The following is a 114446-nucleotide window of genomic DNA, read 5'->3' as shown; positions in this document are numbered from 1 at the left end:
CGGCCACGTCCAGCGATAGGCGGCAATCGTCACGTCCGTCGCGGCCTGCATCAGCGTGATCTCGGCGGGGGTCTTGATCATGCGGATCGCGCGGACGATCGGGTTGGCGGAAACGATTCGCACCCCCGGAAGCAACGCCCCGAGCCCGTCCGACACGAAGAAGCGCGCAGTTTCCTCGATCCCGAGCTTGCCGGTGGTCAGCTTGCGCTCCTTCAGCCACGCCGCGATCAGCGCCAACGGGCTCTCGTCCTCCTGCCAAACGTGCACCTCCGCGGGCACGTCGAGCGTCTCGCGCACCGACGGCTCCTCGAAGAACGGCGTGACGATCAACGCCTCACCTTCGCGCGGGATGACCGCGGCGGTGACGCGTTCGCTGCGGCTCCATTTCACGCCGGTGAAATAGGTCAGCGACGCGCCGGGCTCGATCACCACCGCCGCGATATCCGCAACACGCATCATCTCCTGCGCGCGGGCGATACGCTGCGCACGTTCGGCCGCATCGATCGATTTCACCGCATTCGTCAGGTCCGACAGGCTCGACAGATCGGGCTCCGCCGCACGGAGAATCGCCGTGGTGGAGAGCATCGGCGCGGCGAGCGCGGCGCCGATCAGCGTGCGGCGGTTCAGGGCATGGATCATCGTCTCGAACGATACGGTCCTTGACCCGCGCGCCGCAATCCCCTTCGCTGGCAGGGTCCAAACTCAATCAGGACGGGGATCGTGACGGAGCCGATTTTGGCGCCAGGCAAGGAGCAAGGAGGGAGCGATGCCAAAGCATCGTGACCGACGCGCGACGCCGCATGGCGCCAAAATCGGCCCGCCGCGCAGCGGTCGCCCGGAGAAGCCCGTCGGACGGCGTCGCTTGCTTGCGCGTAGCTTAAGCTACGCGTCTGCGCTGCGCTCCTTGCCGACGGGCTTCTCCGGGCGATCACGACCCCGTCCTGATTGAGTTTGGACCCTAGGCATTCTTTCGGAGTTACCCGTGGGCAAACGGCTTACCGTCTATATTCTCATCGGCCTGGTGCTGGGCCTGATCACCGGCCTGGTCGTCAACGGCGCGATCGATGACGGCACCCCTGCGGCGACCGCCGAGTTGAAGCAGATCGCCGATTATTTCTCGATCGTCACCACCGTCTTCCTGCGCCTCATCAAGATGATCATCGCGCCGCTCGTCTTCGCGACGCTCGTGTCGGGCATCGCACAGATGGGCGATACAAAGGCGCTGGGGCGGATCGGCGGTCGCAGCCTCGGCTGGTTCATCTGCGCCAGCCTGATCTCGCTCGGGCTCGGCCTGATCCTGGTCAACGTGTTCCAGCCCGGCGTGGGCGTGAACCTGCCGCTGCCGCCGGTGACCGCCACCAGCGGGGTGGAGACGACCGCCTTCAACCTGAAGGACTTCATCGCGCATATCTTCCCCGCGTCGATGATTGACGCGATGGCGAAGAACGAGGTGCTGCAGATCGTCGTGATGTCGCTGTTCGTCGGCATCGGGATCACCGCGGTCGGCGAGAAGGCCGCGCCGCTGGTGAAGGCGATCGACGCTTTGGTCCACGTCATGCTGCAGATCACCGACTACGTCATGCGCGTCGCGCCGTTCGCGGTGTTCGCCGCGGTGGCTGGTACATTGATTGAGCGTGGACCCGGCGTAATCGGGCAACTCGCCTATTTCATGGGCACCTTCTACCTCGCGTTGTTCACGCTCTGGGCGATCCTGCTCGGCGTCGGCTTCCTGTTCATCGGCCGCAAGATGGGCGCGTTGATCGGACACGTGCGCGAGCCATTGCTGGTCGCGTTCTCGACCGCATCGTCGGAGGCTGCCTATCCACGGATGCTGGAGGCGCTCGACCGGTTCGGCATCCCGCCGCGGATCGCCAGCTTCGTCCTGCCGCTCGGCTATTCGTTCAATCTCGACGGGTCGATGATGTACATGTCGTTCGCCGCGCTGTTCATCGCGCAGGCGTATGGCATCGACATGTCGATCGGGCAGCAGATCACGTTGCTGCTGGTGTTGATGGTCACGTCGAAGGGGATTGCCGCGGTGCCGCGAGCATCACTGGTGGTGATCGCGGCGACCTTGCCGATGTTCAACATCCCCGAGGCGGGGCTGCTGCTGATCCTGGCGGTCGACCATTTCCTCGACATGGGCCGCACCGCGACCAACGTGATCGGCAATGCGGTGGCGAGCGCAGTGGTGGCGAAATGGGAGGGGGGTTTCGATCCGCCCGAACCAATCGAGATCGACCCCCTCCCCGCACCCGCCGGTCACGGCCCCGCGCGCGACGTGGACAGCTTCCGGGAGGTTTGATGCTGTTTGTCCCCTTCCCTTCAGGGAAGGGGCTTGATGCGCCTCAGATATGGATCGCCCGGCCGTACGCCCCCAACACGCTCTCGTGCATCATCTCGCTCAGCGTCGGGTGCGGGAAGACCGTCTCCATCAGCTCCGCCTCGGTCGTCTCCAGCGTCTTGCCGATCGTATAGCCCTGGATCAGTTCGGTGACCTCTGTGCCGATCATGTGCGCGCCGAGGAGTTCGCCGGTCTTCGCGTCGAACACCGTCTTGATGAAGCCCTCCGCCTCGCCCAGCGCGATCGCCTTGCCGTTGCCGATGAAGGGGAAATTCCCGACCTTCACGGCATAGCCCGCTTCCTTCGCCTTCGCTTCGGTCAGCCCGACGCTGGCGATCTGCGGGTGGCAATAGGTGCAGCCGGGGATGTTCAGCGGGTCCATCGCGTGCGGATGGTTGCCTGCGATCGCCTCGACCGCGATCACGCCCTCGTGACCCGCCTTGTGCGCCAGCCACGGCGGCGCGGTGATGTCGCCGATCGCATAGATGCCGTCGACGTTGGTCTTGCACGTCGCATCGGTCGTCAGGAAACCGCGCTCGTCCACCGCGACGCCCGCTTCCTTCAGCCCGATGTCCTGTGTGTTCGGAACGATCCCGATCGCGACGATCACATGGCTGAACTCGGTTGTCGTCGACTTGCCCGCCTTGTCCTTTAGCGTCGCCTTCACGACCTTGTCGGACACCTCGAGCTTGTCGACCCCGGCCTTGGTCATGATCGTCATGCCCTGCTTGGTCAGCGCCTTTTCCAGGAAGGCGGAAACGTCCGCGTCCTCGACCGGCACGATCCGGTCGAGCATCTCAACGACCGTCACGTCGGCACCCATGTCGTTGTAGAAGCTCGCGAACTCGATCCCGATCGCGCCGGAACCGATGACCAGCAGCTTGGTCGGCATCTCGGCCGGGGTCATCGCGTGGCGATAGGTCCAGACGCGCTTGCCGTCCGCGGGCGCGCCCGGCAGGTCGCGTGCGCGCGCGCCGGTGGCGACGATGATGTTCTTGGCGGTCAGTTCGGTCGTATTGCCGTCCTTGTCGGTAACCGAAAGCTTCCCCTTCCCGGCCAGCTTCCCCGCGCCCACGTGGACCGCGATCTTATTCTTTTTCATCAGGTGCGTGACGCCCTGGTTGAGCTGTTTCGACACCCCGCGCGAACGCTTCACCACCGCATCGAGATCGGCGGAAATACCCTCCGCGACCAGCCCGTAGTCCTTCGCATGCTGCATATAATGATAGATTTCGGCCGAGCGCAGCAGCGCCTTCGTCGGGATGCAGCCCCAGTTGAGGCAGATCCCACCGAGCAGTTCACGCTCGACGATCGCAGTCTTCAAGCCCAGCTGCGCCGCGCGGATCGCGGCGACATAGCCCCCGGGACCGGAGCCGAGGACGATCAAATCATAGGTGTCAGCCAAGTTCTTCTTCCTTCTTCGTCCGGTCCGCGATCCACGCCTTGCGCACCTCCGGCACGCTCATCACGAAGACCGCAGTCATCGTCAGCCAGCCGATCGGCTCCAGCGAATCACGCCCCGGCGGATAGGCCCAGGCGGCGGTGCGGAAGATGGCGGCGGTCAGCACCAGGCCGGTAACCAGGTGCAACAGCTCGACCAGCGTCGCGCGTCCCATGGTTGCTCAGGCCAGCATCGCCAGCGGACTTTCCACCAGCGCCTTGAACGCCTGCATGAAGGCCGCGCCGTCCGCGCCGTCGATCGCGCGATGATCGAAGCTGCCGGTCGCCGACATCACGGTGGCGACACCGAGCGAGCCGTCCTCCATCACCCACGGGCGCTTCTCGCCCGCGCCGATCGCCAGGATCATGCCCTGCGGCGGATTGATGACCGCATCGAACTGCGTGATGCCGTACATCCCCATGTTGCTGATCGAGGCGGTACCGCCCTGATATTCCTCCGGCTTCAGCTTCCCGTCGCGCGCGCGGGCGGCGAGATCCTTCATCTTCGTGGAGATGCTGGACAGCGTTGCGGTATCCGCACCTTCGATGATCGGCGTGATCAGGCCCGAGGGCGTCGACACCGCGACCGATATGTCGGCGCGGCTGAACGTGATGAGCTGGTCGGGCGTGAACATCACGTTGCACGCGGGCACCTGCATCAACGCGACCGCCTGCGCCTTGATCATCAGATCGTTGACCGACAGCTTCACGCCGCGCTTCTCGAGTCCCTTGTTCAACTCGGCGCGCAAGGCCAGCAGCGCATCGAGCCGCACGTCGACCGTCAGGTAGATGTGCGGAACGGTCTGCTTCGATTCGGTCAAGCGGCGCGCGATCGTTTTCCGCACGTTGCTGAGCTTGGTCGCCTCGTGCGGAATGTCGGGAACCGTGGCGGGCTTGGCCGGGGCAGCCATGGCCGGCGCTTCGGCAGCACCAGCGGGTGCGGTCGCGCCGGGCTTCGCGCCCTCGATGTCGGCACGAACGATCCGGCCGTTCGGACCCGAACCAGAAAGCCCGGAAAGATCGACGCCCTTCTCTGCGGCGATCCTGCGCGCGAGCGGGCTGGCCTTCACGCGGTCACCGCCATCGCTCTTCACGGGTGCGAGCTTCGGTGCTTCGGCCGGTTTCGCCTCGGCTTTCGGCGCCTCCACATTTTTCGGCTTGGCCTTGGCCTCCGGCTTTTCCTTCGCAGCGGGGGCAGGCGTCGCTTCCTCACCCTCGCCGTTCAGCAGCGCGATCACCGTCCCGACCTTCACATTGTCGGTTCCCTCAGCGACCATGATCTTGCCGATCACGCCTTCGTCGACCGCCTCGAATTCCATCGTCGCCTTGTCGGTCTCGATCTCGGCCATCAGGTCGCCGGATTTTACCGTGTCGCCTTCCTTGACCAGCCATTTGGCCAGCGTGCCCTCCTCCATCGTAGGCGACAAAGCGGGCATCTTGATCTCGATCGGCATGAACGTCCTCGGGTATCCGTGAGCGGCCCCGTCTCTCGCGCCCTGCCCTTGCGCGGTCAACCCCGCGGCGCGATAGTCGACCGCAACAGGGGACTTTCCATGCGCATCTATCTGACCGTCATCGACGACACGCCGGAGGCGGAAATCGCGTTGCGCTTCGCCGCCCGCCGCGCGGTGAAAACCGGCGGCGGGGTCGAAATCCTCGCGCTGATCCCACAACAGGAATTCATTGCGTTCGGCGGCGTGCAGGCGACGATCGAGGACGAGGCGCGGCTGCAGGCCGAAGGACTGGTCGCGAAAGCGGCGGGCACGCTGATCGAGGAATCGGGGCTGCGACCGTCGATCGTCGTGCGGCAAGGGGACGGGCCGAAGATCATCCGCGAGATGATCGCCGCAAATGCCGACATCGCCGCGCTGGTGCTGGGCGCTGCAGCCAGCGGCGCGCCGGGACCGCTGGTCACGCATTTCGCGGGTGACGTCGGCGCATTGCCCGTGCCGCTGATGATCATCCCCGGCAATCTCGACCGCGCGGCGATCGACCGGTTGAGCTGACCGTCGCCACGACGTGGTCACGATCCGATCGGGCGCAGCGAATCCACATACGTGTCCAGCAAGGACGCCGCCCCGTCGGTCAGGCGTAACAGAACCCGCCGGCGATCGAACGGATCGATCTCACGCTGCACCATATTGTCGCCTTCGAGCCGGGCGATCCAGCGCAGCGCTGTGGTCGACGCCGCGCCCGTCGCGCGCGCGGCGTGCGCGACGCTGACCGCCCATCCACGCTGACGACCGATGTACAAGAACAACAGGATGTCCCACGCCGGCTCACCCAGAAGGTACGTCTGCTGGTTGAAAACGGAGTCGCGCCGCCGCCGTTCGGCGAAAAGAGCCTCCGCCATCGACAGACTGTCGCCCGCCTTGCGCGGCACATAACTTTGCGCGGGCGGGATCGGTTCGACGATTGGTTCGGACGACACCGGCGACGCAAGGTCGCGCGCCGACTTATCGATCTGCTCGGTCAATTTCGCCAGCGTGGCGGCGATCTTCCTTAATTCGACGCGTCCTATGCCATCCGTCACAGCCCCCTCCAAATCACGAACGCCGCCCGCGGACCGATACCGCGTAAAGCGCTCTTTTCCGGTCAGAGTTAACCTACATCAAAAAATCAAAGCATTCCGGTGAATTATCCCGCCCTCATTCTGCCGGATTACCGTTCATTTTAAACGCACTGGTGGGCGGGCGACAATATGTGGCCGGCATGCCTTTTCATCGCGACTACGCACCGGGCTGAGCACAACACCCACCTTCGTCGCGACTATCCGGCGCTGGTTGCGGCGCGTGCGCCGTTTCTCTACCCCGCGCTGCCATGAAACTCATCATCGGCAATAAGGCCTACTCATCCTGGTCGCTGCGCGGCTGGCTGGCGTGCAAACAATCGGGCATCCCGTTCGAGGAAGTCGTCGTGCCGCTGTACGACGCCGATTGGGACAAGCGCCGCGAGGGCGACGAATTCGCGCCGAGCCAGGGCAAGGTGCCGATCCTGTGGGACGGGGACGCGGTGGTGTGGGACAGCCTCGCCATTATCGAGTATCTAGCTGACAAGGTCGGGCGCGACATATTCTGGCCTGAGGACGACGCCGCGCGCGCGATGGCGCGGTCGATGGCGGCGGAAATGCACTCCAGCTTCGCCGCGCTCCGCCGCAAGCACAGCATGAATGTGCGGCAGGCGTTCCCCCCGCAACGCCCCGACGACGACGTGCTCGCCGACCTCACGCGCATCATGGAATTGTGGGCGCAGGCGCGCGCGCGCTTCGGCGGCGGGAAGGATGGCGAAGGCGAATTCCTGTTCGGCGAATTCGGCGCGGCGGACATCATGTTCGCGCCCGTCTGCACCCGCATCGTCACCTATTCATTGCCGGTCGCGCGCTTCGCCGCGAGCTACATCCACGCGGTACTCAACCATCCCTTCATGCAGGACTGGATCGCGGGCGCGCAGGAAGAGGAATGGGTGATCGAACAGTTCGAGGTCCAGCCCGCGGCATGACCGATCCGGTCGCGCTGGCCTCCGCGCTGATCGCCTGCGACAGCGTCACTCCCGCGCGCGGCCGCGTGTTCGATGTGCTGCAGGCCGCGCTGGAGCCGATCGGCTTCGCGGTCGAACGCTTCGTCACCGGCGACGAACCAGACGGGCCGGTCGAAAATCTGCTGGCGGTGCGCGGCGGCGGAGGACGGCATTTCGCCTTCGCCGGGCACCTCGACGTCGTACCTCCGGGCGAGGGCTGGACCAGCGGCGCGTTCACGCCGGAAGTGCGCGGGGGCCTGCTCCACGGCCGCGGCGCGGTCGACATGAAGGGCGCGATCGCCGCCTTCGTCGCCGCCTGCGCGCGGGTCGATGCGGGCGGCACGATCAGCCTGATCATTACGGGCGACGAGGAAGGCCCCGCCATCTTCGGCACCCGCGCACTGATCGAACGCATGGCGGAACGCGGGCTGACGCCCGACCTGTGCCTGGTCGGCGAACCCACGTCCGTGAACCGGCTGGGCGACATGATGAAGATCGGCAGGCGCGGGTCGGTCAACATCTGGATCGACGTGCCCGGACGGCAGGGCCACGTCGCCTACCCGCATCTGGCCGACAATCCGATCAGGCATCTGGTCGCTATCTTGGCGGAGATCGGCGCACTGACGCTCGATACCGGAAGCGACTGGTTCCAGCCGTCAAACATCGAGGTCACCGACGTGACCGTCGGCAATCCCGCCACCAACGTCATTCCCGCCCGCGCCACCGCGCGGCTCAGCATCCGCTTCAACGATCTCCAGCGCGGCGACGATCTCGTCCGCCGCATCGAAGCCATCGTTCACACCCACGCCCCCGCCGCAACGGTGGTGGCGCGCATTTCCGGAGAGGCGTTCCTGACCGAACCGGGTGCATTCTCGACGCTGGTCGCTGATGCCGTGGAGGGGAAAACCGGCGTACGGCCCGAACTGTCGACGACCGGCGGCACCTCCGACGCGCGCTTCCTGTCGGCGCTCTGCCCCACGGTCGAATTCGGGTTGATCAACGCCACGATGCATAAGCTGGACGAGGCGGTCGCGCTGGACGATCTGGCGCTGCTGACCGATATCTACGCGGACGTCATCGAACGCGCCTTACGCTGAGCGCCCGCGCCGCAGCACGATATACAGCGCACCCTGCCCGCCATGCCGCGGATGCGCGTGCCGCACCGCCGCGATCGCCGAAGCGTGACGCGACGCCGCCAGCCAGTCGCCGATCGCCGCACGGATCGCGCCACGCGCGTGCGGGCGCTCGCTTTCCGCGCGCGGCGGCTTTCCCGTCACTAGTAACAGCACGCGGTCGCCCCGCGCGATCGACCGGTCTAGCCCCGCGTCGAGCATCGCGTGCGCCGAGCGCAGCGTGTGCCCGTGCAGGTCGAGCGTGCTGTCCGGGATCACCACCCCGCGCACGATCTGCCGGTCCCAACTGCCATCCAGCGTGTTCGCGGTCGGCGGGGCAGGTTTCGCGCGCGGTGGCGCGATCGGCGGCACCCGGCCCTTCACCGCCACCACGGGTTTGTTGACCGGCTTGATCGCCACCGGCGGCGCGACCACCGCCGCCCGCTTCGCCACCACCGGATGCAGCGGCCTGACGCTCGCGCGGACCTTCGCCCACAGCGCCGCTTCTTCAGGGTCTAGGCGTCGTCCAGGCATCCACGCCCCCCGCCCCGCGCAACCGGTCGAGCGTGCCGATCGGCAGCAACAGGAATGCGGTTCCGCGCGCGCTCATCCCGCCCGCGATCGCCCGCGCCTCATCGCCCGCGCCCCAGAAGGTGTCGAACCGGTTCGCGCCCTTGATCGCGCCGCCGGTATCCTGCGCCACCCAGATGCCGGTCGCGTCGGTGCGGTCCATCGACAGGAAGACGGGCGCGCCGAGCGGAATGAACTTAGGGTCCGCCGCCACCGTCGCCCCGCCGCTGACCGGCAGGCCCAGTGCACCGAGCGGCTCTCCGTCAAGCACGCGGAAGAACACGAAGCTCTTGTTCTTGCGCATGATCGCGCGGCCTTCTTCGGGATGCGCATGGAGCCAAGCGACGATCCCCTGCATCGACGATTGCCCCGCCCCGAGCAGCCCGCGCGACTTCATCAGCGCGCCGATGCCGGTGTAATCACGCCCGTTCTGGCTGTCGTACCCGATCCGCAGCACCGACCCGTCGCGCATCCGCACCAGACCCGACCCCTGCACCTGCAGGAAGAACAATTCGACCGGATCGACCGCATAGCCCAGCACCCGCGCGCGTCCTTGCAGCGCATTCTGCTCGATCGCGGTCCGGTCGTAATAGGGCACGAAATTCGTCCCCTCCACGCGTCCGCGAATCTTCCTGCCCTTCAGATTGTCCGCAAACAGGCCGAGGTCGACGTCGATCAGGTCGGTCGGCCGCGCATAGATCGGCGCATAACCCTCACGATATTCGCGCGATCCGGCGATTTCCGGGATGAAGTATCCGGTCGCAAACGCGCGCCCGTCGCCGACCTGCACCGTCTCGAAATAGCGCGCGAAGAACGCGCGTGGGTCACCCGAGGAACCCGCCGCCGCCCCGCACGCGGGCTGCCAGTCCGCTCCACGCGTCAGCCCCGACGCATCGGCGCGCCGCATCAACGACGAACAACTGATCCGGAACGCCGCCAGCGCCGCCGCCGCATCGTCGCGCGTCATCGGCAGGCTGGAGACCGCAGGGCCGCGCGCCAATCCGGCCCGCGAAGCCGTACCAGCCCCCGTGACAGTCGAGCCGGAAACCGGCGGCAAAGGTGTCGAAGGTGTCGGCTGCCGAACCGCGCCGCTCGCCCGCGGCGGCGCACCGCGCGATGGCGGCTCGACCCCACCGCCGACGCACGCCGACAACGCCAGCGCCCCGGCCAGCGCCACTACCCCCCGTCCAAACATCAGGCTTCGTCGGTGTCCGCGAGCTTCCAGTTCGGATCGTCGCTGCGCAGCGTCCGCGCAAAGGTCCACACGTCGTGCGTCTCGACCGCATCGCTGGTCGACCCGGCGACCACATTGCCCTCGCCGTCGCGAGTCACTGCGGCGATATCGGCGTCGAAACGCACCGTGATCCGCGCATCGCGACCATTGACCTGCGCGCCGGAGATCAGCGCGCGCTCGATCGACACCAACCGGTTGTCCAGCGTTTGCCCCGCCTCGCGCCGCGCCGCGATCGCCTCGCCGAACGCCTCGGCCACGCGCGGCTCGACCAAATCGTTCAGGACCGACTCGTCGCCCTTCCAATATGCTTCCAGGATCATGCGATACGCGCCCTGCGCGCCTTCGACGAAACGACTGACGTCGAACCCCGGTTCAGCGGCGATGATCGCGCGAACGCCATTCTCGGCCCCCGCCTCGAACGGCTTGGCCGTCGGCTCGCGCTGTTCCGGCGTCGCATCGATCGTGCGCGGCGCGACCGGCGCACCGACGCGTTCCTCGGCCGGCTTCGGCAGCGGTTCATGACCCGTGCGCTTACCCAGCACCGAATATAGTCTCAGCGCCAGAAAACCGGCCACCATCGCAAGAAGAACAATATAAAACACCGGACCTCCGATCCGTACCAAACGCCAACATAGGCCGGATGGGTCCGCACTTCAAATGCACATGACGTTGAAACCACGCGCCCCCCCTGCTAGGCGCGCCGCTGGTTCGGGCGCGCGACGTCGCCGCCCGCTTTTTCGGGTTTTGAGGACTTCTGTATGGACGAGCAGGACAACGGCTTCATCGACACCAATCAGCCGCTGCCCAACGGCGCGGACACCTCGCCCGCGGTCGGCCTGATTTCGCAATATGTGAAGGATCTGTCGTTCGAAAATCCGAACGCGCCCGCGATCTTCCAGAATCAGCAGGGTCCGGAAATCAACGTCCAGTTCGACATCGCCTCGGCGCAGGTCGCCGACGAAGTCCATGAAGTCACGCTGAAGATCGAGGTTCGCGCCGAAAGCGAAGGCAAGGTCGCGTTCCTGGTCGAGCTGTCCTACGCCGGTCTCTTCGGCCTGCGCAACGTGCCAGAGGACGCGTTCCAGCCGTTCCTGCTCGGCGAAGGCCCACGCCTGCTGTTCCCGTTCGCGCGCCGCGTCGTCGCCGACACGATCCGCGACGGCGGCTTCCCGCCGCTGCTGCTCGAGCCGATCGACTTCAACGCGCTGTATCATCAGCAGGCGCAGGGTCAGGCCGATCAGCCGGCGGTGGGCGACTTCGGCCAGAATTGATGCACCGACACCTCCCCGGCGAACGCCGGGGTCCAGTTGCGAGACGGCGTGAGGCGCGCAATTCGCTCAGTAACGAAAACCTCGGCAACTGGACCCCGGCGTGCGCCGGGGAGGTGCTAGATACCCGGTTCAGACGCATGACCGGCCCCCACGCATGAACCTCGCCCGCGCGCTCGGATCGGTCGGCGGCCTCACCCTGGCCAGCCGCATCCTCGGCCTCGTCCGCGATTCGTTGTTTGCGCGCTACGTCGGCGCAGGCTTCGCGTCCGACGCGTTCCTGATCGCGTTCCGCCTGCCCAATATGTTCCGCGCCTTGTTCGCGGAGGGCGCGTTCAGCGCGGCGTTCATCCCGATGTTCAATCGCAAGGTGAACGACAAGGACGGCGCGGGCCTGCCGGACGGCATTACCTTCGCACAGGCCGCGCTGTCGGTGCTGCTCCCGGTGCTGATCGCGATGACCGTCGTGATGGAGATCGCCGCGTGGCCGGTGACGTGGCTGCTGTCGGGCGGCTTCAACGATGCGAACGCCGCCGAATTCGCCTTCGCGGTCGAACTCGCTCGGATCACCTTCCCCTATCTGCTGCTCATCAGCCTCGTCTCGTTGCTCGGCGGCATCCTCAATTCGCTGCACCGTTTCTGGGTCGCCGCCGCCGCGCCGATCCTGCTCAACCTGACGCTCATCGCGGCGCTGCTGCTGTTCCACCACGCCGATCCGCTGCTGACCGCGCGTAATCAGGCGATCGCGGTCACCGTATCGGGCGGCTTGCAACTCCTGTGGCTGATCTGGGCCTGCCGCCGCGCGGGCGTGCGGCTGAAGCTGAAACGCCCGAGCCTGACGCCTGACGTTAAGCGGCTCCTGTCGCTGATCTGGCCCGCCGCCGCGGGCGCGGGGGCGGTGCAGATCAACCTCGTCGTCTCGACCGCGCTCGCCGCCAGCCTGCTGTCCGCAGGATCGGTCAGCTACATCTATTTCGCCGACCGGCTGAACCAGCTCCCCCTCGGACTGATCGGCATCGGTCTCGGCACCGTCCTGCTCCCGACAATCTCGGCGCAACTCGGCCGCGGTGACGAGAAGCAAGCGATGGGGACGCAGAATCGCGGGCTGGAGATGGCGCTGTTCTTCACCCTACCCGCGACCGTCGCGCTCGTCATCTGCGGCCAGCCGATCGTCGCGGCGCTGTTCCAGCACGGGAAGTTCACGCCAGAGGATGCTTTTTTCACCGCGCAGGCGCTCGCCGCCTTCTCGATCGGCCTGCCGTCGTACATCCTCGTGAAGGTGCTGACGCCGGGCTATTACGCGCGCTCCGACACGCGCACGCCGGTGCGCTACGCCACTATGTCGATGGTCGCGAACCTGGTCCTCAATCTCGCGCTGATCGTCCCGCTGCAGCATATGGGACCACCGCTCGCCACCGCGCTCGCCTCGACGCTCAACGTAGCGCTCCTGTGGCGCACTCTCGTGAAGCGCGGGCATTTCGTCGCCGACGCCCAACTCACCCGCCGAGCGTGGCGGCTTGCGCTCGCCGCGCTGCTGATGGGCGCGGTAATGTGGTTCGCGAACGCGCCGCTCAAGCCCTATACGACCGGCACCAGCGTCGAACGCTGGGGCGCGATGCTGGCGCTGGTGACATCGGGCGCGTTGGTCTATCTCGCCGCCACCTTCGTCTTCGGCGCCTTCCGCGTGGCCGATGTGCGCAGGCTCATCCGTCGATAAGGTTCGTTCTAAATGCGCCCAAAATCTACAAGGGTGGTTTCCGGCATCCAGCCCACCGGCAATCTCCACCTCGGCAATTATCTCGGCGCGGTGAAGCAATGGGTCGCGATGCAGGACGACATTCAGGCTGGCGGCGGGGAGACGATGTATTTCATCGCCGACCTCCACGCGCTGACCCAGCCGATCACCCCCGCCGATCTGCGCGCGAACACGATCGAGGTGACCGCCACCCTGGTCGCCGCCGGGATCGATCCCGACCGCTCGATCCTGTTCAACCAGACCCGCGTCCCCGCGCACAGCGAGCTTGCCTGGCTGCTCAACAACGTCGCGCGCGTCGGCTGGCTCAACCGCATGACGCAGTTCAAGGACAAGGCCGGGAAGAACCGCGAAGGCGCCAGCGTCGGCCTATACGATTATCCCGTGCTGATGGCCGCCGACGTCCTGCTCTACAACGCCACCCACGTCCCCGTCGGTGACGACCAGAAACAGCATCTGGAACTCGCCCGCGACATCGCGGCCAAATTCAACCTCGATTACCAGACCGATCTGTTCACGCTGCCCGAACCTTTGGTCAGCACCGCCGCCCCACGCATCATGTCCTTGCGCGATGCGAACGCGAAAATGTCGAAATCCAACCCGTCCGAACAATCGCGCGTGAACCTGACCGACAGCGACGACGTGATCGCCGACAAGTTCAAAAAGGCGAAGACCGACCCCGACCTGCTTCCCGCGAGCGTCGACGAACTGGACGGCCGCGCCGAGGCGAAAAACCTCCTGGCGATCTTTGCCGCGCTGTCGGACCGCACCCCCGCCGACGTGCTGGCCGATTACGCAGGCAAGGGCTTCGGTGCGTTCAAACCCGCGCTCGCCGACCTCGCAGTCGCCAAGCTAGGCCCGATCCGCAACGAACTGACCCGCCTGCTCGCCGACCCCAGCGCGATCGACGCGATCCTGGAGAAGGGCGCGGCACGGGCGCGGGACTTGGCCGCGCCAACGCTGCAGGCCGCGCAGGAAGCGATGGGCCTCCTAGCCTGACTAATCCTTCGTCATTCCCTCGAAGGCGGGAATCCATAGTCGCCAAACGCGCGACGGCACCGAGAACGCCGCGATTATGGATCCGCGCCTGCGCGGGGATGACGGGCGGTGATTTGAGCCGAATGTTGGCGAAAACCGCCGCAGTCCTCCTAGGTCCGCTGAAACGATTTGCCAGATATCGTTATATATCAAACTTATAACAAACTGGCACCGCTCCTGCAAAGCTCCGCGCATCACACCCGGAGCCAGATCATGCAGAACCCCGCAACACCCGCCGCCGGCCACAAGGACAACCTCTTCGGCGTCTGCGCCGCGCTGGGCGAGGATTTCGGCTTCAACCCGATCTGGCTCCGCCTCGCGCTCGGCGTCGGGCTGCTGTTCGCCTTCGAAGCGGTGATCGCGGGCTATTTCGTGATGGGCGCGATCGTGCTGGTCAGCCGCCTGATCGTCCCGACCGAAAAGAAGATCGTCGCGCCTGCCGCGCCGGTCGTCGCCACCGGACAGGACGAAGCCGAACTCGAACCGCTCCGCAAAGCGGCTTAAAACGGATCGACATTTGGGCCTGGTAAATGCGATTCACGCGAAGCCGCGAAGCCTTGCAGCAGAAAAGAAAGATTGGTTCACGCGGAGACGCGGAGGCGCAGAGAAAGTGCGACTTGGCGCAGCCAATCAATCGAGCCGGACCGTGGATCGTAATCGGCGCGAGATGTTTAGACCTGCCGGCCCGAGCAAATCCCCTCTGCGTCTCCGCGCCTCTGCGCGAATCAATCTTCTTCGCGTCATCGCGCCTTCGCGTGAATACTACTCAACGCCGCAGAGAATGCCGATCCGGCCTTAACCGTCCAGCTCGCGCATCAGCACGCGCACCGCGCCATCGACCTCGCGGTCGGTGTCTCGGAGTTGCTCGATCCGGCGGACGGCGTGGATGACGGTTGAATGATCGCGCCCGCCGAACTTGCGCCCGATCTCGGGCAGCGAGCGTGTCGTGAGGCGCTTGGCCAGATACATCGCGATCTGCCGCGGCCGCGCCACCGCCCGCGCGCGTCGGGCGGAAATCAGGTCGAGCGGTTTCAGCTCGAAATGCGTCGACACCAGTTTCTGGATCTCGTCGATCGTCACGCGCCGTTGGCTGCCGCGCAACACCTCGCCCAGCGTCGCCACCGCGAAATCCGTGTCGATCGCGTCGCCGGTCAGTTGCGCATAGGCGACGACGCGGTTCAGCGCGCCTTCCAGCTCGCGGATATTGGCGTGGATGCGCGCGGCCAGCAGGTCCAGCACCTCGGCGGGCACCGTCACATCGGGCATATCCGCCAGCTTCCGCGTCAGGATCGCGCGGCGCAGCTCGATCGACGGCGGCTTGATGTCCGCGACCAGCCCGATCGCCATCCGCCCGATGATCCGCGGCTCGATGCCCTCCAGCGCCTGCGGGCAGCGATCGGCCGAAATCACCAGCCGCTTTCCCGCCGCCATGATCTCGTTGACGGTGTGGAAGAATTCCTCCTGCGTCGCGTCCTTGCCCGCGATGAACTGCAGGTCGTCGATCAGCAGCAGGTCGGCCGAGCGCAGCCGCGCCTTGAACGCATACGTATCGCGCGCGCGCAGCGCCGACACGAAATCGAACATGAACCGTTCGGCCGACATGCACAGCACGCGCGCATCCGGCTGCGCGGCGAGAAACGCATGGCCGATCGCGTGCATCAGGTGCGTCTTGCCCTGCCCCGTCCCCGAATGGAGGAACAACGGGCTGAACCGCACCGGCCCCGGCTCGGCCAGCGCCTTGGCGGCGTTGAACGCGACCTTGTTCGACGCATCGACGACGAACCGGTCGAACGTCAGGCGCGAATCGAGAACCGGCTGCTCGATCGCCGCCGCCGAAGCCAACCCCGGCGTGATCGGAATCACTGCAGCGACCGGCGCGGGAACGCTCAACACGACCGGCGCATCGCCCGCCCGCGAGGTGTCGATCGTCACCGACCGGATGTGCGGCAGGATCGCGCGGAACTCGTGCATCAGCCGGTCGGCGTAGTGGTTGCGCACCCAGTTCGTCATGAACGCCGACGGCAGGCTGAGCCGCACATTGTCCGCGTCGCCCGTTTCGACCAGTTCGATAGGTTTCAGCCACTGGTCGAACAATCGCGCGCCGGCCGATTCGCGCAGATGAGCGCGCACGCGGTTCCAGGCCCGCGCCACCTCGCTCGTCTGTTCGATCCGCTCCGTCAACGCCACGCGCACTTCTCCCCGGCCTGCGGGACGTACGTGTCCCGTCGGCGATGTTCAGACGGCAAAACTGTCCCCCGGATGTGGCCCCCGCCACGCACGGCTACGACGATAATTGTGGACGCGTGGGCGAACGCCGACGCGACATCACTGGTTTAGGTACATCCGATTGAGTCGCGCAACGCCACATTTTTGAAATAAAGCGGATTGACTCGCACCAGCCGCGAAAATCCGTCGAAAAACTTACAACCCACTGTTTTCATGCAGCGATTCCAGAACTCCGCCGGATCGCGAAATCCGCGAATCGCGGTGACTCCTGCGTTTTTCGGCCGATCCGGCGCACGCACGAAAAAGCCCGCCGGAATAGTCCGGCGGGCTAACCCGTTCGGTACTGAACTTTCGCTCAGGCGAGGGCGGTCAATCGCTTGGTCAGGCGCGAGAACTTCCGCGACGCCGTGTTGCGGTGCATCACGCCCCGCGCAACGCCGCGCGCCAGTTCCGGCTGCACCTGCGCCAGCGCGGTCGAGGCCGCATCCTTGTCGCCCGCCGCCAGCGCCGCTTCGACCTTCTTCACGAAGGTGCGGATGCGCGTCACGCGCGCTCCGTTGATCTCGGCGCGGCGATCGTTGCGCCGGATGCGCTTCTTGGCTTGCGGCGTGTTCGCCATGCTGGTCCTCGGGAATAATGAAGGTCGATGAAAAAAGGGCGGCGGGAAATCCCTACGCCCTCGAAGCCGTGCCCCTTAGCGAGCGTCGGTGATTTGGTCAACCGCGCTGGCCGTCACTTCTGGCACGCGGGGCACCAGAACGTCGACCGCCCGCCCTCGGCGTAGCGCGCGACGACACCGCCGCACGAACACGGCAGCCCCTCACGTCCGTAAACCGCGAATTGCTTCGAGAAATACCCCAGCTCGCCGTCGGGCCGCGCATAGTCGCGCAGCGACGATCCCCCCGCCTCGATCGCCGACAACAATACCGCGCGAATCGCCTCCACCAGCCGATCGAGCCGCACGCGCGAAATCCGCCCCGCGGCCCGCTGGGGCTTGATCCGCGCCAGATACAGCGCCTCGCACACATAGATATTGCCCAGTCCCGCGACGATCCTTTGGTCGAGCAGCATCAGCTTGATCGACGCGCGCCGTCCGGCCAGCACCCGGTGCAGATACGCCCCCGTCAGATCCGGCCCCAGCGGCTCCGGCCCCAACCCCGCAAACGGCGGCCACGCGGGCAGCCCCACGGTCGGCCACAGATCGACTGACCCGAACCGCCGAGGATCGTTCAGCGCCAGCCGCCGCCCCGCGTCGGTCTCGATCAACAGATGATCGTGCGTCAGCAATTCGCCCGGATCGACCCGCCACCGCCCCGACATGCCGAGGTGAAAGATCATCGTGTCGCCGCGATCGGTATCGATCAGCCCGTATTTGGCGCGCCGCGACAGCGCGGTGACGGTCGCCCCCGTCATCCGCTGCCGCAGATCCTCCGGAAACGGCCGCCGCAGATCGCCGCGGCGCAACTCCAGCGACGCGATCCGCGCGCCCTCCAGCACCGGCGTCAGCCCGCGAACGGTGGTCTCGACTTCGGGGAGCTCGGGCACCTGCGCCCCCTAGCCCCCCGACCGACGCGCGGCTAGAGCCACCTCCCATGAGCGACACCGTCTCCTTCGGCTACGAAGACATCCCCGCGACCGAAAAGACCGCCCGCGTCGGCGGGATCTTCACCAATGTCGCGGCGAAATACGATCTGATGAACGACGCCATGTCGGTCGGTATGCACCGGCTGTGGAAGGACCGCTTCGTCGCGCGCGTCAAACCGCGCGCCGCAGAACAGATTCTCGACATGGCGGGCGGCACCGGCGACATCGCATTCCGCCTCGCCAAATCAGGCGCCGCGGTGACCGTCGCCGACATCAACCCGGCCATGCTCGAAGTCGGCATGGGCCGCGCTCAGGACCGCGGGATCGACGGCCTGGTCTGGACCGAAGCTAATGCCGAGACGCTGACATTCCCCGACCGCTTCTTCGACGCCTACACGATCGCGTTCGGGATCAGGAACGTGACGGACATTGCTGCGGCCTTGCGTGAAGCCCACCGCGTTCTCCGCCGCGGCGGACGCTTCTTCTGCCTCGAATTCTCGACGACGCTGTGGCCCGGCTTCGGCGAAGTCTACGACGCTTATTCGCACAAGATCGTGCCGAAACTCGGTCAGCTCCTCGCGCACGACGCCGACAGCTACCGCTATCTGATCGAATCGATCCGCCGCTTCCCCGATATGCCGACGTTTCAGGCGATGATCGGCGACGCCGGCTTCGTGCAGACGAAGGTCGAACCGATGCTCGGCGGCCTCGTCGCGATCCACAGCGGCTGGAAGATTTGATGCCCTCCACAAAGTCCTCCCCGGCACGGGGAGGTGGCGCGCCGAAGGCGCGACGGAGGGGCAGCCCAGCAAGGCTGTCGCTTGCGGCTGCCCCTCCACCATCGACTTCGCCGACGGTCCCCCTCCCCGTACCGGGGAGGAATTCCCGGTGACCCACCCCATCGTCCACACGTGGCGGCTGTTGAAATGGGGCCGCACGCTCGCCCGCCACGGCGCGCTGCGCGGGCTGGAACGCGACCCGAACACCCCGCCAAACCTCCGTCGCATCCTGCGCCTCGCGCAACTCGGCGCGCGCGCGCCTGCAATCCCGCGCTACGCCGACGCGTTCCAGGCGATCGGCCCCGCCGCGATCAAATTCGGCCAGACGCTCGCCACCCGTCCCGACATCGTCGGAGAGGCCGCGGCGCATGACCTGATGCGATTGCAGGACGCGGTGCCGCCGATCCCCTTCGCCGCGATCCACGAACAGATGACGATCAGCTTCGGCCGTCCTCCCGAGGAATTGTTCGCCTCGATCGACGAAATCCCGGTCGGCGCCGCCTCGATCGCGCAGGTCCACCGCGCGGTCACCACAGAAGGCCGTCACGTTGCGATCAAGGTGCTGCGCCCGCATGTCGAGGAGGAATTCGCGCGCGCGATCGAAACCTACGAATGGGCCGCGGCGCAGATCGAGGCGCTGAGTCTTCAAGGGGGCGGCGGCGAAATCGCGCGGCTCCAGCCGCGGCTGGTGATCGAGACGTTCAAACGCTGGACCGCGCGCGAACTCGACCTGCGGCGAGAAGCCGCATCAGCGTCCGAACTGGCCGAGGGGATGACCGCCGAACCCGGCTTCATCGTTCCCGCAATCGACTGGCAACGCACCACCGGCAAGGTGCTGACGCTGGAATGGGTCGACGGGATCAAGCTGTCCGATCGCGCCGCGCTGATCGCCGCGGGCTACGACCTCCCCGCGCTCGGCCAGACGCTCGTCCACGCCTTCCTGCGACAGGCGATCGCCGAAGGGTTTTTCCACGCCGACCTTCATCAAGGAAATCTGTTCGCGGTTCAGGGCAACAAGATCGCGGCGATCGACTTCGGCATCATGGGCCGGATCGACAAGCGTGCCCGCGTATGGCTGGCGGAAATCCTCTACGGCCTGATCACCGGAAATTACCGGCGCGTCGCCGAGATTCATTTCGAGGCGGGCTACGTTCCCGCGCACCACAATGTCGCCGAATTCGCCACCGCCCTGCGCGCGGTGGGCGAACCGATGCGCGGCCTGCCGGTAAAGGAAATGTCGATCGGCATGATGCTCGATTCGCTTTTTTCGATCACGCGCGATTTCGACATGGCGACCCAGCCGCACCTGCTGTTGCTGCAAAAGACGATGGTGATGGTGGAGGGCGTCGCGACCAGCCTCGATCCCGACATCAACCTGTGGGACACGGCACAGCCGGTGGTCGAGGACTGGATCAGGACCGAACTGGGGCCTGAGGCTGCGATCGCCGACCGGCTGATCGCGGACATGAAGCTGCTGACCCGCCTGCCCGATCTCGTCCGCCGGATCGAAGCGCGCTTCCCCGCCCCCGGCGGCGCGCCCCCCGCCCCGCCGCTGCGCGATATCCAGGTCGTCCGCATCGGCGGCGGCTGGCGCTATGCCGCGGCCGGTTTGGTGGGCGCGGCCGTGGCGAGCGCGGCCACGCTGGCGATCGTCTGGTGGTGAGCCCGAGCGCGCCATTGTGGCTCGCGCGGCCCTCCCGCTATGCCGGGTTGCCATCGCTGCGCGCGCGCTGGCTGCTCGCCGCGCTCGCGGTTCTGCTGCTCGCCTCGCTGACCTCGCTCGCCACCCCCGGTCCGCCGCCCGTCAGCGGCGACCCCGCCGCACGGGGCGAGGATCGTGCGGATGAAATCCTGTACGAAACGATCGTCGAGGGCGTGCGCCACGGTGGCAATTACTATCTCGTCGCAGCCGACGCACTTCGTACGGGCGGTTATCCGATGCGCCCGTTCGTCACCTTCCGCCTCCCGACATTGGCTACGGTGCAGGCCGGAATGTCGCCGGTCGCGGCGGCGTTGCTGCTGTACGCGCTGGCGGTCGGCACATTGTTCGCCTGGTACGTCCGGCTCGGCGGCGTTTTCCAGCGCGCCACGATCCACCTGATCGCGGTCGGGCTCGCCGCCGCGGGCATGGCCAGCGCGGTCCAGGTCGAACTGGTCGCATTTCACGAAATTTGGGCGGGCCTGCTGATCGCCCTCTCGCTGGCCGCGCGACGGCCCGGTCGATGGCAGACCGCGGTCGCGCTCGGCCTCGCCGCGATGCTGATCCGTGAAACCGCCGCGCTGTATGTCGGCATCATGGCGGTGCTGGCATTCGTGGAAGGCGAGCGGCGCGAAGCGTTCGGCTGGGTCGCGGCGACCGCGGTGTTCGCCGTCGCGGTGCTGCTTCACGCGCAGGCGGTGGCCGACGTCGTCCGGCCGCTCGATCAGGCATCGCCCGGCTGGGCCGGAATGCTCGGCGTCGGCTTCGCGATCAAGGCGCTGACGCTGACCACCGCGCTCGCGCTCGCGCCCCCGGCGCTTGCAGCGCTGCTGGCGGGACTCGCGATCGTCGGCTGGTCGGCATGGCGCGATCCGCTGGCGGTCCGCGCGTTCGCGACCCTGTGCGCCTATGTCGCGCTGATCGCGCTTTTCGGCCGCACCGACACCTTCTACTGGGCGTTGCTGGTCGCGCCGCTCGTCCCGCTCGGCCTCGTATTTGCGGTCGACGGCGTCCGCGACCTGATCCGCGCGGCGCTCGACAGGCGGCGCATCACCGTGACAAGAACCGCCCGATGACCAAACGCGTCCTTCTGATCGTCGGCGGCGGGATCGCGGCGTACAAAGCCAGCGAACTGGTGCGTCTGCTGAAGAAGGCCGGCCATTCGGTGCGCTGCGTGATGACCGAAGCCGCGCACCACTTCGTCACCCCGATGACGCTCGCCGCCTTGAGCGAGGACAAGGTCTATACGACGCTGTGGGATCTGAAGGACGAGGCCGAGATGGGCCATATCCAGCTCAGCCGCCAGGCCGATCTGATCGTCGTCGCCCCCGCCACCGCCGATCTGCTGGCCAAGATGGCGGCGGGAATCGCCGACGATCTCGCGACGACATTGCTGTTAGCAACCGATACGCCAGTGCACACTTTCCCGGCCATGAACGTACGTATGTGGCGCCATCCGGCAACATCCAGGAACATCGCCCAGCTCCGCGCCGACGGTGTGACGGTCCACGATCCGGACGAGGGCGCGATGGCGTGCGGTGAATACGGCCCCGGCCGCTTGCCCGAGCCGACCGCCATCCTGGCCGCGATCGAGGCGCATTTCGCGGCACCGTCGCCAGCATCGGCCCAATCCATCGGGCGCCTAAGCGGTCGTCACATTCTCGTCACTGCCGGCCCGACCCACGAACCGATCGACCCCGTCCGCTATCTCGCCAATCGCTCGTCCGGCAAACAGGGCTTCGCCATCGCAGGGGCGCTTGCCGCTTTCGGGGCTCGGGTCACGCTGGTCGCCGGTCCGGTGACCCTCGCCACCCCCGCAGGCGTCGACCGGATCGACGTCCAGACCGCGCGAGAAATGGCGGAAATGGTGGAAAAGTCGCTCCCCGCCGACGCGGCGGTCATGGTCGCCGCCGTCGCCGACTGGCGCGCCGAAGCCCCGCTCGATCAGAAGATCAAAAAGGCTGCGGGCGGTACCCCCACCCTGCACCTGACCGAAAACCCCGACATCCTCGTCACGCTCGCGACCAGTCCCCACCGCCCCCGCCTGCTGATCGGATTCGCAGCCGAGACCGAAGACGTGATTCCCCACGCCACTTCCAAACGCACGCGCAAGAACGTCGACTGGATCGTCGCCAACGACGTGTCTGGCCCCCCCGGACAAAGCGTGATGGGCGGCGACGCCAACACCGTCCATCTGGTCACCGACACCGGTGTCGAAAGCTGGTCGCGGATGGACAAGACGATGGTCGCCACCGCACTGGCAGCCCGCATCGCCGACGCGCTGGACGCCTGACCTGCTCGACAAGAACCGGCCGCGAACGCTATGGCGGCGCCCGATGACTTCCCCGATTTCAATCCCGATATCAATCAGCGTGAAACGCCTGCCGCACGGCGCGGGCCTGCCGCTGCCCGCCTACGCCACGCACGGTGCCGCGGGCATGGACGTGGTCGCCGCCGAAGACCTGACGCTCGCCCCCGGCGACCGTCACGCCGTCGCCACCGGCTTCGCGATCGCCATTCCAGAGGGTTTCGAGGTTCAGGTCCGCCCGCGCTCCGGTCTCGCGCTGAAGCACGGCATCACCTGCCTCAACACACCCGGTACGATCGACAGCGATTATCGCGGCGAGGTGAAGGTCATCCTCGCCAACCTCGGCGCAGCCCCGTTCGAGGTGGTCCGCGGCGAACGCATCGCGCAACTCGTCCCCGCTCCCGTCCTGCGTGCCGCACTGGCCGAGGTCGCGACGCTGGACGACACCGCCCGCGGCGTCGGTGGTTTCGGGTCGACCGGCCAGTGAGCTTGATCGTGGCAACACTGCTGGCGCTCCAGGTGCCGCCCGCGACGATCCCGTTCGTCGTCATGCCGCCCGCAGACTGGTCGACCCTGGCCGAGCTCGCCTTCGTCCGCCTGACTCCTCCAGCCGCGGATCTGTCGGATTTCGTCCGCGAAGAGGTTCGCGCAGGACGTTGCGTGTCCAACGACACGAGCATTCGCGTCGACCTCGCGGTGCTGGTCGGCAGCGACGGGCGCGTGCGGCGGATCGTGCCCCGCGCGATAAACTGCCCGACGGTCGAACAATATGCCTCTGGAATCGTGTCGCGGCTCGCGCGAAGCAACGTCGCCGCTCCCCCGCATGACAGCTGGTACCGCACCACCGTGACCTTCTCGTGGATGCCCTGACGCTTCAGCCCGACGAGCTTGCGCGTTACGCCCGCCACATCGTGCTTCGCGAGGTGGGCGGCGCGGGACAGCGGCGGTTGAAGCAGGCGACCGTCGCAGTGATCGGCGCGGGCGGGATCGGATCGCCCGTGCTCCAGTATCTCGCCGCAGCAGGCGTCGGACGCCTGATCCTGATCGACGACGATCACGTCGACGCCTCCAACCTGCAACGCCAGACGATCTTTACCGAATCGGACATCGGCAGCTCAAAGGTGATCGCCGCCGCCGCCGCGATCGCGCGGCTCAACCCGCATGTCGAAACGCTCGCCCACGCGGCACGGATCGACGCGACCAACGCCGCGGCACTGATTGCCGGCGCGAATGTGGTTATCGACGGCTGCGACAATTTCGCGACCCGCCTTACGGTCGCCGACACCGCCTTGGCCGCGCGCATCCCGCTCGTCTCCGCCGCGGTCGGCCAGTTTGAAGGCCAACTCGCAGTCTATCGCGGATGGGAGCCGGACAAGCCCTGCTACCGCTGCCTGGTCGGCGATTCGCCCGATCGTGACGGCGGCACCTGCGCCGAAGACGGCGTACTCGGCCCCGTCACCGGCATCCTCGGCAGCATGGCCGCGTTGGAGGGCATCCGCAGCATCGTCCCATTCGGCGAAGACCCCACCAAAAAACTGCTGCTGATCGACCTCCTAAGCTGGCGGTTCCGCTCCATGCGCGTGCCTAAAGACCCCGCCTGCCCAGCCTGTTAGTTCAGCAATCCGCGTGCGAACTCGCGCACCGCCGGACCGATATCGTCGCGAGCCAGCGCCAGCGCCAGATTGGCTTGCACATACCCCGCCTTGTCACCGCAATCGAAGCGCTGGCCATCGAATGTGTAGCCGTGAAACGGCTGCTTGCCGATCAACTGCGCCATCGCATCGGTCAGCTGGATTTCTCCCCCCGCCCCGGTCACCGGATTGTCGAGGATACGCATCACCTCGGGCTGCAGGATATAGCGTCCCGGCGTCATCAGGTTAGACGCCGCAGTGCCCTTGGCGGGCTTTTCCACCACCGCCTTCACCTCGGTCACGCGACCGTCGATCGCGCCGGGGGTGATGATGCCGTATTTGTCGGTTTCCTCCGCTGGCACTTCCAGCGCACCGATGAAGTTGCCGCCCAGCCGCTGATATTCCTTGACCATCTGCGCCATGAAACCGGGCGCGCCGACCATCAGTTCGTCGGGCAGGATGATCGCGAACGGTTCATCCCCGACGATATCGCGCGCGCACCATACCGCGTGACCCAGTCCCAGCGGCTCCTGCTGACGGACGTAGACCGGCGACCCCGGCTTCTGCCGGATGCCGTCGATCGCGGCCATGCTCTTGCCGCGCGCGCGCATTGTCGCTTCCAGCTCAAAGGACACGTCGAAATGGTCCTCCAGTGCGCCTTTGCCGCGACCCGTGACGAAGATGATCTGCTCGATCCCCGCCTCCAGCGCCTCTTCCACCGCATATTGAATCAGCGGCTTGTCGACGACGGTCAGCATTTCCTTCGGCATCGCCTTCGTCGCAGGCAGGAAACGCGTGCCGAGACCGGCGACCGGGAAAACAGCCTTGCGAAGCGGCTTGAACGACATGGATGATCTCCCTGTGATGACCGCGTCCGATTACCCGTCATGCGGCGGTGCAGCAATTTTCTTCTAGGCCTCTGCCATGCGGTTAGCACGGATTTAAGCACGCTTCGTCTATCCCGCACGCCATGAAAATCCTTGTCGTCTTCGGCACCCGTCCCGAAGCTATCAAACTGTTCCCCGTCGTTCGTGCGTTGATCGCTACGACGGGCCTTACGGTGCGCACCTGCGTCACCGCACAGCATCGCGGGCTGCTCGATCAGGTGCTGCGGATCGCAGGCCTCGCCCCCGACATCGACCTCGATCTGATGGAGCCGGGCCAGACGCTCGACCGGCTGACCGCACGGCTGCTCACCGGACTTGGCGAGGTGATGGACGCCGAATGCCCCGATCGCGTGATCGTGCAGGGTGACACCGCGACCGCGATGACCGGTGCGCTCGCGGCTTATTATCGCAAGGTGCCAGTCGCGCACGTCGAGGCAGGCCTGCGCTCGGGCGACATCTATCATCCGTGGCCTGAGGAGGTGAATCGCCGCATCGTCGCCCCGATCGCCGATCTGCACTTCGCCCCGACCGATACCGCCGCCGCGGCGCTTGCCCGGGAAAACGTGATCGAAGGCGTCCACATTACCGGCAACACCGTAATCGACGCGCTGCACTGGACCGGTGACCGTATCTCGAACGATCCGTCGCTCGCCGCGGGTCTCGACGACATCGCCGCGCGCTTTGCCGGAAAGCGCATCGTGCTGGTCACCACCCACCGGCGCGAGAATTTCGGCGGCGGGATGGAGAATATCGCCCGCGCGATCCGCCGCATCGCCGATCGCGACGACACCGCATTGCTGTTCCCGATGCACCCCAATCCGAACGTCGGGTCCGTCATGGATGCGATCCTCGGCGACCGCCCGAACGTCGCGCGGATCGAACCGCTCGATTACCCGCATTTCATCCGCGCGCTCGGCCTCTGCCACCTCGCGCTGACCGATTCGGGCGGCGTCCAGGAAGAAGCACCCGCGCTCGGCAAGCCAGTGCTTGTCATGCGCGACACGACCGAACGCCCCGAAGGCGTCGAAGCGGGCACCGCAAAGCTGATCGGCGCGCACGAAGATCGTATCGTTTCCGAAGTATCAACCCTTCTCGACGACAATGACGCCTACGCTTCGATGGCGCGCGCCCACAATCCGTTCGGCGACGGTCACGCAAGCGAGCGAATCGCGCACGTGATTGCGAATGGGGTTGGTCGCCGATGATTTCCGACGTTGAACTGAAGGTTGTCGTCCTCGGCCTCGGCTATATCGGCCTGCCGACCGCGGCGGTGATCGCGCGGACTGGCGCGCAGGTGCTGGGCATCGACGTGCATCAGTCCGTCGTCGATACGGTCAATTCGGGCAAGGTGCATATCGAGGAGGTCGACCTCGACGGCCTGGTTTCGGGTGTCGTCGCGCGTGGCAACCTGCGCGCCGCCACATTGATCGAACCGGCGGACGTGTTCGTCATCGCAGTGCCCACTCCGCTTGGGGAAAATCACGAACCCAACATCGGCTATGTCTTGAAAGCCGCGACCAATGTCGCCGCGGTGCTCAAGGCGGGCGATACCGTGATCCTTGAATCGACCTCGCCCGTCGGCACCACCGAACAGGTCCGCGATCTGCTCACTCGGCTCCGCCCAGATCTGAAGGCCCCAGGAAACACCGACGGCGCAGACTACGCCATCGCTTATTGCCCCGAACGCGTCCTGCCCGGCCGCATATTGGTCGAACTGATCGACAACGACCGCGTCATCGGCGGCATCACCCCGCGATGCGCGCGAAAAGCCCTTGGCTTCTATCGCCGTTTCGTGCGCGGCGCGTGCGTCACCACCACCGCGCGCGCGGCGGAAATGACGAAGCTGACCGAAAACGCCTTCCGCGACGTCAACATCGCGTTCGCCAACGAACTTAGCCTGATCGCCGACACGATGGGGGTCGACGTTTGGGAGGTGATTCGCCTCGCTAATCGCCATCCGCGCGTGAACATTCTGCAGCCCGGCCCCGGCGTGGGCGGTCATTGTATCGCGGTCGACCCTTGGTTCCTCGTTGCCGCCGACCGCGCGAACACCCCACTGATCCGCACCGCGCGCGAAGTTAATGACCGCAAGACCGATCACGTCATCGCGCAGGCTGCCGCGCTGATTGAATCGATGCCCGGCGCGTCGATCGCGTGCCTAGGCCTCGCTTTCAAGGCGAACATCGACGATTTTCGCGAAAGCCCCGCACTAAAGGTCGCCGCAGCGTTGGCGGAACGATTCGGCAGCCGAGTGAAAATCGTCGAACCCTATGCGGTGATGCTGCCCGCTGAGTTCGACGGTGCCGGCGCGCACCTGATCGACCTCGATTCCGCGATCGAAAGTTGCTCGGTCATGGTGGTGCTGGTCGACCACGATCTGTTCCGCTCGGTCCCGCTGGAGGAACGAAGCCGCAAGCACGTCCTCGACACGCGCGGTATCTGGCCCGATCAGCCGCAACGTCGTTCGCCGGACGCTGCCGGAGCGCTTAGACTGGCAAGCTGATCGGAAAGTTGCGATGCCGCGATGCGGCATGTATGGCGCGCGCTTTATAGTCAGCAGCTTTCCGCATGATTGGTCGTATCTTTTCCCGCCGGCGTCCGGCGACGCCGCGCGGGGATCTTCCCGCTGGTCGACGCCTTTACGCAATCGGCGACGTTCATGGTCGGCTGGATCTTCTCGACGATCTGCTCGAACAGATCGCAGCGGACGATCGGATGCGCGGGGAGGCGAACACAGGCCTGATCTTTCTCGGCGATCTCATTGATCGCGGTCCCGATTCGGCTGGCGTCGTGGAGCGCGTTCGCACCTTGTGCGCGAGCCGCCCCGATACGCGCTGCCTGCTCGGCAATCACGAAGAGATACTGCTTCAGGTTCTGGGTGGGGACGAACGCGCGACGCGCTTGTTCTGTCGCATCGGTGGTAACGAAACCGCGCTGAGCTATGGCGTCACTCCCGAGATGTATCAAATCCTCGACCATATAGAATTGAGTGAACAACTCAGCACGATCGTTCCGGAATCGCATCGCGCGTTTCTGGGAGTTATGGAGGATCTGATCGTGGAGGGCGATTACGCTTTCGTCCACGCCGGTGTGCGGCCCGGCGTACCCTTCGATGAGCAAAAGCCATCCGACCTGCGATGGATTCGCGAACGTTTTCTCGATTATTCGGGCGCGCTGGAACGTATCGTGGTGCACGGTCACACCATTCGCGCGGATGTAGAAGAACTTGCGCACCGCATCGGGATAGACACAGGCGCCTACGCAACCGGGGTGCTGACTGCGATAGGGCTGGAGGGCGATCGACGCTGGTTCCTGCAGACCGCCCAAACGACACAGCTGAACGAAAAATCGACAAACCTCGCTGAATAGGGGGTTTTAAATTCGGTCATTCCGAGGCATTGGGTTTCGGCGGCAAAAAATGTTGCGCCGCGGCGACGAGTTGGAACGTCACGTGACGTTCCCGGTTTAAGCGGTTGCGTTCGGTTTTCGATCGTGTCAGTAGAGCCGTGACGAATAAAAGGGAGTTCGCAATGCGTATTGCAAAGTATCTTGCGGCAGTTGCCGCCGTCAGCATGACGGTTGCTCCTGCTATGGCCGCTACGGCCAACCCGGCAGCAAGTCTGTCGGTTGCGAAGTCGGCGCGCGCAAGCGCTCCGGTTTCGGCTAAGAACAAGGCTGCTGGTGGCGGCATCATCGTTGCGGTTCTCGCGGCTGCTGCCGTGATCGCCGGTATCGTGATCATCGCCGACAGCGACGACGATTCGGACAGCAACTAAGTCTTCGGACATAGTTGAAGAGAATAGCGGCCTTCGGGCCGCTATTTTTTTGCCTTTTTGATTGAACAGGACGTTCAGCCGCCTCGCCTGCAGCGGGCGAACCTTAGCGGCAGGAACCCGATAAGGTGACGTCATGTTCGTCATGCCGGACCTATTCCGGTATCAACGGTATCGCAACTGCCTTGGTTTTTGCTTGAGGAATGCCGAGATAAGTCCGGCACATGACGGGCAGGAAGCGCCAACAAAGCCTGCGTCCAATCGACCGGACAGCAGGCTCTACGCCGCGCTTTCGGGACGGTTTATGTTCGGGGCACAACTATCGCGCGCATCACATTTGGAAAAGGTACGACCCCGTATTCGGGTGCGGACGTCCCGCTGTCCGCGGACCGTGCCACTAACATCATGCTCCTGCGAAGGCACGGTTTGTGGAACGTGATAATACCGCCTTAACAACGCTGTGGCGGCAGGATCCGCCCCGTAGTATCGGCCCGAAGCGGTTCGTGATCTGACGGTTCACTCCTGTCGCGTCCGCCCCGAGCTTTCAGAAGCATATAGCCAAATGGATACTTGTGGGGAAACATTACCCGCCGTTGGGCGACCCGCTCGGAACACGGCCGCCGGCGCCGGCACCCATCTGTTGCTGCATCTGCATCTGACGGATAACCGCCTCTGGCAGGAAATCGATAAGCTCGACGTCGAATATCAACGTCGATCCGGCCGGGATCGGACCCGTCACTTTCTCGCCATAACCAAGGCTCGGTTTGATCCAGAAGCGGTATTTCGAGCCCTTCGGCATCAACTTCAGGCCTTCGGAGAATCCCGGAATGACGCCGTTGACCGGCATCGGCGTCGGTTGCTGCGACTTGTCGAAGGTCGTGCCGTTGAGGAGTTTGCCCTCGTAATTAACAAGCGTCACGTCGGTCGCCGACGGCTTCGCGCCCGCACCCGGCGCGATCACTCTATATTGCAGGCCCGACGCGGTGGTCACGACGCCGGCAGCACGCGCGTTCTTCGCCAGGAAATCATCGCCCTGCATCGCCAGCGCGGCGGCGCCGACGACGGCCGCGATGATACCCACCCACAGCCACATCAGATAGCTGCGCTTCGTCGGCGGGATCGGAACGGCGGTGACGGTCGACATGGCGGCCCTTCGGGTGCGGGCCGCGCGGACACGACCGCTGTTGTGGTGCTGCGGGCCTCGAAGGGCCGGGTCGGGAGGGCAAGAAACGCCCTCCCGTCATTCGCGTTTAGCGGGCGCCGTCGCGCTCGGCACGCTTGCGGTCGAGCTTCCGCGAGCGACGGATCGCTGCGGCGCGCTCACGCGCACGCTTCTCCGACGGCTTCTCATAATGCCGGCGCAGCTTCATTTCGCGGTAGACGCCCTCACGCTGCAGCTTCTTCTTGAGCGCGCGAAGGGCCTGATCGACATTGTTGTCGCGAACGATGATCTGCATAAACCCGAACTTCTCCGAATCGAAAAACGCCAAATGCGGCCGCGGATAGCCTTCCGCGCCGTGAACCGGTTGCGCCTACCAGCGGGTCGCCGGATTGGCAACCCGAACCGGCCGCACGACAATCGGTGTTGCCCCCCTACCACAGCCGACCCGCAATCGCCGAATGTTGCAGCGCCGCAACGCGGGCGATACGCAAGGACCGCACCGTCAAGGAATGCTACAGCTCGCCACGCCCTTGGACCTCGAAACCCGCCTTCTCGTCGTGGACGACGATCCCGGCATCCGGGAACTGACCGCCAGTTTCCTGTCGGCGCACGGCTATCTCGTCGAGACCGCCGCGGACGGCGCGGCGATGCGCGCGGCTTTAGCGAAGGAAAGCTACGCGCTGGTCGTTCTGGACGTGATGATGCCGGGTGAGGACGGGCTGACGATCCTGCGTTCGATGGACCGCGCCACCGCGCCCGCCGTCATCATCCTGTCGGTGATCGGCGAGGAGGTCGACCGTATCGTTGGGCTTGAAATGGGCGCGGACGATTATATCGCGAAGCCGGCCAATCCGCGCGAACTGCTGGCCCGAATCCGATCGGTGCTGCGCCGCAATCAGCCGGGTGCGCCTGTCGCGCGATCGGCCGGTCGAGTGTATCTGCGCTTCGGCGGCTGGCGGCTCGATCCAGCCGGGCGGCAACTGCTCGACCGGGATGAAGTGGTCATCAACCTGTCCGACGGCGAGTTCCGGTTGCTGCTGGCGTTGGCGGAACATCCGCGCCGCGTGCTGACCCGCGATCAGTTGCTCGATCTGTCGCGCGGGGTGCAGGCCGATCATTTCGACCGTGCGATCGACGTGCAGATCAGCCGCCTGCGCCGGAAGTTGGCGCGCGACGGGGCCGACAGCGACCTGATCCGCACCGTCCGCAACGAAGGTTATATGTTCACGGCCGATGTCGAGCGTCGCTGAGGCGCGCGGCACGCGGCCGATCGCGGCATCGATCGTCGCCTTGGTCATCGGCGCGGTGCTGGCGTCGACGATCGTGCTGTTCGTCGTCACCTTCAACGGCCCGCCGCCGATGGCGAAGCCGATCCGGATCGAATCGATCGTCGCCGCGCTGAAGGGCCTGCCGTCGCCCGATCACCCGCCGCCCGGCATGCGCGGCCCGCCGGACCGGCTGTTCCTTAACGAAGGGTCGAAGGTGCTCGTCCAGACCTCGGGCAACCCGCCCGCGCCCTCGCCACGCGCCAGGCGGCTGCCCGCGCTAGAACAACGTATCGCCGCGGCACTGGGCGCGCCCCGCGCCGCGGTCGCCGCGTGGTCCGATCGGCCGCCGCCCTTCAGGACGTTCGAGCTGGAGGGCGATTTCGTCGTGGTATGGCACCAGCCCGATGGCCGCTGGCGGGTGGCCCGCCCCGCCCCGCGACCGCTCATCACCTCCTGGCACAAGGCGACGATGGCCGCGATGTTGATCGCGGTGCTGGCGCTTTCACTGCCCGCGTGGATCATCGCGCGCGCGATCTCACGCCCGTTGCGCCGCCTCGCCACCGCCGCCGAACAGGCGCGCGCGGGTGCTGAGCGACCCGATTTCCCCGCGGACGGCCCAGCCGAGGTGCGCGCGCTGACCGGCGCGGTATCGGCGATGCACGACCGGCTGTCGCATCACGCCGAGGGGCGCACCGCGATGCTGGCCGCGATCGCACACGACCTCGGCACGCCGCTCAGCCGCCTGGCCTTTTGGATCGAGCAATTGCCCGAAGGCGCGCGAAACCGCGCATCGTCCGACATCGACGAGATGCGCGCGATGATCGGCGACACTTTGGCCTTTGCACGCGACGAGGCGGGAGAGCGCGATACGGCGCTGGTCGACCTCGGCAGCCTGCTCGACAGTCTCGTGGAGGACATGAGCGTCGGCGGCGCGGCGGTCACGCTGGAACCCGGCCCACGCGCGGTGGTGCGCGGCGATCCGCGCAGCCTGCGCCGCGCGTTCGCAAATCTGATCGGCAACGCGCTGCGCTATGGCGAGCGCGCCCGCGCGCGCTGGCGGATCGACGGGCGGATCGTGACGATCGAGGTGGAGGACGATGGCCCCGGTATCGACCCGGCCCAGGCGGAGCGACTGTTCGAACCCTTCGTCCGCGGCGAGGCGTCACGCAATCGCGCGACCGGCGGCACCGGCCTCGGCCTCGCCATCGTCCGCACGATCGCCGCGCGCCACGCCGGGACCGCCACGCTCGCCAATCGCGCGGGCGGCGGCGCGATCGCCAAGATGACGCTACCGCTCGAGCGCTGAAATATCCCGCAACAATCCCGGCAAACACGGAAATTTTCGGGTGACATGCGACGGCCAGAACCTCCCCGATCATATCGGGAGACGGCTATGCAGCACGACATCGACGACCACGACCACGGCCTGGCGCATGACCTGAAGGTGATGCAGGCGTTCGTCGCGCGCCGCCGCGCGCTGAAATGGTTCGCGGGCGCCGGGACCGCGGCGATCGTCGCGGGGTGCGGCGGCAGCGACGGATCGTCGGGGGTGACCGTCGTGACCGGCGCGACGCCGACCCCGACGCCCACGCCAACCGCCACACCGACGCCGACACCTACGCCTACTCCGACCCCGACCAGCGTCACCGGGTGCATCGCCGACCCGACCGAGACCAACGGCCCCTACCCCGCGGACGGCACCAATACGTCGAGCGGCCTGACCTCCAACGCGCTGACCGCCAGCGGCGTCGTGCGCAGCGACATCCGATCGAGCTTCCTCGGCTCATCGACCGCCACCGCCGCTGGCGTGGTGATGACGCTGACCATCACGGTCGTGAACGTCAATTCGTCCTGCGCACCGCTCAGCGGCTACGCGTTGTACATCTGGCACTGCAACGCGCTCGGCCAATATTCGCTCTACGATCTGCCGAACGAGAGCTATCTGCGCGGCGTCGGGGTAACCGATGCGAACGGGCAGGTCACCTTCACCACGATCGTGCCGGGCTGTTATTCGGGCCGCTTCCCGCACATCCATTTCGAGGTGTTCTCGTCGCTGTCCAGCGCGACCAGCGGCCGCTTCGCCTCGCTGATCTCGCAGCTCGCGATACCCACCGCGGTGTGCAATTCGGTCTATGCCGACACCACGACGTACAGCGGCAGCGCGACGAACTTCGCGCGCGTCTCGATCAGCAGCGACAATGTCTTCGGCGACAACACCGCCGCGCAGATCGCGCAGCAGACGCCGACGATGACCGGCAGCGTCAGCGCGGGCTACGCCGCCAGCGTGATCGTCGGCCTGGCGCGTTAATCGCCATCAGAGATGGCGTGGCGTCGTTCCCTGTCGCCGCGCCGCCGCGGCCGGTCTCCCGGTCGGCCGCGGCCCCTTTGCGGCGCACGGCAAGCGCCGCTACAGGCGGCGCCATGCACGGTCACCCGCTCTCGCTCTACAACAGTCTCTCGCGGCGGCTGGAGACGTTCCAGCCGCTCGCGCCCCCGCATGTCGGCGTCTATTCCTGCGGGCCGACGGTCTACAACTACGCCCACGTCGGAAATTTGCGCGCCTACGTATTCACCGACACGCTTGCCCGCGTGCTGACGTGGAAGGGGTACGACCTCACCCACATCATCAACATCACCGACGTCGGGCATCTGACGTCGGACGCGGATGCGGGCGACGACAAGATGGAGGCCGCCGCACGCGCAGCGGGTCGGGATATCTGGGCGATCGCAAAGCATTACACCGATGCCTTCAAGCAAAACCTGACCGACCTAAACATCCGGACGCCCTCGCGCTTTCCGCTGGCGACGGATCATGTGCCGGGGATGATCGCGTTCGCCGAAAGCATCGCGGAGAAGCATTGCTACCGGCTCGACAGCGGGCTGTATTTCGACGTGTCGACCGTGCCCGACTACGGACGGCTGGCGCGCGCGAAGGACGATGCGGGGGAAAGCCGGATCGATCCGGTCGACGGCAAGCGCAACCCACAGGATTTCGCAATCTGGCGCACGTCCGCAGCCGACGAGAACCGCCAGATGGAATGGGATTCGCCGTGGGGCCGCGGCGCGCCTGGCTGGCATCTGGAATGCTCGGTGATGAGCAAGCAATATCTCGGCGCGCATTTCGACATCCACACCGGGGGGATCGACCACCGCGAGATCCACCACCCGAACGAGATCGCGCAGAACCAGGCGCATAGCTGCAGCGCAGATACCGGCGCGACGCTGTGGATGCACAACAATTTCCTGGTCGAGCGCGCGGGCAAGATGTCCAAATCGTCGGGTGAATTCTTGACGCTGCAGGCGTTGGTCGACCGCGGCTTTCATCCGTTGTCGTATCGGATTTTGTGCCTGCAAGCACATTACCGGTCGGAGCTTGAGTTCAGCTGGGAGAATCTCGCCGCGGCGCAAGTCCGGTTGAAACGGATGGTGCAGTCGATCGAAGGGCTTCGTGCACGTGGTGACAGCGACGGCGTGATACCGTCGGGCTATCACGATCAACTCGATGCGGCGGTGTCCGACGATCTCAACACCGCGAAGGCGCTCCCGCTGCTCGACACGCTGGTCGCCGAGAAGAAACTGTCACCGGACGATCGGCTGGCCGGGATCGCGGATTTCGACACGGTACTTGGGCTGAACCTCGCCACGCTGACCCGCGCCGACCTCCGCACGCGCCCCGCCGCCGCCACGACCGACGAAGCGACGATCGAAGCCCGGCTCACCGCGCGCAAGGAAGCGCGCGCGGCAAAGGATTTCGCCGCCTCCGATGCGATCCGCGACGAACTCCTCGCCGCGGGCGTGGAGGTGATGGACGGCGATCCGCTCGGCTGGGACTGGCGCGTAAACGTCTGATCCCCTTGCCCTCCCCGCGCCGCCATCGCAGATAGGGCGCGCAAACGGAGGGCGGGAATGCGCGGACAGGTACTGGGCGTCGACAAGAACAGCGGCGAAGGCCAGATTTCGGGTGAGGACGGGCAGCGCTACGCCTTCCGCCAGGACGACTGGAGCGACAAAAAATTCCCGGCGGTCGGCATCACGGTCGATTTCGCCGCCGACGGCAACCGCGCCGTGCGGGTCTTCCGCGTGCCCGACCCGCGCGAACTGACGCTCGGCGAACGCCCCGCGCACCGTGAGGGATCGGATCGCAACCGCATCGTCGCCGCGGTCCTCGCCTTCTTCCTTGGCGTGTTCGGCGTCCACAAATTCTATCTCGGCAAGTCCAAGGCCGGGCTCATCATGCTGCTGTGCGGCACGATCGGGTGGTTGCTCGTCCTGCCCGGCCTGTTCGCATCGATCACCGCATTCATCGAATTCATCATCTACCTCGTCACCTCGGACGAGGAATTCGACCGCCGCTACGTCCACGGCGACAAGGAATGGTTTTAGGAAGCCGGCGGGCCGGACTCAGTCTTCAATCCTCCCCTGCAAGGGGAGGTGGCAGGCCGAAGGCCTGACGGGGGGTGTAACCCTCTCGATGGCGTGACACCCCTTCGTCTCGCTTCGCGAGCCACCTCCCCTTGCAGGGGAGGATTTCCGTGACCGCCACCCCAAGCGAATTCAGTCCAACGGCTGATCGCGCACTGCCAGAATCGGCGGAACATACGGTCGCGTCTCCGCAGGGATAGCGGCCGCCTCGGCTTGCAACGCCGCGATCCGCGCCTTAGTCGCGGGATGCGTCCGGCTGCGGAACAGGCCGCCGTCGATGTCGCCGCCGTGCGCCGCCCAAAAACGTGCGGCCGACGCGGGATCGTACCCCGCATTGTAGAGCAACGTCAGGCCCAGCCGGTCGGCCTGATCCTCGACCAGCCGATTGAGCCGCCCGTTGCGGCCGAGTTCGGACAGCAATCCGCCCTTCACCCCCGCAGCCTCGAGACGCTCGCGATGCCGCAGGATGACATGCGCCAGTTCGTGCGCAACAATCACCGCGGTTTCGTCGTCGCGGTACCGCTCGAAAAAGCGAACGCCGATCTGCACAACCCGGCCGTCAGACTGTGCGGTCATTTGCGGCCCCAACAACACCTCGAACGCAGCGCGACACCCGGCGGGAGCGGCGACCGCCACGTCGCGACGCTGCCCGCCCCGCGCCAATATCATGCGCACCGGCGATGACGCGGCTACTAGCGCAGCCAAGGCCGCGTCGCGATCCGCACTAGAAGTGCCCGCGGTCTGCGTCAGCGGCTTCCCCTCGATCGCGCTCACACCATCGTCAGGCCTAACCCCCGCACGATCCGCCGCCGATCCCGCGACAACCGCCTCCACCGCCACCGGCGTCGCAAACCCGAAAGCTTTCCGCGCCGCCCCCTGCGTCGCTTCATCATATTGGGACAACGCATGAAGTACGACGCCCGTCGCGGGTGAGGTATCGCGGCACAGCGGCGCGTTCGCCAGGACCAGCCGGTGCGCGATCGTCGCCAACCGCAGGTCGATACCACGCAGGGCTTCCAGGTCGCTTACGCCCAGCCCCACGGGCGCGGCGGCGGTGATCAACGGCGCGATCAGCAGATAACGCAAACTCTTCATGGCGTGCCAATAGGCGAGCGCACGCGACCGCGCTATCACCCACACCCATGAAGGCTGTCCTCCCCGCGCTCGCACGCCCGCTCCTCGAACCGCACCTCCCCGCCGATCTCGATGTCGTGTGGTTCCGCAAACCCGAGGAGGCGAACGATGGGATCGCGGACGCCGATATCGCCTGGGTCGATATGCAGCCCGGCCACCTCGTCGCCGACGCGATCCGCGCCTCCGGCCCCAACCTCAAATGGGTGTCGACGATCTACGCCGGACTCGACGCCTTTCCGCTCGACGTGCTGCGGCGGCGGGGCGCGATCGTCACCAACGGTGTCGGGATCAACGCTTATGCAGTCGCCGAATATGCCGTGCTCGGCGTACTCGCAGCAGCAAAACGCTTCGATGAAGTGATCCGCGCGCACGATCGCCACGAATGGCTCGCCGATTCGCCGGGCAAGATCGAATTGTTCGAAACCAATGCGCTGATCGTCGGATACGGTGCGATCGGCCGCGCGATCGGACAGCGGCTCGAGGGGTTCGGCGTCACCGTCACCGGGGTCACTAGGTCCGGGCGCGACGGCACGATTACCCCCGACGCATGGCGCGCGCGGCTTGGCGATTTCGACTGGGTGATCCTTGCCGCTCCCTCAACCGAAGAAACCAAGGCGATGATCGGCGCGGAAGAACTTGCCGCCATGAAATCCAGCGCGTGGATAGTGAACATCGCGCGCGGCAACATGGTCGACGACGACGCCTTGCTCGCTGCTCTCACGTCTGGCGGAATCGCGGGCGCGTTCCTCGATCCGACCAACCCCGAACCGCTTCCCGCCGACCATCCGCTGTGGAGCGCGCCGAACTGCATGATCACGATGCATTTGTCGGGCCGCAGCCAGACCAAGATGTTCCAGCGCGCGGGCGCGTTGTTCCTGCGCAATCTGAGCGCATTCAAGGCGGGCAAGCCGATGGAAAACGTGGCGGATCTGAACGCGGGCTATTGAACCTCACCCGATAATCCTCCCCTGCAAGGGGAGGTGGCAGGCCGAAGGCCTGACGGAGGGGTATCACGCTGTCGAGAGGCCGACACCCCTCCGGCGCTACGCGCCACCTCCCCTTGCAGGGGAGGATTAGAAGGAAGGACAAACTCAAACGAGTTCGATTCCCTAACCACCTTATCTTGAGCGCCTGCTGTTGAGGCGCACGCAATCCTACCGCGGGAATTTCCCGATCAACCCGTGCATGTCTATCACCTCCTCGATTGCCGCCGCATCCAGCGTGATCTGTTTGTCCAGCATCAGCATCGCCAGCCCATGCGCCAGCGACCAGGATTGCAGCGCGAAGATGCCCGGGTCGATTCCCGCAGGGGCGAGCGCCGCGGCGGCGGTCTTCAGCATCACCATCGCATCGTCCTCCGCGTGCAGCCCGCCCTTGATCTCGGGCCGCGGGGGGTGCGCGAAGACCAGACGGAACAGCCCCGGATTGTCGAGCGCGAAGCGGACATAGGCGACGCCGGTCGCGTTGAACCCGGCGATCCCCCCGCCCGCTTGTTCCGATGCTTCGCGCTGCACCTCGGCCAGCCGCTGCAACCCGGCCTGCGCCAGCGCCGCCATCAGCGCATTCTTGTCGGGGAAATGCCGGTACACCGCGGTCGCGCTGACCCCGACTCGCCGCGCGACCTCGCGCAGCGCCACCTCGTCGCCACCGCTTTCCTCGACCAGCGCCAACCCCGCCTCGACCAGCGCCGCGCGCAGATCGCCGTGATGATAATTTTTCGCGGTCATCTGAGCGCGATAACCGGCCTGTTTCGTCACGTCACGCGAGGCTGCGAAATCCGATGTTGACGACGTTACCATAGGCGCTATGTTGATGCCGTAAACATAGCGGAGTCAAGTCATGGCCAGCGCCGTCGAAACCGTAATCCGTTCCGCCGTCACCAAGGGTGTCGGCCTGATCGCCGATTACAACCGCAAACGGATGCCCGATGCGCCGCACCCGTTCCTGACCGGTATCCACAAGCCGATGACCGGAGAAATGACGATCGTCGACCTACCCGTGACCGGCACGATTCCTTCGGGGCTCGACGGCCGCTATCTGCGCATCGGCCCGAACCCGATCGCGCCGGAAGCTGCGGGATATCACTGGTTCACCGGGGACGGGATGGTTCACGGCGTGGCGGTCAAGGACGGCCGCGCCTTGTGGTATCGCAATCGCTGGATCAGATCGAACGCGGTCGCCGCGGAACTGGGCGAGCGCCCTGCCCCCGGACCGCGTCACGGCGGGTTCGACACCGTCAATACCAACGTCGTGGAGATCGCGGGCCGGACCTGGGCCTTGGTGGAGGCGGGCAGCTATCCGGTCGAACTCGACGAAACGCTCGGCGAACAGACTTACAACGCCTTCGACGATACGCTGGAGGGATCGTTCACCGCGCATCCGCACCGCGATGCGCTCACCGGAGAGCATCATGCGATCGCTTATGAGGCGACTGATCCCGGCACGATCCGCCATATCGTCCTGTCACCCGAGGGCCGAGTCGTGCGGGAGGAGCCGATCCCGGTGCAGCACGGCCCCTCGATCCACGATTGCGCGATCACCGCGCGCTACGCGATCCTCCTCGACCTGCCCGTCACTTTCTCGATGAAGGCGCTGATCGGCGGGCATCGCTTCCCTTATGCGTGGAACCCCGCGCATCGGGCGCGCGTCGGGCTGCTGCCGCGCGCGGGCAAGGCCGATGACGTGATCTGGTGCGATGTCGATCCGGCCTATGTCTTCCACGTCGCCAATGCGTACGACGCGCCCGACGGGACGGTCGTGATGGACGTCTGCGCCTATGCGACGATGTTCGACGACGCCGCGTTGCAGGGTCCGTCGGGGGTATCGCGCGGCCTGGAACGGTGGATGATCGACCCCGCCAATCGCACCGTATCGCGCCGCACGATCGACCCCGCGCCGCAGGAATTTCCGCGCCCCGACGAACGCCGCTTCGGCCAGCCTTACCGCTTCGCCTACACAATGGCGCTGCCAGAGGGGCACGAACCGGGCTTCGTCCTGTCGACCAGCCTGTACAAGCACGATCTGGAAACCGGCGTGCGAACGACGCACGATTTCGGCCCCGGCCGTCATCCGGGCGAGTTCGTCTTCGTCCCCGCCCGCGCCGATGCAGGCGAAGACGAAGGCTGGATGATCGGGCTGGTCGTCGATCTGCCGCACGAAACGACTGATCTGGTGATCCTGGACGCGCGAGACTTCGCCGGATCACCCGTCGCCAGCATTCGCATCCCCCACCGCGTTCCGCCGGGCTTCCACGGCAACTGGATTCCCGCCTGACCGGGGTTGGGCGCGGCGTGAGAATGTGGAATGACGTCCCGGCGCAATCCGGGAGCCCCACATGACCGACACCGAAGCCTATGTGCCGCCGAAAATCTGGACCTGGAACAAGGAATCCGGCGGGCGCTTCGCCAATATCAACCGTCCGATCGCCGGCGCGACGCACGAGAAAGACCTGCCCGTAGGCCGTCATCCGCTGCAGCTATATTCGCTCGCGACGCCCAATGGCGTGAAGGTGACCGTGCTGCTGGAGGAATTGCTGGAGGCGGGGCATTCCGGCGCGGAATATGACGCGTGGCTGATCCGCATCGGAGACGGCGACCAGTTTGGCAGCGGCTTCGTCGCGGCCAATCCCAATTCGAAGATTCCCGCGCTATTCGACCGCAGCGGCGCGGAACCGGTCCGCATATTCGAATCCGGCGCGATCCTGCTGTATCTGGCCGAGAAATTCGGTGCGTTCGTGCCGACCGATCCAGCGCAACGCGCGGAATGCCTGTCGTGGTTGTTCTGGCAGATGGGCAGCGCGCCGTACCTTGGCGGCGGGTTCGGCCACTTCTACGCCTACGCCCCGTACAAGATCGAATATGCGATCGACCGCTTCGCGATGGAGGTGAAACGGCAACTCGACGTGCTGGATCGCAGGCTGGCCGATAACGAATATCTCGCCGGAGCCGATTATACGATCGCCGATATGGCGGTCTGGCCGTGGTACGGGGCGCTGGCCAAGGGCTTGGTCTATGAAGCGGGCGAGTTTCTGCAGGTGCAGGATTACAAGCACGTGCAGCGGTGGACCGACCAGATCGCCGCGCGCCCGGCGGCCAGACGCGGGCGGATGGTCAATCGGATAACCGGTGATCCGGCAAGCCAGCTTCACGAACGCCATGATGCAAGCGACTTCACCACCGAGACCCAGGACAAGTTACAGCCTGCTAGCTGATCGTCGCCCAGGAAATGCCCGGCAACCGGCCTGGTCGGAAAATCGGTCAAGCACCGGTTTCGGGCAAATCAACTGGCGCGACCCGAGGCGACGAACTCTAGAAGGCGTTACGGTGAACCAGCACCATCGCCGTCGACGCGAGAATGCCGAGGTCACGCGAGATCGACCAATCGTCGAGATATTCCAGATCGGCGGCCAGTCTCAGTTCCAGATCCTCGCGCTGTTCGGTCGCTCCGCGGTAGCCACGGATCTGCGCCAAGCCGGTAATCCCCGGCTTCAACGCGTGACGAATCCAGTATTCGTGGTTGATTTCCCAGAACAATTTGTCACCTGCGAGTGAACCCAGCGCGTGCGGGCGTGGACCTACCAGGCTCATGTCGCCTTCCAGCACGTTGAAGAGCTGTGGCAGCTCATCGAGACTCGTTCGCCGTAGCAGGCGGCCGACGCGGGTGATCCTATCGTCGTCCCGGCTCGCCGAACGAACACCGTCGATATCGCGATCTTCGTGGCGCATGGTGCGGAACTTCACGATGCGAAACAACTGATTGCGCCGCCCGACGCGGTCCTGCCGGAAAAAGACCGGGCCACGGCTGTCGAGCTTGATGGCAAGCGCGACGATGGCGAGGAGCGGGGACAGGGCGAGGATCGCGGGAACAGTGAACACCAGATCGAGACCACGCTTGACGGCGCGGCTGCTCATGCTGAGGGGGCCGCGCGATACGATGTGCGTCGACTGGCCCGCGACATGGCCGATGCCGATCACGTCGACATTGCTGCGATCGTGGAGCAGAAGTTCGCCGTCGATGTTCGCACCACGCAGCACCGTGCTCCACGCATGGCGCCGGTCGGGATCGCACGAAACGATCACCCGGTCGAACACGGCCAGCTGATCGCCGATCCGGTGAAGCATCTCAGGGTCCGAGAGATCGGGCGACAGGCCCATCGCGCGCGCATTGATGCGGTACGTCATCGCCAGACCCGGCGCATCGACGCCATCGATGATCAGCAGTTCGTTGTGCAACGACCCGGCCATGCGTTTCAGCCCGTGCTTCACGAAGATGACCCGGCCGATCACCAGAAACAATAGCGCCAGCGCGGAGCCGACGGCGAACGTCAGCCGCGCGATCTGTTCGCTGGCGTGCGCGACGTACGTAAAGAAGACGACCGCGACCAACGCATAGGACAAGGCCGTCACCGATCGCTTCAAGCTGAGCTTGGGATTGGTGAAGACCGCGGCGTTATAGACTTCGGCCGCCAGCGCGATCCCGAGATACCCGACCAGCACCATCATCGACAGTTGCCAGCCATCGAAGACGCGACCGCCGCTACGAAGCCCGCTGCCAATAACGAATGCGGCTACGATCGCCGCACAATCGAGTGCGACGAGCTCAGTATATAGTCGAAGGCGCTGGATACGTTTGGAACGTATCCGCGGCGCCACAAAGTCTCCAAATGTTGAGACCGTCATCCGCGGAGTCTTCCCTTTGACACTGACGCGTTAACGCCGATCGTGTTCATAGGGTGCAGATCAGCGAAATCGCGCCGCGAGGCAATGGACGCCGCCGCCGGATCGCCGAACGGAAGGACCAACCGGTACTCAGAAAGGATGAAGGGTTAAAGTGAATGCCGCAGTGCAGCGAAACCAATATCGAGTTATGGCCTTAGTGCAGTCTTGGGTCAGCGAATCGCCAGATACGCGATCCCCAGAAGCGCCACCGCCAGCGACACGTATCCGGCGAGCCGCGACGCGCTGCGGACGACGATCTCCGCCCAATCGCGCTCGTCATCCACCTGCTCAGCGATGTGATCAACGCCAATCCGATCAGCGGGATGGTCGAGCACCAAGTCAGACATGTCTTCCATCCTCTTCCCGCCCCCGCCCACACCCCTGGGTCGAGCCGTGCCTTAGCCGGGTTAAACCGACCCGTGAACTGAAATTGTCTACTAAGGATTAATCCATCGTCTCAGAGCGGTAAAAAGGGAACTTTGCATGGACACGCGGGGCGCGAGCAGCGCTGAAAATGCAGCCATGGCACGTTGGTTTTCGGGGTTTGAATTCGCGCGCTGCGCGGTTTGTGTTGAATAAGGCATCGGCCAGAACTCCTCTGCGTTCGCCGCTCTGTTGGCACCGCCAGTGCTTCAACCCGGTTAAGCCACAGGCTTTCGCGCCCGTTAACCAGCAGATTTTAGGCGTACGCAGCGGCCCGTCTGCCGCACGGGCGGTGTCGCGCAATGCGGGCCGTCGATAGAGGGCCGATGATGATTCCCGCGAGTCGCAGAACGATGATCGCCGCCGATGGCGAGGCGGTCTATCATGTAAAGACCAACGCCGATTATCGCCGGATCAACGCGCGCGACGTGGGCAACGGGCTGTTCGTACTGGATCGCCCGACGCGTGGTGTCGTGATCGAAGATGTCCGCATCGACGGCGCCTATCGCGTGATCGAGAACAATGGCGTCGATCGCGCAACCGCGGGATGCGTCGGCCTGCGCGTGTCGAATGTCACCGCGACCAAATTGCGTCGCGGGTTCGCGCGGATCAGATATGACAGCACCGGCGGCGTCCTGACCGACATTACGGCAAGCGGCGTGATGACGACGGGTGCGCACGACCTGCCCTGCGGTATCGCGCTGGCCGACGAAGCGTCGGATTTTCGGTTCGAGCGCTGCACGATGCGCGGTTTTCGGTGGCATCGGAAGCCCAGGCAATATTGGAACGGCGACGGCTTTTCGGCGGAGCGCGGCAACCGGCGGCTGCTGTTCCGCAAGTGCGGCGCGTGGGACAACAGCGACGGCGGGTTCGACCTGAAATCGAGCGAGTCCGTGCTCGACGATTGTATCGCGGGCGGCAACGCGCGCAATTACCGGTTGTGGGCCAACATCCGCGCCACCCGCCTGACGAGCGTCGAGCCGCTCAAAATTGGCGGGATCGGCGACACGGTTCATTTCGCGTTGATGGGCAGCAAGGCGCCGGCCGGCGCGCCGATCGTCATCTACATCGCGCATCTGGTGGTGAAAAGCGCGCGCGCCTGGCCGATCTTCGACGTCCATGATGGGCCAGTCCAGATCATCGTGGGTACGCACGACATTGACGTTCCCTCAGGAACGCCGCTTATTCGGCGTCGCGGCAAGGGAAATGTTCCGGGCGGAATACGATGGAGCGGCGCTCCGCCACGGCTGTGACAGGCGTTGCAATCAGGCTTGGGCGCAACGGATGCACGGCTCGGCTTTGTCGTGTTGCTGCGTCGCAACAGAAACCACAGTCGCTTTGGTGACGGGGGATGCCGATTCGCCGCACCGATCCAAATCGCGTATGGATCGGGCGTGATCCGGCCGAGGCCCACGGAGGTGTCGATATGCAGAGGGTGCCAATGAACGTGTCCAGAACCTCTACAACAAGGCATAATTGATGGACGCGACAGCCCGGCACCGCATCGACCCGCGCGGCAGATATCCCGAACCGGACGTGGACGCCGCGTCATTGATCGACGTTCGCCACATCGGCCGCATCATCCGCCGGCGGGCGGCCGTGATCGCGATCATCCTGGCCATCGCCGCGCTGATTGCGCTGATCGCCTACATGGCGGCCGAGCGGCGATATGTCGCTACGGCGCAGGTCGCGCTGGAGCGCACCGCCGAAAAAGTGATCGCAGAGGATCAGGTGACCCCGACGGTCGATCCCGATTCGGCAGCGGTGGACACCGAGGTCGAGGCGTTGCGTGCCCCCGCTCTGATCGGTGCGGTCGTCGACACGTTGCGACTGGATCGCAATGCGGATTTCAACGGCGGCGTTGCGCTGCCCGCCAATTCGAACGCCAAGCCTGATCCGATCGCGCGGTCACGCGCGATCGGCAATGTGCTGGCCAATCTGACGGTCAAGCGGTCCGGCCTGTCGTATGCGATCAGCATTTCGTACGAATCGAGTTCGCCTACCCTCGCCGCGCAGATCGTGAACACGGTCGCGCAGGCCTATGTCTCGCGTCAGGTCGGCACCAAGTCGGGCGCGACGAAGCGCGCCAGCCGCTTTCTGGAAGGCCGTTTGCAACAGATGCGCGGTCAGGTGCTGAGCGCGGAGAAAGCGGTGGCGGATTTCCGGGCCGCGAACAGCCTGTTCGCCGCCTCCAACCTTAGCTCGGTCAGCCAGGAGGGGCTTTCCAACCTGTCGACCCAGGCGGCGCAGGCGCAGGCCGAGAACGCCGCCGCGCAGGCGCGCCTGTCGACGGCGCGATCGCAGCTCGCGCGTGGCCGCAGCGGCGACGAACTGGGCGAATCGCTCGATTCGCCGGTCGTCAGCCAGCTCCGCGCGCAACGCGCCCAGATTGGTCGCGACGTCGCCTCGCTGGAAAAGCGCTACGGCCCGCTCCATCCCGATCTGCAGCGTGCGCAACAGGCGCAGGCGAACACCGACGCGCAGATCGCCGCCGAGGTCCGCCGGATCGTCGCCAACACCACGATCCAGGCCAATATCGCGAGCCAGCGCGCCGCGTCGCTGCAGAATTCGATCGGACGCGCCGAGGGCAAATTGGCCGCGGACAACAATGCGTCGGTCCGGCTGAACGAGCTGGAGCGCAACGCCGAGTCGGCGCGTACGCTGTATCGCTCGTTCCTCGATCGTTACCGTCAGACGGTCGCGCAGGAAGGTCTGGAGCAAAGCGACAGTTACATCATCGCCGCGGCGCGCGTGCCCGCGGCGCCCAGCGCGCCCAATCCGCTGGTCTATGCCGCCGCCGCCGTGGTGGGCGGTCTTGTCGCCGCCGCGCTGACGGTTCTGCTGATGCAGCTGCTGGAACGTGGTCTGGAAACCAGCGACGCAATTGAAAAGCGGCTTGGGCTCTCCATGCTGGCGTCGATCCCCGATGCCGCGACGCTGCCCGAATATCGCAAGGGCCGCCTCCCCGCGGCGCCGATGGAACTGATCCTGCAACGGCCCGAATCGCTTTTCGCGGAATCGTTTCGTTCGCTCAGAACCTCGATCCTGTTCGCCACGCCCGACCAGAAGCAGCGCGTCATCGCGATCGCATCGTCGGTGCCGGGCGAAGGCAAGACGACCACCGCCATTTGCTTGGTTCGGTCCGCCGCGGTGGCGGGCATCAGCACGCTGTTGATCGATTGCGATCCGCGCCGACGTGCGACCAGCCGACAATTCGGCGGGAAGGTCTCGGCGGGCCTGAACGAGCTGCTCGCCGGTCAGGCGACGCTGGAGCAGGTGCTGGTCCAGGACAGCGAAACCGGCGCTTGGCTGCTTCCACAGCGGACCGACGCCGGTGATCTGACGCTGACCGAAGGCGGCGGCTTTGCGGTACTGCTGACGCAGTTGCGCGAACGGTTCGACCTGATCGTGCTCGACACCGCCCCCGTGCTGGCGGTCGATGAAGCGCGCGTCATCGCCAGCATGGCCGATGGCGTCGTCTTCCTGCTGCGCTGGCGCAAGACCGCGGCGAAAGCGGCGGAGATCGCGCTCAATCGCCTGGGCGACGTCGACGCCAATGTCCTTGGCGTCGCGCTGACACAGGTCAACGTCGTGGAACAGGCGCGTTCCGGGTTCGGCGATGCGGGTTATTACTACAAGGACGTCGCAAGCTATCACACCGCCTGAGCGAGCAGCAGCGTGAACGAAACCACCAGTTTCGGCCCGTCGTTCGGGCTAGAGATCCTCGTTCCGGTGACGGTGCTGCTGCTCGTCCCACTTGCGATCGCATTTGCGCGATTGCGCGGCGCGGCGGCGCGCTTCGTGCTGGTCGCGTTGTGGCTGCGGTACATCGCGGGCGCGTATCATCTGTGGATGTTCCGCCCGCTGGTGGCCGGACTGTCGGGCAATGCCGTGCTGTCCGTAGCGATCACCGGGATCGGCCTGATCTTCGTCGTCCGGCTGGCGAACCTTGCGATCCGCTGGCTGATACCCGTCTATCTGCTGATGGCGCTGCTGTTGCTCAGCGCGTTTCTGAACGACGATCCGGTCGGCGCGTTCGACGGAATCGTAAAATATCTATATTATATCGTGATCGCACTGGCGGTGTTCCAGGCGCATCGCCGTGATCCCGAAGGGCATTTCATCGGGTGGCTGATGGTCGCGTTCCTGCCGCTGCTGGTATTCCAGTGGCTATCGCTGGCGCTGAACCTGCCCAAGGGATCCGATCTGGAAGACGGCCTCGTCTGGATCGGCGGATACAATCACGAATCGGCTTTTTCGGTCGCGCTGGTCGCCGGCTTCGTGGTCGGTTGCTTCGCGCGCGCGGCGCATCCGGCGTTGCGAGCCTTCTTCCTGCTGGCGACGCTGGTGGGCATCAATCTCGCGGGCTATCGCACGGCGATCTTTGCGATGGGGCCGCTCGCCATCGCAACCTTGTGGGTCGACATGACGATCAGCGTCCGGCGCGACCAGCGGCCGTTCATGGCGGGCGTGGCGGGCGCAGTGGCGCTGGGACTGGTCGGCGTGGCGGTCGTTTTCTACGGCGACAAATTCGCCGATATAGCGATGCTGTTCACGCATCCCGGCGAACTCATCAAGCCACCCGCGGACTTCACCTACGCCGACAAGCAGATCATGTCCGCGCGCGCCTATATCTGGAGCAGCTACATATACGCGTGGAAGGAAGGCGGCCCGATCCAGTATCTGTTCGGCTTCGGACCGGAAAGCTGGGCCGGATTGTTCAAGGTCTATCCGCACAATACGCTGGTCAGCACGGTTTACGAACTCGGGCTGGTGGGCGTGCTGGCGATGCTGATCCTGTGGGCGACGATGCTGTGGGCCGCGCTTTCGGCCACCGGCGACCGGTTGATGCTGGTGTCGGCGCACGCGTCGTTCCTGTTGCTGACGATGGCGACGATGCCGTTCTGGCAAGTGGAGGGGCTTGGGTTGTACGGCTTCCTGTGCGGCTACACGATCTATCGCGCGGGTCGTGTCGCCAGTCGTAGGCGGCGCGGAGTCAGCGGCGCTCAATCAGCGGATTGGCACCCGGCACCATCCTGAATCCGGGATTTTCGGCGAGGAAGGCGTCCACGGCGATGCGGCAACCAGCGTAATCGTGATAGTCGTCGATCACGATCAGGCCGCCGTCGGATAATTTCGGCGCGACCGCATCCAGACAGTAACGCACCGGATCATGCCAGTCGCAGTCGATGTGCGCAAAAGCGACGCGATCGACGTGAAGCGTTGGCCAGCTATCCTCGAACAGCCCCTTTTCCAGGCGCACGTTGGTGCCGTCGACCGGTGCGCCGACATCGGCCAGCACGTGTTCGACATGGTCGAGCAGGTCGTCGCGATAGCCGTAATAGGTCTCGCCACCGATCCCCGTCGCCGCACCGGCCGCGATCACGGCGTAGCGCTCACGCGACTTCGCATCGTCATATTCGGACGTGGGCGGCGGAATGGTGGAGAACACGTCCAGCCCGACGAAGGTCGCGTCGGCGCGGCGGGCCGCCGGGGCGATCAACGCCGCGGTGCCGCCCAGCGCCACACCGAACTCCAGATAGTCGCCGGCGACACGCCGCTTCTTCAATCGACGAAGCGCGGCCTCGATCCGCATCAACTTGACGGGGCGCAGATAGGTCAGCCCTTCGCGCCGCATCCGCCTGGCGGTGGGGCTGAGGCGGAGCGTCGCCCATCGGCGGACGATTCGATCACGGATCGACATCGCTTTTCCTTTCCTTGATAGCGGCCAGCGCCGCCTGGAAAGCGGCATCGCGCGTCGCGGCGCGCGACAGACCGGCGTACTGCGCGGTCCATTGGTCGGCGAACCCGGCTACCTTGCCGTAGCTGTTATCCAGCAAGACGTGCGGAATATCCAGCAGCAGCGACAGGATGTGCGCGTGAAGCCGGTCGGTGACGACCACATCGCCCTGACTCAGCATCGCCAAACCGCGCTTGACGCGCCATTCCGCCAGCACACGCTGCAGCATCAGCCGCTGCGCCTGTGGATCGCGCATCAGCAACCGGCGCAGCTTCAGCCAGCCACGCACGCGATTGCGCGCGCGCGGGTCTTCGGCCAGCCAGTCGTCGGCCAGCACGCCGGCGGGCGGGACGGCATCGGTCCCCGCGGCGCGTTCATGATCGGTGCGCAGCAATGCGAAGACCGGTGAGCTGGCGGGGGCGGCGCGCTGCTGACGGCCCAGCATCAGCGCCGCATCGGGGCACAGATCGACCGCACAATCGAACCGCTCGCGCGCGAACGCCAACGACTTGGCATCTCGCACCAGCAGGGTGAACCGGCCATGCGTGGCGATCGCCGCAGCCATTTCGTCAGCGCGTTCCGGCGTGTCATAATGGATCGACTGCGGCATCTGGACGATCGCGCAATTTGGGTGACGCCGAAGCATCTGCAGCCGGAACGCTTCGTGCTTCGGCCAGAGCGTACCGAAATTGCCGCCGCCGTGGATCAGGATAGTGCCGTCGCCGATTCGCTTCGCCATCGCATCGTCGTCATGATCGCCGAGCGCGGAAACATAGTCCGGCATCCGTCCGGCGCGGCGCAGATACGCCATCTCACCCAGCCATATCGCCGAATCGCCGACATTGCTGTGATCGGGAAAATCGACGAGGGCCAGTTTGCCTGGCGGCAGGATCTTGTCGAGCGTCGCCGCAAAGCGTCCGGCGAGCGTGGCGACGACCTGATCGGCGGTTTGGGTCAAGCAAAGGCCTTTCGGAAACGATTGGCGGGACCGGCGATCATCGCGCGCCATTCGGCCGACACGATGAGCAGGATCGCCGCATAAAGCGCCGCGCCGAATGGAACGAGCGCCAGAAGGATCATCGGCGCGCCGACGCCCGCGGACTGCAGTGCGCGCAGGCCGAACACCAGCGCGACGCCCATGACGGTCGAGGCCGCAAGCGGCGCGCCGACCGCCGCGAAGGTGGTCCTCGGCCCGATGCCGGACGCGCGACGCAGCAGCCATATCTGCATCGGCACGGTGGAATAGGCGCGTACGACATAGGAGACGGCGATCGCGAAAAGCCCGTAGGGAAGGGCCAACAGGGTGAGGATGGCGCTCAAGACCAATTGGGTTGTCGACAAGGCGATCAGGCTGCGCCCGGCGCCGAGCGCCGAGAGCGAGGGCGAGGCGAAGAAATTGAGCGTGAACGGTAGCGCCATGAACGCGAAGACCTGCGCCAGTTCGCCCGCCTCATGCCATTTCGCACCGAACACGAATGGCACCGCGACCGGCGCGAGCGCCCCGAACCCGACGAGCGCCGGAAAGGAAATGGCGGCCGCGCGCGCGATCATCCAGCGATAGGCGCGCGCGAGTTCGACGCGGTCGTTCTTGACCCGGGCCAGCGTCTGCGTCGCCACTGTGGTGAACGGCTGGATCGCGCCACGCGAGATCAACTCCACGGTGCGCCATGCTGTGCGATAGATGCCGACCGCCGCAAGGCCGATCCCCGCGCCGATCACCATTTCCTGGATGCGGACGGTCGCCAGGAAGACGAGTTGGACATAGATCAGGCTGACATTCAGCATCAGGTTGCCACGCAGGATCGGCCAGGCGAACGCCCAGCCCGGAGTCCAGTCATAGGATCGTCGCGACAATACCACGCCGATGGCTTCGGAGACCAGCCGTTGGATCACCAGCGCCCAGATCCCAGCACCCCAGAACGCCGCCGCTATCGCCGCGCCGCCGCCAACAAGCCCGCTGACCACCGAGCGCAGCGCGGTCGTCCGGTGCCCGAATTCGCGCAGCCTGAGCGCCATGTGGGTGACGCCCAGCGAGGCGAGCGGCAGCACGAAGCTCTGCACCGCCAGCGGCAATGCGATTCCGGGCGCGCCCATCAACTCGGCTATCGGCCGGGCGAGCAGGACGATGATACCGCACGACAGAATGGCGAACGCTTGTTGCGATCGATGGATCGTATCGAGAAATTCCGGGGTAAGTTCTCGCCGTCGTGCGATGGTCTGGAGCAATCCCGCGGTCGAAATGATGCGAAACGCCTCCGCGGTGATCGCGATCACCGCGAACGCGCCGATCTCTGCGCGCGTCAGCAGCCGCGCGAGCATGACGAAGACGATGAAGGAAAAGACCTGATCGGACAGGAAACGCAGCAGCGTCCAGCCGATCGAGCCCTTGCTCCGCTTGCGCAGTTCGGCGTCGAACCGTGGCCGTTCAGCGTCCAAGGAGCCGCCTCATCTTCATCATCCGCATCCGCGCGCGCTCCAGCCGTCGCCAGGCGCGCTGGCTGAGCGCGGAAAACGCCGGATCGTCCTTCCCGGCAAACCGCGTCGCGCCGATCGCGGACGGCACCGTCGCCTCCAGGATCGGCGCCGGGAACAGCGCGAGATTGCGGACCCCATGCGCCCAGGACCGGTCCATCGCATCGTCGATCGGCCGACGGATCATGCGGCACTCCGCGACGAAAGCCCGTGCGCCAGCCTGCGTGATGGCATAGCCTTGCGTACCGTAAGCCAGACCGATCAATTCCACCACGGTGCGTGAATGCTGCAGGAAATCCTTTGCGACGATGCGCTGGAAGGTCGGCCGTTTCGCGTAGAGCCGCAGATAGTCATAGCCGCGCGCGGCGAGGTCGGTGTCGGCCAACCGCGCGAGATACGCCCAGTCGACGATCGTATCGTCCTCCAGCACGATCGCCTGCGTGACGCCGCGTGCGACGATGTCCTCCCAGATCGAGAAATGGCTGGCGTAGCAGCCGATCTCGCCGCGGGTCATCGCCCTGCCCTTGTTGCGGCGGACCGCCAGTTCGTCGAGCGTCAGGCTGTCGGGCTTTGCGGTGCAGGCGTCGAAGAAGCGCCAGTCGAGACCGGCGTCTCGCGCGCGATCGGCGAACGCGGCGCGGCGGTCGCCGGCATCGGCCAGCGACACCACGAAGATTTCGGTGGTCGGCGACGGTCCGGACGGAGCGCCATCGACTTTCTGGCCACGATCCGGCACCACCAAGATACGCAAAGCTATTTTGCAGTGCAGCGCAACCCGGTGGTGCGACGGTCCGGGCCGCATAAGCGACGGGCCATTCACCATGTCGATAAATCTTCGCATCGTCGGCATAACGGGGCGTCTTGCCTTCGCAAGCGCAGCAAAACGTTGACCACTCTAGATGCAGCCATGAAGGCCGATTCGAATGTATGACGTCAGACGAAAGGACGAGTCGTGACCGGCCTCAAGCTAAGCGTCATCGTTCCGGTCTGGAACGGCGAGACGGTGATCGCCGCCTGCCTCGATGCGCTCGCCCGGCAGACGTTGGAGCGCACGGCCTATGAGGTGATCGTGGTCGATAACGGATCGACCGATCGCACCGCCGACATCGTGCGCGGCTATCCCGACGTGCAGTTGCTGGCCGAACCGACGCCGGGTTCCTACGCCGCCCGCAACACTGCGATCGCGCACGTCGCTGCGCCAGTCGTCGCGTTCACCGACGCCGATTGCGTTCCCGACGCCGACTGGCTCGAACGCGGGCTTGCGGCGGCTGGGGCGAACCCTGGGTTCGGCGTGTTGGCGGGGCGGATCGAGCTGTTCGAGGACGGCGTTCAGGGCGCGCGGGTCTATTCGGATTACGAACGGCTGTTCAGTTTTCCGCAGGAACATGCCGCGCGCGGGAATTGCGCGACCGCCAACTGGATCAGCCGCGCGGCGGTGCTGCGTGACTTGGGCGGGTTCGATGCGACGCTGAAATCAGGCGGCGACCGGCAGGTGGCGCTGCGTATCCGCGCCGCGGGACACCCATTGATCTACGTCCCCGACATGGTGGTGCGTCACCCCGTGCGCGCCGACCGCGCCGAACTGGTGCGCAAGCGGCGGCGACTAAGCGGCGGCCGATGGGATCGGACGCAGGCGACGCCACGCCTCGCACGGGTGCTGGGGGTGACCGCGGTCGACACGGTGCGGCGTCTGCGACGCGCGGCAGTCTCCAGAGAACTGCCGCTTGGACGGCGGCTGGCGGTGATGAAACTGACGCTCGACCTGGCCGGCGTCGCCACGCGCGAGTTCGTGCAGCTGGCGCGCGGCCGCGCCGCGGCGCGCGATTGATGGACGGCCCCCGCTTCGCGGTCGTCATGCCGCTGTACAACAAGGCCGCGCACGTTCGCGATGCCATCGACAGCGTGCTCGCACAGACCTATCCGGCGCACGAGATCATCGTGATCGACAATCGGTCGACCGACGGTGGGCGGGCGATCGTCGAGGCGATCGACGATCCGCGCATCCGGCTGCTCGATCTGCCGACGCCCGGACCCGGTGGCTACGCGGGTCGTAACATGGGGATCGACGCGGCCACATCGGAATGGATCGCATTCCTGGACGCCGACGATTTGTGGACGCCCGATCACCTCGCACTGCTCGCGCGGGGTACCGCGGATGAACTAGGGATCGACGCGGTGGCGACGGGCTTCGATCACGTATTTGACGACCGCCGTGAGCCACAGCGCATTGCTCCTGCGCTCGAGCACCCCGTCACGCTTGATTTCGCCCAGTTTCTCGACAGTTGGCTTGCGGTGCGCGAATGCCCGATGTGGACCGGCGCGATCGCGATCCGCCGTGCGGCGATTCTGGCGGCGGGTGGCTTTCCCGATGGCAAGGCGGTGCGTGGCGGCGACAAGGAACTGTGGCTGCGGGTCGTCCGAAACGGATTGTTGCGCTATTATCCTGCGTTAACGGCCGCGTTTCATCGTGACTCGGAGAATAAGGTGAGCAAGTCGACCACCACGCTCGGCCTGCCGTATCTGGTGGGAACGGCGCGTGCGATGGTTGCCGGCGCGTCGCCGCGCGAGGCCGCCCTGCTCCGCCGGCTGGTGAACCAGGAGATTGCGCATTACGCCCGGTACGCGATGAAGCATACCGGCCGGACTACGATCCGCGCGCGCGACGTGTATCTGCCCGAGGGCGTGGGCACCGCGATGCTCGTGCTCGCCGCACGGCTCATCCCGGCGGGGTTGCGGCGGCGCGGTCACCTGCTGCGCGATCGCTGGGCGAAACGCGCGTGAGATTGGTCGGCAGCACGATGGTGACGGTCGCGACGCTGGCGGCGTGGATCGCGCTGCTCGGCGCGTGGAGTCCGACGCTCGACGCCGTCGCGTCCTTCCTGCCGCTGTTCGCGATTATTCTGGTTGCTGGATTGCTGATCGCCCGGCGTCGAGCGCTCTGGACGTTGCTGATCGCCGCGGTCGGAATTGCGCCTATGGCGGTTGCGGCAACGCGGGAGGCGACGCGCGCGATCCCCCCCGCCCCGGCCGGCGCGCATGAACTGCGCGTGCTGACCCACAACGTCTGGTTCGACAATGCGACACCGGCCGCAACCGGCGCGGCGATCGCAGCGGCCGGGGCCGATGTCGTCCTGCTACAGGAAACCACGCGCGCGCGCGGTTCCTTGATTGCGGCGACCACACGGCGTTTTCCGTACCGGACGCGATGTCCCGAGGGCGGCTGCGGGCTGACGATCCTGTCGCGCTGGCCGATCCGCGCCTCCGGCTATTTCCTGGAGGATGCGCGGGGCCGCAAGTTCGGGCCGCCGCTGTTGTGGGCCGACATCGCGGTGCCGGGGTTGGCGCCGGTTCGGGTCGCCACGGTCCATTACCCCTGGCCCCTGCCCGCCCGCCGACAGGCCGAGAAACGCGCGGCGATGTCCGCTGCGCTCGACCGGGTGGACCGGCGCGCGCTGATTGTCGCAGGCGACATGAACCTGACTCCGTGGAGCTCGGCGATGCGCGCGCAGGACGAGGCGCTGGCACCACTGGCGCGCATGACGCGCGCGACGTGGAGCTGGCCAAGCGTGCTGCCGTTCCTGCCGATCGATCAGCTTTACGCCGGGCCAGCCTGGGGCCTGGTGCGCGTCGACCGGCTGGCCGCAACGGGTTCCGACCATCTCCCGCTTCTCATCACATTGGGGCAACGATGACGCGAGATATCATCATCCTGGCCGGTATCGCCATGACGGCGGCGCCGGGCGCGGCGACCGCGCAGATTTCCGACGCGACCGACGGGTTGGGCCGCACCTCGCCATCGAGCGCGTTCGGGCGAGAGCGCAACGTCAGCGTGTTGCAGCGCGACCATCCCGAGTTCGATCCGGTACCGGCCCGGATAGGGACGTTCGAGCTGTTGCCGTCGGTAGCCGTCGCCACCGGATATGACGACAATCTGTTCGCGGTGAATGCCCCGCGGATCGACGATGCGTATCTTCACGTCGTGCCGCGGTTGAAGATCACACGGCCCTCGCCGGACCTTAAACTGGCGCTGAACGGTCAGTTCGATCTCACACGTTATGCCTCACGCACCAGCGAGAACCAGACCAATTACCGTCTCGACGGTAGTGCTCAATCCATCATAAGCAATGCGACGACGCTCGAACTGAGCGCTCTCCACGGCCGCTTCGCGCAGGAACGCACCGACCCTGACTCGCCCGGTGTGGCGCAGCGGCCGATCCGTTTCACCGTGAGCGAGGTCAACACCGTGCTGACCCACGTCATCAATCGCCTGCGCCTGCGCGGCCTGATGAACATTGAGCGGCGCGATTTCCGCAACAGCCGCGACGCGCTAGGGGGCGTCATCGACCAGAACTTCCGCGATCGCACGACCGTGACCAGCACGGCGATCGGGGAATATGCGCTTAGTCCGAGCATCGCGCTCTTCGGCACGGCGACCTATAACGTGCGCGATTATCGCACCCGGATCGGACCGGTTCCGGCTCGTGATTCAAGTGGTTACGAAGTGGCGCTCGGGTCCAGCTTCGAACTCGGCGTGAAGGTGCGCGGATCGCTGCGCGCGGGATATCTGCAGCAGAATTACCGAAGCCCTTTCTTCGAGGATATCGGCGGTGTGCTGGTGCGGGGTGACATCGAATATTTCCTGACTCCGCTGGTAACCCTGAGCGCGACGATCGACCGCAGCGTGAACGAAACCGGGATCCTCAATGCTTCGGGCTTTCTTTCGACCACCGCCTCGGTCCGCGCCGACTACGAATTGCTCCGCAATCTGATCCTCAGCGCCAGCATCGAGAAGGAAGATCGTAATTTCAGCAACATCGATCGCAATGATGACAGATGGGCTTATCGCGCGTCAGGCACCTACCGTCTCAATCCACGGATCGCACTGCGCGCCGATATGTTGCACCGCAGCCAATCAAGTGTAGGGGCAGCGTCGGGTCGCCAATTCGAAAAGACGCGTGCGTCGATTGGAGTGACCTTTTCCGGCCTGTAGCGGAGTATTGCGATGGCCATTGCGTATGTATCGCCCACCGGTTCCGGCAGTGGCGACGGAAGCAGCATGGCCAATGCGGCGCGGATCGACGATCTCGCCAATCTGGTCGCCACCGCGGGTCCGGGCGGTGAGATCCGGCTAATCGCCGATCAGGGCAGCTACTCCGTTCCGGCAAGCGCGATTGCCCTGGTCGATGGCGGAGCCGCCGGGCGTCCCGTTACGATCCGCGGAATCGACAGCGCAGGCAATGCGATGGCCGCCGAACTTGTCGGCACTAGGGAGATTCCGTTCGATCCGGCGAACCCGGTCGGGGAAGAGGTCTTCCGCCTGCTTGACGGGGCCGATCATCTGGTCTTTCAGGATCTGTCCTTCGCCAACGTCGGCACCGCGATCCGTGTCGGGGCCGATGTCGAGGACATCACGATCCAGCAAGTTGCGGCCCGCGACGTTGGGCGCTTTTTCGAGGACTTCGTGTCTGCCGGCAACGCCACCGCGACGATCACAGGCCTGACCATCCGCGACGTCGCGATCGACAATTATTCAAAGGGCGCGATCCGCGTCCAGTACGACAGCAGCAATGTCGTCATTCAGAACGTCCGCGGCGACAGCGGCTTCGTCGACGGCGACAATTTCGCGATCGGCGTGCAGATCGCAGGCACTGCGCATGATGTGCTGATCGAACGCACCGCGATGCGCAACGCGCTCGATACGACTGATTCCTATGCCAATGGCGACGGCTTTGCGAGCGAGCGTGACACCTATAATATCACGCTGCGTGACGTGATCGCGACCGGCAACAGCGACGGCGGGCTCGACCTGAAGACCGACAGCGTGGTGGTCGATGGCGCGATCGTGTCGGGCAACGGTCGCAATCTGCGGCTGTGGGGCGTCGACGCGCAAGTTAGCGGCCTGCTCAGTACCGATGCGGGCGCGCCGGTCGTGACGGGAAACCGCGAACACGTCTGGCTGGCGGCGGGCGCAAGCGCAACGATCGCGGGCGCGCTGTTCTCCGAATCGGCCAACGGCGGCCTGCTGTTCAATCTCTCCGAGCGCGGCGGTGCGCTGACCTTATGGAACTTCGCGGTCGAACGTTCGGCGATGACGGCAGTCCAGAAGACCGGCGTCGGATCGACCGTCAGCCGGATGGGCGAGATAACGCACGCCGAAACGGGCTCGATCGGGTCGGACTATCTCGTCGCAAACGAAGGCGGCGGACTGGTCGGCGGCGACGCGGGCGATGACCTGATCGCGGGCAGCGTGGGTGATGACTGGATCGCGGGCGGCGCGGGTGCGGATATCATGACGGGCGGCGCAGGCCGCGACACGCTGAGCTATGCGACCAGCGCCGCCGGGGTCACGATCGACGTGGAACGGCTGGTCGCGAAGGGCGGCGACGCAGAAGGCGATCTGTTCGACGCGTTCGAGGACGTCGTGGGATCGGCGTTCAATGACCGACTGGCGGGTGACCGCTACGCGAACCGCCTGTCGGGCGGCGCGGGGGATGACGAACTGACCGGCGCGGGCGGCGACGACGTGCTGGCGGGCGGCGCAGGCGCGGATCGTCTGAACGGCGGCGCGGGATACGACACGGCCGATTACGGCGCGAGCACCACCGCGGTGACGGTGGATCTGGCCAGTGCCGCGGCGGGTCGCGGCGACGCGGCGGGCGACGTTCTAGTCGATATCGAACGCATCGTCGGATCGGACTTCGACGACACGATAAGCGGTGGCGTTCGGAACGACACGCTGGAGGGCGGTGCGGGCAGCGACCGGATCGACGGGCGCGATGGTGACGACCGCCTGGTCGGCGGTGTCGGCAGCGACGACCTGACCGGCGGTAACGGCGTCGACCTCGCCGACTATTCCTCAAGCAGCGTCGCGGTGACTATCGACCTGTTGGTCGGGACCGGCCTTGGCGGCGATGCAGAAGGCGATCGGCTGACCAGTATCGAACAATTGGTCGGATCGGGGTTCGACGACGCGTTGACCGGCGACGCCGCCGACAACCGGCTCGATGGCCGCGCTGGCGCAGACAGGCTGATCGGCGGCGCGGGCTTCGACACCGCTGACTACAGCGTCAGCGGTGCAGCCGTTACCGCCGATCTCGCCGCCGGGATCGGATTGGACGGCGACGCAGAGGGCGATGTTCTGGCGCAGGTGGAGGCGCTGACCGGATCAGCCTTTGCCGACCGCCTTGCTGGCGACGGAGCGGTCAACACGTTGACCGGCGGCGGCGGGGACGATGTGCTCGCGGGGCGCGGCGACGGCGATCTGATCGACGGCGGCGACGGCTTCGACATCGCCGATTATGCCGATAGCGTGAGTGCGGTAACGGTCGATCTAGCGATTGGCGCGGGATCGTCGGGCGATGCCGCGGGCGACACGCTGATCGGGATCGAAGGCGTTTCCGGGTCCGTCGCCGACGATATCCTGTCTGGCGACGACGGCGACAATCGGTTCGCGGGTTTGGCTGGCGCAGACGCGATCGATGGTCGCGGCGGCATCGACACCGCGGATTACTCGGCCAGCCTGGCGGTCGACATAGACCTCGGCCGTGCGAGCCAGATCGGCGGCGACGCGGCGGGGGACCGGTTGAGCGGTATCGAAACCCTGATCGGCTCCACCTATGCCGATCGGCTGGCGGGCACGCTGGGCGACGAAACGTTGTTCGGCGGCGCGGGCGACGACAGGCTGGATGGCGGCGCGGGCGACGACCGACTGATCGGCGGCGCGGGCGCGGATCGTTTCGCCGGCGGCGACGGTCTGGATAGCGCGGATTACTCGGCCAATGCGGTGGCGATCGCGATCGACCTGGCCGCAGGAACGGCCGGCGGAGGCGATGCCGACGGCGACACGTTCACGGGCGTCGAACGCTTCATTGGCTCGGCCTTTGCCGACACGTTGACCGGTGATGCGAACGATCAAATCTTCGTCGGTGGCGCAGGAGTTGACGTTCTGACGGGCGGTGCGGGCTTCGATATCGCGAGCTACGCCGATTCGGCGATCGGCGTGCAGGTCGACCTCGCCATCGGTCGTCAGACGGGCGGCGATGTCCTGTCGGGGATCGAAGGTCTGATCGGCAGCGCCTTTGCCGATACGCTGTCCGGCGATGGCGTCGCCAACAATCTGGACGGCGGCGACGGCGCCGACACGCTCGACGGGCGTGCGGGCGACGACGTGATGACGGGCGGCACCGGCAACGATTCGTACGTCGTCGATTCGCTTGGCGACAATGTCGTGGAGCTGCTGGACGGCGGCACCGACATCGTCCGCACCGCACTCACCGCCTATACGATCGGCGATCATCTGGAGGATCTGAGCTACACCGGCACCGGTAATTTCGTCGGGACCGGTAATTGGCTGGGCAACGCGCTATACGGCAAGGTCGGCTCCGATATGCTGTACGGCCTGGCGGGTGACGACAAATTATCGGGCGGCGCGGGCGCGGACCGGCTGGACGGCGGCGAAGGACGCGATCAGGTCGACTACAGCAAGTCGCAGGCGGTCACGATCAATCTGGCGACGAACGTCAGTCGCGGCGGCGAAGCCGAGGGCGATACCTTGTTCGGGATCGAAACCGTGGTCGGCAGCAGCTTTGCCGACAATATCACTGGCAGCGACGATCCGCTGAATGGCGACACGCTGTACGGCCGGAATGGGAACGATACGCTGACCGGCGGCGCCGGGGCCGACATTCTGGATGGCGGCGCGGGCGCGGATCGGATGTTCGGCGGTTTCGGCGACGACACTTACTTCGTCACCGAAGCGACCGACGTCGTCACCGAATATGCGAACCAGGGCATCGACCGGGTGCGCACGACGCTGTCCTCGTATCAACTCGGCAGCGACGTGGACCAACTGGTCTATACCGGCATCGTCGCCGCGAACCTGACCGGTAACGCGCTCGACAATCTGCTGGTTGGCGCAGGCGGGGCCGATGTGATCGACGGAGGCGACGGAGCCGACATCATCCGCGGCGGTGCGGGCGCGGATGCGATGACGGGCGGCGCAGGCATCGATACGCTCGACTACACCGGGTCGCTCGTCGCGGTATCGGTCGACCTGAGAACCCATGTCGTTTCCGGCGGCAGCGCGGCCGGAGACACATTTTCCGGCTTCGAGAGCCTGATCGGCAGCGACTACAACGACACGCTGTCCGGTGACGTGAACGCCAACGTGATTTCCGCCGCCGCGGGTGACGACACTCTGGCGGGCGGCGATGGCAACGATGTGTTGAGCGGCGGCCTGGGCAACGACGTCCTGGACGGCGGTAAGAACGTGGACACGTTGCGCGGTGAGGACGGCGACGATTATCTGTTGGGCGGTCAGCAGAACGACCGCCTGGAGGGCGGCGCAGGAAATGATCGCCTGGTCGGGGATCTGGTGTTCCTGTCCGCGGCAGCGGCGAAGGATACGCTGTACGGCGGCGATGGCGACGACGTGCTCGTCGGCGACGCGCAACGCTTCCTCTCCGCCGGACGCGGGGCGAGCGACGCCCTGTGGGGCGGCGCAGGGAACGACATTCTGGTCGGGGACGGCGATCAGATGGACGCCGGCTCCGTCGGCGCCGCCGACGTCCTCCACGGCGATGCGGGCTATGACGTCCTGTATGGCGACGCGATCTTCATGGCGATGGGCGCGCGCGGTGGTGCGGACAAGCTGTACGGCGAAGGAGGCTCGGATCGCTTCGTGTTCGCGCACGGATCCGGCGCGGACGAGATTCTCGATTTCCGCTCCAGCGATGGCGATAAGGTCGATTTGTCGGCCTTCGCCACCAGTTATGAGGCGCTATCGATGGCTACCGTTTCAGGTGGGATCAAGCTCACGCTCGGCGGCGCGGACTCGGTGTTCCTGCACAATGTTCAAACGCTGGCGGCGACCGATTTCATCTTCTGACGCGCCTGCCCCGGATAGGCATTGGCGCAAGCCGCCAGCAAGGCGGGCGGCACCATCCGGTTGATATAACCATCCGATCCCTGATCGGAGACCAGTTTGGCCGGGATCCCGACCGCCACGCCGCGGTTGGGAATATCCTTGGTAACGACCGCGTTCGCGCCGATCGCAGCTTCCTCACCGACAATGATCCCGCCAATGATCTTCGCGCCCGATCCCAGGAAACTGCGGTCGCCGATCACCGGCGCGCCGCGCCGTGCGCCGCGGTTCATATGCCCCAGCACGACTCCGTGGGTCAGGTTGACGTTGCTGCCCAGCACCGCATCGCCGTGGATGTAGAATCCGCCGAAACGATTGAGGAACAGCCCCGGTCCGATCTCGGTATATTCCGGGATCGCGAAGCCGTATTTGTAGCGCGCGCGCAGCAGCAGCAGCTTCGACAGCGGATACAGGCCGAACGCCTTGGCGGGCTTGCGCTTCAGCCAGCCACACGTGCGCATCAGCACGGTATATTTGTATCCCGGCGTAAAGGCGTAGTGCCGCAGGAAGCTCTTCGCATCGACCCGCCCGGCGTAGCGATACAGGTCGGCGGCGAGCAGCGCCTTCAGCTTGGCGAAGCTCACCGCGCAGCCGCGCAGATGCGGCTCGCCGTTTTCCTCCATCAGAAATATCGTTCGGAGAAGCGCACGGTGTCGCCGGGCATGATCGCGAAGTCCGCGGTCATCGGATATTCGGTTTCGCCCGCTTCGCCCGCGCGCTTCACGAACACCTTGTTCTGGTTCGCGCGGTACGTGTAACCGTCCGCCTTCGCGACCGCGCCGCGGATCGTGAGCCCTTGGGTAAAGGGATATTCGCCCGGCTTCTGCACTTCGCCCAGGATGTAGATGGGACGATACGTCAGCACCTCGACCGACACCTTCGGATTGAGCAGATAGCCCGATCCCAGCTTCGCCTCGAGCATCTTCGCCAGACCGATCGGGTCCATGCCGGCGGCGGCGATATCGCCGATCAACGGGAACGCGATGGTGCCCGCGGGCGCCACCTGAAACTCGCCAGTCAGCGTCGGCTCGCCATAGGTCGTGACCTTCAGCTTATCGCCCGACGCCAATTTCAGCGCGTCGGCGGCCGGCGGCGGGCCACCGCCCGCGACCGAGGTCTGCCCGACGCAGGCTGACAGAAGCAGGGCGGCCAGAGCGAACAGAAACTTCATCGCGCAACTCCCGAGGGGACAAGACTGGACGTATCGATAACATTTGATGTGGCTTCTTGCACCGCCGCGTCGATCCGTCGCCAATAATGTTCGGTCGCTTGGGCTACCCCATAATCGAGCGAGCGTCGGCGGGCGACCGCGGCGGCAGTCGTGCGACGCGGTTCCACCGCCATTTCACGCAGCGCCGCCGCAAAGGCCGCGCGATCGTTGGGCGGCACGATCACTCCGGCGTCGACCGCGCGCGAACCGTGAACGGAGTCACGCGGCAGGCCCGCCAGGATCTCCGACGGACCCGACGCGCAATTGGTCGATACGACCGGCAGGCCGCACGCCATCGCCTCGACCAGGCCGTTGGGGAATCCTTCCGCGTTCGAGGGCAAAGCGAACAGTTTCGCGCGCGACAGGATCGCAAAGGGATTGGCGGCGAAACCGGGCAGCAGCACGCGGTCTCCCAGACCGCGCGCCGCGACCTGCGCCTCCAGCGCCGCGCGCTCCGGCCCCTCCCCCATGATGACCAGCCGCATCGGCAGTTCAGCATCGGCGAAGGCGTCGATCAGCAACGCGAAATTCTTGTTCGGCACCAGCCTCCCGGCCGCGACGACATAAGGTCCATCGATCGCGATTTCAGGTTCTTCGACGGCGCGCGCGGCGATCGTGTCGTGATCGACCGGGTTGGCGATCGCGCTGACCCGCGCCGGATCGACCCCGAAATTGGCGACCAGATCGTCAACCACGCCGTCCGACACTGCGATCACGTGCGACGCGCGCGGATAGGCGATCCGCACCATCGCCCGCGCGACCATCGCCCCTGCGCCAGTGCCCAGATGCGCACTGGTGTTGACGCGCTCGCTGATCAACCACGGCCGCCCGCGCCCCGCCATCGCCGCGGCGGTCGCGACATTGGCGCGCGTCAGGAAGCTGAGCGCGACATCGGGGCGCATGCGGCCGACCAAGGCGCGGAGCTGAAGCACGCTGGCGCCCAGCCGATGACGTGCGTCGAGCTGAACGACGTTGATCCAGTCGGGGACCGGGTACGCGCGCGGTTCGTCGTCGAGCAGCGCGAGATGCATGTCATAACGATCCCGCCACGCCCCGGAAGCGGCCAGGATCGTCGTGAGCACCCGTTCCGCCCCGCCACCGGCGAGCGAATTGATGACGAAAAGGACCGTCGTTCTGGCGCTCATACCCATCCGCTATAGCACGGCGATATAAGTGCGCCGACTGACCACGAATAGCAGGCGATTTGTTGCGGCGCACCATCAGCCGCGACCCCCGTCGCTTAGCGCGGGCGTCTCGTCGTTATAGCGTGACGATATCGTGCGGATCGAGCGTGAAGACGCCGCGCAGGAATATCGTGTCGCCTCCTCCGAGATGCAGTGTCGTTCCGATCGATAATTCGGTGACGGCAAATGCCCGTCCCGCCGCGCCGAACGCGGTCAGATCGATCTTGTCGCCCTGGGTATGGCGAAAATCCGATACCTCGTCCGCGCCCGATCCGGGTCCGAACACGAACCTGTCGGCCCCTGTCCCGCCGATCAGCACATCCTTTCCGCCGCCGCCGACCAGCACATCGTTCCCAGCGCCGCCGTCAAGGCGGTCCGCGCCCCCGGCACCGCCACTGCCTGTGACCGCGCTGTCGCCATAAAGTATGTCGTCGCCGTCTTCACCGAAGAGCGTATCGGCCCCGCCGGTTGTCTTGCCCGTCGACATCGCAGCATCGCCGTACAGAATGTCGTTGCCGACCCCGCCGAGCAGCCGGTCCGCGCCACCGCGCGCGCCATTGCCCATTGTTTCGGCATCACCGAAGAGGATGTCGTTCCCGTCGCCGCCCTGCAACGTGTCGCGCGCGCCGGTGCTGCTGAGCCATGCCACATCGCCGATCAGGCGATCATTGCCTGCCCCGCCCAACAGAGAATCGGATTGCCAGCCGCCGAGCAACCGGTCCGCCCCATCACCACCGTTCAGCGTGTCGTCGCCGTTTCCTCCCTGAAGGAAGTCGTCGCCCTTGCCGCCGTTAAGCGTGTCGGCGCCGTCCATCCCCGACAACGAATCGCGTCCATCGCCGCCGGCGATGACGTTCGACAGTGTGTTGCCCATGCCCGTGAAGTCGCCATCACCAACGTAGGTCAATTGTTCCAGGTTTGAACCCAGCGTGTAGCTTGCGAGCGTGGTCGAAACGTGATCGGTTCCGCCTCGCGCATATTCGACGATCGTGTCGCCGATCGCGTCGATGTAATATGTGTCGTTCCCGCTCGTCCCGACGAAGCGATTGACGACGATGCCAGTCACCACCGATTCAATCCATGCCGCCAGAACCGCGTCGGGCGTGACGTATCCGGCCGAGCCCGCGCCGGTCGCAGTCACGATCGTTTCTGCGATTTTGGACAGCCCGATCAACGACAACAGGCTGTCGACCGTCGTGAGCAAAGCCTCTGCGGCATGGACGACTTTTACATCGTGCAGCGTCAGTTGCCCCGCCGACGAAATCACCTTAGTGCGCGATCCCGCATCGGTGAACGCGCTGTCGGAGACTGATACGCGCGCGCCCGCGGCGAGCCAAATTTGGTTCTGCTCCGACGTGCCGCCGCGCCAGACGGGGTTCAGACCGACCGATCCGGTCATCGCCACCTCGCCCCAGAAGCGATAGTTGCGCGCATTTTCGGAGGACACCGCACCATCCAGGACCGTATCGGTGGATTTCAAATCGTATCCGCCATCGCTGTTGCCCTGCGCAGTCGTGTTTTCGAAGCGCACGCCGTGGACGCCGCGCTCGGTCGAGAAACCGTCGCCGTTCAGGTAACCGCTGCCGACGCTCCGGACGTTCGCCATCGTCGTGTCGCGGATGACGACATCGTGGACGGTGCCGTCGAGATGAATTCCGGCGGGCATCGTGTCCCCGATCCGCCCCGCCATGTCGCCGCGAACGTTCTCGATCAACACATCGTGCGTATCATATTGCAGCCGGATTGCGTTGCGCGAGAAGCCCGTCACGTCCACGTCGCGGATCGTCAGCCCGGCGATCGTCGCCGTACCGCTGCTGGCGTAATTCTCGAAGAAGCGGCTCGCGTTGTCGACCTCGACCTGCTGGATCGTCAGGTTCGTTATGTTACCGCTCACGCGGAACGCGGTGCCGACGTTGCTGACCGCGATATCCTGAAACACCAGATGGTTCGCGCCAGTTCCAAGCTTGAACAGCTCGTTCCCGGCAGCGTCGCCCGCATGCCAGTCGGCTGCGCGCGTGCCAGTGAATTCGGCCGCCATAGGATTTCCCAGACGGTCGACGCCGCGAATCGTGACCGGCTGCCCCGCGGTTCCCCCGGCGCCGACCGGGATGATATTCGTGGTCTTGTAAACGCCCGCGTCGGCGATCAGCAGAATCTCGCCGCCCGCGCCCGCCTTGATGATCTGCGCATTGAGCGAACCGATTGCCGCGGCGTTGGCCGCGCTCGATCCCGATTTATCCCCCGCGCCCGTCGGAGAAACGTATTGCGTCCCCATCTTTTTTACCCACCCGCATTGCGACCTACGCGCCCGATTCATGCCGGACGCGCTGTCTGTTGTTTCGATTCATTTATTGACTGGCGCAGCAGTCCCCCTTGCCGCTGCGGCCCGCCGCTCCCAGGCCACCAATTGCCACGAAGTGCGTACCCAAAGGCTCAACGGGCGTTACTAGCGTGGCGGTAATCATGATCTGGCGGAGGCGGATGTGACTGGAATATCGAGGCGCGCGGTGATCGGCGGTACGATCGCAGTGGTTCCGGGCGCGACGCTGGCCATTGCGCCGACGCGCACAAGCGACGCCCGGCCGCCGTTCCATTTCGAACCGATATCTGCCGCGCGCTGGCGCTTCCGCAGCTGGGCGTGGCGCGATGGCGCCTGGCGACCGCTGACGGGTGCTGTCACGATGATTGACGGCAATTTCAGGATCGAGGGTCGCCCCAGCGTTCAGGATAGCGCCGACCTTCAGTATGCGCTGGCGGGGATTCGCCGCGACCTTTCGGGCAGCAGCGCTCGGTAAAGCGCCAGCGTTTCCACCGCCGCGCGATCCCAGGAAAAGCGCGCGCGTACCGCGGCGCCGTCGACGCGCAGCGTGAATTCATCCGACCCCAGCATCGCCGCCAGCCGATCGACGTCGCCGACCGGCACGTAGTTCGCCCGCGGCAGGCCGATGTCGAGGTTTGCAGGAATATCGCTCAGGACCATCGCCGCGCCGCCGCTGGCCGCTTCCAGCGCCGCGATCGGCAGTCCTTCGTGATACGATGGCATCACGAACAATGCGCAACGCCGATAGAGCGCGCCCAGCACGTCACGCGACTGGACGCCCGCGAAGATCACGTCAGGCCCCGCCGCGGCGATCAGATCGCGCGCGTAGTGACTGGCATGATCGGCCCCGCCGACGATTACCAGCTTGCGCGTCGTCCCTGATTTGCGATGCGCCGCGATCAGGTCATGCAGGCCCTTTTCGGGCACCAGCCTTCCGACCGCGAGCAGGAACGGCGTATCCCCGATCCCGAGCCGCGCCAGGACGTCCTCGTCGTTTTCGACCGCGGGCAGCGCGGGCGCACCGTTCGGAATATAATGGATTACCTCGGCCTTGTGCGGGAACCGGGCGCGCAAGCCATCCGCGAGCGACGGCGATATCGCGACGATCCGGTCCGCCCAATCGAGCGCAGCACGCTCGCCCAGCCGCAGCGCCCAGGTGGCGACGCGGCCCCATTTCGCTCGCTCGTAATCGGCGCCGTGGTGCGTCACCACGACCCGCAGGCCGACGAGGCGAGCAAGCGGCGTCAGGATCGCGGGTCCGATGGCGTGAATGTGAAGCACCCGCGCCCCGCGCCGGCGTGCGTCGAAAATCGCCAGCAGCGTTGACAGGATCGTCTCGAAATTCTTCGACCGCGGGCCTGGCAGCCCGACCACCTCCACACCGCGATACGTTTGCCGTCGCGCGGGCAGGTACGGCGCGCGGCCCAGCGCTACGATCGGCTGGTCGGGATCCAGCGCCGCAATACGCGGCAGCAGTTCCTCGCAATGGCTCTCGATCCCGCCCATCACGCCGGGAAAACCACGCAATCCAGTCACGCAAATCGGCCGCATCGCCGTCACCGCCACGCCACCCTTACTGAAGTTCCGTGACCGCAATATGATCCGTCGCCGCGACCGTGTCACCATCACCCGGACGACCGATGCCGCGGTAGGTGAAGCCCGCTGCCGCCACCTCTTCGGCGCGATAGATGTTGCGCAGATCGACCAGCACCGGCGCGTCCATCACGGACTTCAACCGCGCGAAATCCAGCGCGCGGAATACGTCCCATTCGGTCACGATCACGACCGCCGATGCGCCTTCCGCCGCGGCGTAGGCTGAATCGGTGTACGTCACCTCGCCCAGCAGGGGTGCCGCGGCCTCCATCCCTTCGGGATCATAGGCGCGGATCGTCGCCCCCGCATCGTGCAGCGCCTGGACGATCGAGATCGCGGGCGCATCGCGCATGTCGTCGGTGTTCGGCTTGAAGGTCAGGCCGAGCACACCGACGGTCTTGCCGCGCACCTCGCCGCCCATCGCCGCGATGACCTTGCGCGCCATCGCCCGCTTGCGCTTGTCGTTGACCGCGACGGTAGCCTCGATCAGCCGCAGCGGGGCATCATAATGTTCGGCGGTTTTCACCAGCGCCAGCGTATCCTTCGGGAAGCACGACCCGCCATAGCCTGGACCGGCATGCAGGAATTTGGACCCGATGCGATTGTCCAGCCCGATGCCGCGCGACACGTCCTTTACGTCCGCGCCGACCTTCTCGCACAGATCCGCGATCTCGTTGATGAAGGTGATCTTCATCGCCAGAAAGGCGTTGGCGGCGTACTTGATCAGTTCGCTGGTGCGGCGGCGCGTGAACAGGACCGGGGCCTTGTTCAAGTAGAGCGGGCGATAAACTGCTTCCATGGGGCCTCGTGCGCGCTCGTCCTCGATCCCGACGACGATCCGGTCGGGGCGCTTGAAATCCTCGATCGCAGCGCCTTCGCGCAGGAATTCGGGGTTGGAGGCGACCGCGAAATCCGCCGCAGGATTGGCTTCGCGGATGATCCGTTCGACCTCGTCGCCTGTTCCCACCGGCACGGTCGATTTGGTCACGATGACGGTAAATCCATCGAGCGATTCGGCGATCTCGCGCGCGGCGGCATAAACGTAGGAAAGGTCCGCGTGCCCGTCCCCGCGCCGGGTCGGTGTTCCCACGCCGATGAACACAACCTCGGCTGCTGCGACCGGCCCGGCAAGATCGGTCGTAAACGACAGCCGGCCGGCCGCGACGTTCTTCGCGACCAGCCGATCGAGGCCGGGCTCAAAGATCGGGATGCCGCCCGCGTTCAGCTTGGCGATCTTCGCCTCGTCTTTATCAACGCAGACGACATCATGTCCGAAATCGGCGAAGCAAGCCCCCGATACGAGTCCGACATAGCCCGACCCGATCATCACGATACGCATTATGTTTAAGTTCCTGCCGCCGACGATTCGCAGCCCCGAAATGCTGCAGGTGCGAAGGTCGCGGTTTGCGACGCGACCGTCAACCAAGACGCTTTGAGCGGCCTGATTGCAGCGACGAAACGAGCGGACTCTACGAATTTTCGCGCCATAGCGCCGCTAATCTGGGCGATAGACACGCCGCTGAAGCGAAGACGCATCAGCGACTGCCGTGCCCGGTCATCCGGGCACGGCTTTCAAAACGCTAGACCGGTATCAGGCCGGCGCGGCCGATTATTCGGCCGCGTCCTTTACGTCACCCTTGCCCATCGCCGAGACCAGCACGTCGCCCGATCCGGTGAAATTGGCGGCGGGCAGTTCGGCGATCTTCTTGCCGACCTGAACGCGGACGGTCTGTACCGCGCCCCGCGCGGTCGACCCGACCGACTGGACCGCACCGATCACGCGTCCCCTGGCGTCGGTCACCGGCATCCCGGGCACGACGGCGAAGCTGCCCGCCGAACTGGCGGCGCCCGATCCGGCCAGCGCCAGCGTGTTGCCGCCGAGCGAGCCCATGCCGCTGCCGGCCGCACCGCCCTGACCAGAACCCGACGCGTCGCCAGCAGCCGGCACGGCGTTGCGTACGCCGGATACGGTGTTTCCGGCCGCGTCGCGACCGCGATCCGCGACGCCGCGAACCCGGCCGGTCGCCTCTCCCGCGGTGCTGCGGAGTTGATCGGTGCCGACCAGCTGGGCGTCCGCGCTGCCGCCTGCATTGCCGGAGGCCGATCCGCCGCCGGTGAGCGAGCGGTCGCCGATCCGCGTCGCGTTATCGAGCGCCCCGTTGCTGCTGGTCGCGTTCGAGGCGCTGACCTTGCCCGAACGGCGGTTGACGCTCTTGTCGGTGCGGGACGAGGTCGAGCTGTTGCCGCGCGTCAGGGTATCGGCGGAGCGGGGAACGCGGTCGATCGTGCTGCCGATCGATCCCATGCCCGAGCCGCCGATGCTGCCCGTCGCGCCGCCGATCGTTCCGCCAAGGCCGCCACCGCCACCGCCACCGCCGCCAAGAAGCTGCGCCGAAACAGGGTTGGCGGCGATGGCGAGCGTGAGCGCCGCGGTGCCGAGAAGGGTCTTCATCATGGTCTTTCTCCGTTGATGTCTGCCAGGAGAACGGTGGCCGACGCGGATTTAATCCCGCCGCCCGCGAAAAATTATTCCATCGGGGTGCGGCACTCGCCGCAGACGAGCCCGCGACCGAACTTGTCGTCGGCACCGCGCGCGCCCAGATCGCGCGCGATCGCATCGACCCGGACGAGCGCGGCGCGCGCACCTCCCGAAAACGGCGCGGGATAGAAGCGCGCGATCGTCGCCGCGACGAACGGTGCCGCAAAGGACGTGCCGCGGACCTTGAAAGCGCGACCACCGATGCCCGCGGCGAGCAGGTCCGCACCGGGCGCGGCATAGTCGAGATGGCTCGCCCGTCCCGCCTCGATCAGCACGCGGTGGCGCCCGTCGACCCCCGTCACGGCGATCACGCCCGGATAGGACGCCGGAAATCCCGGCGGTGCAGCCGGCCCGTTGTTACCGACCGCAGCGACGACGATCAGGCCGCGCGCTTGCGCCGCCGCCACCACCTTGCCCAGAAATGGATTGGGCGGGCCGACCAGGCTGATCGTCACCACGGGAACGCGCTGCGCGACCATCCAGCCCAGCGCCTTGGCGATCGCGGTCGCGTTGCCGCCCGCGGGATCGCCGCCATAGACATCGGCCGAAGCGATCCGTGCCCCGGGCAGCCCACCGCGGACCTTACCCGAGCCAGCAATCAGCGAGGCGAGCGCGGTGCCGTGATCGTTCGCGCGGGGCGCGCCGGTGGCGAACCCGCGCGACACGCTGGCCCCAGCGACGCCGCCGTCGATCACCCCGACCAGCACGCCAGTTCCGACAGCGGGCGGCGTCGGCGCGCCGGACAGGTTTCCGCTCGGCAAGTGGATCTGGTCGGCGCTTACCTCCGCGCCGCCCATCTTGCGCAACTCGCCAATGGCGCGTTTGAGCGAACGGCCCTCCGGCACCGCGAGCCGGACGAAGCCGACGCCCAACACGTCGCCGCGCTCGATGATCGCGTAGCCTCTCGTCACCGCGGCCGCGATCAGCGCATCGCTGGGATCATCGACCACGATCTCACCTGCGCGCGCCGGAAAGCCGTCCGGGTCGAGCGCGATGCGGTCGGGATTGGCGCGCACCAGCCGGTCGATCGTCGCGCGTCGCGCCGTTTCGAGCACCCTGGCTGCCTCCGCCGGGGCGCGCAGCGCGTCGATCTGACCAAGACCCGGCACGCCGGGCAATGCCGGTATCAGCTGCGCACGCGCCGCCGCCCCCGCCAACACGGCGACAGTCACGGCGATCAGCATCTTGCGGCGCAACGGCATTCTCTTTCGACCTGCTTTTCGGTTGTGCGTGGATTAAACGGGCGCCGCCATCCGTTTCATCCATGACGAAGGACTTTTTGGTTTGGCGGCATTCGATAACGACCTGCTGGCGCTGCTGCCGCAACTCAGGCGGTTTGCGCGGGCGCTCGCTCGGGACGCGGCCGATGCGGACGACCTGTGCCAGATCGCGATCGAAAAGGCGTTGATCGCGCGCGGCCAGTGGCAGGCCGGAACGAGGATGGACAGTTGGATGTACCGGATCATGCGCAATAGCTGGATCGACACCGCCCGTTCACGGACGCGCGCGGCGCAGACGTTCGTCGACGCCGATGCCGGTATTGCGGTCGGGGTGGAGGGCGGTGCGGAAACAAGCGTCGCGCTGGGCGAGGTCGATGCCGCGATGCAGACCCTGCCCGACGAACAACGCGAGGCGGTGGCGCTCGTGCTTGTCGAAGGGCTGGCCTATAAGGAGGCGGCGGCGGTGCTGGACATTCCGATCGGCACGTTGACCTCGCGGCTGGTGCGCGGGCGGCAGGCGTTGATGGCGCAACTGGGAGAAGCGGCATGACGATCGATCCCGAGACGCTGATGGCCTATGCCGACGGCGAACTGGATCAGCTTGCCGCCAAACGCGTGGAACGCGCGATCGCGGCGGACCCGGCGCTTGCCGAGGAAGTCGTACGACACCGCGCCTTGCGGTCGCGCATCGGCGGCAGTTTCGCCGCGGTGCTGAACGAAACGGCGCCCGAACGGCTGACGGCGCTGCTCCAGTCGAACGTCGTCGCACTCCCGCCACGCACACCGCGTTCCATCACGTCGCGGTGGCGCGAGGCGGTCGCGCTGGCGGCGTGCCTGGTTCTGGGTCTCTCCATCGGCCTCGGCGTCCAGCGCGGGCCAGTCGCCGCGCGCAGTGACGGGCTCTACGCCTCGGGCCGGCTCGCGCGTGCGCTTGATAGCCAGCCAAGCGGGGTCGATGGCGGGGTGAAGGTCGCGGTCAGCTTCCGCGACAATAGCGGCGAATATTGCCGCGTCTTTGCGTTTTCCGCGGCAGCCGGCATCGCCTGCCGCGACGACAATGGTTGGGCGCTGCGCCAGACGCGCGCAGGATCGCCTACTACGCGGAGCGAGTATCGGCAGGCGGGGTCGCCCGACGCGGACCTCATGGCGGCGGCTCAAGATATGATGGTTGGGAATCCTCTCGATCAGGCGGCAGAGGCAAAGGCGCGCGGCGCTGGATGGCGATAACGCGGTGGTGAACTGGACGCGCGCTACAGTCGCCGAAAACCACCTTTCGCGACGATCAATCGATCGGCGACGAGAACGATCAGCAGGGACGCGCCGAACAGCGGCAGCATTACGCCAAACGTGACGATCAGCGCGAAGAACCCGATTGCCGCAGGCGCGCGGACACGCGCGACCGGCGCGCCGAGCTTGCCAGACGGACGCCGTCGCCACCACATCACCGCGCCGCTGATCGACAGCAGCATCAGGCCGAGCGCGGTGGCCAGGTTAAGCAGTTGGTTGAGCCATCCGAACAACGCGCCTTCGTGGACCGCGATGCCGTAGCCGATCAGCCGGTCGACCAACCGACGCTCGGCGAAATCCTTACGCGTCAGCACGGCCCCGGTCGCGGGATCCAGCGTCAGGTCGGTCCGTTGCGGGCGGTCCGCGGCGTCGGATTTGGCGGTCCATGGCTGGCCCGGGCCGGTCGGCGGCGCGATCAGGACGGGGGCGGCAAGGTCCAACGGAACGACGGTCGCCACCATATTATCCAGCGGGGCATAGGATGCGGCCGGGTCGGCCATCGGCATCCCGCCATGGTCGGCGTGATCCTCCAGCATCGCGCGCGTACCCGCGTCCGCCGCCCCGCGCGCGCGTACCTCACCGCTGCGGCCGACAGTCCAGTCCTGCCGCACCGGCTGACCCTCGACGGCGCTGCGCACAACTTTCAGATAGCTGCCCCAGCTCTTCGCCCACGGAAGGCCGGAGAGCAGCAGGAACAGCGCCATGAACGACACCCAGAAGCCGGTGACGGCATGGAGGTCGCGCCAGAACCGCCGTCCGCCTGCGGACAGGCGCGGCCAGATCACGCCTGCCGGTCCACGTCCGCGCGGCCACCACAGGAACAGCCCCGACAATATCATCACAATCGCCCAGGACGCGGCGAGTTCGACCAGATACGATCCCGGATCGCCGGCAAGCATCTCGCCGTGCAGCCGGAAAACGATCCGCATCAACCGCTGGTCCTCATCCACGGTCTTCAGCACCGCCAGCGTCTGCGGATGGACGTAGACGCGGGTTTCGGCCTTGTCTTTGCCGACGATGATCTGCACCGCCTGGGTCGGCGTATCGGGCAATTGATAGCGGTGGAGCACCGATCCGGGCACCGCGGCGACCGCCGCCGCGGACTGTCGCGCCGCGCGTTCGCGGGGGCCGGTGGTGGCGACATCGGCATAGGGACGGTCGATCAACGCCTCGATCTGCGGCCGGAACAGATAGACCGATCCGGTCAGCGCCAGCCACAGGACAAAGGGGATGCAGAACAGCCCGGCATAGAAATGCCAGCGCCACACCGAAGTATAGCTGGGCCATTCGCGGCGCGGTGCGATGGTTGCGGTCATCGTCAGAACCTCGTCCTGATACCGGCATAGACCGTGCGTGGTTGCCCCGCGTAGATCGAGCCGGTTGTATTCGACAGCAACGACGCGGGGTTCTCCACCCCCGTCGCCGGGTTAAGCGTGTTCGAGATGACCGACGCCGATCCGACGTAGGTCGTGTCGAACACATTCTGGACGCTGGCGAACAGGCTGATCCGCGACCACCAGCCGGTGCTGGCTGGCGGATCGTAGTGCAGGTTCAGGTTGACCAGGGTGTAGTCGGGCATCGCCAGCAAATTGGCGTTGTCGATGAAATAGCGGTCGCGATACGTCGCCTCGACGAATCCGCCCACCCCGGCCAGCTTGCCATCCGGTTGGTCGTAACCGATCCGGCCGTTGACGAAGGTCGGGATCACGCCGGGAATGGCGTTGCCCGCGCGATCGAACACAAGCGACGCCGCGCCCGCGGTCAGCCGCTCGGCGAAATCTGTGTAATGATGATCGTTGTAGCTGTAGCTCGCGTCCAGCTTCAGACCCGGCAGCATGGAACCCAGCGGCCGCCAACTCAGCCCAAGCTCGACCCCACGGTGGATCGAACGCGGTACGTTGGAGGTGTAGGCGAGCAAATTCACCCCCGCCGACTGGCTGACCAGTTCGTTGCTGAACCATTCGTAATAGCCGGTGATCTCGGCCGTCAGGTTCCGGTCCAGCTCGATCTCCGCGCCGACGTCGACGCCGGTGTTCCTCTGGCTTTTGAGCGCGATATTGTTGCCGAACACTCCGGCGGGCGTGATGAACAGGCTGTTCGCCTGCGGGATGCCATAACCGGTGCCGACGCGGGCGTGCAGGCGAAGCCGATCGACCGGCTGCCAGGAAACCGCTGCCTCCGGCGCGACATTGTGGAACGCGCGCTCGGCGGGGATCAGCAACAAAGTCGCGCTAGCCCCTACCGGATAGGAATAAGCGGTCTGGCGCACGTCGATCAGCGAATGTTCGTAGCCGACCCCGACGACGAACTGCAGTTCCGGCGTCACCTTCAATTCGGCCCGCGCGCGTGCGCCATAGTTGCGGATATCACCAAAGACGGTCTGGGTCGGCGCGCCAAACCCGTTGCGGCCCGCGGGCGTTTTGTTGAAGCTGAAGCTCTGGTTGTCGAGGTAGTTGTAAAACAATCCGCCGAACAGCGTCGCATCCATCCCCGCAACCACGCCGCGATGCGTGACGTCCGACGTGACGTTGTAGCTGTCGAGCGTGCCCTTGAACGGCGTCGCGCTAGTCGGCTGGTTCACGACGCGGCTGTCGAAAGTGGCTTGCGTGCGCCAGATCGTATTGGGGTCGAAATCGTGTTCGTAGCGCGTGCCGACGATCGTGCGGCGATCGTTGCGCGCGAGGTCGCCTTCCGCCGCAGTCTGCGCGATCCGCGCGCCGTTGACGCCGTTGACCAGCACCGCGATCGTCCCACATCCCGGCGCGGCGCTCGCCGCGCGCTCACAGCCCTGTTGGTACGGATTCGCGAGATACTGGTTGTACGACAGACGTGTCGACAGGCGGAACTCGCCTTCGTTGTAGATCACCTTCGCCGCCACCCGGTCGCGATCGCCGAGCGCGTAGGTGCCGTAGGCGTTGATCGTCCCGGTCCGATAGCCGGTATGCCCGGTCGCGCCGTCCGCGCCGACCAGGCTGCCGAACAGCGCATATTCGTAACCCGGACCGGCATGGCCGATCGTCGCATACACATTGGCGTATCCATCGCCGCCGACGTCGGTCCCGACCTCCGCGCCCTGGATATCGCGACCGCGGCGGGTGCGGAAATTGACTGCGCCGCCCAGCGCATAATTGCCGTAGCGCGCCGACGACGGTCCACGCACCACGTCGACCGCGCCATAAGCGTGCGGGTCGGTCAGGTCGAAGCGCGCCAGCCCGTCCGGCTGGGTCACCGGAAAGTCGTCCTCGAACACCTGGATGTTGCGCGCGCCAAAGCCGTTGCGCGCGTTCGAGCCGCGCACCGACACGCTGACGTCGCGCGGGCCGTTGCCCTGCGTCACCGCGACGCCCGGCGACAGCTTTACGATGTCGGCGATGGTCGTCGCCGGCGTGTTGCGGAAGGCGGCGTCGTCGACGTTGGTCACGGTCTGGCCGGTGACGATCGTGGTCAGCGACAAAGCGCGGCCGGTCACGACGATGTCGCCTTCGTCAGCCGTGCGATCGGCTGATCGGCCGGCCGGTTTCGCCGCCGTGGTCGCGGGCTTAGTCAGCGCTTCGAGTTCGGCGTCGATGCGCGCGCGTTGGCGCAGCAGCTCGGCGCGGCGGGAGTCGGTCGTGGTATCCTGCGCCCACGCGCCCGAAGAGAGCGCGATCGCCGATACGGCGACCGCGAAACGGGGGTAATTCATGCATATCGTCCCTGATTCCGTGCGCGCATTCGCTTTCGCGAAGCGGCGCGATTGTCGTTGTGCGGAGTCAGGCGGTGGTGGGCGGTCCCCTAAGCGGCGGACGCAGGTAGGAGGGTCGAACGATCGGATTGCTCGCCCCCGTTCGCATGATGAGCGCCACGACGAAAGCGATTGCGATCGCCAGCAGCAAGGCGTCCGCCCCGGCGATCGCCGGCATCCCCAAACCGGCGAATGCGCACGGCATCTCCACCTTCGTGGGCGACTGCTGATCGTCATGCTGCCGCGGCAGACCGGGGATCGCGATCGTCATGGTCGCGGACGTAGACTGAGCGCCCGAACAGATTTGAATGGTGATCACACCATCTTTCGTCACTGTCGGCATGAAGCCGGACGGGACGAGCACCCTGAGCGCCAGCGCCGCAAGAATGAGCAGCGCCGAAAGGACGTGGTGTCGATGGATGATGCGGCGCAACGCGGTCACGTCACTGCCCTATCGCCGAAACCGGCCGGCGTCACCGCCCGATCGCGATCGATAACGGGCGACGTCGGAACTGGGCGAACGCAGATGAGCGCTCTTCTCGACCAATTGTTTCGGCTTTGAGATGTGGCTGGGGCGGCAGGATTCGAACCTGCGAATGGCGGCATCAAAAGCCGCTGCCTTACCGCTTGGCGACGCCCCAGCAGAGCGCGCGGCCATATCGGGCCGCGCGGGGAAAGCAACCCTCACGCGACCGGTTTCAGCCAATCATGCGGATCGGGCGCGCGGCCGCGCTGGATCGCGGTCAGCGATTCTAGGAAGCGCGCGGTCGTCTGACCGGTCGCGCCGCTGCCGATGGTGAAGTCGTAGTCCGGCCCCGCCACCTTGCCGATCGGCGTGACGACTGCGGCGGTGCCGCAGGCGAAGCTTTCGATCAGCCGTCCGCTTTCGGCGTCGGCGCGCCAGTCGTCGATCGAATACAACTCTTCACGCACGGTCAGGCCCTGATCGCGCGCGAGGCGGAGGATCGAATCGCGTGTGATGCCGGGCAGGATCGTGCCGGTCAGCGGCGGGGTCTGGATGCCGCCGTCGTCGAACACGAAGAAGATGTTCATGCCGCCCAGTTCTTCGATCCAGCGGCGTTCGGTCGCGTCGAGGAACACGACCTGATCGTGGCCGCGGCGGATCGCGTCCTGCTGAGCGATCAGGCTGGTGGCGTAATTCCCACCGCATTTCGCCGCACCCGTCCCGCCCGGCGCGGCGCGCGTGTAATCATGGCTGACCCAAAGCGAGATCGCGCGCGCGCCGCCCTTCCAATACGATCCGGCCGACGAAGCCAGCACCATGTAAAGATACTCAGCCGCGGGTTTCACGCCCAGGAACACCTCGCTCGCGATCAAGAACGGGCGGAGATAGAGCGATCCGCCCTCAATCTCCGGAATCCAGTCGCGATCGGTGCGGACCAAAGCCTCGATCGATTCGACGAACAACTCGGCCGGGAGTTCGGGCATCGCGAGGCGGCGTGCGGACGACTGGAAGCGTGCAGCGTTCGCCTCCGGGCGGAACAACGCGGTCGATCCGTTGTCCAGCCGGTACGCCTTCAGCCCTTCGAAAATCTCCTGCGCATAGTGCAGCACCGACGAAGCCGGATCCATCGTCAGCGGCGCGCGCGCGTGAATGCGGCCCTCGTGCCAACCCTTATCCTCGGACCAGCGCAACGTCGCCATGTGATCGGTGAAGACGCGGCCGAAACCGGGATCGGCCAATCGCGCGCCGCGCTCGCTGGCGGGCACCGGGGAAGGATTGGGCTCGAACACGAAATTCACCGGGAAGCTCCTGTAGCGACAGGGAACCGCGCGACCGCACGGGGTTGCGGTCGGGTAAGGCGGATGGCAATGCCGGTCAACATGGTCGCCACCCAACAGTCTGCGTCACCGCTTTTCCTGCGCGAACCTGAAATCAGGCGCGGTCTGGAGCTGCTTTATTTTGGCAACAGCCACGTCACGCGCTCGATCGATCGCGGGTTGGCGGCGCAGGGCTTGGGACGCGCGCACCACCGCGCACTGTATTTCATCGCGCGCAAGCCCGACATGGCGGTCAGCGATCTGCTCGCGTTGCTGGGCATCACGAAGCAGTCGCTCGGCCGTGTGCTGAACGAGCTTGCCGAACGCGGGCTGGTCGAAACACGGCCGGGCGAGCGCGACCGGCGGCAACGGCTGATGCGGCTGACCGCGGCGGGCGCGGCGCTGGAGAACGAGCTGTACGATGCACTGCGCGAAAAATTGTCGGCGGCCTATTCGAAGGCGGGGCAAGGCGCGGTCAGCGGATTCTGGGCGGTGCTGGAGGGCTTGATCCCCGACGACGAACGCGCGCGGGTCGAGGCGCTGCGCGGCTAACCGCGCGCGGCAGCCGCCATCGCGCGGTTGCGATCGAACGAGGCCTTCAGCGTCGCCTCCATCAATTTTGCCAGCGCGCCGTCGGCGTCGAGCATGTTCAGCCCTTCGCGCGTCGACCCGCCCGGACTAGCGACACGATCGGCGAGCGTGCCGGGCGTCTCGGAAGACCCCGCCGCCATCGCAGACGATCCCGCGACGGTCGCCTGCGCGAGGCGTAGCGCCTGATCGGCGGGCAGGCCGAGCGCCGCGCCCGCATTCGCCAGCGTCTCGATGAAACGGAACACGAAACCCGGTCCACAGCCGGACAGCGCGGTCACCGCGTCGAACAACGCCTCGTCGTCGATCCATTCGACACGGCCAAGCGGCGCAGCCAGCGCCTCCGCCAGATCTCGCGCATCGCGATCCGTCGTCGCGCCGTGAAGAGCGGTCACGCCCTGCCCGATCGCCACCGGCAGATTGGGCATCGCACGCACGATCGCGCTTGCGTTCAGCCGCGTGGCGAGCGCCGCCTCCTCAACCCCGGCAAGAATCGACAACACCAACCCCGGTTTAACGTCCGCCAGCGACGGCGCGACCGCGTCGAGCAATTGCGGCTTCACCGCCAGGACGAGCACCTGTGGTGCGGGTTCATTGGGCACGGCGGCGAGGACTCGCACGCCATCGGGCACGAAAGGCGCGCCGGGATCGATGACCGTTACGCTCGCCGGATCGACGCCAGCCGCGATCCAGCGCGACAGCATCGCGCCGCCCATGTTGCCGCAGCCGACCAGCCACAAATTCGCCGGTAATGTCATGCGACTACGCTTCGCCCTGCGTCTCGATCATCGCCGCGGCGATCGCATCCTTCGGCGATTTCCCGCCCCACAAGACGAACTGGAACACCGGATAGAAGCGCTCGCATTCGTCGATCGCGGTCTCGACCAGCAATTCAGCGGCGGACAGCGACATCTGCCCTTCCTCCTCACCGTCGATCAGCGCGGCGTGACGATACAGCAGGATGCCGCTGGACGACCACAATTCGAAATGCCCGACCCACAGCTGTTCGTTGACCAGCCCGATCGTCTCGTAAATCGCGGCACGCCGATCCTCCGCTACCTTCACGTCGGGAAAGGCCAGGAATTGCAGTACGCTGTCCTCGTCACGCCACAGCGCGCGAAGCTCGTACTCGGTCCAGCTTCCCTTGACGGTCGCGGTGATCTCGTCGTCGTGGCGTTCATGCGCCCACCCGTGCGCCGCGAAATAGTTTTCGAGCATATCAAGCGGAGCTTCGGGTTCGGAATCGTGGTCAGCTTCGTCCAGCATTATCGCCGCCTTATGCCACGAAAGCGCACGCGCGCGCAAAACCAGCGATCAAGCGTCGGCCTTTTGCGCTGCTTCCAGCCTGTCGAGCCGCGCGCGCAACGCATCGGCTTCATCTCGCGCCGCCGCCGCCATCGCCTTCACCGCATCGAATTCCTCGCGGCTGACGAAATCCAGGCCGCCGATCCAGGCGCGCGCCCGCTCGCGCGCACCAGCTTCCGCCTCGCGGCCCACGCCCGCGATCGTCCCCGCCGCGCCGTTGAACATTTTCACTAGGTCGTCGAACATCCGGTTTTCGGATTGCATGAGCGTCGCCTTCTTCGCTGAATTCTCAGCCAATGACTTGGGAGGTCGCCGCGCGCGGCACAAGTGTTTCCGCGGTCGGATTCATTTGTCCGATCCGCCACGTCAGCACCCCTGCGAAGCTGATCCAGACCAGATAGGGCACGAACAGCCACGCCGCCTGAATGCGGATGCGCCCGAACAAGATCGTCGTGACGACGCCCAGCACGACCATTACGATGATATCGACCAGCGCCGCGTCGATCTTGTGCGCGCCGAAGAACAATGGCGTCCAGATAAGGTTCGCGACGAACTGCGCCGCGAACAACCAGATCGCTAGCCCCCGCCCGCGTGCGCCGCGCGCGTTCAGGATCATCGCCAGCGCCAGCCCGAGCAGGATATAGAGCGTTGTCCATGCGACCGGGAACAGCCAGCCCGGCGGGGTGATCGCGGGCTTGGCCAGCGCCTGATACCACAGATTGTCCTCGCCCGCGGCGACACTGCGGCCGGCCAGGAAGCCGAGCAGCAGCACGCCCGGCACGCACACCATCGCCCAGCGCGCGAACGACATCCTCAATTGACCCTTCGATGCGATACCGCCCAAATCGTCGTCCTTTCAGCGCAAGCCGTCGCGCCGCTCCTGCCGCGTGCCAAGGCTCGCGTAAACCTAACAATCCGCACGGTGTTTCGAAGGTGGCTCAACCCCGGACGGCGGCGATCAGGAATTCGACATTTCCCTCGGGGCCGGTGATCGGGCTTTCGACGATCCCCTCGACCCGCCAGCCATGCGTCTCGAACCATGACGCCACATCGGCGCAGACGCGCTCGTGGACCGCAGGATCGCGCACGACGCCGCCCTTCCCCACTTCGTCGCGCCCGGCCTCGAACTGCGGCTTGATCAGCGCCAGCGCCCGGGCTGCGGGCTTGGCGAAGGTCAGCGGGCGCTCCAGCACTTTCGCCAGCCCGATGAAGCTGGCGTCGCACACGATCAGGTCGACGCGTTCGGGAATATGCGCGTCGGTCAGGATGCGCGCGCTGGTCTGTTCGTGGACGATCACGCGGTCATCCTGTCGCAGCTTCCACGCGAGCTGGTTCGTCCCCGAATCGACCGCATAGACGCGCGCCGCGCCCTTCGTCAGCAGCACATCGGTGAAGCCACCGGTCGACGCCCCCACGTCGATCGCCACCGCACCCGCCACGTCCCAGCCACAGTGATCCAACCCGTGCGACAGCTTGATCCCGCCCCGCGACACCCACGGATGATCACGCCCGCGAACGTCGAGTGCCACGTCGTCGGGCAGCGTCTGCCCCGGTTTCTCGACCTTGCGCGTGCCTGCAAACACCAGCCCGGCCATGATCAGCGCCTGCGCGCGGGTGCGCGATTCGGCGAGGCCGCGATCGACGAGTATCTGGTCCGCGCGCTGCTTTGCCATGCCCTGCTATCGCCGCCACCGCGGTTCGTCGCAAGCCGCGAACGATCGGGCGTCGGTGTGGAACCGGTCTATTGCCTATCAGTTTAGTAGGAATATAACGGGCGGCAGGGTCGCGGTGCGGGTGTCCCCCTAGACCATCAGCACCGCGGCCTCACCGGACAATGAGGAGCATTTCGCATGACGATGTTCTCGCACGGTTTTTCGCAAGGACCGACGATCCTGACCGTCCCCGGCCTCAACGGTTCGGGCGCGTCGCACTGGCAGACGTTGTGGGAGCAATCGCGCCCCGACACGCACCGGGTTGACCTCGGCATGTGGAATACGCCGCATCGCAACGCCTGGGCGACAAAACTCGATCAGGCGATCCGGCAGGCGTCGGCGCCGGTTATTTTGGTCGGGCACAGCCTCGGTTGTCAGGCAATCGCCTGGTGGGCTCATATGAGTCCGCAGCCGTACGGCTGGCCGGTCGCCGGAGCGCTGCTCGTCGCTCCCTGCGACGTCGATCGCGAAAACCTCCGTCCCGAACTCGCCACCTTCTCGCCTTCGCCAAAGGAGTCGCTGCCCTTCCCCTCAATCCTCGTCGCCAGCACCGACGACCCGTGGATCGACATCGATCGCGCGCACAGTCTGGCGGTCGACTGGGGAAGCCATTTCGTCGACGTCGGCGCGCAGGGCCACATCAACGCTGCAAGCGGATTGGGCTGGTGGCCCGAGGGGCAGGAACTGCTCCACCGCGTGATCGCCGCGACAGGCGGCCCCCACGGCGAAGTCCGAAGCCCCGGCGATGCGCGGTCGATTTTGGCGACAAGTCCGGCGCAAGCCCAGGTGCCGCATTACCTCAGCCAGTAAGAGCGTCGGGCGCGAACGGGTTCACGATCCGCAAGCGCCCGTCGATCACCAGACCGTCGTGCATGTCTTCCGAATAAAGCGTATCGCAATCCGCGATCAGCGCGGCGGCGACGATCATGCCATCGTAGATCGAAAACTTATATCGTTCGGCCACTCGTCGCCCCAAATTGTGAAGTTCGACGGTCAAATCGATCACCCCGGTCAGACCAGTGATCGTACCGATCAAATCGGTCACTCGGTCCCAGTCCAACTGCATCTTGCGCCGTGCAACGTGGGCGATTTCATTCAGAACCTGTACGCTGATCCACCCGCCGCGGCCGATCAGCGCATCCGCTATTTCGGCCTTCCGTTCATCCCGATCAGTCGAGTAAAGGATGACATTGCTATCGAAGAACGTTGCTATCAACGTGAGTTCGCTTCTTCGCGATCAAACTTATAGTCCGCGGGCAGTGATCCCCGAAAAGATTTCAGGCGTTCCATTAACGCCCCGCGCCGCTGCTGTTCCGTAACGATCGCGACCTCGCCGTCGCTCAGCGCGTGGACGCCGACGTCGTCGCCTTCCTTCAGGTTCAGCGCACGCGCGACATCGGCGGGTATCCGGATCGCCAGACTGTTGCCCCATTTCGCTACTTGCATGATCGCCTCCAGATATACATTCAACAGATGTATATCATGAGGGGCCGGACGGCAATCGGCCGCGTCTCACCCGCGCCGTAAGAACAACACTCCACCAAGCAGCAAAACCGGCAAAAAGGCGATCATCAGCGCTTTCGCAAGATAAGGCCGGGAAAGTTCGTCCATCACCCGGCGCTGTTCTGCGCGGCACTCCGGACTGTACAATGCGTCCATCCGGTCCAGCACGCGGCCTTCGCTTTGCGCCCTCGCGATCAGAAGATTGGCGCATTCATTCTGCACGATCGACGACTTCGGCCCGGATTCGGTCAGGGCGGCCATGCTGCCGAAGAACCAACACACCGCGATCCAGATAAGCGAACCGACGACGAACGCGATCAGTTTTAGCATCGCGCGCCGCTCACGCCAGCGCCGCCGCCCCAGCCTCGTTATAGCGCAGCGCCTTCAGCACAGTCGCGACGATCGCATCCGCATCCAGCCCGGCGTTGGCATATTGCAGTTCGGGCTTGTCCTGGTCCTGGAACAGGTCGGGCAGGCGCATCGTACGTAGTTTCAGGCCGCCGTCGATCAGCCCCTCGTCGCTGGCCATCGTCAGCACGTGCGCGCCCATTCCGCCGACCGAGCCTTCCTCGATCGTCACCGCGACTTCGTGCGTGGTCAGCAACCGCCGGATCAGCGCCTCGTCCAGCGGCTTGGCGAAGCGCAGGTCGGCGACCGTCGTCGACAGCCCCTTCGCCTCCAGCGCGTCGGCCGCCTTCAACGCCTCGGCCAAGCGCGTGCCGAGCGACAGGATCGCGACCGCCTTGCCCTCGCGCACGATGCGGCCCTTGCCGATCTCGAGCCGCTCGGGCGTCTCGGGCAAGGCGATGCCCGTCCCGTTGCCGCGCGGATAGCGCACCGCGATCGGGCCGCTATCGTGCAGCACCGCAGTGTGCGTCATGTGCACCAGCTCGGCCTCATCCGCCGCCGCCATCACGACGAAATTCGGCAGCGTCGCCAGATAGGTCACGTCGAACGACCCGGCGTGAGTCGCGCCATCCGCGCCGACCAGCCCGGCGCGGTCGATCGCGAAGCGCACCGGCAGGTTCTGGATCGCCACATCGTGCACGACTTGGTCGTAGGCGCGCTGCAGGAACGTCGAATAGATCGCGCAGAACGGCCGCATCCCCTGCGCGGCGAGGCCCGCGGCGAAGGTGACGGCGTGCTGTTCGGCGATGCCGACATCGAAGAATCGATCGGGATGCGCCTTCGCGAATTTGTCCAGTCCGGTGCCCGACGGCATCGCTGCGGTGATCGCGCATATCCGCGGATCGGTCTGCGCCTCCTTGGTCAGCGCCTCGCCGAACACGTTCTGATATTGTGGCGGTCCGGGCGGCGATTTCGCCTGCGTGCCGGTGATGACATCGAACTTCTGCACGCCGTGATATTTGTCGGCCGACGCCTCGGCCGGGCCGTAACCCTTGCCCTTCTTGGTCACGACATGGACCAGGATCGGACCTTCCTCGGCGTCGCGGACATTCTCCAGCACCGGAATCAGATGGTCTAGGTGATGCCCATCGATCGGCCCGACATAATAGAAGCCCAGTTCCTCGAACAAAGTGCCGCCCATCGTCATGCCGCGGGCAAATTCGTCGGTCTTCTTCGCTGCCGAATGCAGCGGGCGCGGCAATTTGCGCGCGAACCGCTTCAACGTCTCTCGAATACCCAGGAACTCGCGACTCGACACGATGCGCGACAGATACGCCGACAACCCACCGACCGGCGGCGCGATCGACATGTCGTTGTCGTTCAGGATCACGATCAGCCGGTTGCCCGCCTGCGCGGCGTTGTTCATCGCCTCATACGCCATGCCAGCGGACATCGCGCCGTCGCCGATCACCGCAATGCCCTTGCCCGGCGTCCCCGCCAGCTTGTTGGCGATCGCGAAACCCAAGGATGCGGAGATCGACGTCGACGAATGCGCCGCGCCGAACGGATCGTATTCGCTCTCGCTGCGCTTGGTGAAGCCGCTCAGCCCCCCGCCCTGCCGCAGCGTTCGGATGCGATCCCGCCGGCCGGTCAGGATCTTGTGCGGATAGCATTGGTGCCCGACGTCCCACACCAGCCGGTCGTTTGGCGTATCGAAGACATAATGGATTGCGGTGGTCAGCTCGACCACGCCCAGCCCCGACCCAAGGTGCCCGCCCGTCGTTCCCACCGCGGAGATCGTCTCGCTGCGGAGTTCGTCGGCCAGCTGGCGAAGTTGCTCGGGCTTCAACGCGCGAAGGTCGGCCGGGCAGGACACGGTGTCGAGCAGCGGCGTCTTGGGCAGATCGGTCATTGGGCTACCCTAACGGACGCTACCAACCGTGTCGATTGTAACCAGAGTTCGACGTCAATTCGTGGCGTTGTAGCAGTCCTCACACTTGCCGCGCACCTCGATCACCGGGCGAACGGGCGAAAATCCGGCCGCAACGGCGGCATCGCGCACGCCGCTGGTGATGCGATCGTCGTCGAGATGCGTCGTCTGCCCGCACGAATCGCACACCAGAAAGATACAGTCGTGCAGGCAATCGGGATGCGCGTTCGCGACATAGGCGTTCGCACTCTCCACTTTCCGCGCCAGATTTGCGCCGACGAACAGGTCGAGGATGCGGTACACGCTGTTCGCCGCCACGCGCCGCCCCTCCGCCTTCGATACCGCGTCCGCGATGTCATAGGCCGATGCAGGCTTCTCGAACCCGGCAAGTGCGGCGAATACGCTGGCGCGCATCGTCGTCCATTGCTCGCCCGCCTTCTCCAGCGTCGCCTGCGCGGCGTGGGTAAGGTCTGCGCCTTGCGGCTCGTGATGTTGGTGAGCGTGCGCCATGTTCGAAATCTAGGCGCGCGATGACCGCGCGACAAGCGTCAGGCGACCGCGCGCCGGTTCAGGTCGTGACCGAAGGCGAGGATACCGACGCCGATGATCGTCCACAGCGCCTCGCCACCCGCGCCGTCATGCGGAAGCGACATCGCGCCCGCCATGATGCCGAGCCCTAGCGATCCCATGGCGACCGGCATGATATAGCCATGCTGCAGCGCGCCGCGCCCCAGCGCGATCGCCCCGAGTCCGATCGCCAGCGTCAGGCCGATTTCGTGGAAGATCGGGTTGAGCAACGCGCCGCCGACGGTCGACAGCATCGCCAGCAACACCGCGCTCGCCAGGCAATGCACGACGCACAGCCCCGACAGCGCGATCGCCAGGCGATCGAGCCCCAAAGGGAAAGCAAGGCGAGTCGTGGCCGTCATCCGATCCGCGATGTAGCGCGACCCGCATGACGTTACAATATCACATCGCGACAAATTTGTGTCGCTTGGCACGTCGCCGCCATTCCTGTACCGCGCGCCCATGTTGCAGGCCACTCCCGGCTACTCCACGACCGCGCGCCCGCGTGCGCTCGCGCGTTGGCTGTTTGTCGTCGCGCTGCTGATCGTCGCCATGGTCGCGGTCGGCGGGATCACGCGGCTGACCGAATCCGGCCTGTCGATCACGCAGTGGAAACCGATCAGCGGGATCGTCCCGCCGCTGAACGACGCGCAGTGGCAGGCGGAGTTCGCAAATTACCGGCGCATCCCCGAATATCAGCAAGTGAACGCCGGAATGACGCTCGCGGGATTCAAGGCGATCTTCTTCTGGGAATATGTGCACCGCGTGCTCGGGCGGGTGATCGGCATGGCGTTCGCGCTGCCGTTGCTGTGGTTCGCGGTGCGCAAGCGAGTCCCGCCGGGTTACGGCTGGCGGTTAACTGCGCTCCTCGCACTCGGCGGGCTGCAGGGCGCGATCGGCTGGTGGATGGTCGCGTCTGGCCTGTCGGTGCGCACCGACGTCAGCCATATCCGGCTGGCGGTGCATCTGACGACGGCGCTCGTCATCCTCGCCGGAATCGTCTGGACGATGCTCGACCTGCGGCGGCTGGACCAGTCGCCGCTGGAACGGCCCGCACGGCTGACATTGGTCGCATCCGTCGCGCTGGCGTTGCTCGGCGTACAGATCGTGTTCGGCGCGTTCACCGCGGGGCTGAACGCGGGTTATGCCTTCTCAAGCTGGCCGCTGATGGGCGATGCGCTGTTTCCCGCTGGCGTACCGATGGTCGAACCCGTGCTGCGCAATGTGGTCGACAATCCGATCGTCGTGCAGTTCATCCATCGCTGGCTCGCCTTCGCGGCGGCGGGCGGTTTAGTTTGGCTGGCGCTCGCCGCACGACGCAACGGCGCGACCGGCGCGGCGCATGCGGTGCTGGCGCTGGTCGTACTGCAGATCGCGCTCGGCATCGCCACGCTATTGACCGGGGTCGAGATCGTCGTCGCGGTCGCGCATCAGGTGAACGCTGCGCTGCTGCTGATCGCGGCCATCGTCGCCTCGCACGCGATCGGCATTCGTCGCACCTGACGTCTTGGTATCAGGATACCCGTCACGAACGCCGCGGAAATGTTGACTTAGACCGACTCTTCGCGCATTGGTCCCGCATCGACGCCGCTCCTTTCCGGGCGGCGTCCTGCGTTTAAGAAGGTCTGACAGCCATGAAGGCTCTGATGAAGACCACCAAGTCGGTTAAGCCGCACGAGGTGGAGAAGAAATGGCATATCGTCGATGCGACCGATCTGGTCGTCGGCCGTGCCGCGGTGGTGATCGCCAACGTGCTGCGCGGCAAGCACAAGACCAGCTTCACCCCGCACGTCGATTGCGGTGACAATGTCATCGTCATCAACGCCGACAAGGTGCGCTTCACCGGCAACAAGTTGCTCGGCAAGGTCTATTACCGCCACACCGGCTATGCCGGCGGCATCAAGGGCGTGACCGCGGGCAAAATGCTCGAAGGCCGCTTTCCCGAGCGCGTGCTGGAAAAGGCCGTCGAGCGGATGATCCCGCGCGGGCCGCTGGGCCGTGACCAGATGCGCAACCTGCGCATCTTCAAGGGCGCGGAGCATCCGCACGAAGCGCAGAACCCCGAGGTTCTCGACATCGCGGCCATGAGCCGCAAGAACAAGGTGGGCCAGTAATGACCGACAACCGCCAGTCGCTTTCCGATCTCGCCAACCTGACGAGCCAGCCGGCTCCGCAGGCGACCGACGCCGCCCCGTCGGGCGACCACGGAGAGACCACCGCCGCCGTGCCCACGCCCCCCGTTTCGACGATGCCGCTGCGTGAGCAGATCATCGACAAGCAGGGCCGGGCCTATGCCACCGGCCGCCGCAAGGATGCGGTCGCACGTGTCTGGCTGAAGCCCGGCACCGGCAAGATCACGGTCAACGGCCGCGATCAGGAAGTCTATTTCGCGCGTCCGACGCTGCGTCTGGTGCTGAACCAGGTGTTCGGCATCACCGAGCGGGTCGGCCAGTATGATGTCGTCTGCACCGTCAAGGGCGGCGGGCTGTCGGGCCAGGCCGGCGCGGTCAAGCACGGCATCAGCCAGGCGATCACGCGCTACGAACCCGCGCTGCGCGCCCCGGTGAAGGCCGCAGGCTTCCTGACCCGCGACAGCCGCACCGTTGAGCGCAAGAAGTACGGCCGCGCCAAGGCCCGCCGCAGCTTCCAGTTCTCGAAGCGCTAAGCGGGCGGCTTCGGATTGCGAAAGCAATCCGAAGACTCGCCACGGCGGGCCGCGGAAGCAGCGTAGCTGCCTTCGTCGCACGGCGTGGCGGAATAGCCGAAACGACAGGGGGCGGTCCGGCAACGGGCCGCCCTTTTCGTTGACAAACCCACCCCGGCGAAGGCCGGGGTCCAGTTGCAGAACGCAAATTGAAGCGGGCTGAAGCTTCCTTGCCAACGCGGTGCAACTAGGCCCCGGCCTTCGCCGGGGTGGTTGTGCGCCAAAACCCGGTCACTCCCCGTACAGCCACCGCATCCTATATCGGCACCATGCCGCTCGCAGACCTCGCCCCGCACCTGCCGCTGATCCTGCTGCTCGCAGCCATCATCGTGATCGGCGCGTTCGTCCGGCGTATCCCCATAATCGGTACGTTGTTCAGTCTCGCCATCTGGGCCGCCCTACTCGCCGCACTGGTGATCGTGCTCGGCCAACGCGAGCGTTTCGATCCGTATATCGGGCGCATCGCAGAGGCGCTGAACATCCGGGACCAGAAGGTGGTCGGCGCTGAAACCCGCATCCGCATGTCGCCAGACGGACATTTCTGGGCGAATGTCCGCTTCGCCGGAGTCGAGCGACGGATGCTGATCGACAGCGGCGCGACGCTGACCGCGCTGTCGGTCGACACCGCCGCCGCGGCGAATTTGCCGGTGCAGGACACGCTGTTCCCGGTCCTGCTGCGCACCGCCAACGGTACGATCCGCGCGCAAACATCCGAGGTCGCCGAACTGCGGATCGGCAACATCGTCGCGCGCGACGTGCCGGTCGTCGTCTCCCCCGCGTTCGGACGCAGCGACATCCTCGGCATGAACTTCCTGTCGCGCCTCGCGTCGTGGCGGGTCGAGGGACGGACCCTGATCCTGACCCCGCATCACCCGCAAGACACTACATCCTGACGCTTTTGATTGGCGGTGCCAGCCCGCTCCCCCGCCCCGCCTCCCACAGAATATCCTGAATGGGAGGCGGGGCGGGGGAGCGGGCTGGCACCGCCATCGTCAATCATCACATCCTGACGATCCGGTCGCCCAGGCGTTCGGCTTCCTCGGGATCATGCGTGACGATCAGCATCGGGAGGTGGCTGTCGTCGCGCACGCGCTCGATCGCGCGCATCGCCTCCTCGCGCCGCGCCCGGTCGAGCGAGGCGAGCGGTTCGTCGAGCAGCAGGAACCGCGGGGCCGACAGCAACGCCCGCCCGATCGCCACGCGCCGCGCCTCCCCGCCCGACAAGGATCGCGGCCAGCGATCGAGCAGATGCGCGATGTCGAGCGTCTGCGCGGTCTCCGTCAATCCGTCGGAACCGGGCGCGCCGTAGAGCAGATTCGCACGCACGCTGAGATGCGGAAACAGCCGCGCCTCCTGAAACACCACCCCCGCGTGGCGGCGGTGCGGCGGCACGTCGACCCGCGCATCGTCATCGTACAACGTCTCACCACCCACGCGCACATGCCCGCGATCCGGCCGCAAGAGCCCGGCGACCATCATCAGCACGCTCGTCTTGCCGACCCCCGATGGCCCGAACAGCACCGTCACCCCCGCCCCGCCCGCGAACGCTGCGCCGACCACCGCCTCCCCGCGGCGCACGGTCACGTCTACATCAAAGGACATGGACGCCCCTGCCCTGCCGCCGTGCGAGCCATTCCGACGCGACCAGCGCGACCAGGCTGATCGCCACCGCAATCGCGGAAAGCATCCACACCGCCGGCTCGCCGCCAGGCCGCTGGAGCGCGGCATAGATCGCCAGCGGCAGGGTCTGCGTCTCGCCCGGCACGTTCGACACGAAGGTGATCGTCGCGCCGAACTCGCCCAGCCCACGCGCGAACCCCAGGACCGCGCCCGCCAGCAAGCCAGGCAACGCGAGCGGCAGCGTGATCGTTCTAAACGCCCGCCACCGCCCCGCGCCCAAGGTCCGCGCGGCCTGTTCCAGCCGCCGGTCGACGCCCTCGATCCCCAACCGCATCGCGCGCACCATCAGCGGCAGCGCCATCACCCCGCTGGCGATCGCCGCGCCGGTCCAGCGGAACAGCACGGTAACTCCGAACCACGCCTCCAGCAACCCGCCGATCGGCCCGGCGGGCGCGAAGGCGAGCAGCAGCACCCACCCCGTCACTACCGGCGGTACGACCAGCGGCAGATGGACCAGCGCGTCGAGCAACACCTTCCCCGGAAACCGCCCGCGCGCCAGCAACCACGCCAGCGCGAACGCGATCGGCAGCGTCGCGATCGTCGCTACGCCGCCGACCAGCAGCGACAGCCGCACGACCGCCCATACGCCTTCGTCCATCAGCGCGCCGAAAAACCATAGCGCCGGAAGATCGCCTTGCCCGCGCGCGACAGCAAAAAGCGCCGGAACCCCTCCGCTGCCGGATTGGTCGCCCCCGCCAGCCGCGCGACCGGATAGACGATCGGCGGATGGCTGTCGGCCGGAAACACCCCCGCGACGCGCACCTTCGCCGACGCCCTCGCATCAGTCGCATAGACGATCCCGAACGGCGCGGCCCCACGCTCGACCAGCGCCAGCGCGGCGCGCACGTTCTCCGCCCGCACCACCTTCGGCGCAACCGCGTCCCACGCGCCGAGCTTCTTCAGCGCCGCGCGCCCGTACTTCCCTGCGGGCACCGCATCGGGATCGGCCATCGCCAGCGCACCGCGCGACAGCACCCGCGCCAGCCCGGCGCCCCGCGCGGGCACGCCACCCCGCGTCCCGGCCGCCGCGACGATCACCAGCCGGTTGCCGGCCAGGTTCGCGCGCGTCCCCGCCGCGATCAGCTTCTTCGCCGCCAGCGCATCCATCCATTCCTCGTCAGCCGAGACGAACAAATCCGCTCGCGCGCCCGCCAGAACCTGCCGCGCCAGCGCCGACGACGCCGCAAACGACACCACCGGCCGTGCATGACCCTTCCCGGCCCAAGCATCCGCCGCCGCACCAAGCGATTCCTGCAGACTCGCCGCCGCCAGCACCAGCGGTGCGCGCTCCTGCGCTGCCACGGGCACAGCACACAACGCTGCGATCGAGAGGATCAGGCTCAGGATACGCCGCATCGCCGATCTCCGTCTGTCGTTATCCGTCGTCGCCCATGCGCAACGCCGCGATGAAGGCTTCCTGCGGGATGCTGACGTTACCGTATTCACGCATCTTCAGCTTTCCCTTCTTCTGTTTTTCCAGCAGCTTCTTCTTGCGCGTCGCGTCGCCACCATAGCATTTGGCTGTCACGTCCTTGCGCATCGCGCTGATTGTTTCGCGCGCAATCACCTTGCCGCCGATCGCTGCCTGGATCGGGATCTTGAACAGGTGACGCGGGATCAGTTCCTTCAGCCGCTCGCACATACCGCGCCCGCGCGTCTCGGCGGTGCCGCGGTGGACGATCATGCTGAGCGCATCGACCGGCTCTTCGTTGACCAGGATGCCCATCTTGACGAGGTCGCCCTCGCGGTAGCCGATCTGGTGATAATCGAAGCTCGCATAACCCTTCGACAGCGACTTCAGCCGGTCGTAGAAATCGAACACCACCTCGTTCAGCGGCAGTTCGTACGTCGCCTGCGCGCGCCCGCCGACATAGGTCAGGTTCTTCTGGATACCGCGGCGGTCCTGACACAGTTTCAGGATCGACCCGAGATACTCGTCGGGAACGTAGATCGTCGCCTCGATCCAAGGTTCGCTGATCGTGTCGATCTTGTTCGGATCGGGCATGTCGGCGGGGTTGTGGAGTTCCAGATGCCCCTGCCCGTGGCTCAGGTCGATCTGGTACACCACGCTCGGCGCGGTGGTGATCAGGTCGAGGTCGTATTCGCGCGTCAGCCGCTCCTGGATGATCTCCAAGTGCAGCAGGCCTAGAAATCCGCAACGGAAGCCGAAGCCTAAGGCGGCGCTCGTCTCCATCTCGAAGCTGAATGACGCGTCGTTCAACCGGAGTTTGGAAATGCTCTCGCGCAATTTCTCGAAATCGTTCGCATCGACCGGGAACAGGCCGCAGAACACCACCGGCTGGACCAGCTTGAAGCCCTCCAGCGCCTGCGCCGCGGGACGCTTGGCGTCGGTGATCGTGTCGCCGACACGGGTCTGCGCGACTTCCTTGATCTGTGCGGTGATAAAGCCGATTTCGCCCGTACCGAGCTCGGTAAGCTGTTCGATCTTCGGGCGGAAACACCCGACGCGGTCGACCAGATGCACCGTCCCGGCCTGCATGAACTTGATCTGCTGACCCTTTTTCAGCACGCCGTCGATCACCCGGATCAGGATGACGACGCCCAGATACGGGTCGTACCAGCTGTCGACCAGCATCGCCTTCAGCGGCGCGTCGGCATCGCCCTTGGGCGGCGGAATCCGCTCGACGATCGCGTCGAGGATTTCGGTGATCCCGATCCCGGTCTTGGCGCTGGCCAGCACCGCATTCGACGCATCGATGCCGATCACATCCTCGATCTCGGTGCGGACCTTTTCAGGCTCGGCGGCGGGCAGGTCGATCTTGTTGATGACCGGCACGATCTCATGGTCATGCTCGATCGACTGGTACACGTTGGCCAGCGTCTGCGCCTCGACGCCCTGCGCCGCGTCCACCACCAGCAACGCGCCCTCGCACGCGGCGAGACTCCGGCTGACCTCATAGGCGAAGTCGACGTGGCCCGGCGTATCCATCAGGTTCAGGACGTGACCCTTCCAGTCGAGCCGGACGGTCTGCGCCTTGATGGTGATCCCGCGCTCGCGCTCGATATCCATGTTGTCGAGCACCTGCTCGCTCATCTCGCGGTCGGTCAGCCCGCCGGTGGCCTGGATCAGCCGGTCGGCGAGCGTCGACTTGCCGTGGTCGATATGCGCGATGATGGAAAAATTGCGGATCTTTGAAAGTTCGGTGGCCATGTCGCTGGCGCGTTAGCAGCGTGCGCGGCGCTTGCGAAGGGCCATCGCAGGCACTCCGTTTGCGCATGGCGACAACCTAGCCTGTCGACTGATCGGATGATAAGGTCGATTCGTCGGGGTCGCAGGTCAACAGGCCGTCCGAGGAAGTCACCGACGCGGGCGGAAACCGGGGGGTTCAACCGAAATGTCGAAGTCATTGCTGTCGCTGGGTCTGGTCGCCTTGACGCTGACCGCCACCGATGCATCCGCACAACGCCTGGCGAAACCATCGAGCGGGCAACGCCTGCAGCAGGCGACTGCGAACGACGTGCCGCGCTGCGCCCGCAAACTCGGCACGCTGTCGATCGTCGACGGCGACGATCCGCGCCCGTGGACCCAGTACAGCCTGTCCCCGCCGTCGAAGCTGCTGAAGGTGCTGGTCCAGCGATCGGGCTGCTTCAACCTAGTCGATCGCGGATCGGGCCTGCAAGCTGCCCGGCTGGAGCGCGATATCGGGGGCGATCTCGGACTGCAACGCCGCTCGAATGTCGGACAGGGCCAGATCAAGGCGGCAGACTATGTGCTGGTCGCCGAAATTCAGGGCGCCAATTCCAACGTCAGCGGCGGCGGCGGCGCGGCCGGCATCGGCGGGCTGATCGGTGGTCGCTTCGGCGGGCTGCTCGGCGGGATCGGCAGCAAGAAGATGGAGGCGAACACCGTCCTGTCGATCACCAACGTCCGCACGACGGAGACGATCGCGACCGAGGACGGCTATGCCGCGAAGAACAACCTGACGTTCGGCGCAGGCGGCGGGGCCGGGTTCTTCGGCGGCGGCGCGGCGGCGGTCGGTGGTGGGTACGACAATACCGACATCGGACGCATCGTGACGCTGTCGTTCATTCAGGCCTATTCGAAACTGGTCACCGGACTCGGTCTCGTCCAGCCGGGCGACGCTGGCACAGCACAGGCTGCCCCGGCGAAAACCTATACCGCACAAGGCCCGGTCACGATGCGCACCAGCGCGCTCGCGACCGCAAAGGCTGTCCGCACACTGCCACCGGGCGCGATCGTTTATCCCACCGGCAACAAGAACGGCCTGTGGTGGGAGGTCGCCGACGAAAACGACAACGTCGGCTGGGTGCTGAACACCAGGCTCGCGCCGTCGCAGTGATTCGGAGCCGTCACGCGGGAGCAACGGCTCCCGCGTGACGCCGGATCGCCGCCAGCGCATTCATGTAACGCTGGTCGCCCACACCACTGACCATTTCCCACCGCACCCCGCGCCGCCCCAGTTCGCGTCGCGACAGATCAAAGAAGCGCGCCCGGTCGCGCGCTGATCCGAACATTCGCGTCCCATCCTCGACCCACGGCAGGTCGATGTCGAACAGCAGATACAGATCGGCGGTGTTGTTCCACCGATCGAACCACGGATCGCGCCGCCCGAACAGCATATCGGCCCACACCGCGCTCATCAGCGGATCGGTGTCCAGGATCACCGGATACGGGCCCCGCGCCACCGCATCGCACGTCTTGCGATCATGGCCGTGTGCGATCGCCAGAAGATCCGCTATGTTCAGATCGGTGCCGTAACGCTCGCAATAGGTCCGGCCGAATTCGGCGATGCACACACTGTCGAAATGCCGCGCCAGCCGCGGCGCCATGCTCGACTTGCCGGTGCTTTCGGGTCCGTGAAGGCAGATCGAACGAAGCGTCATGCGGCGACGGCTTCCGATCGCGCCGCGCGCCGCCAGTCGACGAAACCCCAAATCGCGAGCGCCAGATAGATCACGTACAGCCCCGCGAACAGATACAGTCCCTTGGCGAGGTAGAGCGGCACCGACGCCACGTCCACCGCGATCCACAACACCCAATTCTCCAGTTTCCGTCGCGCCATCAGCACCTGCGCCGCGACGCTAGCCATCGCGATTCCGGCATCCCACCACGGAAACGACGCGTCGGTCAGCGCGGCCATCGCCGTACCCCACACGACCGTCGCCGCCACGATTCCCGCACCCCAACGCCACCGCGCCGCCCGCGTCATCCGCTCGACCGCCACGACGCCCGTCGCCTGACGCGCCCGGGCCCAGTTCAACCAGCCATAGACGTTCGCCGCCACGAAAAACGCCTGCAGCAACGCGTCGCTGTACAATTGCTCGCGAAACACCACGACGCCCAGCAGCGCCACCGACACGATCGCGGTCGGGAACGTCCATACGCTGCGAAGTGCCGCCAATGCGACGCACGCCACGCCCAGCACTGTCGCGATCCAGTCGAGCACCCCCATCGCCAAGCGATAACCACGCTTGCCCCGTTCCGCCAAGCGGTTAGGCTCGACCGCAGGAGTTTCACATGCGCCACGTCGCCATCATCGGATCGGGTCCGGCCGGTTACTACACCGCGGAGGCGTGTCAGAAGGCGTTCGGCGATGACGTCCGTGTCGACATCATCGATCGCCTGCCCGTCCCGTACGGCCTGATCCGCACCGGCGTCGCGCCCGATCATCAGTCGATCAAGGCGGTTTCGCGGCGGTACGAGGCGACCGCGCTCAGCGACAACGTCCGCTTCGTCGGCAACGTCACCGTCGGCAGCGACGTGACGATCGCCGAGTTGCGCGACCTGTACGACGCGGTCGTGCTGGCGACCGGCGCACCGCACGACAATCCGCTCGGCATCCCGGGCGACGATCTGCCGGGCGTGATCGGCTCGGCGGCGTTCGTCGGCTGGTACAACGGCCATCCCGATTTCGCAGGCCTGTCGCCCCCGCTTCACGGCCCCGGCGCAGTGGTGGTCGGCGCGGGCAACGTCGCGCTCGACGTCGCGCGCATCCTGGCCAAGACCGGCGACGAATTCACCGGATCGGACATCGTCGCCCACGCGCTCGACGCGCTCGGTCCGCACAGGATCGAGACGGTGACGATCCTCGCACGGCGCGGCCCGCACGCGATCGCGATGACGCCGAAGGAACTGGGCGAACTCGGCCACCTCGCGCGCGCCACCCCGACCGTCGACCCCGCCGACCTGCCCGCGCCCGAAGCCGACGCCGCGCTCGATCCGGGCCAGCGCAAGTCGGTCGCCCACCTGCGCGCGTTCGCCGACAATCACGAGCTGAAGGCGATCACCGTCGCCTTCGATTTTTTTGCGATGCCGGTGCGGATCGAGGGCGACGAACGGGTCGAACGCGTCATCGTCGAACGCACCCACATCAACGCCGATGGCCGCGCGTCGGGCACCGGCGAAACCTACGCCATCCCCGCCGCAATGGTCGTCAGCTGCATCGGCTACCGCACCCCGCCGATCGACGGCGTGCCCTACGACGCGAAGCTCGGCCGCTTCGCCAACGACGACGGCCGCATCGCGCCCGGCCTTTACGCGGTCGGCTGGGCGCGCCGCGGCCCCACCGGCACGATCGGCACGAACCGCCCCGACGGCTTCCTGATCGCCGACCATATCGGCGCAGATCTACCCGAAGACAGCGGCAAGCCCGGTCGCGCCGGACTGGACGCCTTGCTCGACGCGCGCGGGACGGACGTCGTCACCTTCCGCGACTGGCAGAATATCGAAAAGGCCGAGATCGCCGCCGCCCGGGCAGGCGCGCCGCGTGAGAAGTTCATCGCCATCGCGGACATGCTCGCGGCGCGGAAATAAGGGGAAATAAGGGAATGTGTTGATGCGCGCCGCGGCGAAGCGGCGTCGTCGGACGGCGTTTCCGCCGCCGGCCGCTGCTTCGCTGGTCGCGAAATAGCTTTGCTATTTCTTAGCGAAGCCGTTGGTCGGGGAAAGAGGATTCGAACCTCCGGCCCCTGCCTCCCGAAGGCAGTGCTCTACCAGGCTGAGCTATTCCCCGACCGAGGCGCGTGACGACCCTGGGGTCGGCTGGCAGGCGGCGGCTTATATCAGCGAAAGCGATGGGTTCAAGCGGGCATTTCGGTGCATCATCGCATCCCCCGAAACCCCTTCCTCAACTCCTCCACGAACAACTCCGGCTGCTCGAACGCCGCGAAATGCCCGCCCTTCGACAGTTCGTTCCAGTAGACGATATTGCGATACCTCTTGTCCGCCCAGCGCCGTGACGGCGGGAATATCTCCTTCGGAAACAGGCTGCACGCGATCGGCACATCGACCGTCCCCGACGCAAAGCTTCGGAAGCTCTCCCAATACAGCCGCGCCGACGACGCACCGCTGTTTGTCAACCAGTACAGCATGACGTTGTCGAGCATCTCGTCCGCGCTCAGCACGCTGAACGGATCGCCGTCGCAGTCGGTCCATTCGTGGAACTTCTCGAAGATCCACATCGCCTGCCCGACCGGCGAATCGGCCAGCCCGTAGCCCAACGTCTGCGGCCGCGTGCGCTGCTGCTGCGCATAGCCGTTGCCGTCGGTCTGATAGCATTGCAGCGCCGCCAACGTGACCTTCTCCGCTTCCGTCGCGCTCGCGATGTCCTCCGCCGAGGGCGGCGCGACGATCATGTTCAGGTGGATACCCGCCACCGCCGGGTCGCCGATCTGCGCCAGCGCGGTCGTCACCGCCGACCCCCAATCGCCGCCCTGCGCGACATAGCGATCGTACCCCAGCCGCCGCATCAGCACCGCCCACGCCCGCGCGATCCGCTCGACGCCCCACCCCGCCTCGCCCGGCTTGTCCGAAAATCCATAGCCCGGCAGCGACGGCGCAACGACATGGAACGCGTCCTCCGCGCGTCCCCCATGCGCGACCGGATCGGCCAGCGCATCGATCACCTTATGGAATTCGATCACCGATCCTGGCCAGCCGTGGGTCAGGATCAGCGGCAGCGCACCCGGTTCGGGCGAGCAGCGGTGGAGAAAGTGGATGCCCAGCCCGTCGATTTTGGTGCGATACTGCCCGAACCCGTCGAGCAACGCCTCGCACCGCCGCCAGTCGTATGCGGTCAGCCAGTGATCGACCAACCGCCGCGCCTGCTCCAGCGGCACGCCCTGCCCCCAGCCGTCGACCGTCTCACGCTCGGGCCAGCGCGTCGCGCGCAACCGCCGCCGCAAATCGTCCAGCACCGCCTCATCGATCGCGATCCGGAAGGGCTCGATCGTCTCGCTGCTCATCCGCTCGTTCTCCGATCCGATATCGATGGCGCGCTCGCCGCCCGCGTTTCCCATATCGTGATCCGCGGCCCGGCGGGCGTCAATCCACGCGGCGAGGTTGACGGCGAGGTTGACAAGGCCCGGCACGACGGTTGTTACAAGCCGCTGTACCGGAGAGATCAACCACATGGACGCCGCCGACGGCCCCGACGAAACGACCATTGACGGCTGCGTAGAGCACCTCGACGAATTGAGCGGCGTATCCGGGTGGGCGGTCGATATGCGCGATCCCGCCGCCCCGCTCACGATCGAGTTGTGGGCGGGCGAGGAACTGATCGACAGCGCGCCGACCGGGATGCCGAGGGACGATGTCTGCAATTTCCTGCGGATCTCGGGTGCGCCGGGCTATCGTTTCGACCCGTCGGTGCGGGATCGCATCCGTGACGCCGCGCGGCGCGGATTGCGCGGCGAGCTGGTCGTGCGCATCGCGGGACGCGACACATCGCTGCAATCGATGGCGGCCCGGCGCACGCTCGAACAGGTGCAGATCGGGTCGCTCGACACTGCCCCCGCCACCCGGGACGCACTGGTCGACCGGTTGTCGTTCCACGCGAACAACGCCGTCGGCCATTTGAAGCGTTCCTTCCTGCCCGATCCGGGCCGCAGCATCGGCTACGTCGATTCGATCGCCAGCGAGGACGGAGGGCTGGTCTGGGTCGTCGGCTGGATCATGGACGACGCGGTGCTCGATCGGCCGATCGTGATCGTGGACAAGGCCGCGCACCCGGCAGGCTTCGCCTATACGCTGATCGACCGCGGTGATCTTCCGCCCGGCGCGCGCGGGTTCGTCGGCGTCGTCCAAAGCGACTGGCGTCCGATGCCGGATTTGCCGCCATATTTCTTTCTTACCGATGGCAGCGGGCGTTTCCTCGAAACGCTCGACCCTACGCCGATCCGCACGAAGCGGGCGATCACGCCCGCCGTGCGCTATCTGCTGTCGTCCGCCACGGACGGCTACGGCGATCTGATGCGGGAGATGTTCTACACCGTCGATAATTGGCAGGTTCCCGAAGACGCCGATACGGTCGATCTGGTGCATATCGATCAGGCGGCGATCCTGCCCGGGTTCGGCGCGATGATCACCGGCTGGACGCTCAGCCCCAACAAGCTGTCGGATCGGTTCGTGTTGAAGGCGGGCGCGCGGGTCATGGCAGCCGACGATCGCAGCGTGTCGCGCTTCGGACGCAAGGATCTGTCGCATCTGTATCGCAACGTCGACCTGGCGCTGGGCCGCGCCGGCTTCACCGCGGTCTTCCGCGGCGACTTGGACGATGCGCGGCTCGACGAAATGGTGCTGAAATGCCGCTGGGCCGACGGGACGGCCAGCAATGCGACGATCCCCGCCGACCGCGTCCGGCTGCTAGGCGTGACCACGCCGATAGAACACGCGCTCGATTATTACCCCGCGATCGAAGCGGAGCTCTTCTTCGCCGATTTCGCGCGCCACGCCACCGCCGTGGCGCGAGAGCGTTTCAGCGCGCTGGCCGTCTACGAAGCGGAATCCGTCACAGCAGCGGCGATCTTCGCCCTTCCCGCCACCGCATCCGATCTGTTCCTCATCATCGACAACGCGCTCCGCCACGCCGCGGCCTTGCCGGCCGGTTGGGGGATCGTGCTGGCCGGTTGCCCGGACGGCATCCGCCCCCTGCTGATATCGCTCTTTGCGGACCTGAAGCGCGTGACGGGGCGGCGCTGCAGCCTGTTCCTGACTTCGCCGGGCGAAACCAACAACGACATCGTGACAGGCGTCATCGATGCGCTCGACCTGACGCGGTTCGCATTCATCTCTGCGGACACGCTGCTTTCCGATGCGGGCTGGACGGCGCTGGGCGACGGCGCAGACGATCTGGTCCTGCTTGAAGTCCGCGATGCCGCAGCGGAGGCCGGCGCCACCGGGACCGCCGGGCTCGATGCCTTCGCGTGCGATGCCGCAGCGTGGCGACGGATCGCCGCTGCCGCGCCCCCGCGGATCGGCGGAATCACGCTGAACGGCGCCGCGGCGGGCGTGCCGCCACCCCGCATTGTCCCGGACGCCGCGCTGGCGCTTTCGTCCCGGCGACCCTCCGCGCTGGTTGCTCGGATCAACAACGTCGGGGCCGCCACGCATGACTGATCTCAGGCCGCCCGCCGCGCTGGCGGGAAAAAGGATCGCGATCCTCAGCCATAGTCATGTGTCGGTGACGAAGGGCGGCGCGGAGATTGCAGCGCACGGGCTGTTCCGCGGGCTGCGTGCGATCGGCGTCGACGCGATCCTGATCGCGTGCTGCGATGACGCCGCGCTCGACCGGATCGAACTGGGGCCGAACGAATTTGCGCTGCCTTATCGCGGCGCGCTCTACGATCATTTCTATCATCTGGCCCCGGCCGGCGTGCGGCAGGATTTGATCGATCTGCTTCGGCGCGAGCGGATCGACGTGCTCAACGCGCATCATTTCCTGCACACCGGGATCGGGGTGTTCGAGGATGTGGCCGCCGCGGGGATCGAGATCGTCTATACGATCCACGAATTCCTCAGCATCTGCCACAATCACGGTCAATTGGTCACGCGCGGAACCGATCTGCTGTGCGAAGGTGCGTCGCCCGGCGCATGCCATGCCTGCTACCCCGAACATTCACGCCAGCAGTTCGCGGTGCGCTCACGGCATGTCGCGCGCTCGTTCGGCCCCGTCGCGGCGTTCGTTTCGCCCAGCCGTTTCCTGGCGGGCAAGATGACGGCGAACGGCGTGCCGCAAAATCGGATGCACGTCATCGAGAACGGCGTCGCGGGCGGCGTGGCGGCGGTTCCGGCGGATCGATCGTCGGAAGAACGGCTCTGGACGTTCGGCTATTTCGGCCAGATCAATCCGTTCAAGGGCATCGATCTGATCCTCGACGCCTGCGCGATCCTAGCGCGCGACGAAAAGCTGGCGCAGCGTATCCGGGTCGCGATCCACGGCAATATCATCGGCCATGACGGCGACTTCATGGACCGCTTCACCGCCGCGATCGCCGGTTACCCGTTCCTTTCCTACCTCGGCCCGTACGATAACAGCCGCGTCGGCGGACTGATGGCGCGGTGCGATTATGTGCTGATGCCCAGCAGATGGTGGGAAAATTCGCCCGTCGTGATTCAGGAATCCTTCCACGCGCGGCGGCCGGTGATCTGCACCGGCATTGGCGGGATGGCGGAAAAAGTCACCGACCGTGTTAACGGGCTGCACTTCGCGCGCGGGGACGCCGGCGATCTGGCGCGGCGCATCGTCGAAGGCGCAGACCCCGCGCTGTACGAACGCCTGCAATCGGGCATCCCGCAAACAGTTTCGCTCACGTCGATGGCGGCGAAATACGCCGCGCTCTTCGCGTCGGTCACACCGGCCGAATAATCAGCCGATCGCGATGTCGCGCTCGATCACCGCGATCGGTTTCAGCGCATGGTCGCGGATCACCAGCCCGCGCGCGCCGATCCGTTCGTTCGCCTGCTGTTTGCGATACACGCAATCGGTCGGCGCGACGCTCGGGTCTTCGCCGCCGTCCTTGCGGAAACGTTTGACGAAGCCGGCCGTCGTGATCCGCGGGTGCGCGATCAGATCATAATGACGCGACGTGCGCGAATGCAGAAAGCCGTACGAAGCATTATAGATCACCATGATCCCGCCCGGCTTCAGCAGACTGTCGAGATACGCGGTCTGCTTCTCGAAATTTGCGAACGGGAACAACTGCGCGATGTCGGTCATATTGCGCGTCTCAGGCCAGCGGCACAGCACGCTCATCGCAAAGATCACGTCGAACGATTCCGGCTCCGGCTCGTACACGCCGCTCTTTTCAAACCGCAGGTCGGGGTTCGCGCCATAGGATTCGCGAGACTGCGCCAGCACGTCCTCCGCCACCTCAAGCCCCAGGATCGGCGAGCCGGCGAAATATTGCGTCGACAGTGTGTGGGCTTCCTCCCCGCTCGACGATCCGAACGACAGGATGTGCGGCCGAGCGATCCCGCCCGCACGGCACAGTTGCTGCACCGCCTGAAACACCGCGGGGTAACGATTCAGTTTCGTGGAACTGGATATCTGCACGGCGACGGCGTCGATCGCGGTGGCGATCTCCCCGCGACGGACAGGACGGACGGGCGCTTCGGTCATGTTGCTGCTCGTACCCGGATCAGATCAAATCGGCGAGATCGTCGGCGTCGATCGGCTGAAACTGCTCCAGCCCGACCCCGCGAAGCGCCGCCTGAAAATCGCGGTAGCGCCCAAGATAAGTTTCACGAAAACGCCGCAAGTTCGCCGCGCTCAACCTGTCATGAAGCAATTCGATCGGATCGCCGGACAGTATCTGATCGGACGTGGCGGTGGGAATATCGTACAGCGCCGTCAATTCCTTCACCCGTGCGTCGTTCTGCACGATGATCGCGGGTTTGCCGCACTGCAGGAACACCACGCCGCCGTGAAAGCGATCGCCGAAATAGGCGTCCTGCCCGATCGCGAATCCGCGCCACTTCTCGGTGGATCGAAACAGCCGATAATCGGCGAACGTCAGATCCACATCCAGCCCGGCGCGGCCGCGCGCGCGCACCGCTTCGGCATCGACCTCCCCGGTGGCGTCGTTGTAGATGATCTCGTCGCCATCGCCGCGAAACATCGCATAGAAATCGTTCTGAAAGACATAGCTGCTGTCAAACGCCGCCCCGACGCGGTTGATCGCGGCGACCCGCTGGTCGTCGCGGTTGCGCTGCAGCCTTCCCGCGGTCGCGATCCGCAGCGCCCTGTCCCGAACAGGCGGACGGATCGACATTGCGTTGCGCGGGTAGATGAACATGCTCGGGCAACCGAGCGCAACCGCGTTGGTCAATCCCACCGCGTGCAGCCACGCCTCGGTCGCCGCGCCGCGCACCGCGAAAATCTCCGCCCGGTCGTTCAGCAGCTTCAACAGCGTGAACAGGCGCGGATCGATCGCATCCGCACGTGGCGGCAGTTGATCCTGGATGCCGATCCCCATCGCGTAGATCTTGCACCTGGTCTGCTCGAGCCATTCGGTCTCTCGCACCAGCGGGGCCAGGGTCGTGTCGCGCGCTTCCTCATCCAGATGATCGTAGTTGCGGATCATGTTGGCGTAACCGAGCACGATCCCGTCATACTGCCGGTCGATCGCCGCAAACGCCTCCGGCGAATTCGCGGTCTGGCGGAACTGCGGCGTGCGGCGATTGTAACGCAACAGCTTCGCGGGCGCCTCCAGATGCACCAGATTGCCGACGTTCAGCGAGGTGGTCCGAACCTCTTCGCGCAACTGACCCACGGTCTCGGCCGCACCCAGGACGCTGCCCGATCGATCACCGAGCCGGTGAAACAGCAATCGGGGCGGACGTCCGCGCCCGACAGGTGCGGAAACGCGCTTCGGCGCCTTGGCCGCACTCGGCTCGATCATGAAAACTCCGCGTCCGTATCTATGTCGCCTGACAGGGAGCGCGACCGACGCGGAGCTATAGTGATACACGATGCTTTCGCAAACAATCCTCCCCCGCCCCCGGCCCCACGGCGGGGAAACCGCCGGCGGCGGCGACGCGTTGACGATCGATGACCCGCACCGAACCAATGCTGTTGCCAAAGCGCGTCTTGCCGGCGCTGACGATGCTCGTCCTGTCGGCTTCCATGACGACAGGATCGGCGGGCCGGACGCTGGAACCGCTCAGCTCTCCGATGGTCGAACGCCGTCTCTCCGTCGTCGATCAGCGCACCATCGCCGCCGCGATCACCGACGCACGCGAAACGATCGCACGGCGCGGGGGCGTGAACTATGTCATCCGTCTTCCCGCCGGTACGTTCGAGCTGAACGGCGCCGCGGCGACCGGCGGCGGCACGATCGACGTGTCGCGGATCGATGCGTGTCCCGGTCGGCTGACGATCACCGGTGCAGGGGCCGATCGGACTAAGTTGATCACCGACGATCGCCTGGTCGGCATCATCGGCCGCGCCACGAGATGCGTCACGATCGCAGACCTGACGATGACGCAGCGCCGCATCGAGATGTCGCAGGGAAAGGTCTTCGCGACGACCCCCGATGCGGTGGTGCTCGATATCCCGCGCGGTTTCCCGACGCCCGCCGACCTGATGCCGCGCGACCGCGAGATCGGGCGCAACGGGCGAGAGGTCATGCGGCGCTGGATGAAAAAATACGTCGATACGCCCACGGGACCACAGATCGTGGTCGATCAGGTGCAGGCGATGTGGAGCGGAGCGACCCGCATCGCCGGGGCGCCCAACCGCTGGCGCATTCAACTGGTGGTGCGTCCCGTCATGCCGGCCTATCGTCCGGGCGACCTGATCGGCCTGAAATCGAAATCGGGCGAGGACTCCTATCGTTTCATCAACGCCGACCGCATCACGCTGCGCGGGGTCCGCTGGAGCGTGGAGACGCGCGGCGTGTTTCGCATGACCGACAATGTGCGGATTGAGAATTGCTCGATCGTCCGCCCCGCGCCGATTAACGGCGTGCGCTGGGCAATGGCCAGCAGCAGCGGCGGTCCGCAGATCGGCCAGCCATCCGATCCGATGACGCAGGGCCATATCGTCGTGAACAACGATTTTCAGGCGACCGGCGACGATGCGCTCATGTTCGCGCACGCCAACGGCGTTGCGCGCGGCAATCGGATATCGGACACCTTCGGCAGCGCGATCCGCATCTACGAATCGCCCGGCCTGACCCTCTCCGGCAACGTGACCGTGCGTGCGCCGATCCTGCGTGTGCGTGACGGTCTGCTGGAACGGCCCGGTCCCAGCATCCGGCGTATGTCGCGAGCGAACGGCGTTGAACCGGACCGGCTTTGATGCGATCCGCTCTCCGGTCCCGGCCGGCGGGGCGGAGGACTATCGTTTGGCGTTCGGCGATCTCGCGACGAAGGGTCTGCAGCAGTTCGTGCGCGACGAACGCTTCGGCGACGACCTGTGCGTCTTCATCCATATCCCAAAGACCGCCGGCACGTCGCTTTCGGCAGAATTCAACCGGTTGCGGACGCCCTATCACAACATCCACCGGCGCTATTCGACCGGCGAACCGATCACATTCACCAGTATCGAGGAGGAGATGGCGTCGCTGATCGACAGCGGCGAACTGGCGCACGCTCGATCATGCTCGGGCCATTTCTCTTACGAACAGACCGCACCGATCCGCGCCGCGCGGCCCGATGCGCGCTTCGTCACGTTTCTGCGCGATCCCGTCGCGCGCGTGATTTCGGACTATCGCTACGCGCGCACCCCTGCGCACCCGACGTACCGCACCTTTATCGATCGCTTTCCGCGGATCGATGACTATGTCGTCGCCAAACAGACGCGGAACAAGATGGCGCGGTTCCTGTTGCCGCGATCGATGACCGAGGCGGCCGAGATCGAAGCCTTCGTTTCGACCAGACTGGCCTTCGTCGGTTTGCTGGAACTATACCCCATGTCGTTCAACATCCTGACCCGCCTGCTCGGCGCGGACGCGATGCCGATCGAACATCGTCGCAGGACCGAACGCACGGCGGACAATGCGGTCGACGAGGACGCCGACCTGCGCCGGTTGATATTGGAGCACAACGCCGTGGATCGATTGCTGTACGATATTGTTCACCGACGGCTCGTCGCGGCGCATGACGATTGGCTGACGGAAACCAGGGGCTAGTTATGTTTCTTGCGAAAATGGACTTCTCATCCGACGCGGTGATTTTTTTCCTGGCGCTGTTCGTGCTTGCGGTCGTCGTCGCGGTGCTGATGGAACGCGCGTCGCCGCGCCGCCAGAAGCGGCGGCGCATCGACCGCGTCGGCAACGATCGCGGCGGCCAGCTGATCGACTGAGCGCCGCGACGCTCAGGCGAACCAGTCTCCCCGTCCCGCCGACGGCGTAAGGTCGATCAGGTCGCGGCGCATGCGCGGCGGCAGCGCCGGATCCTCCGACAGCCAGCCCTGCCAGCGCCCGAGGAACAAGGCGGTCTGTTCGCCCGGCGGTACCGTCTCGCCGCGAGAAGCGCGTTCCGAATGCGTCATTTCCGCGAACGGCGTGTACACGATCCGCCAGCCCGCCTGGCGGATTTTCAGGCACAGATCGACGTCGTTGAACTCCAGGCTGAAGTCTTCGTCGAACCCGCCGACCGCCTCCATCACGCTCTTGCGCGTCGCAAAGATGGCACCCGTCACCATCGACCATTCACGCTGCACGATCGCCCAGTCCTGATACGTCGGCGCGCCCGCACGCCGCCCCAGCCAGGTGTGAACGCTGGTCCCAAGGATGCCGCCGACGACGCCTGCGTGCTGGATCGTGCCATCGTCATACAACAGCCGTGCGCCGACCCCGCCGACCGCGCCGTCGACCGCGAAGCCGACCAATGCCCGCAACCAGGACGCATCGCGCGCGACGATGTCGTCGTTCATCAGGACGACGACATCGGTGTCCGCCGCGCGCCACAACCGGTTCATCTTGGCGCTGTAATTGAAAGGTTCACCCTCGGCGCGCAGCGTCTCGATCCGCCGCAGCGTGAACGGCCAGTCGCGCTTCGCCCAGTCCGGGTCGCCCGCGATGTCGTCGCCGATCAATACGGTCAGTTTGTCCGCTGGCCAGTCGACATCGGCGACGCTGGTCAGGAACCGTTCGATGAACGTGCCCTCTTCATCGGGGATCAGGCTGCGTCGCGTCGGCACGCATAGGGTCACCGCCGGTTCGCCGGTCGGGAAGCGTCCGACCAGTTGCAGCGTATCCTCCGTGTGTCCGGCTTCGACTGAATAGCCGGAGTATAGCGGCGAGCGCTCGATCAGTTCCTTGCGCTTTTTCGCAGGCGCGATCACGCGCAACTCCGCCTGGATCAGCAATACTTCGGGAATGCGGCCGATCGACATCCCGCGTTCGACCGCGCGCAGCACCAGATCGTATAGCGTGGCATCGCCCGCGTCGGACGACAGCCCGCCAAGCTCGTGCAGCGCAGACCCGCGAATGAACAGCGGCGCACCGATATAATCCTGCGCGGCGAACAGCGTCTGGTCGAATTCGGGCTTCAGCCGCACCTGCTCGAGCAATGTGGGCGCGCCGAGCGCGACGTCGTCGGCGTGGAAGATCGACACGTCGGGGCGTACCGCCGCGTGGCGCGCCAGGATTCTCGGCGTCAGCGGGTGGACGCGCGAATCCTCCGGCGCCAGCATCAACCACTGGTCACGGTCGTCGCGCACCCGCTTCAACGCGTCGCCGGCGATCGGCCGGAAACTGTTCGGCTTCAGCGGCAGCACCGCCAGCGTCTCGCCTCCGCGCAAATTGGTGAGCGGTATGCCGGCTCCGTCGCTGTCCTCGATCCGCGACGGCGTGCGGCGGATCTGTTTGTCATCACTGACGATCGCATCGAAGCTGGCGGCGATCGCCTTGCCGACGGCCGCATAGGATAGGGTTTTCGCGATCCTCGCCCGCGCCGCGCGTCCGATCGAATCGTCGCCGGCGTCGATTCGCGCCGCCGCCTTCGTCAGCCCGGCCGCCAGCGCTTTCTCGTCGATCTTCGCCCAGGTTCCGCCCTTGGTATAATGGCCGAAATCCTCCTCCAACGTCCACGAATCGGCCGCGACGGGGAAGCCGCAACTGGCGTCGAGGAACTGGCGCGTCCCGCTGAAGTCGGTCGCGACCACGGTCTTGCCGGCGGCCATCGCCTCCGCCACGGTCAGCCCGAACCCTTCCGAACAATGCGGCGAGGCATAGATATCGGCCGCCGCCAGCAGATCGGATAGTTCGCCCGTGGTCAGCGAACGGTCCAGCACCACCACGCCGGGCGTCTTCGCGGCGAGCGCGGCAAGCGCCTTTCCGTCCGCCGCGCGATCCATCAGATGCTTGGTCTTCAGCACCAATGTCCAGCCCTTCGCGCCCAGCCCGCTCGCTGCGAACGCCCGGATCAGCGCGGCTGGATTCTTGCGGACCAGATAGCTCGACCCGTCGAAGATATAGAGGATGACCCGCCCCGCCGCCGCGATCCCGAGCGTCCGCAGCACCCGCGCGCGATCGACTGTCACCGCGGTCTGCTCGACCGGCACCGCGTGCGGCACGACGTCGACCGGGGCCTCGTCCTGCGCTTCGTACAATTCGGCGCAATAGCCGCTCGGCGCCCAGATCCGGTCAACCGACGAGAATTCGCGCCGCCACAACGGCGGCAAATGGTCCATCTCCCACACCCAGTAACCGATGCGCTTGCCGGCGCGCGCGATCTCGCGGCGCTGATCGTCGGTCAGCAGATGCCAGCTGTCGGGGTTCAGGTGGACGATCGCAATGTCGGCCGCGCCTTCGAAATCGACGATATCGTGCGCCGGACTGAGCGGCTTGTGGATGTGGAACGGCAATTTGATCGGGTGCAGATTCAGGCGGACGCCGGTCTGCCGGATCGCCGCGATGATCCCGCGGCTCGCCGATCCCAGGCCATTGTCGTAGTTCCACGGGCCGTAGAGCGCGACCTTGTACGGCTTGGGCGGAACGACCAGCGCATTCATGCTCGGCCGCTTCGGCTTCGCCAGCAACGGGAATTCACCGCGCGGCGGCGCTTCGTCGGTGCCATACGCCAAGGTCGCGTCGAGCAGGTCGAGATCGAAACCCTTGCGCTCCAGCGCCTTGCGGATGCCCTTGCTGTCGATATGCGCGAACCCGCCGCGCAGCAGCAGCAACTTCACGAACGGATAGTCGAGCGCCAGCAATTGCTTCCAGGCGAACAGCGTCGGGTTGCGCGCCTCCTCCACCTTGAAGATCGCGTCCGCCTCGAACCCCGCTTCCCGCACGCGTGCGGTCAGCGGAACCTCGAATTCGTCGATGATCTGATCCTTGTCGGCGATGACCCGGATCGCGTTGACGAAGAACTGAAAACCATATGACGCGATCAACCGCCCGCTGGCGCGCAGGAAATAGCTCTGGATGTGCCAGCCGCGCTCCAGCGTCTCGGTCGGCCCGACCAGGTCGGCGGGATTGGCGCGGCACGCCGCGATCAGCGCGCCGAACGATTCGGCGTCGCGCGGCCCGAACACGCTGTCGTTGATGATGTACAATGCGTCGGCGCCGTACAGTCGCGGCTCGATCTGCAGCATCTGCGCCCATGCGCCGAAGTCATAACCGATGTTTTCCCGCACCACGGCGCTGGCCAGCATATCGAGCAGCGAATCGTCCAGCAACACCGGGCGGATCGCGTTCACGACCAGCGACACCGCGATCCCCTGATCAGCCAGCATCGCGAGATAGCGGCGGACATACGGCTGCAGCATGCCGGTCGGCGCGTAAGCGACGAAGATCGCATGCTCGCCCAATACCTCGGTCAGCGGCTTGGCCACCGCATACCGCACCGCCGCGATGCGCGTCCCATCGGCCTTCGTTTCGCGTGACGGCAAGGTGATGCTGAGCGGCGAGCCTTCGAGCTGATCGCCGGTCGACTTCAGCCGCACCTCCACGTCCAGCGTCTCGCCGGCGAATTCGTCGGCGTCGATGAAGACGGTAAAGCCCGACAGGACATCCCCGAAGCCGGCGTTCACCACATCGGGCCGCACCCGCGACGCCACCGCGCTGCCGATCACGCGGCCATAATCGGTCACCACCTCGACCTCGGCCGGTCGCGCCCGGTCGGGCTCCATCGCCCAGCCGGTCACCTCGATACCGATCACATCGTCGATCGTGCCGACGAAGCGGGCCTCGGGCGTCGCCGGGTCGTTTGCGGGCGGTACAGGCTCGCGACGCTCGACGGACATTCCCAAGGTTTCAAGCTCCACACGTGCGGCATGATTGCCATTCAGATCGTAACTGCGCGAATAATGGGTCGTCGCCTCCCCGCGGCGGCGCATCGCCTTCATGAGATGGCCGATATTCAGCTCGAGATCGGCGTCGTCGGGATCGATCGCCGCAGCCCGTCTGTAGGCATGCTCCGCGGCCTCGAGCTGCCCGGCTTCCTTGGTCGAATGGCCCAACTGCACCCAGATCGCGAAATCGCCGGGATTGAGCGTCAGGAACGCGCGGTAATGATCGGCCGCCGCCGCCCAGTCGCCACGGTCGCGCGCTTCGTCGCCCGCGGTGCGATGCTTGCCGCCGGCGGGTTTGCGCGCAGCCCCGCCGAATGCGGTCATCGCCTTGCCGATCAATCCGTTACCCACGAAAACCTTCCCCCTGTCCGCGACCCGCCGGTATCGGCTTTCCACTGCGCTGTTAAGCGCGCAGTGTTCCGCATCGCACGATCAGTGAAAAATTTCGGGACGCCAGGCCGCATTCTCCTGCGCCGCACGCCGCGCCGGCCGCCACGGATCGGGGCGGGCGGTCGAATCGATATGGCGCACGACGTCGGTCATCGCCGGTTCGCAAAGCCCGTCGAACGGCTGCCCGCCGCGCGTCCAATACGGGTTGATCGACGGGTCTTCGCCCAGCGCCGCGCCCCACCGGTCGATCAGATCGCGGCGTTCGCCTTCGTCCCAGGCGATCGCGGCGCGGGTCTCGTTGCGCCCGCGCGTCGCGCCTTCGTGATGCAGCGCCTCGATCTGCGCGCAATAACGGATGACCAGACCGGTTTCGCGCAGCCGCAGGCACAGATCGACATCGCTGTGCCCGATCATCAGCCGCCCTGCGTCGAACCCGTCGATCGCATCGAAGTCGGATCGCCGGACGCCCAGGAACGCTCCGGTCACCGCCGCCACCGCGTGAGTCGTGACGAAACGCCGGTCCGGGCCGGGATCGGTCGCGTCACGGTCGCGGCCCTCGTGCTCCGCCCCGCCGGGTCCGAAACCGAACGCGACGCCCGCGTGTTGCACCGCGCCGCCGGGATAGATCAGCCGTGCACCGACCGCGCCGACCGACGGATCGGACAATTGATCGATCAACCGGTCGTCCCAGCCGTCGCTGGTCATTTCGATGTCGTTGTTCGCAAACACGATCATGGGCGCATCGCTCGCCGCCGCGCCGATGTTGCTCGCTTGCGACCAATTGAAGGGCGCGTCGAACGGCATGACCTGCGCCGCGCCGTCCCTCGCCAGCCGATCGAACAACCGCCACGTCGCTTCGTCCGCGCTGCGATTGTCGACGACGATGAATTCGACCCTGTTCGGATCGCGCGCATTACGTTTCAGGCTGTCGATCGCACGCGCCAGCAGATCGGCGGCGTCGCGGGTCGGGATCACGATCGCGATACGATCGGGGCGCTGCGAAACGGGCTTCGGCGCTGGCGCGACGAACGGGATCGGACCCAGCCGGCCCGGCGCCGCATCGTCATCGCTGTCGCGACCGTCGCGCGCGACGACGGGTAAATGCAGCCGTGTCCCCAACAACCGCGCGACATGCGGCACCGCTTCGCCACCGGACAGAACGCTATGCAGGATCGCACGCCGCACGCCGTCTCCGCCGTCGAACGACGCGATCTTCAGCGCATGTCGCACCGCCGCACCGCCTGCGATCATCACGGCGGGGGCCGCACCCTGCGCCAACGTCGCCGCATCCAGCAGCCCCGGCAGCCAGGGGTCGGCGCGCACGAGGCCCATCGCCGGATCGACCACGCCATCGTCGTGATCAGCGAACACCGCCGCCGCGCCGGTCCGCTCGGCCGCGAACGCAAGCCACGCCAGCGCCTCGGGATCGAGCGCGGTCCCGGCCGTCAGCACCACGACATGCTCTGCGCCGGCCGGGATCGCGGCACCGTCCGCCACGAACGCAATCCGCGTGTCCGTCTGCGCGAAGGCCCCGACCGGATGATCGCTGAGCGACGCCGGACCGACGACGATCGCGCGCCACTCGCGCATCGATTGATCCTGCAGACTGCGCAGCGTCGCCCTTAGCAGGAACGGTGCGGCCACCGCTGCATCGACCAGCACCGACAGCGCCAGCTTAGGCAGCGGGCCGGGCGGCGGACGGATCGGAATATCGCGGCGGAAACGATCATATGCCTCGATCGGATAGGACGAACCGATCACGGCGGCGCGCCACCGGGTCGTTCCCTCCGCCAGCACCGCCGCCGCCGAAGACAATTGCCTCCACATTTCCGATGAACGATGATCTGCGGCGGGCCACACCTCGCGACCGCTCAGGTCTGGCACATCGTCTTCGGCCAATCGGGCGACATCGTCCTTTTCCGGCGGCGTCGGGAATTCGCGGCGCACCGCGGGGGGCTGGCCCTCGGCGCGCGGAAGGGGCGCAAGCGGCGGCAGCGCCACGGTCGCCTTCCGTCGATCGGGGCGCTTTCCCCACCGCATTATCGCCGCCTCCGCATGGCGCACTGAATGGCGCACCCGCCGCGCCATGACAACCGGCGTCGATAGCGGGTGACGCCGTCGAACCGCTCGATTACGGACGGTCGCGATGAAACATCGATCGACGCGCGGGATGGGGTTCAAGTGACGATGAAATCGCTCGATCCGTTCGGTTACTGGCCGACCTTCCGCAGCCGCATCACCGGCCTTGGCGGAGAGGATGAACCCAGCGACCTCAGCTACATCCTTCATTCGTCCTACACCGCGGTCGAACCCGGCCCGGCGATCGCGACGGTCGCGTTCGAGGGGCTGGCCGCGTCCGCCGGCCTGATCGAGGTCAGCGTGTTCCAGCTTCATGCGGAACACACGCCACAGGTCACGCAGGCGGGAAAGGCAGGCGCGCTGCTCAGCACGCTTGCCCGCACCAACCGCCCGGTCCGGATCGCCTTCGAGGCGATTCCCGGCGCTGAATATGCCGTGATCGGCCAGTCGTTCGGCGATTGCCGCGCGCGCGCGCACGGCGTCACGATCGGGATCGGCCCGCGCAGTGCGACCGACGATCTCGCCCGCCATCGCAGCCAGTTCGGGCGTCTCAAGGCGCGGCTTTCCACCGCGCTCGCCTCGACCGAGCGACCCAGCCTGCGCGCGCCCGTGTCGCAGGGATTCTCCCACGCGCAGCTGACCGAAGGCGACTTCACCCACTGGGCGACCTGGCTTCCCGCCGACGATACGCCTGAGTCACGGTGGGAGGCGGCATATATACTGCGCACGCTTGAGGCGTACGGACGGCTGGAGAAAGGCGCTCGCGGCCTGGGCTTCGCGCGCGACGCCGATCCCGTCGCGGCGATCGCCGAAACCGTCGGCTGTACGACGATGAACGTCACGCTGCGTCCGGATGAAGAGATTTCCGCTGCGATCGACCGGACCATCGCCGACCGCCCGGACGGCGTCGGCTTCGATTTCCTGTGGACCCGCGGTGGCGTGATGGAGGGGCTGGGACCGGTTCGCGCCGAAACGACCGTCGGCGACCTGCTCGATCGCCTGCGTCCCGGCGGGCTCGCGATCCACATCTTTGCGGCGGGAAACGACATCCGCGACGACGTGTTCGATTCGAACGCGCTCAACCGGCTCGCGCTGGGTCTGGTCGCGGACGGGCATATCGTCGCGCAGTTGCGGCACGATCATCACGATGACGGACCACGGACAAGGCTGGATCCGATCGTCCCGTTCGGCATCGTCGTCCGCCGCGCGACCGAGATGATGAATTAGGGTCTGAACTCAATTGGAACGCGGATCGTGATCGCCCGTGGAAAGCCGCCGACAAGGAGCGCAGCGCCGTCGCGTAGCTGAAGCTACGCGCAAGCAAGCGACGCCGTTCGGCGGCTTTCCACGGGC

Annotated in this window: 107 protein-coding genes and 2 tRNA genes (1 of these 109 running past the window's edge); 51 read left to right on the top strand and 58 right to left on the bottom strand. The window is 66.0% G+C overall.

Annotated features, from left to right (window positions below; genetic code table 11):
* On the bottom strand, positions 1-639 hold the 5' portion of the coding sequence (locus M0208_RS00550; protein ID WP_258889805.1) for a Xaa-Pro peptidase family protein. 618 nt of this gene lie to the left of the window's left edge; the window shows 639 of its 1257 coding nt (coding positions 1-639); its start codon is at positions 637-639; the stop codon falls past the left edge of the window.
* A 343-nt stretch (positions 640-982) separates the two neighbouring features.
* Here M0208_RS00550 and M0208_RS00545 point away from each other — a divergent pair, with 343 nt between their 5' ends.
* Positions 983-2305, top strand: a complete 1323-nt coding sequence (locus M0208_RS00545) for a dicarboxylate/amino acid:cation symporter (RefSeq protein WP_258889804.1) — start codon at positions 983-985, stop codon at positions 2303-2305.
* Between the two features lie 43 nt (positions 2306-2348).
* Here the strand turns inward: M0208_RS00545 and lpdA are convergent, their stop codons facing one another.
* From lpdA to M0208_RS00530, 3 genes are read right to left on the bottom strand one after another with little or no spacing between them, the layout of a single operon-like run.
* Entirely contained in the window at positions 2349-3749 is a 1401-nt protein-coding gene (gene lpdA, locus M0208_RS00540) for a dihydrolipoyl dehydrogenase (protein WP_258889803.1), read from the bottom strand.
* Entirely contained in the window at positions 3742-3960 is a 219-nt protein-coding gene (locus M0208_RS00535) for a hypothetical protein (protein WP_258889802.1), read from the bottom strand. Before M0208_RS00535 ends, lpdA begins: the two co-directional genes overlap by 8 nt.
* A gap of 6 nt (positions 3961-3966) precedes the next feature.
* Positions 3967-5238 carry a pyruvate dehydrogenase complex dihydrolipoamide acetyltransferase gene (locus tag M0208_RS00530; protein WP_258889801.1) on the bottom strand — a complete coding sequence of 424 codons (1272 nt, stop codon included), beginning with the start codon at positions 5236-5238 and terminating at the stop codon, positions 3967-3969.
* A 99-nt stretch (positions 5239-5337) separates the two neighbouring features.
* Here M0208_RS00530 and M0208_RS00525 point away from each other — a divergent pair, with 99 nt between their 5' ends.
* Positions 5338-5790, top strand: coding sequence for a universal stress protein (locus M0208_RS00525; RefSeq protein ID WP_258889800.1), 453 nt, complete (start codon positions 5338-5340; stop codon positions 5788-5790).
* 17 nt (positions 5791-5807) lie between these two features.
* Here the strand turns inward: M0208_RS00525 and M0208_RS00520 are convergent, their stop codons facing one another.
* Entirely contained in the window at positions 5808-6317 is a 510-nt protein-coding gene (locus M0208_RS00520) for a hypothetical protein (protein WP_258889799.1), read from the bottom strand.
* A gap of 287 nt (positions 6318-6604) precedes the next feature.
* On the opposite strand from M0208_RS00520, the gene M0208_RS00515 reads away from it, so the two are divergent.
* On the top strand, positions 6605-7282 hold the full coding sequence (locus tag M0208_RS00515; RefSeq protein ID WP_258889798.1) for a glutathione S-transferase family protein: 678 nt from the start codon (positions 6605-6607) through the stop codon (positions 7280-7282).
* A complete protein-coding gene (dapE, locus tag M0208_RS00510; protein ID WP_258889797.1) occupies positions 7279-8397 on the top strand; it encodes a succinyl-diaminopimelate desuccinylase in 1119 nt (372 codons plus the stop codon). Before M0208_RS00515 ends, dapE begins: the two co-directional genes overlap by 4 nt.
* On the opposite strand, the gene M0208_RS00505 is transcribed toward dapE, so the two are convergent.
* The 3 genes from M0208_RS00505 to M0208_RS00495 are packed head-to-tail and all read right to left on the bottom strand — an operon-like array spanning position 8389 to position 10818.
* Complete coding sequence (locus M0208_RS00505; protein WP_258889796.1) at positions 8389-8946, bottom strand: Smr/MutS family protein; 558 nt, start codon at positions 8944-8946, stop codon at positions 8389-8391. The genes dapE and M0208_RS00505 overlap by 9 nt on opposite strands.
* Positions 8921-10177, bottom strand: a complete 1257-nt coding sequence (locus M0208_RS00500; protein ID WP_258889795.1) for a murein transglycosylase A — start codon at positions 10175-10177, stop codon at positions 8921-8923. The genes M0208_RS00505 and M0208_RS00500 overlap by 26 nt, the downstream gene beginning before the upstream one ends.
* Positions 10177-10818: a Tim44/TimA family putative adaptor protein gene (locus tag M0208_RS00495; RefSeq protein WP_258889794.1), complete on the bottom strand. Its 642-nt coding sequence runs from the start codon at positions 10816-10818 to the stop codon at positions 10177-10179. Before M0208_RS00495 ends, M0208_RS00500 begins: the two co-directional genes overlap by 1 nt.
* Positions 10819-10974: 156 nt before the next feature.
* On the opposite strand from M0208_RS00495, the gene secB reads away from it, so the two are divergent.
* The 4 genes from secB to M0208_RS00475 all read left to right on the top strand — a co-directional run bounded on the left by secB (position 10975) and on the right by M0208_RS00475 (position 14779).
* A complete protein-coding gene (secB, locus tag M0208_RS00490) occupies positions 10975-11487 on the top strand; it encodes a protein-export chaperone SecB (protein ID WP_258889793.1) in 513 nt (170 codons plus the stop codon).
* A 154-nt stretch (positions 11488-11641) separates the two neighbouring features.
* Positions 11642-13201, top strand: coding sequence for a murein biosynthesis integral membrane protein MurJ (gene murJ / locus M0208_RS00485; protein ID WP_258889792.1), 1560 nt, complete (start codon positions 11642-11644; stop codon positions 13199-13201).
* 12 nt (positions 13202-13213) lie between these two features.
* Positions 13214-14236: a tryptophan--tRNA ligase gene (gene trpS, locus M0208_RS00480; protein ID WP_258889791.1), complete on the top strand. Its 1023-nt coding sequence runs from the start codon at positions 13214-13216 to the stop codon at positions 14234-14236.
* A gap of 252 nt (positions 14237-14488) precedes the next feature.
* The gene (locus M0208_RS00475; RefSeq protein WP_258889790.1) at positions 14489-14779 is read left to right on the top strand and encodes a PspC domain-containing protein; all 291 of its coding nucleotides are present in this window, start codon (positions 14489-14491) and stop codon (positions 14777-14779) included.
* Between the two features lie 291 nt (positions 14780-15070).
* On the opposite strand, the gene dnaA is transcribed toward M0208_RS00475, so the two are convergent.
* From dnaA to mutM, 3 genes are all read right to left on the bottom strand, one after another.
* Positions 15071-16456 carry a chromosomal replication initiator protein DnaA gene (gene dnaA, locus M0208_RS00470; protein ID WP_408988124.1) on the bottom strand — a complete coding sequence of 462 codons (1386 nt, stop codon included), beginning with the start codon at positions 16454-16456 and terminating at the stop codon, positions 15071-15073.
* Positions 16457-16856: 400 nt separating this feature from the next.
* Positions 16857-17120: a 30S ribosomal protein S20 gene (rpsT, locus tag M0208_RS00465; protein WP_258889788.1), complete on the bottom strand. Its 264-nt coding sequence runs from the start codon at positions 17118-17120 to the stop codon at positions 16857-16859.
* A gap of 113 nt (positions 17121-17233) precedes the next feature.
* A complete protein-coding gene (gene mutM / locus M0208_RS00460; RefSeq protein WP_258889787.1) occupies positions 17234-18046 on the bottom strand; it encodes a bifunctional DNA-formamidopyrimidine glycosylase/DNA-(apurinic or apyrimidinic site) lyase in 813 nt (270 codons plus the stop codon).
* A 47-nt stretch (positions 18047-18093) separates the two neighbouring features.
* Between mutM and M0208_RS00455 the strand changes: the two genes are divergently transcribed.
* The 7 genes from M0208_RS00455 to M0208_RS00425 all read left to right on the top strand — a co-directional run bounded on the left by M0208_RS00455 (position 18094) and on the right by M0208_RS00425 (position 24484).
* Positions 18094-18825 carry a class I SAM-dependent methyltransferase gene (locus tag M0208_RS00455; RefSeq protein ID WP_258889786.1) on the top strand — a complete coding sequence of 244 codons (732 nt, stop codon included), beginning with the start codon at positions 18094-18096 and terminating at the stop codon, positions 18823-18825.
* 148 nt (positions 18826-18973) lie between these two features.
* Positions 18974-20527, top strand: a complete 1554-nt coding sequence (ubiB, locus tag M0208_RS00450; RefSeq protein WP_258889785.1) for a 2-polyprenylphenol 6-hydroxylase — start codon at positions 18974-18976, stop codon at positions 20525-20527.
* Positions 20524-21639 carry a hypothetical protein gene (locus tag M0208_RS00445; RefSeq protein WP_258889784.1) on the top strand — a complete coding sequence of 372 codons (1116 nt, stop codon included), beginning with the start codon at positions 20524-20526 and terminating at the stop codon, positions 21637-21639. Before ubiB ends, M0208_RS00445 begins: the two co-directional genes overlap by 4 nt.
* The gene (coaBC, locus tag M0208_RS00440) at positions 21636-22856 is read left to right on the top strand and encodes a bifunctional phosphopantothenoylcysteine decarboxylase/phosphopantothenate--cysteine ligase CoaBC (RefSeq protein WP_258889783.1); all 1221 of its coding nucleotides are present in this window, start codon (positions 21636-21638) and stop codon (positions 22854-22856) included. The genes M0208_RS00445 and coaBC overlap by 4 nt, the downstream gene beginning before the upstream one ends.
* Before the next feature lie 43 nt (positions 22857-22899).
* Positions 22900-23358: a dUTP diphosphatase gene (gene dut, locus M0208_RS00435; RefSeq protein WP_258889782.1), complete on the top strand. Its 459-nt coding sequence runs from the start codon at positions 22900-22902 to the stop codon at positions 23356-23358.
* Between the two features lie 8 nt (positions 23359-23366).
* A complete protein-coding gene (locus tag M0208_RS00430; RefSeq protein ID WP_258889781.1) occupies positions 23367-23741 on the top strand; it encodes a hypothetical protein in 375 nt (124 codons plus the stop codon).
* Entirely contained in the window at positions 23738-24484 is a 747-nt protein-coding gene (locus M0208_RS00425) for a molybdopterin-synthase adenylyltransferase MoeB (RefSeq protein ID WP_258893129.1), read from the top strand. The genes M0208_RS00430 and M0208_RS00425 overlap by 4 nt, the downstream gene beginning before the upstream one ends.
* On the opposite strand, the gene galU is transcribed toward M0208_RS00425, so the two are convergent.
* A complete protein-coding gene (gene galU / locus M0208_RS00420; protein WP_258889780.1) occupies positions 24481-25350 on the bottom strand; it encodes a UTP--glucose-1-phosphate uridylyltransferase GalU in 870 nt (289 codons plus the stop codon). The genes M0208_RS00425 and galU overlap by 4 nt on opposite strands.
* 122 nt (positions 25351-25472) lie before the next feature.
* Here galU and wecB point away from each other — a divergent pair, with 122 nt between their 5' ends.
* The 4 genes from wecB to M0208_RS00400 all read left to right on the top strand — a co-directional run bounded on the left by wecB (position 25473) and on the right by M0208_RS00400 (position 29165).
* Entirely contained in the window at positions 25473-26594 is a 1122-nt protein-coding gene (gene wecB / locus M0208_RS00415) for a non-hydrolyzing UDP-N-acetylglucosamine 2-epimerase (protein ID WP_258889779.1), read from the top strand.
* Positions 26591-27892 (top strand): UDP-N-acetyl-D-mannosamine dehydrogenase, encoded by a 1302-nt coding sequence (gene wecC, locus M0208_RS00410; protein ID WP_258889778.1) that lies wholly within the window; start codon positions 26591-26593, stop codon positions 27890-27892. Before wecB ends, wecC begins: the two co-directional genes overlap by 4 nt.
* Before the next feature lie 65 nt (positions 27893-27957).
* Complete coding sequence (locus M0208_RS00405) at positions 27958-28758, top strand: metallophosphoesterase family protein (protein ID WP_258889777.1); 801 nt, start codon at positions 27958-27960, stop codon at positions 28756-28758.
* Positions 28759-28919: 161 nt separating this feature from the next.
* A complete protein-coding gene (locus tag M0208_RS00400; protein ID WP_258889776.1) occupies positions 28920-29165 on the top strand; it encodes a hypothetical protein in 246 nt (81 codons plus the stop codon).
* Positions 29166-29745: 580 nt separating this feature from the next.
* Here M0208_RS00400 and M0208_RS00395 read toward each other — a convergent pair.
* Positions 29746-30306 carry an FKBP-type peptidyl-prolyl cis-trans isomerase gene (locus M0208_RS00395; RefSeq protein WP_258889775.1) on the bottom strand — a complete coding sequence of 187 codons (561 nt, stop codon included), beginning with the start codon at positions 30304-30306 and terminating at the stop codon, positions 29746-29748.
* 106 nt (positions 30307-30412) lie between these two features.
* Complete coding sequence (gene rpsU, locus M0208_RS00390) at positions 30413-30619, bottom strand: 30S ribosomal protein S21 (RefSeq protein WP_055878578.1); 207 nt, start codon at positions 30617-30619, stop codon at positions 30413-30415.
* Positions 30620-30833: 214 nt separating this feature from the next.
* Between rpsU and M0208_RS00385 the strand changes: the two genes are divergently transcribed.
* The 5 genes from M0208_RS00385 (at position 30834) to M0208_RS00365 (ending at position 35975) form a co-directional block, all read left to right on the top strand.
* Positions 30834-31574 (top strand): response regulator, encoded by a 741-nt coding sequence (locus tag M0208_RS00385; protein ID WP_258889774.1) that lies wholly within the window; start codon positions 30834-30836, stop codon positions 31572-31574.
* Complete coding sequence (locus tag M0208_RS00380) at positions 31558-32898, top strand: ATP-binding protein (protein ID WP_258889773.1); 1341 nt, start codon at positions 31558-31560, stop codon at positions 32896-32898. Before M0208_RS00385 ends, M0208_RS00380 begins: the two co-directional genes overlap by 17 nt.
* Positions 32899-32985: 87 nt before the next feature.
* A complete protein-coding gene (locus tag M0208_RS00375) occupies positions 32986-33900 on the top strand; it encodes an intradiol ring-cleavage dioxygenase (RefSeq protein ID WP_258889772.1) in 915 nt (304 codons plus the stop codon).
* 113 nt (positions 33901-34013) lie between these two features.
* On the top strand, positions 34014-35441 hold the full coding sequence (gene cysS, locus M0208_RS00370) for a cysteine--tRNA ligase (RefSeq protein ID WP_258889771.1): 1428 nt from the start codon (positions 34014-34016) through the stop codon (positions 35439-35441).
* Between the two features lie 57 nt (positions 35442-35498).
* The gene (locus tag M0208_RS00365; protein WP_258889770.1) at positions 35499-35975 is read left to right on the top strand and encodes a TM2 domain-containing protein; all 477 of its coding nucleotides are present in this window, start codon (positions 35499-35501) and stop codon (positions 35973-35975) included.
* A gap of 171 nt (positions 35976-36146) precedes the next feature.
* Here M0208_RS00365 and M0208_RS00360 read toward each other — a convergent pair whose 3' ends face one another.
* A complete protein-coding gene (locus M0208_RS00360) occupies positions 36147-37109 on the bottom strand; it encodes a M48 family metalloprotease (RefSeq protein ID WP_258889769.1) in 963 nt (320 codons plus the stop codon).
* 47 nt (positions 37110-37156) lie between these two features.
* On the opposite strand from M0208_RS00360, the gene M0208_RS00355 reads away from it, so the two are divergent.
* The gene (locus M0208_RS00355; protein ID WP_258889768.1) at positions 37157-38095 is read left to right on the top strand and encodes a D-2-hydroxyacid dehydrogenase; all 939 of its coding nucleotides are present in this window, start codon (positions 37157-37159) and stop codon (positions 38093-38095) included.
* Between the two features lie 207 nt (positions 38096-38302).
* Here M0208_RS00355 and M0208_RS00350 read toward each other — a convergent pair whose 3' ends face one another.
* Positions 38303-38875, bottom strand: coding sequence for a TetR/AcrR family transcriptional regulator (locus tag M0208_RS00350; RefSeq protein WP_258889767.1), 573 nt, complete (start codon positions 38873-38875; stop codon positions 38303-38305).
* A 112-nt stretch (positions 38876-38987) separates the two neighbouring features.
* Here M0208_RS00350 and M0208_RS00345 point away from each other — a divergent pair, with 112 nt between their 5' ends.
* Complete coding sequence (locus M0208_RS00345; protein ID WP_258889766.1) at positions 38988-40421, top strand: carotenoid oxygenase family protein; 1434 nt, start codon at positions 38988-38990, stop codon at positions 40419-40421.
* A gap of 61 nt (positions 40422-40482) precedes the next feature.
* On the top strand, positions 40483-41358 hold the full coding sequence (gene yghU / locus M0208_RS00340) for a glutathione-dependent disulfide-bond oxidoreductase (protein ID WP_258889765.1): 876 nt from the start codon (positions 40483-40485) through the stop codon (positions 41356-41358).
* Positions 41359-41455: 97 nt separating this feature from the next.
* Here yghU and M0208_RS00335 read toward each other — a convergent pair whose 3' ends face one another.
* Together M0208_RS00335 and M0208_RS00330 are read right to left on the bottom strand one after the other, a co-directional pair.
* A complete protein-coding gene (locus tag M0208_RS00335) occupies positions 41456-42649 on the bottom strand; it encodes a sugar transferase (RefSeq protein ID WP_258889764.1) in 1194 nt (397 codons plus the stop codon).
* A 386-nt stretch (positions 42650-43035) separates the two neighbouring features.
* The gene (locus tag M0208_RS00330) at positions 43036-43212 is read right to left on the bottom strand and encodes a hypothetical protein (protein ID WP_258889763.1); all 177 of its coding nucleotides are present in this window, start codon (positions 43210-43212) and stop codon (positions 43036-43038) included.
* Positions 43213-43641: 429 nt separating this feature from the next.
* Here M0208_RS00330 and M0208_RS00325 point away from each other — a divergent pair, with 429 nt between their 5' ends.
* The 3 genes from M0208_RS00325 (at position 43642) to M0208_RS00315 (ending at position 48328) form a co-directional block, all read left to right on the top strand.
* Complete coding sequence (locus M0208_RS00325) at positions 43642-44541, top strand: hypothetical protein (RefSeq protein WP_258889762.1); 900 nt, start codon at positions 43642-43644, stop codon at positions 44539-44541.
* A 226-nt stretch (positions 44542-44767) separates the two neighbouring features.
* On the top strand, positions 44768-46954 hold the full coding sequence (locus M0208_RS00320) for an AAA family ATPase (protein WP_258889761.1): 2187 nt from the start codon (positions 44768-44770) through the stop codon (positions 46952-46954).
* A gap of 12 nt (positions 46955-46966) precedes the next feature.
* Positions 46967-48328 (top strand): hypothetical protein, encoded by a 1362-nt coding sequence (locus M0208_RS00315; protein WP_258889760.1) that lies wholly within the window; start codon positions 46967-46969, stop codon positions 48326-48328.
* Here M0208_RS00315 and M0208_RS00310 read toward each other — a convergent pair.
* Genes M0208_RS00310 through M0208_RS00295 form a run of 4 tightly spaced genes read right to left on the bottom strand, consistent with a single transcriptional unit; the run spans position 48285 to position 52236 of the window.
* Complete coding sequence (locus M0208_RS00310) at positions 48285-48992, bottom strand: TylF/MycF family methyltransferase (protein WP_258889759.1); 708 nt, start codon at positions 48990-48992, stop codon at positions 48285-48287. The two genes, M0208_RS00315 and M0208_RS00310, sit on opposite strands and share 44 nt — an antisense overlap.
* A complete protein-coding gene (locus tag M0208_RS00305) occupies positions 48979-49986 on the bottom strand; it encodes a polysaccharide pyruvyl transferase family protein (protein WP_258889758.1) in 1008 nt (335 codons plus the stop codon). The genes M0208_RS00310 and M0208_RS00305 overlap by 14 nt, the downstream gene beginning before the upstream one ends.
* Positions 49983-51464, bottom strand: coding sequence for an oligosaccharide flippase family protein (locus M0208_RS00300; protein ID WP_258889757.1), 1482 nt, complete (start codon positions 51462-51464; stop codon positions 49983-49985). Before M0208_RS00300 ends, M0208_RS00305 begins: the two co-directional genes overlap by 4 nt.
* On the bottom strand, positions 51454-52236 hold the full coding sequence (locus M0208_RS00295) for a glycosyltransferase family 25 protein (protein WP_258889756.1): 783 nt from the start codon (positions 52234-52236) through the stop codon (positions 51454-51456). The genes M0208_RS00300 and M0208_RS00295 overlap by 11 nt, the downstream gene beginning before the upstream one ends.
* Positions 52237-52452: 216 nt before the next feature.
* Here M0208_RS00295 and M0208_RS00290 point away from each other — a divergent pair, with 216 nt between their 5' ends.
* From M0208_RS00290 to M0208_RS18465, 5 genes are read left to right on the top strand one after another with little or no spacing between them, the layout of a single operon-like run.
* The gene (locus M0208_RS00290; RefSeq protein WP_258889755.1) at positions 52453-53328 is read left to right on the top strand and encodes a glycosyltransferase family 2 protein; all 876 of its coding nucleotides are present in this window, start codon (positions 52453-52455) and stop codon (positions 53326-53328) included.
* Positions 53328-54281, top strand: a complete 954-nt coding sequence (locus M0208_RS00285; RefSeq protein WP_258889754.1) for a glycosyltransferase family A protein — start codon at positions 53328-53330, stop codon at positions 54279-54281. The genes M0208_RS00290 and M0208_RS00285 overlap by 1 nt, the downstream gene beginning before the upstream one ends.
* Positions 54278-55192, top strand: a complete 915-nt coding sequence (locus tag M0208_RS00280) for an endonuclease/exonuclease/phosphatase family protein (RefSeq protein ID WP_258889753.1) — start codon at positions 54278-54280, stop codon at positions 55190-55192. The genes M0208_RS00285 and M0208_RS00280 overlap by 4 nt, the downstream gene beginning before the upstream one ends.
* A complete protein-coding gene (locus M0208_RS00275; RefSeq protein WP_309547028.1) occupies positions 55189-56490 on the top strand; it encodes an outer membrane beta-barrel protein in 1302 nt (433 codons plus the stop codon). The genes M0208_RS00280 and M0208_RS00275 overlap by 4 nt, the downstream gene beginning before the upstream one ends.
* A 12-nt stretch (positions 56491-56502) precedes the next feature.
* Complete coding sequence (locus tag M0208_RS18465; protein ID WP_309546971.1) at positions 56503-61386, top strand: calcium-binding protein; 4884 nt, start codon at positions 56503-56505, stop codon at positions 61384-61386.
* Here the strand turns inward: M0208_RS18465 and M0208_RS00260 are convergent.
* The 8 genes from M0208_RS00260 to M0208_RS00225 form a co-directional block, all read right to left on the bottom strand.
* Positions 61353-62045, bottom strand: a complete 693-nt coding sequence (locus M0208_RS00260; protein ID WP_258889752.1) for a serine acetyltransferase — start codon at positions 62043-62045, stop codon at positions 61353-61355. The two genes, M0208_RS18465 and M0208_RS00260, sit on opposite strands and share 34 nt — an antisense overlap.
* A complete protein-coding gene (locus M0208_RS00255; RefSeq protein ID WP_258889751.1) occupies positions 62045-62593 on the bottom strand; it encodes a polysaccharide biosynthesis/export family protein in 549 nt (182 codons plus the stop codon). Before M0208_RS00255 ends, M0208_RS00260 begins: the two co-directional genes overlap by 1 nt.
* Positions 62590-63777, bottom strand: a complete 1188-nt coding sequence (locus tag M0208_RS00250) for a glycosyltransferase (protein ID WP_258889750.1) — start codon at positions 63775-63777, stop codon at positions 62590-62592. Before M0208_RS00250 ends, M0208_RS00255 begins: the two co-directional genes overlap by 4 nt.
* 115 nt (positions 63778-63892) lie before the next feature.
* A complete protein-coding gene (locus M0208_RS00245) occupies positions 63893-66091 on the bottom strand; it encodes a calcium-binding protein (protein WP_258889749.1) in 2199 nt (732 codons plus the stop codon).
* A 465-nt stretch (positions 66092-66556) separates the two neighbouring features.
* Positions 66557-67687, bottom strand: a complete 1131-nt coding sequence (locus tag M0208_RS00240) for a glycosyltransferase family 4 protein (protein ID WP_258889748.1) — start codon at positions 67685-67687, stop codon at positions 66557-66559.
* A 22-nt stretch (positions 67688-67709) separates the two neighbouring features.
* Positions 67710-69068 carry a UDP-glucose/GDP-mannose dehydrogenase family protein gene (locus M0208_RS00235; RefSeq protein ID WP_258889747.1) on the bottom strand — a complete coding sequence of 453 codons (1359 nt, stop codon included), beginning with the start codon at positions 69066-69068 and terminating at the stop codon, positions 67710-67712.
* Between the two features lie 270 nt (positions 69069-69338).
* Positions 69339-70184 carry a hypothetical protein gene (locus tag M0208_RS00230; RefSeq protein WP_258889746.1) on the bottom strand — a complete coding sequence of 282 codons (846 nt, stop codon included), beginning with the start codon at positions 70182-70184 and terminating at the stop codon, positions 69339-69341.
* A gap of 71 nt (positions 70185-70255) precedes the next feature.
* Positions 70256-71470 (bottom strand): S8 family serine peptidase, encoded by a 1215-nt coding sequence (locus tag M0208_RS00225; RefSeq protein WP_408988064.1) that lies wholly within the window; start codon positions 71468-71470, stop codon positions 70256-70258.
* Positions 71471-71552: 82 nt separating this feature from the next.
* Here M0208_RS00225 and M0208_RS00220 point away from each other — a divergent pair, with 82 nt between their 5' ends.
* Both M0208_RS00220 and M0208_RS00215 read left to right on the top strand, forming a co-directional pair.
* A complete protein-coding gene (locus M0208_RS00220) occupies positions 71553-72038 on the top strand; it encodes an RNA polymerase sigma factor (protein WP_258889744.1) in 486 nt (161 codons plus the stop codon).
* Positions 72035-72715, top strand: coding sequence for an anti-sigma factor (locus M0208_RS00215; RefSeq protein WP_258889743.1), 681 nt, complete (start codon positions 72035-72037; stop codon positions 72713-72715). Before M0208_RS00220 ends, M0208_RS00215 begins: the two co-directional genes overlap by 4 nt.
* A 23-nt stretch (positions 72716-72738) precedes the next feature.
* Here M0208_RS00215 and M0208_RS00210 read toward each other — a convergent pair whose 3' ends face one another.
* The 5 genes from M0208_RS00210 to M0208_RS00190 all read right to left on the bottom strand — a co-directional run bounded on the left by M0208_RS00210 (position 72739) and on the right by M0208_RS00190 (position 78263).
* On the bottom strand, positions 72739-74091 hold the full coding sequence (locus M0208_RS00210) for a PepSY domain-containing protein (protein WP_258889742.1): 1353 nt from the start codon (positions 74089-74091) through the stop codon (positions 72739-72741).
* Between the two features lie 2 nt (positions 74092-74093).
* Positions 74094-76460 (bottom strand): TonB-dependent receptor family protein, encoded by a 2367-nt coding sequence (locus tag M0208_RS00205; RefSeq protein ID WP_258889741.1) that lies wholly within the window; start codon positions 76458-76460, stop codon positions 74094-74096.
* 67 nt (positions 76461-76527) lie between these two features.
* Positions 76528-76941 (bottom strand): hypothetical protein, encoded by a 414-nt coding sequence (locus M0208_RS00200; protein ID WP_258889740.1) that lies wholly within the window; start codon positions 76939-76941, stop codon positions 76528-76530.
* Positions 76942-77065: 124 nt separating this feature from the next.
* Positions 77066-77140 (bottom strand) — tRNA-Gln (locus M0208_RS00195).
* A 43-nt stretch (positions 77141-77183) separates the two neighbouring features.
* Positions 77184-78263 (bottom strand): branched-chain amino acid aminotransferase, encoded by a 1080-nt coding sequence (locus M0208_RS00190; protein ID WP_258889739.1) that lies wholly within the window; start codon positions 78261-78263, stop codon positions 77184-77186.
* A gap of 63 nt (positions 78264-78326) precedes the next feature.
* On the opposite strand from M0208_RS00190, the gene M0208_RS00185 reads away from it, so the two are divergent.
* Positions 78327-78833: a MarR family winged helix-turn-helix transcriptional regulator gene (locus tag M0208_RS00185; RefSeq protein ID WP_408988063.1), complete on the top strand. Its 507-nt coding sequence runs from the start codon at positions 78327-78329 to the stop codon at positions 78831-78833.
* Here M0208_RS00185 and proC read toward each other — a convergent pair.
* The 5 genes from proC to M0208_RS00160 form a co-directional block, all read right to left on the bottom strand.
* Positions 78830-79627, bottom strand: a complete 798-nt coding sequence (gene proC / locus M0208_RS00180) for a pyrroline-5-carboxylate reductase (RefSeq protein WP_258889737.1) — start codon at positions 79625-79627, stop codon at positions 78830-78832. The genes M0208_RS00185 and proC overlap by 4 nt on opposite strands.
* A 4-nt stretch (positions 79628-79631) precedes the next feature.
* Complete coding sequence (locus tag M0208_RS00175) at positions 79632-80135, bottom strand: YbjN domain-containing protein (RefSeq protein WP_258889736.1); 504 nt, start codon at positions 80133-80135, stop codon at positions 79632-79634.
* Positions 80136-80183: 48 nt separating this feature from the next.
* Complete coding sequence (locus tag M0208_RS00170) at positions 80184-80438, bottom strand: accessory factor UbiK family protein (RefSeq protein ID WP_258889735.1); 255 nt, start codon at positions 80436-80438, stop codon at positions 80184-80186.
* A gap of 25 nt (positions 80439-80463) precedes the next feature.
* The gene (locus M0208_RS00165) at positions 80464-80985 is read right to left on the bottom strand and encodes a TspO/MBR family protein (protein ID WP_258893127.1); all 522 of its coding nucleotides are present in this window, start codon (positions 80983-80985) and stop codon (positions 80464-80466) included.
* Between the two features lie 127 nt (positions 80986-81112).
* Entirely contained in the window at positions 81113-81847 is a 735-nt protein-coding gene (locus M0208_RS00160; protein ID WP_258889734.1) for a TlyA family RNA methyltransferase, read from the bottom strand.
* 177 nt (positions 81848-82024) lie between these two features.
* Here M0208_RS00160 and M0208_RS00155 point away from each other — a divergent pair, with 177 nt between their 5' ends.
* A complete protein-coding gene (locus M0208_RS00155; RefSeq protein WP_258889733.1) occupies positions 82025-82696 on the top strand; it encodes an alpha/beta hydrolase in 672 nt (223 codons plus the stop codon).
* Here the strand turns inward: M0208_RS00155 and M0208_RS00150 are convergent.
* Genes M0208_RS00150 through M0208_RS00125 form a run of 6 tightly spaced genes read right to left on the bottom strand, consistent with a single transcriptional unit; the run spans position 82686 to position 86596 of the window.
* A complete protein-coding gene (locus M0208_RS00150; RefSeq protein WP_258889732.1) occupies positions 82686-83102 on the bottom strand; it encodes a PIN domain-containing protein in 417 nt (138 codons plus the stop codon). The two genes, M0208_RS00155 and M0208_RS00150, sit on opposite strands and share 11 nt — an antisense overlap.
* On the bottom strand, positions 83099-83356 hold the full coding sequence (locus tag M0208_RS00145; protein ID WP_258889731.1) for an AbrB/MazE/SpoVT family DNA-binding domain-containing protein: 258 nt from the start codon (positions 83354-83356) through the stop codon (positions 83099-83101). Before M0208_RS00145 ends, M0208_RS00150 begins: the two co-directional genes overlap by 4 nt.
* A gap of 42 nt (positions 83357-83398) precedes the next feature.
* A complete protein-coding gene (locus M0208_RS00140; RefSeq protein ID WP_258889730.1) occupies positions 83399-83719 on the bottom strand; it encodes a hypothetical protein in 321 nt (106 codons plus the stop codon).
* A 10-nt stretch (positions 83720-83729) separates the two neighbouring features.
* Positions 83730-85649: a 1-deoxy-D-xylulose-5-phosphate synthase gene (gene dxs / locus M0208_RS00135; protein WP_258889729.1), complete on the bottom strand. Its 1920-nt coding sequence runs from the start codon at positions 85647-85649 to the stop codon at positions 83730-83732.
* Positions 85650-85703: 54 nt separating this feature from the next.
* Positions 85704-86177, bottom strand: a complete 474-nt coding sequence (locus M0208_RS00130; protein WP_258889728.1) for a Fur family transcriptional regulator — start codon at positions 86175-86177, stop codon at positions 85704-85706.
* A gap of 38 nt (positions 86178-86215) precedes the next feature.
* On the bottom strand, positions 86216-86596 hold the full coding sequence (locus M0208_RS00125; RefSeq protein ID WP_258889727.1) for a MerC domain-containing protein: 381 nt from the start codon (positions 86594-86596) through the stop codon (positions 86216-86218).
* A 100-nt stretch (positions 86597-86696) separates the two neighbouring features.
* Here M0208_RS00125 and M0208_RS00120 point away from each other — a divergent pair, with 100 nt between their 5' ends.
* The 4 genes from M0208_RS00120 (at position 86697) to M0208_RS00105 (ending at position 89831) form a co-directional block, all read left to right on the top strand.
* Positions 86697-87737, top strand: coding sequence for a COX15/CtaA family protein (locus tag M0208_RS00120; protein WP_258889726.1), 1041 nt, complete (start codon positions 86697-86699; stop codon positions 87735-87737).
* 131 nt (positions 87738-87868) lie between these two features.
* On the top strand, positions 87869-88348 hold the full coding sequence (rplM, locus tag M0208_RS00115; RefSeq protein WP_258889725.1) for a 50S ribosomal protein L13: 480 nt from the start codon (positions 87869-87871) through the stop codon (positions 88346-88348).
* On the top strand, positions 88348-88899 hold the full coding sequence (rpsI, locus tag M0208_RS00110) for a 30S ribosomal protein S9 (protein WP_258889724.1): 552 nt from the start codon (positions 88348-88350) through the stop codon (positions 88897-88899). The genes rplM and rpsI overlap by 1 nt, the downstream gene beginning before the upstream one ends.
* A gap of 308 nt (positions 88900-89207) precedes the next feature.
* Positions 89208-89831, top strand: coding sequence for a TIGR02281 family clan AA aspartic protease (locus M0208_RS00105; RefSeq protein WP_258889723.1), 624 nt, complete (start codon positions 89208-89210; stop codon positions 89829-89831).
* A gap of 106 nt (positions 89832-89937) precedes the next feature.
* Here the strand turns inward: M0208_RS00105 and M0208_RS00100 are convergent, their stop codons facing one another.
* The 4 genes from M0208_RS00100 to lepA are packed head-to-tail and all read right to left on the bottom strand — an operon-like array spanning position 89938 to position 93790.
* The gene (locus M0208_RS00100; protein ID WP_258889722.1) at positions 89938-90540 is read right to left on the bottom strand and encodes an ATP-binding cassette domain-containing protein; all 603 of its coding nucleotides are present in this window, start codon (positions 90538-90540) and stop codon (positions 89938-89940) included.
* Positions 90530-91216: a molybdate ABC transporter permease subunit gene (gene modB / locus M0208_RS00095; protein ID WP_258889721.1), complete on the bottom strand. Its 687-nt coding sequence runs from the start codon at positions 91214-91216 to the stop codon at positions 90530-90532. Before modB ends, M0208_RS00100 begins: the two co-directional genes overlap by 11 nt.
* A complete protein-coding gene (gene modA / locus M0208_RS00090; RefSeq protein WP_258889720.1) occupies positions 91216-91974 on the bottom strand; it encodes a molybdate ABC transporter substrate-binding protein in 759 nt (252 codons plus the stop codon). Before modA ends, modB begins: the two co-directional genes overlap by 1 nt.
* 19 nt (positions 91975-91993) lie before the next feature.
* Positions 91994-93790: a translation elongation factor 4 gene (gene lepA / locus M0208_RS00085; RefSeq protein WP_258889719.1), complete on the bottom strand. Its 1797-nt coding sequence runs from the start codon at positions 93788-93790 to the stop codon at positions 91994-91996.
* 184 nt (positions 93791-93974) lie between these two features.
* On the opposite strand from lepA, the gene M0208_RS00080 reads away from it, so the two are divergent.
* Positions 93975-94940: a CsgG/HfaB family protein gene (locus M0208_RS00080; RefSeq protein WP_258889718.1), complete on the top strand. Its 966-nt coding sequence runs from the start codon at positions 93975-93977 to the stop codon at positions 94938-94940.
* A gap of 10 nt (positions 94941-94950) precedes the next feature.
* On the opposite strand, the gene M0208_RS00075 is transcribed toward M0208_RS00080, so the two are convergent.
* Both M0208_RS00075 and pnuC read right to left on the bottom strand, forming a co-directional pair.
* The gene (locus M0208_RS00075; protein ID WP_258889717.1) at positions 94951-95484 is read right to left on the bottom strand and encodes an ATP-binding protein; all 534 of its coding nucleotides are present in this window, start codon (positions 95482-95484) and stop codon (positions 94951-94953) included.
* Positions 95481-96053 carry a nicotinamide riboside transporter PnuC gene (gene pnuC, locus M0208_RS00070; RefSeq protein ID WP_258889716.1) on the bottom strand — a complete coding sequence of 191 codons (573 nt, stop codon included), beginning with the start codon at positions 96051-96053 and terminating at the stop codon, positions 95481-95483. Before pnuC ends, M0208_RS00075 begins: the two co-directional genes overlap by 4 nt.
* A gap of 65 nt (positions 96054-96118) precedes the next feature.
* On the opposite strand from pnuC, the gene M0208_RS00065 reads away from it, so the two are divergent.
* Positions 96119-97414 carry an FAD-dependent oxidoreductase gene (locus M0208_RS00065; protein WP_258889715.1) on the top strand — a complete coding sequence of 432 codons (1296 nt, stop codon included), beginning with the start codon at positions 96119-96121 and terminating at the stop codon, positions 97412-97414.
* 122 nt (positions 97415-97536) lie between these two features.
* Here the strand turns inward: M0208_RS00065 and M0208_RS00060 are convergent.
* Positions 97537-97613: transfer RNA gene (locus M0208_RS00060), tRNA-Pro, on the bottom strand.
* A gap of 88 nt (positions 97614-97701) precedes the next feature.
* The gene (locus M0208_RS00055) at positions 97702-98898 is read right to left on the bottom strand and encodes an epoxide hydrolase family protein (RefSeq protein WP_258889714.1); all 1197 of its coding nucleotides are present in this window, start codon (positions 98896-98898) and stop codon (positions 97702-97704) included.
* A 112-nt stretch (positions 98899-99010) separates the two neighbouring features.
* Here M0208_RS00055 and M0208_RS00050 point away from each other — a divergent pair, with 112 nt between their 5' ends.
* Positions 99011-100996, top strand: a complete 1986-nt coding sequence (locus tag M0208_RS00050) for a hypothetical protein (RefSeq protein WP_258889713.1) — start codon at positions 99011-99013, stop codon at positions 100994-100996.
* On the top strand, positions 100989-102245 hold the full coding sequence (locus tag M0208_RS00045; RefSeq protein WP_258889712.1) for a glycosyltransferase: 1257 nt from the start codon (positions 100989-100991) through the stop codon (positions 102243-102245). The genes M0208_RS00050 and M0208_RS00045 overlap by 8 nt, the downstream gene beginning before the upstream one ends.
* Here the strand turns inward: M0208_RS00045 and M0208_RS00040 are convergent, their stop codons facing one another.
* The gene (locus tag M0208_RS00040) at positions 102246-102998 is read right to left on the bottom strand and encodes a trans-aconitate 2-methyltransferase (RefSeq protein ID WP_258889711.1); all 753 of its coding nucleotides are present in this window, start codon (positions 102996-102998) and stop codon (positions 102246-102248) included. It lies immediately after the preceding gene.
* Positions 102999-103017: 19 nt separating this feature from the next.
* Complete coding sequence (locus tag M0208_RS00035; protein WP_258889710.1) at positions 103018-104280, bottom strand: polysaccharide pyruvyl transferase family protein; 1263 nt, start codon at positions 104278-104280, stop codon at positions 103018-103020.
* A gap of 149 nt (positions 104281-104429) precedes the next feature.
* On the opposite strand from M0208_RS00035, the gene M0208_RS00030 reads away from it, so the two are divergent.
* The 3 genes from M0208_RS00030 to M0208_RS00020 are packed head-to-tail and all read left to right on the top strand — an operon-like array spanning position 104430 to position 106685.
* Entirely contained in the window at positions 104430-105680 is a 1251-nt protein-coding gene (locus tag M0208_RS00030) for a right-handed parallel beta-helix repeat-containing protein (protein WP_258889709.1), read from the top strand.
* A complete protein-coding gene (locus M0208_RS00025; RefSeq protein WP_258889708.1) occupies positions 105661-106512 on the top strand; it encodes a sulfotransferase family protein in 852 nt (283 codons plus the stop codon). Before M0208_RS00030 ends, M0208_RS00025 begins: the two co-directional genes overlap by 20 nt.
* Positions 106513-106529: 17 nt before the next feature.
* A complete protein-coding gene (locus M0208_RS00020) occupies positions 106530-106685 on the top strand; it encodes a hypothetical protein (protein ID WP_258889707.1) in 156 nt (51 codons plus the stop codon).
* 12 nt (positions 106686-106697) lie between these two features.
* On the opposite strand, the gene M0208_RS00015 is transcribed toward M0208_RS00020, so the two are convergent.
* Together M0208_RS00015 and M0208_RS00010 are read right to left on the bottom strand one after the other, a co-directional pair.
* Positions 106698-110975: a glycosyltransferase gene (locus M0208_RS00015; protein ID WP_258889706.1), complete on the bottom strand. Its 4278-nt coding sequence runs from the start codon at positions 110973-110975 to the stop codon at positions 106698-106700.
* A gap of 81 nt (positions 110976-111056) precedes the next feature.
* On the bottom strand, positions 111057-113054 hold the full coding sequence (locus M0208_RS00010; protein WP_258889705.1) for a glycosyltransferase: 1998 nt from the start codon (positions 113052-113054) through the stop codon (positions 111057-111059).
* A gap of 141 nt (positions 113055-113195) precedes the next feature.
* On the opposite strand from M0208_RS00010, the gene M0208_RS00005 reads away from it, so the two are divergent.
* The gene (locus M0208_RS00005; protein ID WP_258889704.1) at positions 113196-114320 is read left to right on the top strand and encodes a hypothetical protein; all 1125 of its coding nucleotides are present in this window, start codon (positions 113196-113198) and stop codon (positions 114318-114320) included.
* Positions 114321-114446 lie beyond the last annotated feature (126 nt).

Origin of the sequence: Sphingomonas sp. SUN019 (assembly GCF_024758705.1) — a bacterium.
Lineage (GTDB): Bacteria > Pseudomonadota > Alphaproteobacteria > Sphingomonadales > Sphingomonadaceae > Sphingomonas.
Note: the sequence above shows the minus strand (reverse complement) of the source record. Positions and strands in the feature narration are given on the sequence as shown.

Excerpts from the sequence above, each read along its gene's own strand:
- M0208_RS00535 (WP_258889802.1), bottom strand. The coding sequence starts at position 3,960 with ATGGGACGCGCGACGCTGGTCGAGCTGTTGCACCTGGTTACCGGCCTG.
- M0208_RS00530 (WP_258889801.1), bottom strand. The coding sequence starts at position 5,238 with ATGCCGATCGAGATCAAGATGCCCGCTTTGTCGCCTACGATGGAGGAG.
- M0208_RS00525 (WP_258889800.1), top strand. The coding sequence starts at position 5,338 with ATGCGCATCTATCTGACCGTCATCGACGACACGCCGGAGGCGGAAATC.
- M0208_RS00515 (WP_258889798.1), top strand. The coding sequence starts at position 6,605 with ATGAAACTCATCATCGGCAATAAGGCCTACTCATCCTGGTCGCTGCGC.
- dapE (WP_258889797.1), top strand. The coding sequence starts at position 7,279 with ATGACCGATCCGGTCGCGCTGGCCTCCGCGCTGATCGCCTGCGACAGC.
- M0208_RS00505 (WP_258889796.1), bottom strand. The coding sequence starts at position 8,946 with ATGCCTGGACGACGCCTAGACCCTGAAGAAGCGGCGCTGTGGGCGAAG.
- M0208_RS00500 (WP_258889795.1), bottom strand. The coding sequence starts at position 10,177 with ATGTTTGGACGGGGGGTAGTGGCGCTGGCCGGGGCGCTGGCGTTGTCG.
- secB (WP_258889793.1), top strand. The coding sequence starts at position 10,975 with ATGGACGAGCAGGACAACGGCTTCATCGACACCAATCAGCCGCTGCCC.
- murJ (WP_258889792.1), top strand. The coding sequence starts at position 11,642 with ATGAACCTCGCCCGCGCGCTCGGATCGGTCGGCGGCCTCACCCTGGCC.
- trpS (WP_258889791.1), top strand. The coding sequence starts at position 13,214 with ATGCGCCCAAAATCTACAAGGGTGGTTTCCGGCATCCAGCCCACCGGC.
- M0208_RS00475 (WP_258889790.1), top strand. The coding sequence starts at position 14,489 with ATGCAGAACCCCGCAACACCCGCCGCCGGCCACAAGGACAACCTCTTC.
- rpsT (WP_258889788.1), bottom strand. The coding sequence starts at position 17,120 with ATGGCGAACACGCCGCAAGCCAAGAAGCGCATCCGGCGCAACGATCGC.
- M0208_RS00455 (WP_258889786.1), top strand. The coding sequence starts at position 18,094 with ATGAGCGACACCGTCTCCTTCGGCTACGAAGACATCCCCGCGACCGAA.
- coaBC (WP_258889783.1), top strand. The coding sequence starts at position 21,636 with ATGACCAAACGCGTCCTTCTGATCGTCGGCGGCGGGATCGCGGCGTAC.
- dut (WP_258889782.1), top strand. The coding sequence starts at position 22,900 with ATGACTTCCCCGATTTCAATCCCGATATCAATCAGCGTGAAACGCCTG.
- galU (WP_258889780.1), bottom strand. The coding sequence starts at position 25,350 with ATGTCGTTCAAGCCGCTTCGCAAGGCTGTTTTCCCGGTCGCCGGTCTC.
- wecB (WP_258889779.1), top strand. The coding sequence starts at position 25,473 with ATGAAAATCCTTGTCGTCTTCGGCACCCGTCCCGAAGCTATCAAACTG.
- wecC (WP_258889778.1), top strand. The coding sequence starts at position 26,591 with ATGATTTCCGACGTTGAACTGAAGGTTGTCGTCCTCGGCCTCGGCTAT.
- M0208_RS00405 (WP_258889777.1), top strand. The coding sequence starts at position 27,958 with ATGATTGGTCGTATCTTTTCCCGCCGGCGTCCGGCGACGCCGCGCGGG.
- M0208_RS00400 (WP_258889776.1), top strand. The coding sequence starts at position 28,920 with ATGCGTATTGCAAAGTATCTTGCGGCAGTTGCCGCCGTCAGCATGACG.
- M0208_RS00395 (WP_258889775.1), bottom strand. The coding sequence starts at position 30,306 with ATGTCGACCGTCACCGCCGTTCCGATCCCGCCGACGAAGCGCAGCTAT.
- rpsU (WP_055878578.1), bottom strand. The coding sequence starts at position 30,619 with ATGCAGATCATCGTTCGCGACAACAATGTCGATCAGGCCCTTCGCGCG.
- M0208_RS00385 (WP_258889774.1), top strand. The coding sequence starts at position 30,834 with ATGCTACAGCTCGCCACGCCCTTGGACCTCGAAACCCGCCTTCTCGTC.
- M0208_RS00380 (WP_258889773.1), top strand. The coding sequence starts at position 31,558 with ATGTCGAGCGTCGCTGAGGCGCGCGGCACGCGGCCGATCGCGGCATCG.
- M0208_RS00375 (WP_258889772.1), top strand. The coding sequence starts at position 32,986 with ATGCAGCACGACATCGACGACCACGACCACGGCCTGGCGCATGACCTG.
- cysS (WP_258889771.1), top strand. The coding sequence starts at position 34,014 with ATGCACGGTCACCCGCTCTCGCTCTACAACAGTCTCTCGCGGCGGCTG.
- M0208_RS00365 (WP_258889770.1), top strand. The coding sequence starts at position 35,499 with ATGCGCGGACAGGTACTGGGCGTCGACAAGAACAGCGGCGAAGGCCAG.
- M0208_RS00360 (WP_258889769.1), bottom strand. The coding sequence starts at position 37,109 with ATGAAGAGTTTGCGTTATCTGCTGATCGCGCCGTTGATCACCGCCGCC.
- M0208_RS00355 (WP_258889768.1), top strand. The coding sequence starts at position 37,157 with ATGAAGGCTGTCCTCCCCGCGCTCGCACGCCCGCTCCTCGAACCGCAC.
- M0208_RS00350 (WP_258889767.1), bottom strand. The coding sequence starts at position 38,875 with ATGACCGCGAAAAATTATCATCACGGCGATCTGCGCGCGGCGCTGGTC.
- M0208_RS00345 (WP_258889766.1), top strand. The coding sequence starts at position 38,988 with ATGGCCAGCGCCGTCGAAACCGTAATCCGTTCCGCCGTCACCAAGGGT.
- yghU (WP_258889765.1), top strand. The coding sequence starts at position 40,483 with ATGACCGACACCGAAGCCTATGTGCCGCCGAAAATCTGGACCTGGAAC.
- M0208_RS00335 (WP_258889764.1), bottom strand. The coding sequence starts at position 42,649 with ATGATGGTGCTGGTCGGGTATCTCGGGATCGCGCTGGCGGCCGAAGTC.
- M0208_RS00330 (WP_258889763.1), bottom strand. The coding sequence starts at position 43,212 with ATGTCTGACTTGGTGCTCGACCATCCCGCTGATCGGATTGGCGTTGAT.
- M0208_RS00325 (WP_258889762.1), top strand. The coding sequence starts at position 43,642 with ATGATCGCCGCCGATGGCGAGGCGGTCTATCATGTAAAGACCAACGCC.
- M0208_RS00320 (WP_258889761.1), top strand. The coding sequence starts at position 44,768 with ATGGACGCGACAGCCCGGCACCGCATCGACCCGCGCGGCAGATATCCC.
- M0208_RS00310 (WP_258889759.1), bottom strand. The coding sequence starts at position 48,992 with ATGTCGATCCGTGATCGAATCGTCCGCCGATGGGCGACGCTCCGCCTC.
- M0208_RS00285 (WP_258889754.1), top strand. The coding sequence starts at position 53,328 with ATGGACGGCCCCCGCTTCGCGGTCGTCATGCCGCTGTACAACAAGGCC.
- M0208_RS00275 (WP_309547028.1), top strand. The coding sequence starts at position 55,189 with ATGACGCGAGATATCATCATCCTGGCCGGTATCGCCATGACGGCGGCG.
- M0208_RS18465 (WP_309546971.1), top strand. The coding sequence starts at position 56,503 with ATGGCCATTGCGTATGTATCGCCCACCGGTTCCGGCAGTGGCGACGGA.
- M0208_RS00260 (WP_258889752.1), bottom strand. The coding sequence starts at position 62,045 with ATGGAGGAAAACGGCGAGCCGCATCTGCGCGGCTGCGCGGTGAGCTTC.
- M0208_RS00255 (WP_258889751.1), bottom strand. The coding sequence starts at position 62,593 with ATGAAGTTTCTGTTCGCTCTGGCCGCCCTGCTTCTGTCAGCCTGCGTC.
- M0208_RS00250 (WP_258889750.1), bottom strand. The coding sequence starts at position 63,777 with ATGAGCGCCAGAACGACGGTCCTTTTCGTCATCAATTCGCTCGCCGGT.
- M0208_RS00245 (WP_258889749.1), bottom strand. The coding sequence starts at position 66,091 with ATGGGGACGCAATACGTTTCTCCGACGGGCGCGGGGGATAAATCGGGA.
- M0208_RS00240 (WP_258889748.1), bottom strand. The coding sequence starts at position 67,687 with ATGCGGCCGATTTGCGTGACTGGATTGCGTGGTTTTCCCGGCGTGATG.
- M0208_RS00235 (WP_258889747.1), bottom strand. The coding sequence starts at position 69,068 with ATGCGTATCGTGATGATCGGGTCGGGCTATGTCGGACTCGTATCGGGG.
- M0208_RS00230 (WP_258889746.1), bottom strand. The coding sequence starts at position 70,184 with ATGATGAAGACCCTTCTCGGCACCGCGGCGCTCACGCTCGCCATCGCC.
- M0208_RS00225 (WP_408988064.1), bottom strand. The coding sequence starts at position 71,470 with ATGCCGTTGCGCCGCAAGATGCTGATCGCCGTGACTGTCGCCGTGTTG.
- M0208_RS00215 (WP_258889743.1), top strand. The coding sequence starts at position 72,035 with ATGACGATCGATCCCGAGACGCTGATGGCCTATGCCGACGGCGAACTG.
- M0208_RS00210 (WP_258889742.1), bottom strand. The coding sequence starts at position 74,091 with ATGACCGCAACCATCGCACCGCGCCGCGAATGGCCCAGCTATACTTCG.
- M0208_RS00205 (WP_258889741.1), bottom strand. The coding sequence starts at position 76,460 with ATGAATTACCCCCGTTTCGCGGTCGCCGTATCGGCGATCGCGCTCTCT.
- M0208_RS00185 (WP_408988063.1), top strand. The coding sequence starts at position 78,327 with ATGGCAATGCCGGTCAACATGGTCGCCACCCAACAGTCTGCGTCACCG.
- proC (WP_258889737.1), bottom strand. The coding sequence starts at position 79,627 with ATGACATTACCGGCGAATTTGTGGCTGGTCGGCTGCGGCAACATGGGC.
- M0208_RS00175 (WP_258889736.1), bottom strand. The coding sequence starts at position 80,135 with ATGCTGGACGAAGCTGACCACGATTCCGAACCCGAAGCTCCGCTTGAT.
- M0208_RS00170 (WP_258889735.1), bottom strand. The coding sequence starts at position 80,438 with ATGCAATCCGAAAACCGGATGTTCGACGACCTAGTGAAAATGTTCAAC.
- M0208_RS00165 (WP_258893127.1), bottom strand. The coding sequence starts at position 80,985 with ATGTCGTTCGCGCGCTGGGCGATGGTGTGCGTGCCGGGCGTGCTGCTG.
- M0208_RS00160 (WP_258889734.1), bottom strand. The coding sequence starts at position 81,847 with ATGGCAAAGCAGCGCGCGGACCAGATACTCGTCGATCGCGGCCTCGCC.
- M0208_RS00155 (WP_258889733.1), top strand. The coding sequence starts at position 82,025 with ATGACGATGTTCTCGCACGGTTTTTCGCAAGGACCGACGATCCTGACC.
- M0208_RS00140 (WP_258889730.1), bottom strand. The coding sequence starts at position 83,719 with ATGCTAAAACTGATCGCGTTCGTCGTCGGTTCGCTTATCTGGATCGCG.
- dxs (WP_258889729.1), bottom strand. The coding sequence starts at position 85,649 with ATGACCGATCTGCCCAAGACGCCGCTGCTCGACACCGTGTCCTGCCCG.
- M0208_RS00130 (WP_258889728.1), bottom strand. The coding sequence starts at position 86,177 with ATGGCGCACGCTCACCAACATCACGAGCCGCAAGGCGCAGACCTTACC.
- M0208_RS00125 (WP_258889727.1), bottom strand. The coding sequence starts at position 86,596 with ATGACGGCCACGACTCGCCTTGCTTTCCCTTTGGGGCTCGATCGCCTG.
- M0208_RS00120 (WP_258889726.1), top strand. The coding sequence starts at position 86,697 with ATGTTGCAGGCCACTCCCGGCTACTCCACGACCGCGCGCCCGCGTGCG.
- rplM (WP_258889725.1), top strand. The coding sequence starts at position 87,869 with ATGAAGGCTCTGATGAAGACCACCAAGTCGGTTAAGCCGCACGAGGTG.
- rpsI (WP_258889724.1), top strand. The coding sequence starts at position 88,348 with ATGACCGACAACCGCCAGTCGCTTTCCGATCTCGCCAACCTGACGAGC.
- M0208_RS00105 (WP_258889723.1), top strand. The coding sequence starts at position 89,208 with ATGCCGCTCGCAGACCTCGCCCCGCACCTGCCGCTGATCCTGCTGCTC.
- M0208_RS00100 (WP_258889722.1), bottom strand. The coding sequence starts at position 90,540 with ATGTCCTTTGATGTAGACGTGACCGTGCGCCGCGGGGAGGCGGTGGTC.
- modB (WP_258889721.1), bottom strand. The coding sequence starts at position 91,216 with ATGGACGAAGGCGTATGGGCGGTCGTGCGGCTGTCGCTGCTGGTCGGC.
- modA (WP_258889720.1), bottom strand. The coding sequence starts at position 91,974 with ATGCGGCGTATCCTGAGCCTGATCCTCTCGATCGCAGCGTTGTGTGCT.
- lepA (WP_258889719.1), bottom strand. The coding sequence starts at position 93,790 with ATGGCCACCGAACTTTCAAAGATCCGCAATTTTTCCATCATCGCGCAT.
- M0208_RS00080 (WP_258889718.1), top strand. The coding sequence starts at position 93,975 with ATGTCGAAGTCATTGCTGTCGCTGGGTCTGGTCGCCTTGACGCTGACC.
- M0208_RS00075 (WP_258889717.1), bottom strand. The coding sequence starts at position 95,484 with ATGACGCTTCGTTCGATCTGCCTTCACGGACCCGAAAGCACCGGCAAG.
- pnuC (WP_258889716.1), bottom strand. The coding sequence starts at position 96,053 with ATGGGGGTGCTCGACTGGATCGCGACAGTGCTGGGCGTGGCGTGCGTC.
- M0208_RS00065 (WP_258889715.1), top strand. The coding sequence starts at position 96,119 with ATGCGCCACGTCGCCATCATCGGATCGGGTCCGGCCGGTTACTACACC.
- M0208_RS00055 (WP_258889714.1), bottom strand. The coding sequence starts at position 98,898 with ATGGGAAACGCGGGCGGCGAGCGCGCCATCGATATCGGATCGGAGAAC.
- M0208_RS00050 (WP_258889713.1), top strand. The coding sequence starts at position 99,011 with ATGGACGCCGCCGACGGCCCCGACGAAACGACCATTGACGGCTGCGTA.
- M0208_RS00045 (WP_258889712.1), top strand. The coding sequence starts at position 100,989 with ATGACTGATCTCAGGCCGCCCGCCGCGCTGGCGGGAAAAAGGATCGCG.
- M0208_RS00040 (WP_258889711.1), bottom strand. The coding sequence starts at position 102,998 with ATGACCGAAGCGCCCGTCCGTCCTGTCCGTCGCGGGGAGATCGCCACC.
- M0208_RS00035 (WP_258889710.1), bottom strand. The coding sequence starts at position 104,280 with ATGATCGAGCCGAGTGCGGCCAAGGCGCCGAAGCGCGTTTCCGCACCT.
- M0208_RS00030 (WP_258889709.1), top strand. The coding sequence starts at position 104,430 with ATGACCCGCACCGAACCAATGCTGTTGCCAAAGCGCGTCTTGCCGGCG.
- M0208_RS00020 (WP_258889707.1), top strand. The coding sequence starts at position 106,530 with ATGGACTTCTCATCCGACGCGGTGATTTTTTTCCTGGCGCTGTTCGTG.
- M0208_RS00010 (WP_258889705.1), bottom strand. The coding sequence starts at position 113,054 with ATGCGGTGGGGAAAGCGCCCCGATCGACGGAAGGCGACCGTGGCGCTG.